Source organism: Mesorhizobium hunchu (assembly GCF_040081975.1).
GTDB classification, from domain to species: domain Bacteria; phylum Pseudomonadota; class Alphaproteobacteria; order Rhizobiales; family Rhizobiaceae; genus Mesorhizobium; species Mesorhizobium hunchu.
Window position 1 is genome coordinate 617371 of sequence record NZ_JBEBMG010000001.1, and the last position, 112555, is coordinate 729925.

At 65.5% G+C, this 112555-nt stretch carries 107 protein-coding genes, 1 other RNA gene and 1 riboswitch (1 of these 109 cut by a window edge); of the genes, 53 read left to right on the forward strand and 55 right to left on the reverse strand.

The annotated features are described in order from the left end of the window. Positions 1-49: 49 nt before the first annotated feature. A complete protein-coding gene (locus ABMA46_RS03025) occupies positions 50-766 on the reverse strand; it encodes an FCD domain-containing protein (RefSeq protein ID WP_348997791.1) in 717 nt (238 codons plus the stop codon). 82 nt (positions 767-848) lie between these two features. Here ABMA46_RS03025 and ABMA46_RS03030 point away from each other — a divergent pair, with 82 nt between their 5' ends. The 9 genes from ABMA46_RS03030 to ABMA46_RS03070 all read left to right on the forward strand — a co-directional run bounded on the left by ABMA46_RS03030 (position 849) and on the right by ABMA46_RS03070 (position 10994). Continuing rightward, complete coding sequence (locus tag ABMA46_RS03030) at positions 849-1544, forward strand: chromate transporter (RefSeq protein ID WP_348997792.1); 696 nt, start codon at positions 849-851, stop codon at positions 1542-1544. Beyond that, complete coding sequence (locus tag ABMA46_RS03035) at positions 1541-2080, forward strand: chromate transporter (RefSeq protein ID WP_348997793.1); 540 nt, start codon at positions 1541-1543, stop codon at positions 2078-2080. Before ABMA46_RS03030 ends, ABMA46_RS03035 begins: the two co-directional genes overlap by 4 nt. Before the next feature lie 152 nt (positions 2081-2232). Beyond that, positions 2233-3300 carry an ABC transporter ATP-binding protein gene (locus tag ABMA46_RS03040; protein ID WP_348997794.1) on the forward strand — a complete coding sequence of 356 codons (1068 nt, stop codon included), beginning with the start codon at positions 2233-2235 and terminating at the stop codon, positions 3298-3300. A 13-nt stretch (positions 3301-3313) separates the two neighbouring features. Further along, positions 3314-4360 carry an ABC transporter substrate-binding protein gene (locus ABMA46_RS03045; RefSeq protein WP_348997795.1) on the forward strand — a complete coding sequence of 349 codons (1047 nt, stop codon included), beginning with the start codon at positions 3314-3316 and terminating at the stop codon, positions 4358-4360. 165 nt (positions 4361-4525) lie between these two features. After that, positions 4526-6253: an ABC transporter permease gene (locus ABMA46_RS03050; protein ID WP_348997796.1), complete on the forward strand. Its 1728-nt coding sequence runs from the start codon at positions 4526-4528 to the stop codon at positions 6251-6253. Positions 6254-6425: 172 nt separating this feature from the next. Next, positions 6426-7154, forward strand: coding sequence for an FCD domain-containing protein (locus ABMA46_RS03055; RefSeq protein WP_348997797.1), 729 nt, complete (start codon positions 6426-6428; stop codon positions 7152-7154). A gap of 240 nt (positions 7155-7394) precedes the next feature. Beyond that, positions 7395-8807, forward strand: a complete 1413-nt coding sequence (locus ABMA46_RS03060) for an MmgE/PrpD family protein (protein WP_348997798.1) — start codon at positions 7395-7397, stop codon at positions 8805-8807. A gap of 32 nt (positions 8808-8839) precedes the next feature. After that, the gene (locus ABMA46_RS03065; RefSeq protein WP_348997799.1) at positions 8840-9931 is read left to right on the forward strand and encodes an isocitrate/isopropylmalate dehydrogenase family protein; all 1092 of its coding nucleotides are present in this window, start codon (positions 8840-8842) and stop codon (positions 9929-9931) included. Then, complete coding sequence (locus ABMA46_RS03070) at positions 9918-10994, forward strand: tartrate dehydrogenase (protein WP_348997800.1); 1077 nt, start codon at positions 9918-9920, stop codon at positions 10992-10994. Before ABMA46_RS03065 ends, ABMA46_RS03070 begins: the two co-directional genes overlap by 14 nt. A gap of 45 nt (positions 10995-11039) precedes the next feature. Here the strand turns inward: ABMA46_RS03070 and ABMA46_RS03075 are convergent, their stop codons facing one another. Then, on the reverse strand, positions 11040-12011 hold the full coding sequence (locus tag ABMA46_RS03075) for a ketopantoate reductase family protein (RefSeq protein ID WP_348997801.1): 972 nt from the start codon (positions 12009-12011) through the stop codon (positions 11040-11042). Positions 12012-12109: 98 nt separating this feature from the next. Then, on the reverse strand, positions 12110-15643 hold the full coding sequence (gene dnaE / locus ABMA46_RS03080; protein ID WP_348997802.1) for a DNA polymerase III subunit alpha: 3534 nt from the start codon (positions 15641-15643) through the stop codon (positions 12110-12112). A gap of 198 nt (positions 15644-15841) precedes the next feature. On the opposite strand from dnaE, the gene panB reads away from it, so the two are divergent. Further along, a complete protein-coding gene (panB, locus tag ABMA46_RS03085; protein ID WP_348997803.1) occupies positions 15842-16684 on the forward strand; it encodes a 3-methyl-2-oxobutanoate hydroxymethyltransferase in 843 nt (280 codons plus the stop codon). Then, complete coding sequence (gene panC / locus ABMA46_RS03090; protein WP_348997804.1) at positions 16684-17577, forward strand: pantoate--beta-alanine ligase; 894 nt, start codon at positions 16684-16686, stop codon at positions 17575-17577. The genes panB and panC overlap by 1 nt, the downstream gene beginning before the upstream one ends. A 21-nt stretch (positions 17578-17598) precedes the next feature. Here panC and ABMA46_RS03095 read toward each other — a convergent pair whose 3' ends face one another. Next, a complete protein-coding gene (locus ABMA46_RS03095; RefSeq protein ID WP_348997805.1) occupies positions 17599-19611 on the reverse strand; it encodes an acetyl-CoA carboxylase biotin carboxylase subunit in 2013 nt (670 codons plus the stop codon). A gap of 162 nt (positions 19612-19773) precedes the next feature. Here ABMA46_RS03095 and ABMA46_RS03100 point away from each other — a divergent pair, with 162 nt between their 5' ends. The 10 genes from ABMA46_RS03100 to gcvP all read left to right on the forward strand — a co-directional run bounded on the left by ABMA46_RS03100 (position 19774) and on the right by gcvP (position 29656). Further along, positions 19774-20898, forward strand: coding sequence for an S-(hydroxymethyl)glutathione dehydrogenase/class III alcohol dehydrogenase (locus ABMA46_RS03100; protein WP_348997806.1), 1125 nt, complete (start codon positions 19774-19776; stop codon positions 20896-20898). Between the two features lie 79 nt (positions 20899-20977). Continuing rightward, the gene (gene gfa / locus ABMA46_RS03105) at positions 20978-21547 is read left to right on the forward strand and encodes an S-(hydroxymethyl)glutathione synthase (RefSeq protein ID WP_348997807.1); all 570 of its coding nucleotides are present in this window, start codon (positions 20978-20980) and stop codon (positions 21545-21547) included. After that, positions 21544-22011 carry a YaiI/YqxD family protein gene (locus tag ABMA46_RS03110; protein ID WP_348997808.1) on the forward strand — a complete coding sequence of 156 codons (468 nt, stop codon included), beginning with the start codon at positions 21544-21546 and terminating at the stop codon, positions 22009-22011. The genes gfa and ABMA46_RS03110 overlap by 4 nt, the downstream gene beginning before the upstream one ends. 15 nt (positions 22012-22026) lie before the next feature. After that, positions 22027-22701 (forward strand): DUF1345 domain-containing protein, encoded by a 675-nt coding sequence (locus ABMA46_RS03115; protein WP_348997809.1) that lies wholly within the window; start codon positions 22027-22029, stop codon positions 22699-22701. Between the two features lie 142 nt (positions 22702-22843). Next, the gene (locus ABMA46_RS03120; RefSeq protein WP_348997931.1) at positions 22844-23674 is read left to right on the forward strand and encodes a cytochrome b/b6 domain-containing protein; all 831 of its coding nucleotides are present in this window, start codon (positions 22844-22846) and stop codon (positions 23672-23674) included. A 1-nt stretch (position 23675) separates the two neighbouring features. Next, positions 23676-24467 carry a molybdopterin-binding protein gene (locus ABMA46_RS03125; protein ID WP_348997810.1) on the forward strand — a complete coding sequence of 264 codons (792 nt, stop codon included), beginning with the start codon at positions 23676-23678 and terminating at the stop codon, positions 24465-24467. Positions 24468-24628: 161 nt separating this feature from the next. Beyond that, a complete protein-coding gene (locus ABMA46_RS03130) occupies positions 24629-25018 on the forward strand; it encodes a helix-turn-helix domain-containing protein (protein WP_348997811.1) in 390 nt (129 codons plus the stop codon). A gap of 99 nt (positions 25019-25117) precedes the next feature. After that, positions 25118-25204: riboswitch (glycine riboswitch) on the forward strand. 150 nt (positions 25205-25354) lie between these two features. Next, positions 25355-26458 (forward strand): glycine cleavage system aminomethyltransferase GcvT, encoded by a 1104-nt coding sequence (gene gcvT, locus ABMA46_RS03135; protein ID WP_348997812.1) that lies wholly within the window; start codon positions 25355-25357, stop codon positions 26456-26458. A 5-nt stretch (positions 26459-26463) separates the two neighbouring features. After that, a complete protein-coding gene (gene gcvH / locus ABMA46_RS03140; RefSeq protein WP_348997813.1) occupies positions 26464-26832 on the forward strand; it encodes a glycine cleavage system protein GcvH in 369 nt (122 codons plus the stop codon). Positions 26833-26845: 13 nt separating this feature from the next. Further along, on the forward strand, positions 26846-29656 hold the full coding sequence (gcvP, locus tag ABMA46_RS03145) for an aminomethyl-transferring glycine dehydrogenase (protein ID WP_348997932.1): 2811 nt from the start codon (positions 26846-26848) through the stop codon (positions 29654-29656). Positions 29657-29690: 34 nt separating this feature from the next. Here the strand turns inward: gcvP and ABMA46_RS03150 are convergent, their stop codons facing one another. After that, positions 29691-30860: a GGDEF domain-containing protein gene (locus ABMA46_RS03150; RefSeq protein ID WP_348997814.1), complete on the reverse strand. Its 1170-nt coding sequence runs from the start codon at positions 30858-30860 to the stop codon at positions 29691-29693. 201 nt (positions 30861-31061) lie between these two features. Between ABMA46_RS03150 and parE the strand changes: the two genes are divergently transcribed. After that, positions 31062-33125 carry a DNA topoisomerase IV subunit B gene (gene parE / locus ABMA46_RS03155; protein ID WP_348997933.1) on the forward strand — a complete coding sequence of 688 codons (2064 nt, stop codon included), beginning with the start codon at positions 31062-31064 and terminating at the stop codon, positions 33123-33125. Positions 33126-33172: 47 nt separating this feature from the next. Next, positions 33173-35215, forward strand: coding sequence for an FUSC family protein (locus tag ABMA46_RS03160; RefSeq protein WP_348997815.1), 2043 nt, complete (start codon positions 33173-33175; stop codon positions 35213-35215). Positions 35216-35224: 9 nt separating this feature from the next. On the opposite strand, the gene ABMA46_RS03165 is transcribed toward ABMA46_RS03160, so the two are convergent. From ABMA46_RS03165 to ABMA46_RS03175, 3 genes are all read right to left on the reverse strand, one after another. After that, complete coding sequence (locus ABMA46_RS03165; protein ID WP_348997816.1) at positions 35225-36346, reverse strand: DUF2336 domain-containing protein; 1122 nt, start codon at positions 36344-36346, stop codon at positions 35225-35227. A gap of 117 nt (positions 36347-36463) precedes the next feature. Then, entirely contained in the window at positions 36464-36691 is a 228-nt protein-coding gene (locus tag ABMA46_RS03170) for a SpoIIAA family protein (RefSeq protein ID WP_348997817.1), read from the reverse strand. Between the two features lie 2 nt (positions 36692-36693). Continuing rightward, the gene (locus ABMA46_RS03175; RefSeq protein ID WP_348997818.1) at positions 36694-36819 is read right to left on the reverse strand and encodes a hypothetical protein; all 126 of its coding nucleotides are present in this window, start codon (positions 36817-36819) and stop codon (positions 36694-36696) included. Between the two features lie 255 nt (positions 36820-37074). Here ABMA46_RS03175 and ABMA46_RS03180 point away from each other — a divergent pair, with 255 nt between their 5' ends. Together ABMA46_RS03180 and ABMA46_RS03185 are read left to right on the forward strand one after the other, a co-directional pair. Beyond that, complete coding sequence (locus ABMA46_RS03180) at positions 37075-37530, forward strand: MaoC family dehydratase (RefSeq protein ID WP_348997819.1); 456 nt, start codon at positions 37075-37077, stop codon at positions 37528-37530. Then, positions 37530-38411: an HpcH/HpaI aldolase/citrate lyase family protein gene (locus ABMA46_RS03185; protein WP_348997934.1), complete on the forward strand. Its 882-nt coding sequence runs from the start codon at positions 37530-37532 to the stop codon at positions 38409-38411. Before ABMA46_RS03180 ends, ABMA46_RS03185 begins: the two co-directional genes overlap by 1 nt. Positions 38412-38554: 143 nt before the next feature. Here ABMA46_RS03185 and ABMA46_RS03190 read toward each other — a convergent pair whose 3' ends face one another. Beyond that, the gene (locus ABMA46_RS03190) at positions 38555-39136 is read right to left on the reverse strand and encodes a nitroreductase family protein (protein ID WP_348997820.1); all 582 of its coding nucleotides are present in this window, start codon (positions 39134-39136) and stop codon (positions 38555-38557) included. A gap of 126 nt (positions 39137-39262) precedes the next feature. Between ABMA46_RS03190 and ABMA46_RS03195 the strand changes: the two genes are divergently transcribed. Beyond that, the gene (locus ABMA46_RS03195) at positions 39263-40228 is read left to right on the forward strand and encodes a hypothetical protein (RefSeq protein WP_348997821.1); all 966 of its coding nucleotides are present in this window, start codon (positions 39263-39265) and stop codon (positions 40226-40228) included. A 144-nt stretch (positions 40229-40372) separates the two neighbouring features. On the opposite strand, the gene thrS is transcribed toward ABMA46_RS03195, so the two are convergent. After that, positions 40373-42358: a threonine--tRNA ligase gene (gene thrS, locus ABMA46_RS03200; RefSeq protein WP_348997822.1), complete on the reverse strand. Its 1986-nt coding sequence runs from the start codon at positions 42356-42358 to the stop codon at positions 40373-40375. A 386-nt stretch (positions 42359-42744) separates the two neighbouring features. On the opposite strand from thrS, the gene ABMA46_RS03205 reads away from it, so the two are divergent. After that, positions 42745-43125, forward strand: a complete 381-nt coding sequence (locus ABMA46_RS03205; RefSeq protein WP_348997823.1) for a hypothetical protein — start codon at positions 42745-42747, stop codon at positions 43123-43125. 9 nt (positions 43126-43134) lie between these two features. Here the strand turns inward: ABMA46_RS03205 and yidD are convergent, their stop codons facing one another. Further along, positions 43135-43488, reverse strand: coding sequence for a membrane protein insertion efficiency factor YidD (yidD, locus tag ABMA46_RS03210; RefSeq protein ID WP_348997824.1), 354 nt, complete (start codon positions 43486-43488; stop codon positions 43135-43137). 213 nt (positions 43489-43701) lie between these two features. On the opposite strand from yidD, the gene ABMA46_RS03215 reads away from it, so the two are divergent. Further along, complete coding sequence (locus ABMA46_RS03215) at positions 43702-44751, forward strand: LLM class flavin-dependent oxidoreductase (RefSeq protein ID WP_348997825.1); 1050 nt, start codon at positions 43702-43704, stop codon at positions 44749-44751. Here the strand turns inward: ABMA46_RS03215 and ABMA46_RS03220 are convergent. Genes ABMA46_RS03220 through ABMA46_RS03230 form a run of 3 tightly spaced genes read right to left on the reverse strand, consistent with a single transcriptional unit; the run spans position 44748 to position 45837 of the window. Beyond that, positions 44748-45107, reverse strand: a complete 360-nt coding sequence (locus tag ABMA46_RS03220) for a HepT-like ribonuclease domain-containing protein (RefSeq protein ID WP_348997826.1) — start codon at positions 45105-45107, stop codon at positions 44748-44750. The genes ABMA46_RS03215 and ABMA46_RS03220 overlap by 4 nt on opposite strands. Further along, positions 45104-45388, reverse strand: coding sequence for a nucleotidyltransferase family protein (locus tag ABMA46_RS03225; RefSeq protein ID WP_348997827.1), 285 nt, complete (start codon positions 45386-45388; stop codon positions 45104-45106). Before ABMA46_RS03225 ends, ABMA46_RS03220 begins: the two co-directional genes overlap by 4 nt. 2 nt (positions 45389-45390) lie before the next feature. Further along, on the reverse strand, positions 45391-45837 hold the full coding sequence (locus tag ABMA46_RS03230; RefSeq protein WP_348997828.1) for an iron-sulfur cluster assembly scaffold protein: 447 nt from the start codon (positions 45835-45837) through the stop codon (positions 45391-45393). A gap of 222 nt (positions 45838-46059) precedes the next feature. Here ABMA46_RS03230 and folE point away from each other — a divergent pair, with 222 nt between their 5' ends. From folE to ABMA46_RS03245, 3 genes are all read left to right on the forward strand, one after another. Then, a complete protein-coding gene (gene folE, locus ABMA46_RS03235; protein ID WP_348997829.1) occupies positions 46060-46689 on the forward strand; it encodes a GTP cyclohydrolase I FolE in 630 nt (209 codons plus the stop codon). Positions 46690-46724: 35 nt separating this feature from the next. Next, positions 46725-47183: a phosphoribosyl-AMP cyclohydrolase gene (hisI, locus tag ABMA46_RS03240; RefSeq protein ID WP_348997830.1), complete on the forward strand. Its 459-nt coding sequence runs from the start codon at positions 46725-46727 to the stop codon at positions 47181-47183. Between the two features lie 84 nt (positions 47184-47267). Next, positions 47268-48239 (forward strand): patatin family protein, encoded by a 972-nt coding sequence (locus ABMA46_RS03245; RefSeq protein WP_348997831.1) that lies wholly within the window; start codon positions 47268-47270, stop codon positions 48237-48239. A gap of 7 nt (positions 48240-48246) precedes the next feature. On the opposite strand, the gene ABMA46_RS03250 is transcribed toward ABMA46_RS03245, so the two are convergent. Further along, positions 48247-48930, reverse strand: a complete 684-nt coding sequence (locus ABMA46_RS03250) for a response regulator (protein ID WP_348997832.1) — start codon at positions 48928-48930, stop codon at positions 48247-48249. Positions 48931-49159: 229 nt separating this feature from the next. Between ABMA46_RS03250 and ABMA46_RS03255 the strand changes: the two genes are divergently transcribed. Next, the gene (locus ABMA46_RS03255; protein ID WP_348997833.1) at positions 49160-49855 is read left to right on the forward strand and encodes a fumarylacetoacetate hydrolase family protein; all 696 of its coding nucleotides are present in this window, start codon (positions 49160-49162) and stop codon (positions 49853-49855) included. Positions 49856-49880: 25 nt separating this feature from the next. Here ABMA46_RS03255 and ABMA46_RS03260 read toward each other — a convergent pair whose 3' ends face one another. Both ABMA46_RS03260 and ABMA46_RS03265 read right to left on the reverse strand, forming a co-directional pair. Next, complete coding sequence (locus ABMA46_RS03260; protein ID WP_348997834.1) at positions 49881-50309, reverse strand: DUF1810 domain-containing protein; 429 nt, start codon at positions 50307-50309, stop codon at positions 49881-49883. A gap of 8 nt (positions 50310-50317) precedes the next feature. Further along, a complete protein-coding gene (locus tag ABMA46_RS03265; protein ID WP_348997835.1) occupies positions 50318-51058 on the reverse strand; it encodes a dienelactone hydrolase family protein in 741 nt (246 codons plus the stop codon). 175 nt (positions 51059-51233) lie between these two features. Between ABMA46_RS03265 and ABMA46_RS03270 the strand changes: the two genes are divergently transcribed. Then, positions 51234-51626: a hypothetical protein gene (locus ABMA46_RS03270; RefSeq protein ID WP_348997836.1), complete on the forward strand. Its 393-nt coding sequence runs from the start codon at positions 51234-51236 to the stop codon at positions 51624-51626. Between the two features lie 6 nt (positions 51627-51632). On the opposite strand, the gene ABMA46_RS03275 is transcribed toward ABMA46_RS03270, so the two are convergent. Together ABMA46_RS03275 and ABMA46_RS03280 are read right to left on the reverse strand one after the other, a co-directional pair. Beyond that, positions 51633-52307 carry a hypothetical protein gene (locus ABMA46_RS03275; protein WP_348997837.1) on the reverse strand — a complete coding sequence of 225 codons (675 nt, stop codon included), beginning with the start codon at positions 52305-52307 and terminating at the stop codon, positions 51633-51635. A 21-nt stretch (positions 52308-52328) separates the two neighbouring features. After that, positions 52329-53207 carry an oxidoreductase gene (locus ABMA46_RS03280; protein WP_348997838.1) on the reverse strand — a complete coding sequence of 293 codons (879 nt, stop codon included), beginning with the start codon at positions 53205-53207 and terminating at the stop codon, positions 52329-52331. 99 nt (positions 53208-53306) lie between these two features. On the opposite strand from ABMA46_RS03280, the gene ABMA46_RS03285 reads away from it, so the two are divergent. Next, positions 53307-54212 (forward strand): LysR family transcriptional regulator, encoded by a 906-nt coding sequence (locus ABMA46_RS03285; protein WP_348997839.1) that lies wholly within the window; start codon positions 53307-53309, stop codon positions 54210-54212. 97 nt (positions 54213-54309) lie between these two features. Here the strand turns inward: ABMA46_RS03285 and ABMA46_RS03290 are convergent, their stop codons facing one another. After that, a complete protein-coding gene (locus ABMA46_RS03290) occupies positions 54310-55884 on the reverse strand; it encodes a trimethylamine methyltransferase family protein (protein ID WP_348997840.1) in 1575 nt (524 codons plus the stop codon). A 249-nt stretch (positions 55885-56133) separates the two neighbouring features. Between ABMA46_RS03290 and ABMA46_RS03295 the strand changes: the two genes are divergently transcribed. Further along, positions 56134-56832, forward strand: a complete 699-nt coding sequence (locus ABMA46_RS03295) for a corrinoid protein (protein ID WP_348997841.1) — start codon at positions 56134-56136, stop codon at positions 56830-56832. Between the two features lie 53 nt (positions 56833-56885). Here the strand turns inward: ABMA46_RS03295 and ABMA46_RS03300 are convergent, their stop codons facing one another. Next, positions 56886-57023: an EncA/B family entericidin gene (locus ABMA46_RS03300; protein ID WP_348997842.1), complete on the reverse strand. Its 138-nt coding sequence runs from the start codon at positions 57021-57023 to the stop codon at positions 56886-56888. Between the two features lie 65 nt (positions 57024-57088). Here ABMA46_RS03300 and ABMA46_RS03305 point away from each other — a divergent pair, with 65 nt between their 5' ends. Together ABMA46_RS03305 and ABMA46_RS03310 are read left to right on the forward strand one after the other, a co-directional pair. Continuing rightward, entirely contained in the window at positions 57089-57721 is a 633-nt protein-coding gene (locus ABMA46_RS03305; RefSeq protein WP_348997843.1) for a DUF1638 domain-containing protein, read from the forward strand. A gap of 94 nt (positions 57722-57815) precedes the next feature. Continuing rightward, the gene (locus tag ABMA46_RS03310; RefSeq protein ID WP_348997844.1) at positions 57816-58856 is read left to right on the forward strand and encodes a zinc-dependent alcohol dehydrogenase family protein; all 1041 of its coding nucleotides are present in this window, start codon (positions 57816-57818) and stop codon (positions 58854-58856) included. A 47-nt stretch (positions 58857-58903) separates the two neighbouring features. On the opposite strand, the gene ABMA46_RS03315 is transcribed toward ABMA46_RS03310, so the two are convergent. Continuing rightward, positions 58904-60076: an OpgC family protein gene (locus tag ABMA46_RS03315; protein ID WP_348997845.1), complete on the reverse strand. Its 1173-nt coding sequence runs from the start codon at positions 60074-60076 to the stop codon at positions 58904-58906. A gap of 297 nt (positions 60077-60373) precedes the next feature. Here ABMA46_RS03315 and ABMA46_RS03320 point away from each other — a divergent pair, with 297 nt between their 5' ends. From ABMA46_RS03320 to ABMA46_RS03335, 4 genes are all read left to right on the forward strand, one after another. Further along, positions 60374-60940, forward strand: a complete 567-nt coding sequence (locus tag ABMA46_RS03320) for an alpha/beta hydrolase (protein WP_348997846.1) — start codon at positions 60374-60376, stop codon at positions 60938-60940. A 221-nt stretch (positions 60941-61161) separates the two neighbouring features. Continuing rightward, positions 61162-61632, forward strand: a complete 471-nt coding sequence (locus tag ABMA46_RS03325; protein ID WP_348997847.1) for an RDD family protein — start codon at positions 61162-61164, stop codon at positions 61630-61632. 120 nt (positions 61633-61752) lie between these two features. Next, the gene (locus ABMA46_RS03330) at positions 61753-62502 is read left to right on the forward strand and encodes an arginyltransferase (RefSeq protein WP_348997848.1); all 750 of its coding nucleotides are present in this window, start codon (positions 61753-61755) and stop codon (positions 62500-62502) included. A 128-nt stretch (positions 62503-62630) separates the two neighbouring features. After that, positions 62631-63530: a DMT family transporter gene (locus ABMA46_RS03335; RefSeq protein ID WP_348997849.1), complete on the forward strand. Its 900-nt coding sequence runs from the start codon at positions 62631-62633 to the stop codon at positions 63528-63530. Here ABMA46_RS03335 and ABMA46_RS03340 read toward each other — a convergent pair. The 20 genes from ABMA46_RS03340 to mraZ all read right to left on the reverse strand — a co-directional run bounded on the left by ABMA46_RS03340 (position 63518) and on the right by mraZ (position 87727). Then, the gene (locus ABMA46_RS03340; protein WP_348997850.1) at positions 63518-64723 is read right to left on the reverse strand and encodes an AI-2E family transporter; all 1206 of its coding nucleotides are present in this window, start codon (positions 64721-64723) and stop codon (positions 63518-63520) included. The two genes, ABMA46_RS03335 and ABMA46_RS03340, sit on opposite strands and share 13 nt — an antisense overlap. 85 nt (positions 64724-64808) lie before the next feature. Beyond that, positions 64809-66482 carry a DNA repair protein RecN gene (gene recN / locus ABMA46_RS03345; protein ID WP_348997851.1) on the reverse strand — a complete coding sequence of 558 codons (1674 nt, stop codon included), beginning with the start codon at positions 66480-66482 and terminating at the stop codon, positions 64809-64811. A 45-nt stretch (positions 66483-66527) separates the two neighbouring features. After that, positions 66528-67394 (reverse strand): outer membrane protein assembly factor BamD, encoded by an 867-nt coding sequence (locus tag ABMA46_RS03350; protein ID WP_348997852.1) that lies wholly within the window; start codon positions 67392-67394, stop codon positions 66528-66530. A gap of 204 nt (positions 67395-67598) precedes the next feature. Next, on the reverse strand, positions 67599-68552 hold the full coding sequence (gene lpxC, locus ABMA46_RS03355; protein WP_348997853.1) for a UDP-3-O-acyl-N-acetylglucosamine deacetylase: 954 nt from the start codon (positions 68550-68552) through the stop codon (positions 67599-67601). 268 nt (positions 68553-68820) lie between these two features. Further along, positions 68821-70482 (reverse strand): cell division protein FtsZ, encoded by a 1662-nt coding sequence (ftsZ, locus tag ABMA46_RS03360; RefSeq protein WP_348997854.1) that lies wholly within the window; start codon positions 70480-70482, stop codon positions 68821-68823. Positions 70483-70550: 68 nt separating this feature from the next. Further along, the gene (gene ftsA, locus ABMA46_RS03365; RefSeq protein WP_348997855.1) at positions 70551-71855 is read right to left on the reverse strand and encodes a cell division protein FtsA; all 1305 of its coding nucleotides are present in this window, start codon (positions 71853-71855) and stop codon (positions 70551-70553) included. Further along, entirely contained in the window at positions 71852-72787 is a 936-nt protein-coding gene (locus tag ABMA46_RS03370) for a cell division protein FtsQ/DivIB (protein ID WP_348997856.1), read from the reverse strand. Before ABMA46_RS03370 ends, ftsA begins: the two co-directional genes overlap by 4 nt. Next, positions 72775-73698 carry a D-alanine--D-alanine ligase gene (locus tag ABMA46_RS03375; protein WP_348997857.1) on the reverse strand — a complete coding sequence of 308 codons (924 nt, stop codon included), beginning with the start codon at positions 73696-73698 and terminating at the stop codon, positions 72775-72777. The genes ABMA46_RS03370 and ABMA46_RS03375 overlap by 13 nt, the downstream gene beginning before the upstream one ends. Positions 73699-73922: 224 nt before the next feature. Continuing rightward, positions 73923-74891, reverse strand: coding sequence for a UDP-N-acetylmuramate dehydrogenase (gene murB, locus ABMA46_RS03380; RefSeq protein ID WP_348997858.1), 969 nt, complete (start codon positions 74889-74891; stop codon positions 73923-73925). A 133-nt stretch (positions 74892-75024) separates the two neighbouring features. Next, entirely contained in the window at positions 75025-76437 is a 1413-nt protein-coding gene (murC, locus tag ABMA46_RS03385) for a UDP-N-acetylmuramate--L-alanine ligase (protein WP_348997859.1), read from the reverse strand. Further along, on the reverse strand, positions 76434-77558 hold the full coding sequence (gene murG / locus ABMA46_RS03390) for an undecaprenyldiphospho-muramoylpentapeptide beta-N-acetylglucosaminyltransferase (protein WP_348997860.1): 1125 nt from the start codon (positions 77556-77558) through the stop codon (positions 76434-76436). The genes murC and murG overlap by 4 nt, the downstream gene beginning before the upstream one ends. Further along, positions 77559-78716, reverse strand: coding sequence for a putative lipid II flippase FtsW (gene ftsW, locus ABMA46_RS03395; RefSeq protein ID WP_348997861.1), 1158 nt, complete (start codon positions 78714-78716; stop codon positions 77559-77561). After that, positions 78716-80116, reverse strand: coding sequence for a UDP-N-acetylmuramoyl-L-alanine--D-glutamate ligase (gene murD, locus ABMA46_RS03400; RefSeq protein WP_348997862.1), 1401 nt, complete (start codon positions 80114-80116; stop codon positions 78716-78718). The genes ftsW and murD overlap by 1 nt, the downstream gene beginning before the upstream one ends. Positions 80117-80118: 2 nt before the next feature. Next, a complete protein-coding gene (gene mraY, locus ABMA46_RS03405) occupies positions 80119-81201 on the reverse strand; it encodes a phospho-N-acetylmuramoyl-pentapeptide-transferase (RefSeq protein ID WP_348997863.1) in 1083 nt (360 codons plus the stop codon). Next, the gene (locus tag ABMA46_RS03410) at positions 81201-82649 is read right to left on the reverse strand and encodes a UDP-N-acetylmuramoylalanyl-D-glutamyl-2,6-diaminopimelate--D-alanyl-D-alanine ligase (RefSeq protein WP_348997864.1); all 1449 of its coding nucleotides are present in this window, start codon (positions 82647-82649) and stop codon (positions 81201-81203) included. Before ABMA46_RS03410 ends, mraY begins: the two co-directional genes overlap by 1 nt. After that, the gene (locus tag ABMA46_RS03415) at positions 82646-84094 is read right to left on the reverse strand and encodes a UDP-N-acetylmuramoyl-L-alanyl-D-glutamate--2,6-diaminopimelate ligase (protein WP_348997865.1); all 1449 of its coding nucleotides are present in this window, start codon (positions 84092-84094) and stop codon (positions 82646-82648) included. The genes ABMA46_RS03410 and ABMA46_RS03415 overlap by 4 nt, the downstream gene beginning before the upstream one ends. 60 nt (positions 84095-84154) lie before the next feature. Beyond that, positions 84155-85885, reverse strand: a complete 1731-nt coding sequence (locus ABMA46_RS03420) for a peptidoglycan D,D-transpeptidase FtsI family protein (RefSeq protein ID WP_348997866.1) — start codon at positions 85883-85885, stop codon at positions 84155-84157. Then, positions 85882-86250 carry a cell division protein FtsL gene (ftsL, locus tag ABMA46_RS03425; protein ID WP_348997867.1) on the reverse strand — a complete coding sequence of 123 codons (369 nt, stop codon included), beginning with the start codon at positions 86248-86250 and terminating at the stop codon, positions 85882-85884. The genes ABMA46_RS03420 and ftsL overlap by 4 nt, the downstream gene beginning before the upstream one ends. 5 nt (positions 86251-86255) lie before the next feature. Next, on the reverse strand, positions 86256-87272 hold the full coding sequence (rsmH, locus tag ABMA46_RS03430; RefSeq protein ID WP_348997868.1) for a 16S rRNA (cytosine(1402)-N(4))-methyltransferase RsmH: 1017 nt from the start codon (positions 87270-87272) through the stop codon (positions 86256-86258). Further along, positions 87269-87727, reverse strand: coding sequence for a division/cell wall cluster transcriptional repressor MraZ (mraZ, locus tag ABMA46_RS03435; protein WP_348997869.1), 459 nt, complete (start codon positions 87725-87727; stop codon positions 87269-87271). The genes rsmH and mraZ overlap by 4 nt, the downstream gene beginning before the upstream one ends. A 381-nt stretch (positions 87728-88108) precedes the next feature. Here mraZ and ABMA46_RS03440 point away from each other — a divergent pair, with 381 nt between their 5' ends. After that, the gene (locus ABMA46_RS03440) at positions 88109-89212 is read left to right on the forward strand and encodes a cystathionine gamma-lyase (RefSeq protein WP_348997870.1); all 1104 of its coding nucleotides are present in this window, start codon (positions 88109-88111) and stop codon (positions 89210-89212) included. 70 nt (positions 89213-89282) lie between these two features. Here the strand turns inward: ABMA46_RS03440 and rnpB are convergent. From rnpB to ABMA46_RS03465, 5 genes are all read right to left on the reverse strand, one after another. After that, positions 89283-89692, reverse strand: an RNA gene (gene rnpB, locus ABMA46_RS03445) — RNase P RNA component class A. Positions 89693-89759: 67 nt separating this feature from the next. Beyond that, on the reverse strand, positions 89760-90506 hold the full coding sequence (locus ABMA46_RS03450) for a lytic transglycosylase domain-containing protein (RefSeq protein WP_348997871.1): 747 nt from the start codon (positions 90504-90506) through the stop codon (positions 89760-89762). 188 nt (positions 90507-90694) lie between these two features. Then, positions 90695-91459 (reverse strand): N-acetylmuramoyl-L-alanine amidase, encoded by a 765-nt coding sequence (locus ABMA46_RS03455; protein ID WP_348997872.1) that lies wholly within the window; start codon positions 91457-91459, stop codon positions 90695-90697. After that, a complete protein-coding gene (locus ABMA46_RS03460) occupies positions 91456-92175 on the reverse strand; it encodes a TerB family tellurite resistance protein (protein WP_348997873.1) in 720 nt (239 codons plus the stop codon). The genes ABMA46_RS03455 and ABMA46_RS03460 overlap by 4 nt, the downstream gene beginning before the upstream one ends. Positions 92176-92318: 143 nt before the next feature. Further along, positions 92319-92531: a hypothetical protein gene (locus tag ABMA46_RS03465; protein ID WP_348997874.1), complete on the reverse strand. Its 213-nt coding sequence runs from the start codon at positions 92529-92531 to the stop codon at positions 92319-92321. Positions 92532-92668: 137 nt separating this feature from the next. On the opposite strand from ABMA46_RS03465, the gene ABMA46_RS03470 reads away from it, so the two are divergent. Further along, positions 92669-96514 carry a hydantoinase B/oxoprolinase family protein gene (locus ABMA46_RS03470; RefSeq protein ID WP_348997875.1) on the forward strand — a complete coding sequence of 1282 codons (3846 nt, stop codon included), beginning with the start codon at positions 92669-92671 and terminating at the stop codon, positions 96512-96514. 5 nt (positions 96515-96519) lie between these two features. On the opposite strand, the gene ABMA46_RS03475 is transcribed toward ABMA46_RS03470, so the two are convergent. Together ABMA46_RS03475 and ABMA46_RS03480 are read right to left on the reverse strand one after the other, a co-directional pair. Next, positions 96520-96909, reverse strand: a complete 390-nt coding sequence (locus ABMA46_RS03475; RefSeq protein ID WP_348997876.1) for a cupin domain-containing protein — start codon at positions 96907-96909, stop codon at positions 96520-96522. Between the two features lie 166 nt (positions 96910-97075). After that, entirely contained in the window at positions 97076-98452 is a 1377-nt protein-coding gene (locus tag ABMA46_RS03480) for a serine hydrolase domain-containing protein (RefSeq protein WP_348997877.1), read from the reverse strand. Positions 98453-98697: 245 nt separating this feature from the next. Here ABMA46_RS03480 and ABMA46_RS03485 point away from each other — a divergent pair, with 245 nt between their 5' ends. The 4 genes from ABMA46_RS03485 (at position 98698) to ABMA46_RS03500 (ending at position 101476) form a co-directional block, all read left to right on the forward strand. Beyond that, a complete protein-coding gene (locus ABMA46_RS03485) occupies positions 98698-99498 on the forward strand; it encodes a glycoside hydrolase family 25 protein (RefSeq protein ID WP_348997878.1) in 801 nt (266 codons plus the stop codon). Between the two features lie 196 nt (positions 99499-99694). Then, positions 99695-100867, forward strand: a complete 1173-nt coding sequence (locus tag ABMA46_RS03490) for a lytic murein transglycosylase (protein WP_425475683.1) — start codon at positions 99695-99697, stop codon at positions 100865-100867. A 67-nt stretch (positions 100868-100934) separates the two neighbouring features. Continuing rightward, positions 100935-101156, forward strand: coding sequence for an antitoxin MazE family protein (locus ABMA46_RS03495; RefSeq protein WP_348997880.1), 222 nt, complete (start codon positions 100935-100937; stop codon positions 101154-101156). After that, positions 101153-101476: a type II toxin-antitoxin system PemK/MazF family toxin gene (locus ABMA46_RS03500; RefSeq protein ID WP_348997881.1), complete on the forward strand. Its 324-nt coding sequence runs from the start codon at positions 101153-101155 to the stop codon at positions 101474-101476. The genes ABMA46_RS03495 and ABMA46_RS03500 overlap by 4 nt, the downstream gene beginning before the upstream one ends. 14 nt (positions 101477-101490) lie before the next feature. Here the strand turns inward: ABMA46_RS03500 and ABMA46_RS03505 are convergent, their stop codons facing one another. After that, positions 101491-102711 carry an alanine racemase gene (locus ABMA46_RS03505; protein ID WP_348997882.1) on the reverse strand — a complete coding sequence of 407 codons (1221 nt, stop codon included), beginning with the start codon at positions 102709-102711 and terminating at the stop codon, positions 101491-101493. A gap of 167 nt (positions 102712-102878) precedes the next feature. Between ABMA46_RS03505 and ABMA46_RS03510 the strand changes: the two genes are divergently transcribed. Then, positions 102879-103946, forward strand: a complete 1068-nt coding sequence (locus ABMA46_RS03510; protein WP_348997883.1) for a YeiH family protein — start codon at positions 102879-102881, stop codon at positions 103944-103946. Between the two features lie 22 nt (positions 103947-103968). Further along, positions 103969-104847 (forward strand): LysR substrate-binding domain-containing protein, encoded by an 879-nt coding sequence (locus tag ABMA46_RS03515; protein ID WP_348997884.1) that lies wholly within the window; start codon positions 103969-103971, stop codon positions 104845-104847. Positions 104848-105237: 390 nt separating this feature from the next. Here ABMA46_RS03515 and metF read toward each other — a convergent pair whose 3' ends face one another. Together metF and ABMA46_RS03525 are read right to left on the reverse strand one after the other, a co-directional pair. After that, complete coding sequence (gene metF / locus ABMA46_RS03520; protein WP_348997885.1) at positions 105238-106158, reverse strand: methylenetetrahydrofolate reductase [NAD(P)H]; 921 nt, start codon at positions 106156-106158, stop codon at positions 105238-105240. Then, on the reverse strand, positions 106158-107168 hold the full coding sequence (locus ABMA46_RS03525) for an ArsR/SmtB family transcription factor (protein ID WP_348997886.1): 1011 nt from the start codon (positions 107166-107168) through the stop codon (positions 106158-106160). The genes metF and ABMA46_RS03525 overlap by 1 nt, the downstream gene beginning before the upstream one ends. Before the next feature lie 135 nt (positions 107169-107303). Between ABMA46_RS03525 and tsaA the strand changes: the two genes are divergently transcribed. The 3 genes from tsaA to ABMA46_RS03540 all read left to right on the forward strand — a co-directional run bounded on the left by tsaA (position 107304) and on the right by ABMA46_RS03540 (position 109179). Beyond that, the gene (gene tsaA, locus ABMA46_RS03530; protein ID WP_348997887.1) at positions 107304-107825 is read left to right on the forward strand and encodes a tRNA (N6-threonylcarbamoyladenosine(37)-N6)-methyltransferase TrmO; all 522 of its coding nucleotides are present in this window, start codon (positions 107304-107306) and stop codon (positions 107823-107825) included. Beyond that, positions 107822-108136: a DUF2293 domain-containing protein gene (locus tag ABMA46_RS03535; RefSeq protein WP_348997888.1), complete on the forward strand. Its 315-nt coding sequence runs from the start codon at positions 107822-107824 to the stop codon at positions 108134-108136. Before tsaA ends, ABMA46_RS03535 begins: the two co-directional genes overlap by 4 nt. An 86-nt stretch (positions 108137-108222) precedes the next feature. Further along, complete coding sequence (locus ABMA46_RS03540) at positions 108223-109179, forward strand: aminotransferase class IV (RefSeq protein ID WP_348997889.1); 957 nt, start codon at positions 108223-108225, stop codon at positions 109177-109179. A 47-nt stretch (positions 109180-109226) separates the two neighbouring features. Here the strand turns inward: ABMA46_RS03540 and ABMA46_RS03545 are convergent, their stop codons facing one another. Beyond that, positions 109227-109850, reverse strand: a complete 624-nt coding sequence (locus tag ABMA46_RS03545; protein ID WP_348997890.1) for an MOSC domain-containing protein — start codon at positions 109848-109850, stop codon at positions 109227-109229. A 172-nt stretch (positions 109851-110022) separates the two neighbouring features. Between ABMA46_RS03545 and ABMA46_RS03550 the strand changes: the two genes are divergently transcribed. Beyond that, positions 110023-110598 (forward strand): methyltransferase family protein, encoded by a 576-nt coding sequence (locus ABMA46_RS03550; RefSeq protein ID WP_348997891.1) that lies wholly within the window; start codon positions 110023-110025, stop codon positions 110596-110598. Between the two features lie 3 nt (positions 110599-110601). Here ABMA46_RS03550 and ABMA46_RS03555 read toward each other — a convergent pair whose 3' ends face one another. Both ABMA46_RS03555 and tam read right to left on the reverse strand, forming a co-directional pair. Further along, entirely contained in the window at positions 110602-111723 is a 1122-nt protein-coding gene (locus ABMA46_RS03555; RefSeq protein ID WP_348997892.1) for a beta-ketoacyl-ACP synthase III, read from the reverse strand. A gap of 202 nt (positions 111724-111925) precedes the next feature. Further along, positions 111926-112555, reverse strand: partial view of a trans-aconitate 2-methyltransferase gene (tam, locus tag ABMA46_RS03560; protein WP_348997893.1) — the 3' portion only. It continues 138 nt past the right edge of the window; only the last 630 of its 768 coding nucleotides appear in the window; its start codon lies beyond the right edge, outside the window — the gene reads right to left on this strand; the stop codon is at positions 111926-111928.

Genomic DNA, 112555 nt, shown 5'->3' on the forward strand with positions numbered 1-112555 from the left:
ACCGGCGAAGACGCCGATCTTGACGGAAGGGAGCAGCCGGTCCCGCTCATCATGGCTCTTTGACGGGTGCGGTTCTGCTTTCCGCGCCACCGTCGCCTTGCGCAGGCTTGTCGTGATGCAGCACCATGCGGCTCTTGCCGCTCTGCACGTGAGCGAAGGCCATTTCCATGGCTCGCGGCGCGTCGCCCGCCTTCAGTGCCGCCACGATGCCGCGATGCTCGGAGTTCGACACCGTGAGTCCGCCACCCTGCACAAGCGCGCGCTCCCTGAACATATGAAGTTCCTTGATCAGTTCCGCATAGGCCCTGTGCAGCCGGTCGTTGCCGGCGAACCGAAGGATGCAGTCGTGGAACTCGAGGTTCAGCGGATAATAGTCGTCCAGCGACCGCTGCGTGAGCGCCGCCTCCATTCCCTCCAGAAGGTCTTCCAGATAGGCGAGTTCCTGTGCGGTCACCCTCGCCGCCAGCAACCGGGCCGCGGTCGCGAACAGGCCGGCGCGGACGTCGTAGAGCTCAGCGGCCTGGGCCTCGTCGATGCGCCGCATGAAGACGCCGCGATTGGGAATGAGTTCCAGCAGTCCCTTTTCGGCAAGCGCCCGGCAAACCTCCCGCACCGGCCCACGGCTGACCGAAAAACGCACGGCCAGCGCGTTCTCGTTCAGTCGTTCGCCCGGTGCGAACTCACCCGACAGGATGAGCGCCTCCAGCTCCTGCTGCAGCACGCTCGTCAGCGAATGTTTTTGAAGGAATTCGAGTTCGGATCGCATAGAAGTCTGATCCACTATTTACTGAAAACTGTCAACAGAATACAGTAGGCAAAAAAGCGTTCCACGCTGTTCCAGGCAGACGATGCCGGCGCCCCTGGCATTGCCTGCCGAACCGATCACACTGTTTGAGCCCGACAGGATCGCCTTGACCGACCAAAAAGAAAACAGCGACGTTTTTGACGACGATCGCCGTGCCGAACGGCACGTGGCGGCCGCCCGTCCAGAACCGCAGCCCGTCTCGACGCCGCCTGCTCTGGTCGAACTCTTCCTGGTCTTCACCAAGCTCGGGATCACCAGCATCGGCGGCGGCGTCAATGGCATGATGCACCGCGAGTTCGTCACCCACCGCCGCTGGTTCACCGACGAGGATTTCCTGTCCGGGCTGGCGCTCAGCCAGTCCCTGCCGGGCGTCAACGTGGCCAATCTGGCGCTCTGGCTGGGCTATCGTTGCCGGGGCATTTCCGGCGCGTTGGCGGCACTGTCAGCGGTTCTCCTGCCGCCGGCAATCGTCATCATCCTGATCGGCGACGTGATCCTGCGGTGGAGCGGCAACCCGGTTGTCGGCGCCCTGCTGGCCGGCCTGGCTGTCGCGGCAACCGGGATGAACCTGTGGGTCGGCTATCTTGCCACGCGTTACGCCTGCACCGACATCGCCGCGATCGTCCTGACCGTTGCGGCCTTCACCGGCTGCACAGTCTTCCACCTGTCGACCCTGGTGGTCGTCGCCGTGCTTGCCCCGATCGGCATCGGCATCGGTTTTCTGAAGGCACGCCGATGAAGCACGACAATCTGCTTTTAAGCATGCTCTTCGTCTTCACGCCGCTGTCCCTGATGGCGATCGGCGGAGGCTCTTCCGTCCTGGGCGCATTGCAGCATGCCGTCGTCGACGACCAACAGTGGCTGACCACTCAGGGTTTTTTCGACATGTTCGCCATATCGCGGGTCGCACCCGGCCCGGGAACGCTGATCGTGACTTTGATCGGCTGGCATCTGGCGGGCCTGGCAGGCGCCATCGTTTCGACCATCGCGATCTTCACCCCTTCGTCGGTTCTGGTCGTCGCGGTCGCCTATCTTTGGAACCGCTATCCCGATGCCGCGTGGCAGAAGGCGCTCAAATACGGATTGGCCCCGCTCGCCGCCGGACTGGTGCTTTCCAGCGTGTTCGCCTTGCTGGAAAACGCCAGGGGTGGCTGGATCGCCTGGGTCGTGGCCGCCCTTGTGGCGCTGGCGGCGCAAAAGGTGCGCCTTGGCCCCGTCACGCTCATGGCCATCGGCGCCCTCGTCTTTTGCGGCCTGTTCCGGGCTTTCGGCTAAGGCGCGGACACGTGGATTTGATCGGCGGCTGCCGGATATGCGTCAGCCTGAAAAGATAGTCGTCAGTTAATTGTTGACAATTGACAAAATTCCGCCAAGCTTCCTCAAGGAGACGCAGGCGCAGGACTGCACAGCAATTGCCGGGAGGAAGCATGGCCTTTGTAGAACTCGACGGCCTGACGAAGCGTTACGGCACTCTGACGGTCGTCAATAAGGTCGACCTGGCGATCGAGAAAGGCACGCTGGTGTGCCTGCTCGGCCCGTCCGGCTGCGGCAAGACCACCACCCTGCGCCTTGTCGCCGGCTTCGTCCAGCCGTCGGACGGCCGGATCCGCGTCGGCGGCCGGGTGGTTTCTTCGCCTTCCGGCAGCGAGCCGCCCGAGGCGCGCAACATGTCCATGATCTTCCAGAGCTATGCGCTCTGGCCCCATATGACGGTGTTCGAAAACGTCGCCTATGGCCTTCGGCTGCGCCGCATGGCCAAGAGCGATATCGAGACCAAGACCAGGCGCATCCTCCAGGCCACCAAGCTCGACCACCTGGCCGAACGCTATCCCGCGGAACTGTCGGGCGGGCAGCAGCAGCGGGTCTCGCTGGCCCGCGCGCTGGTGATCGAACCGGAGACGCTTCTTCTCGACGAGCCGCTGTCCAATCTGGACGCCAACCTCCGCGAGGAGATGCGCTTCGAGATCCGCCGGCTGCACGACGAGTTCCGTTACACCACCATCTACGTGACGCATGACCAGACGGAGGCCATGACAGCGGCCGACACCATCGTCGTCATGAATCAGGGCAACGTCGAACAGGCGGGCTCGCCCGAGGACATCTACGAGCGGCCGCGCTCCGAATTCGTCGCGCAGTTCATCGGTGGCACCAACATCTTCAAGGGCAAGCGCGTTGGCGACAATGCGGTGGACTGCGGCAACGGCCTGATACTGAAATGCGGCAGCGGCGATTTCCCCGCCAGCGGCCAGACGGCGGTATCAGTCCGCCATCACGACCTGCATCTCGTAAGCGAAAAGCCGAATGGCGACCTGAGCAACTGGGCGACCGGAAAGGTCCTGCGCCAGGTCTATCTCGGCTCTCACCGCGACTATCTCGTCAGTCTATCAGGTGGCGAAACCGTGCGGGCGATCGCGTCCGTCGACGTTGCGATCCCGGAAAACCAGCAAGTTTGGCTTCATTGCCCACCTGATCGCTGCCGGGCACTCGCACATTAAGGGAGAGAGAAAAATGTCGAATATGAAAGTCGCAGCAGGCGCGCTCTTCGCCGCAATGGCGTGGAGCCAGGTGACATGGGCGGCGCCACCGGAACCTTACATGGTAACTGACGATCTGGTTGCCGCGGCAACCAAGGAGGGCGCCGTCACCTACTATACGTCCACCGACGTGCAGGTCGCCGAAAAGATGGCGTCGGCCTTCGAGAAGCACTATCCGGGCATCAAGGTCCAGGTCGAGCGCTCCGGTTCGGAGCGCGTCTTCCAGCGCATCGGCCAGGAATATTCGAGCGGCATCCACAACGCCGACGTGATCGAGACCTCCGACGCCTCGCACTTCCTGACGTTCAAGGACCAGAACTGGCTCACCCCGGCCGTGCCTGAGGACGTCGCCAAGCTGTGGCCTGAATCCGACCGCGATCCTGACGGCATGTATGCGGCCTTCCGCGCCACGCTCACGGTGATGGCCTATCGGTCGGACAAGGTGAAGGCGGAAGACGCGCCCAAGACCTGGAAAGACCTGCTTGATCCCAAATACAAGGACAAGCTGGTCAAGTCCCATCCCGGCTACAGCGGCAACGTCATGACCGCGACCTACGCTCTGAGCCAGCTTCTCGGATGGGATTTCTTCAAGCAGCTCGGCCAGCAGGGCGTGATGCAGGTGCAGTCGTCGACCGAGCCGCCGAAGGTCCTGTCGCAGGGCGAGCGGCTGATCCAGGCCGACGGCAACGAGTACAACGTGTTCATGCTGCAGGACAAGGGCGTGGCGATCACCCCCATCTATCCTGCCGAAGGCACGTCGATCGCCTACGGCAACGCGGCGATCCTGGCCTATGCGCCGCACCCGAACGCGGCCAAGCTGTTTTATTCCTTCATGTTCTCGCAGGAAGCGCAGCAGTTGAACGATGATTTCGGCGGCCTGCGTTCGGTACGCCCGGACGTCAAGGAAAAGTCGGGCCGCACGCCACTATCGCAGATCAAGCTTCTCGAATCCGATCCCGCCGCGGTTCGCGATTCGATGGAGGAGATCAAGCAGAAGTACGAGGAATATTTCGGCACCTGATGCCCTTTGGAGCCGGCGCATGGCGGGAGGCGGCAATCGCGCCGTGCCTGCTACGCGCCGGCACCGGACGACGTCGAGAATTTCGATAGCCGTGAACCGGCTCATGACCGGACCGCTGGTGGCTCAGCCTCCAGTTCCGGTCATTTCAGATCAAAGGTGAGGAAGGTGACCACAGCCATCGTGTCCGATACCGCAGTCAGCCGGCGCCGCGCGCGGTTCGACCTGTCCACGCCCCTGTTCGCGGCGCTCGCCGTGCTGCTGTGCGTGCTCGTCCTGCTGCCGATGTTCTGGCTCGGCTATTATGCGCTGACGACCAAGGCCGGCTCTCCGACATTGGCCAATCTGGCACGTCTGTTCACCGATGCGACGATCCGCCGGGCTTTCTTCATTTCCTGTGCCATGGCAGCGTGCGTCGGCTTCTTCTCCTGCGTCGTGGCGACGCCGCTTGCCTGGCTGGTCGCGCGTACCGACATGCCGGGCCAGCGCTTCATCCGCAGCCTGGTCACCGCCTCCTTCGTGACGCCGCCGTTCCTGGGGGCCATCGCCTGGGTGATGCTGGCCGCCCCCAACAGCGGCATCCTCAACAACATCTACCGCTGGGTGTTCGGCCTCGACCAGTCCGAGGCGCTGTTCAACATCTACACCTTCAGCGGGCTGGTCTTCACCATGACCTGCTATTCCTTCCCGTTCGTGTTCACCCTGGTCGCCAACGCCTTCGACAAGGTGCCTTCCGACATCGAGGAAGCCTCGGCGATCCTCGGCGGCAAGCCCGGCACGACGCTGTGGCGCGTGACCTTGCCGATGGTGCTTCCGGCGATGCTGGCCGGGTCGCTGGTGGCGATCGTGCAGGCCTTCACCATGTTCGGCTCGCCGGCGATCCTGGCGCTGCCTGCCGGCTTCCATGTGCTGACGACCAAGATCTGGAGCTACTTCCAGTTCCCACCCCGTCTCGACCTTGCCGCGGCCAGCGCCGTGCCGCTGCTTGCGGTCACCATGCTGCTGCTCTGGGGGCAGAAATGGCTGCTCGGCCGCCGCGGCTACACCGTGCTCGGCGGCAAGAGCGGCTCGCCGCGGCGTGCGAAGCTCGGCCGGTGGAAGTGGCTCGCCGGCGCCTATGTGCTGTTCATCCTGTGCGTGACGATCCTGTTCCCCTATCTCGCCTTGCTCAAGGTGGCGCTGACGCACAATATCTCCGAGCCCTTGAGCTGGAAGTCGCTGACGCTCCACAACTTCCACTTCGTGCTCTTCGAATTCTCAAGCACCCGGCTCGCCATCTGGAACACCTTGATCCTCGGTCTGTCCACGGCGACCATCGTCACCATCATCGCCCTCGTCGTGTCCTACCTGGTGCAGCGTCGTGCGGTTCGCGGCGCGTCCTTCCTCGGCATGCTGGCGACGGCGCCGATCGCCATTCCAGGCGTCGTGCTCGGCGTCGGGCTCTTCCTCGCCTATGCCAATCCGACATTCGGGCTTTACGGAACCTTGTGGATCCTGCTGATCGCCTTCATGACGATCGAGCTTCCGGCCGGCTACCAGCAATTGTCGTCGGCCTTTCTCGGCGTGCACCCCGAACTGGAGGAAGCCAGCCGCATCCTCGGCGCCACCCGTCTCAAGACCTTGTGGCGGATCACCGCGCCGCTCCTGCGCACCAGCCTGGTCGCGGCATGGTGCTTTGTCTTTATCGGCACGATCCGCGAACTGTCGGCAACGGTGCTGCTGACGACCGCGCCGACCAAGCTGGTCTCGGTCATCATCTACGACCTCAACGAAAGCGGAGATTACGGAGCCATCGCGGTGCTGGGCATCCTGCTGCTGATCGCATCGTTCACCGTGGTCTTCATCGCCTCCAGGGTCTCGACTTTGGGAAGCGTCGGCCAGCGCAGCACGGGGTGAGCGGCAATTCCACAGCAATTGTCGCCACAGCGCTTGACAACAGGCCGTCTCCTCCCGGTCATGAACGGAAGGTTGCAGCCGGCAAGGCCGCTTTGGGACAAGGAGGCGGAAGTGATCGATATCCTCCACGGGAATTGTTCGGGGACCGGCGAACGCGCCGGGTCGGGTTACGTTGACCGCGTCCGGTTGTGCGCACATGGCTAACGAGAACGAAAACGTCTCGGGCGTCTCGCCCATCGATTTCCTGCGCACCCGCTCGCTGGCCAATGTGGTGCAGCACGAGATCGAGCGGATGATCGTGGAAAGGGAATTCACGCCGAACGAACGCATCAACGAGAACGCCCTCGCACAGAAGCTCGGCGTCAGCCGCGGTCCGATCAGGGAAGCCTGCAGCGCCCTGGCCGCCCTGGGACTGATCCAGGTGATTCCCAATCGCGGCTTCTTCGTGCGCGAGCTCAGTGAAGAGGAAGCGCGCGACGTCACCGAGGCGCGCGCTTACGTTTTCGCCTGCATGATGATGGGCGTCGCCGAACACGCGACCGACAAGGACGTCGCCAGGCTGCGTGCCCTGGTGGACCGGATGGACAAGCTGGCCGAGGCCGGCGAGGTCAGCGCGTATTATCCGGTCAACCTGGAATTTCACGCCGAGCTGGCAAGGATGTGCGGCAATACCCGCCTCGGCCAGATTTATCTGGGCCTCGCCCGCGAGCTTCACATACAGCGCTATCGCGCGCTGGCGAGCGGCGATGTCCTCGACGTCTCGAACCGCGAGCATCGCGCCATCCTTGAGGCGGTGGCGGCCCATGACCAGCAGAAGGCTTTCGCCGCCGGCCGCGCGCACATCGTGAACGGCGCGATGCGTACGCAACGGGCGATGGCGATTCTCCGCCAGGGGACGTGACAGGCAACCCGAGGGTTCCCTGACAGTTTTTCCCCACCGCCAGCGAACGGACATTGAGGCTCCCGACGAATGGACATTCGTGATGCCCGGAAAGGGGCTCATGGGCACAATTTGTCGACAAAAAATTGTTGACAGTTTACCAGAATTGCCGTTCTAGTCCTCCCACATCGCCGATCCTTCCAGCGGACGCTGCAACCTGTCCGTGTCGGAATGCGGCTTTTGAGATGGAGAGGAACGACGATGCACGACGTCGCCAAAACGACCGGCCTGACCAACTATGTGGCGGATTTCGTCGTCACCACCACCGTAAAGGATTTGCCCGACGACGTCGTTGCGCTCGGCAAGAAGTCCATCCTCGACGGCATCGGGCTGGCGCTGTCCGGCGCGGTCGCGCAAAGCGGTGCGCTGGTCCGCCGACATCTCGACGAGCTTGGTCTGGCGACGGGCGCGGCGACCGTCATCGGTGCCGGCCGCAAGGTGGCCCCGCGCTTCGCGGCCTTCGCCAACGGCGTCGGCATCCACGCCGACGACTATGACGACACGCAGCTCGCCGTGGCCACGGATCGCGTTTACGGCCTGCTCACCCATCCGACCGCCCCTGCCCTGCCCGCTGCGCTCGCCATGGGCGAAGCGCTCGGTGCCTCCGGCGCCGACGTGATGCTGGCCTATCACCTCGGCGTCGAGGTCGAGTGCAAGATCGCCGAAGCCATCGCCCCGCGCCACTACCAGACCGGCTTCCACGCCACGGCGACATGCGGGACCTTCGCCGCCGCCTCGGCCGCCTCCTCCCTGCTCGGCTTCGACGTCGAGACCACCGCGCGCGCGCTTTCCATCGCCGGCAGCCAGTCGGCAGGCCTGCGCGAGAATTTCGGCACAATGACCAAGCCGTTCCACGCGGGCCGGGCTTCGGAAAGCGGCGTCGCGGCGGCGCAGTTCGCCGGCATGGGCTGGACCGCGACCGACAAGATACTGGAAGCGCCGCGCGGCTTCTTCAGCGCCGCCGGCGGCGGCTACGACGCCGGCGCCATCATGGACAGGCTGGGATCGCCCTGGACCTTCGCCGATCCCGGCGTCTCCATCAAGCCGCACCCGTCGGGATCGCTTACGCATCCCGGCATGACCGAGATGATGCGCTTGATCCGCGAGAACGACATCAAGGCCGCCGACGTCAAGCATGTGCGGATCGGCACCAATTCCAACATGCCCAACGCGCTCATCCATCATCGCCCGCAGGACGAACTGCAGGCCAAGTTCTCGATGGAATTCTGCATGGCGATCCTGTTGCTCGATCGCAAGGCAGGCCTGGGCGAATTCACCGACGAGACGACGCAGCGCGAGGACGTCAAGGCGATGATCGACAGGATCGACTTCGTCGTCGACGAAAAGGCCGAAAAGGCCGGCTACCACAAGATGACCACCATCATCGACGTCACGCTCAATGACGGCCGCGTCATCCACGGAGAGGCCGATTTCGGCAAGGGCAGCCCGGCCAATCCGATGACCTACGAGGAGGTCGCGGAAAAATTCCGGGAGAACGCGGACCACGGCCGCCTGCCCCGCGCGGCCGCCGACGAGGTCGTCGCTCTGGTGCGCGATCTCGAAAAGCAGCCATCCATCGAGCGTCTGATGGCGCTGGTCGCCCGCGCCGGCTGAGACGCATCCTCCAGACCAGCAGGAACAAAGCAATGGCTCAACTGACGATCGGCATCCTCGATGGCGACGACATCGGTCCCGAGATCGTTCCGGCGTCGGTACGCGTCGCCAAGGCGGCGGCCGCCCGCACCGGCCTCGAGATCGACTGGCGCCCCATGCCGATCGGTCGTTCCGCGCTGGACAGCCACGGCACCACCATGCCGGAGGGCACGCTCGAGCAACTGACGACAATGGACGGCTTCATTCTTGGGCCTATCGGCCATCGCGCCTATCCCAAGGTGAACGGCGCCATCAACCCGCACCCGATCCTGCGCAAGCATTTCGGGCTCTTCGCCAATATCAGGCCGACACGTTCGTTCCCCGGGCTCGGCGCCCTGTTCGACGATGTCGATCTGGTGATCGTGCGCGAAAACAACGAAGGCTTCCAGCCGGATCGCAACGTGGTCGCGGGCTCCGGCGAGTTCCGTCCGACCGAGGACACCACCATCTCGGTGCGCGTCATCACGCGCCCCGGCAGCTATCGCGTCGCCAGGGCGGCGCTCGAACTGGCCCGCACCCGGCGCAGGAAGCTCACCCTCGTTCACAAGAACACCGTGTTCAAGCTCGGCTGCGGCATGTTCGTCGAGGAATGTTATCGCGCCGCCGAAGAGTTTCCCGACGTCGTCGTCGACGAGGTCATCGTCGACACTTTCGCCATGCGCCTGCTGCGCGACCCGCAGACGTTCGACGTGGTCGTCACCACCAACATGTTCGGCGACATCCTGAGCGACGAAGCGGCGGGACTCGTCGGCGGGCTGGGCATGGCGCCCGGCCTGTGCATCGGCGAAGGCAATATCGCGATGGCGCAGGCCGCGCACGGCTCGGCCCCCGACATTGCCGGCAAGGGCATCGTCAACCCCTACGCCATGATCGAATCGACGCGTATGATGCTGGAATGGCTCGGCCACAACCGCGGCATCGACAAGGCCGTGGCGGCGGCGCGCCTGATGCAGGCGGCCACGGTCTCGGCGCTGGCGCAACCGGAGACACGCACCGGCGACATTCGCGGCACCGCCGACACCGAGGGGATGACCCGCGCTATCCTGGCCGCGATCGAAAAGAAAGACAGTCATGTCCAAGCATAACATCGCAGTCATCGGCGGCGACGGTATCGGCACCGAGGTGGTCGAAGCCGGGGTGAAGGTGCTGGAGGCACTGACGTCGACGCAACCCGATCTCGATTTCGCCTTCCAGCGCTTCGACTGGGGGTCCGACTATTACCGCCGCACCGGCCGCATGATGGCCGAGGACGGGCTGGACCAGATCAAGGACTTCGACGCCATCTATTTCGGCTCTGTCGGCGATCCCGATCTGCCCGACGACATCACGCTGTGGGGCCTGCGCCTGGCCATCTGCCAAGGGTTCGACCAGTTCGCCAATGTCCGCCCGACCAAGCTTCTGCCGGGGCTGACGGGTCCTCTGCGCCCCGAACTGGGCAGGCAGATCGACTGGGTGATCGTGCGTGAGAACAGCGAGGGCGAATATGCCGGCGTCGGCGGACGTGCCCATCGCGGCCTGCCCATCGAGGTCGGCATGGATGTCGCCGTCTTCACCCGCGCCGGCATCGAGCGCATCGCCCGCTTCGCCTGCGACCTGGCCGCGTCGCGCCCGCGCAAGCTGCTCACCGTCGTCACCAAGTCGAACGCCCAGCGCCACGGCATGGTGCTGTGGGACGAAGTCGTGCGGTCGGTTATCCGCGATTATCCTAGCCTCACCGTCGACTGGATGCTGGTAGACGCCATGACCCAGCGCATGGTCAACAAGCCCGGCAGCATCGACACGGTGCTCGCCACCAACCTCCACGCCGACATCCTGTCGGATCTGGCGGCCGCGCTCGGCGGATCGCTCGGGATCGGCTCGACCGCCAATATCGACCCGACCCGCAACCGCCCGTCGATGTTCGAGCCTATCCACGGTTCGGCTTTCGACATCATGGGCAAGGGCATAGCCAATCCGCTCGGCTGCTTCTGGACGGCCTGCCTCATGCTCGACCATCTCGGTGAGGCGGCGGCTTCGGCCCGGCTGATGAACGCCATCGAGGTCGTCACCAGCCGCGGAGAGCATCTGAGCCCGGATCTCGGCGGCCAGGCCAATACAGACGAAGTCACGCAGGCGGTGATAGCGGCGCTGCGCGGCGATAACGCCTGACCAGGTGGCCGCCTAGACAGTCATGTTCCGCACGGGACACGCCGTTCAGGGCGCCCGCTCCTGCGCAAGCAGGCGATGGATCGTGTCGTCGCCGGCCGATCGCGGCTTCCTGCGGCCGCTTGCCAGTTCGGTGGACAGCCGGCAGAACGCCGAGTTGACGGGCGTGGCGATGCCGTGCAGGCGCCCGAGCAGGACGATCTCGCCGTTCAGGTAGTCGGTCTCGACCGACCCCGTTCCGCGCGCCACGCTCTGGAACGTGGACGAGCCCGACGATTTGCGCCCCTCGATGTCGGTGACCTTGAGGATATCGCGTGCGGCCGAGTCCGTCTGGTCCCAGGCGATGCCGACGGCCCTCAATACGCCCTCGGCCTCGATCCGCGCCCGCTTCGACCATTCGTCCCGGACCGTCTCGTCGCCGATTGCGGCCTCCACGATATTGCGCAGGTTCATCAATAGTTTGCGATACTTGCTTGCCATCACGTCTTCGCGAAGCGTCACGATGAATCCGGCCGTCTCGAGAGCGTGCCCGACGTCCCTCGCCATACCGTCTATCCCCGACGGAAAGCGCCCGATGTCGAAGCCGCCCGGCTTCGGGCTGAAATAGGCGGAGATTTCGCCCGGCGCGTTCATCTCCGCCGGCAGCATCACCGTGGCGCCGTAGACGTCAGCGAAGAAGCGGAGCGCCAGGGGTTCGTTCGCGACGCCGTTCTGGAAGCAGAACACCGGCAGGCCCGACGCGCCCGCTGATTTCAACTGCATCAGCGCATCGGGCGTGTCCTGCCCCTTCATGGTCAGGAAGACGACGTCGCCGGACCGGAAACCAATCTCCGCCGGATGCTCGTGGACGGGAAACCGCGCGCTCCGCGATCCTTGCGGCGTATGGAGCGTGAGTCCGCCTTGCCGGACGGCTTCGAGCTGGCGTCCGCGCGCTATGCCGAGAACCTCATATCCCGCCGAACTCAACTGGACGGCGATGGTGCCGCCGACCGCGCCGACGCCGTAGATGATGATTCGCATGGGAACCTTTCACGTCTTTGGAATGGGAACGAAAGGATTGTGCGCAAGCCCCTGCCCTGCCACGCCCAGCCGCGAGACGTGGACGCGATGCGCCGGTTTCAGACCAGTTCCACCTCGATGACCCCCGGCACGGCGTTGATCGCGGAAGCGATGCGCGGGTCGATCCGGTAGCGATGCGGCAGGGCCACCTCCACCTCGCCCTGCCCGGCTTCCTTGATGACGACGATGCTGACCTCGCCCTCGCCCTTCTGGCCGAGGCGGGCGGAGACCGACTCGATCGGACCGGTGTCGCGCACGAAGATGCGCAGCGATTTCTGGATGCGGCTCGCCTCATCTTCCAGCGACTGCACGCCTTCGATGCGCAGGTTGACGCCTTCCGGCCGATCCTCCGCCTTCACGATGATGACCACGGATTTGCCGGCCTCCAGCATGTCGCGGTACTGCGCCAGCGTCTCCGAGAACATCACCGCCTCATACTGGCCGGTGGTGTCGGAGAAATTGACCACGCCCATCTTGTTGCCGGTGCGCGTCTTGCGCTCCTGCTTGGAGGTGACGGTGCCGGCCAGCCGGCCTGCGGTGGCGCCGCGCTTGACAGCGGCGGAGAACTCGGCCCAGGTCTGCACCCGTAGCTTCTCCAGCGCCGCGCGGTACTCGTCGAGCGGATGCGCCGACAGATAGAAGCCGACGACCTGGAACTCCCTGTGCAGCCGGTCGGCGGGCAGCCAGGGCTCGGCCGCCGGAAGGTTGAGCGCCTCGCTCTGGCTGCCGAGCGATGCGCCGAAGATGTCGTGCTGGCCCGACACCGCGTTCTGCTGGGCAAGCGCGGCAAGGCCCATCATGCGCTCCACGCCAGCCATCATCGCCGCGCGGTCGTGTCCGAAACAGTCCAGCGCGCCCGCCATGATCAGGCTTTCGAAAACGCGCTTTCCCACGATCTTCGGGTCGACGCGCTCGCAGAAATCGGCGAGGCTCTTGAACGGGCCGTCCTTGCGCTTTTCCACGATATGCTCGACGGCGGCATCGCCGACGCCCTTCAGCGCCGCCAGCGAATAGAAGATCTTGTTCTCGCCCACCTCGAACGGCCTGAACGAGCTTTGCACCGACGGCGCGACCACTTCTATACCGAGCCGCAGCGCATCCTGTCGGAAGTCCGACAGTTTTTCGGTGTTGGCCATGTCCAGCGTCATCGACGCGGCCAGGAACTCAACCGGATAATGCGCCTTCAGATACGCCGTCTGGTAGGACACGACCGCATAGGCCGCGGCGTGCGACTTGTTGAAGCCATAGTCGGCGAACTTGGCCAGAAGGTCGAAGATGAAGTCGGACTGCTGCTTCGACACGCCGCGCTCGACCGCGCCGGTGACGAAGCGCTCGCGCTGTTTGTCCATCTCGGCGCGGATCTTCTTGCCCATGGCGCGGCGCAGCAGGTCGGCTTCGCCGAGCGAATAGCCGGCCAGTTCCTGCGCGATCTGCATCACCTGTTCCTGGTAGACGATGACGCCTTGCGTCTCCTTCACCAGATGGTCGATCTTGGGATGGATGGAGGCCGTCTCCTCCTCGCCGTGCTTGCGGGCGTTGTAGGTCGGGATGTTCTCCATCGGGCCGGGCCGGTAGAGCGCCACCAGCGCGATGATGTCCTCGATGCGGTCCGGCTTCATGCCGATCAGCGCCTTGCGCATACCGGCCGATTCCACCTGGAACACGCCGACCACTTCCCCGCGCGACAGCATCTGGTAGGTCTTTTCGTCGTCCAGCGGGATCGTCGCCAGATCGATGTCGACGCCGCGGCGGCGGATCAGCTTCACCGCCGTTTCCAGCACGGTCAGCGTCTTCAGGCCGAGGAAGTCGAACTTCACCAGTCCGGCCTGCTCGACATATTTCATGTTGAACTGGGTGACCGGCATGTCCGAGCGCGGATCGCGGTACATCGGCACCAGTTCCGACAGCGGCCGGTCGCCTATGACGATGCCGGCGGCGTGGGTGGAAGCGTGCCGATAGAGCCCTTCCAGCTTCTGCGCCATGTCGAGCAGGGTCTGGACGATCGGCTCCTTCTCCGCCTCCTCGGCGAAACGCGGCTCGTTGGCGATCGCGTCGGCGAGCTTGACCGGATTGGCCGGGTTCTGCGGCACCATCTTGGTCAGCCGGTCGACCTGGCCATAAGGCATCTGCAGCACGCGGCCGACGTCGCGCAGCACGGCGCGGGCCTGCAAGGTTCCGAAGGTGATGATCTGGCCGACCTGGTCGCGGCCGTACTTGCCCTGCACGTAGCGGATCACCTCCTCGCGCCGGTCCTGGCAGAAATCGATGTCGAAGTCCGGCATCGACACGCGGTCGGGATTGAGGAAGCGCTCGAACAGCAGCGAGAAGCGCAGCGGATCGATGTCGGTGATGGTCAGCGCATAGGCGACGAGGCTGCCCGCGCCCGAGCCGCGCCCCGGCCCGACCGGTATGTCGTGCGCCTTCGCCCATTTGATGAAGTCCGACACGATCAGGAAGTAGCCGGGAAACTTCATCTTCTCGATGACGCCGAGTTCGTATTCCAGGCGCTTCTCGTAGTCCTCGACGGTCTGGCCCGCGACCGGGCCGTGCGCGGCCAGCCGCGCATGCAGGCCCTCTTGCGCCTGGCGGCGCAATTCGTCGGCCTCGGCCCGCTCCGCCGCCTCGGCATCGTCCGTGGCGCCGGTGAAGCGCGGCAGGATCGGCTTGCGGTTCTTCGGGTAATAGGAGCAGCGCCGCGCGATCTCGACGGTATTGTCCAGCGCTTCCGGCAGATCCTCGAACAGCGCCGCCATCTCGGCCTGGCTCTTGAGATAGTTGTCCGGCGAAAGACGGCGGCGGTTGTCGACGGCGATGACCGACCCTTCGGCAATCGCGATCAGCGCGTCATGCGCCTCGTAGTCCTCGCGCACCTGGAAGAAAGCCTCGTTGGTGGCGACGAGCGGCAGTTCATGGCGATAGGCGAGATCGATCGTGCTCTTCTCGACGCCGCGGTCGTAACCCGCAATGCGCTCCAGCTCGACATAGAGCCGGTTGCCGAACAATTGCTTCAGCGTCGAAAGCCGCGACTCGGCGAGGTCGGCATGTCCTTCCTTCAACGCACTTCCGATCGGACCGCGCGGACCGCCGGTCAGGCAGATCAGCCCGTTCGCACGGCCTTCGATCATCCCGCTCGTCAAATGAACCGGCTCGCCGGGCGGCGTATCGAGATAGACGCTGCTGACCAGCCGCACCAGATTGGCGTACCCCTCCTCCGTCGCCGCGATCAGCACGACCGGCTTCAGTTCGGGACCCTGGCGGCGGCGGTCGCGCTGCCCGTCTGACGGCTCCCCCGAAAACGCCAGATCGAGCTGGCAGCCCAGGATCGGCTGAACGCCCTCCTTCGACGCCTTCTGGGCGAATTCGAGCGCGCCGAACAGATTGTTGGTGTCGGTGACCGCGATGGCCGGCGCCTCGTCCTTCAGCGCATGGCCGACGATCTTGCCGAGTTGCAGGGCGCCCTCCAGCAGCGAATAGGCCGAATGCACCCGCAGATGGATGAACGCGCGGTTTTGCGCTTCACCTGCCCCGCTCGGAGTTCGCGCGGCTGCCGCGCTTCGCAGGATCGGGTCTCTGGAGGTTCGCTCGCGGGTCATGGAAATCGCATCTGGAGAGTCGGTACGCACATTGTCGGGGAAGCCGGCAACCGGGTCCAGTCCAAACAAGTGGCTATCACCACAACGAACGTCAACGCCGTCGCGAACGCATGCGCCGCGCTCTTCGCACATGCACAAAATCCTTTCGCATGTGCATAAAAATATGCCAGGTTCCGGTGTTGACGCAGGGGAAGAGACATGAGTGCAACAGGGCGCAGCACGGCGATGACGCCGCCACGGGTGACGGCGGCCAAGGGTCGGACGCCGCTGGTCTGCCTGACAGCCTACACGACGCCGATGGCGAGGCTGGCCGATGCGCATTGCGACGTCGTTCTGGTCGGCGACAGCGTCGGCATGGTGCTGCATGGGCTCCCCTCCACGCTCGGCGTGACACTGGACATGATGGTCATGCACGGCAAGGCGGTGCGGCGCGGCCTGCAATTTGCGCTCATGGTCGTCGACATGCCTTTCGGTTCCTATGAGGAAAGCCCGGCACAGGCGTACCGCAGCGCCGCCCGGCTGATGGCGGAGACCGGGTGCGGCGCGGTCAAGCTCGAGGGCGGGGAGATCATGGCCGAGACCATCGCCTTCCTCACGCGACGCGGCATTCCGGTGATGGCCCATGTCGGCCTGACGCCGCAGGCGGTCAATGCCTTCGGCGGTTACGCCCTGCAGGGAAGCGGCAACGACGGCGAGCGCATCCGGCGCGACGCCGCCGCCGTCTCGGAAGCCGGCGCATTCGCCGTCGTTCTGGAGAAGATACCGGAACCGCTGGCGCGCCGCATCACGCAGGAGATCGCGGTTCCGACCATCGGCATCGGCGCCTCGCCCGCCTGCGACGGGCAAATTCTCGTCACCGAGGACCTGCTCGGCCTGTTCGGCGATTTCCGCCCGAAATTCGTGAAGCGCTACGCCGAGCTTGGCGGGCAGGCCGAGCAGGCGATCGCCGCCTATGCACAGGAAGTCCGCGCAAGGCACTTTCCGGCGCCGGACCATGTTTTCGGTGACGCGCCGGCGACCGGTGTTGCGGATAACGCCTGATGAGTGGACAAATTCCGATCGTGCGCACCCTGGCCGGACTGCGCGACATCACCGCCGGATGGCGCCGAGAGGGCGCGCGGATCGCCGTGGTGCCCACCATGGGCGCGCTGCATGAAGGCCACCTCAGCCTCGTGCGCGCGGCGCTCGCCGAGGCCGACAGGGTGATCGTCACGCTGTTCGTCAATCCCCGGCAGTTCAACAGCCCGGCCGACCTCGCCGCCTACCCGCGCACCGAGGAGTCGGACGCGGCCAGGCTCGCCCCGCTCGGGACCGACCTGCTCTACGCGCCCGACGCCGATCAGGTCTATCCCGAGGGTTTCGCCACGACGGTTTCGGTAGCGGGCGTCAGCGAAGGCCTGTGCGGCGCGTTCCGGCCCGGGCATTTCGACGGCGTGGCGACGGTCGTGGCGAAACTGTTCCTGCAAACGGGAGCGGACTGCGCTTTCTTCGGCGAGAAGGATTTCCAGCAACTTCATGTCGTGCGGCGCATGGCCCGCGACCTCGACATACCGATCGAGGTCATTGCCTGCCCCACCGTGCGCGAGCCGGACGGGCTGGCTCTGTCGTCGCGCAATGCACGCCTGTCCCCGGCGGAGCGCGCCATCGCGCCGAAGCTTGCGCAAATCCTCATTTCGACAGCCAATCGTCTCGACGCCGGCGCATCGGCCGCCTTGACGTTGGAGAGGGCCAGGGAAGCCATCCTCACTGCTGGCTTCCGCGACGTGGAATATCTGGAGATGCGCGCGGAGGCCGATCTTTCGCCGCTTGATGTCTTCGATCGCCCTGCCCGCCTGCTGGTCGCGGCGTGGCTCGGCGATACGCGCCTCATCGACAATGTCGAAGTGCCGCCCGCAGTCAGGCCGGGCAAACCCTCGGTCACCCCGCGCGATTGAGACCGTGCCGGTATCTTCCGTTCACGCAAACTCCATGATGACGGCGTCGACCGCCAGGCTGTCGCCCGCCTTGGCGTTGAGCTTCGCCACGGTGAGATCGCGCTCGGCGCGCAGCACGTTTTCCATCTTCATGGCCTCGACCACCGCAAGCGTCTCGCCGGCCTTGACCTCCTGCCCCTCATTGACCGCGATGGAGACGACGAGGCCCGGCATCGGGCACAACAGCAGCTTCGAAGTGTCCGGCGGCACCTTCACCGGCATCAGCTTCTCCAGTTCCGCCGTGCGCGGCAGCATGGCCTTTGCCGTCACCGACAAACCGTTCCAGGCCAGCCTGTTGCCGTTCTGGAGCGGCCGCACCTGGATCGACACCGGCCTGCCGCCGACGACGCCGACCCAGACCGGATCGCCCGGCCGCCAGTCGGAGACGACGGTGACGGGCTTCGCGCCGTCGATGGCGAAATCCGCCTCGAAAGGCGTGCCGGGCATTCCCTCGGTCATTTTCACGTCGACATAGCTGTCGTCGATCTTCACCACCCAATCGGCCTTCGCCTCGCCCGAATGCGGCGCGAGGCGGCCACTCAACCGGTCGAGGCGGTCGCGGCGCAGCATTTCGATCGCCGTGGCCGCCGCCGCCAGAACCGTCATCTCCGCCCTGTCGGGCTGGCGCGGATGGAAACCGTCGGGGAACTCTTCGGCAATAAAACCGGTGGAGAGCCGCCCCTCGCGCCAGCGCGGATGCTGCATCAGGGCTGAAAGGAACGGGATATTGTGCTCGATGCCGTCCACCACGAATTCATCGAGCGCCGTCGCCATGGCGTCGATCGCCTCGACGCGGCTCGGCGCCCATGTGCAGAGCTTGGCGACCATCGGATCGTAGAACATCGAGATTTCCGACCCTTCGGTGACGCCGGTGTCGTTGCGCACGACCACATCGCCGAAGCGGCCTTCGCTTGGCGGACGATAGCGCGTCAGCCGGCCGATGGACGGAAGGAAATTGCGATAAGGGTCTTCCGCATAGAGCCGGCTCTCGACCGCCCAGCCCGTCAGCGTCACATCCTCCTGCCGAATGGAAAGCTTTTCACCGAAGGCGATGCGGATCATCTGCTCGACCAGGTCGACGCCGGTGACGAGTTCCGTCACCGGATGCTCGACCTGCAGCCGCGTGTTCATCTCAAGGAAGTAGAAATTCCTGTCCTTGTCGACGATGAACTCGACCGTGCCGGCGCTCTGGTAGTCGACGGCTTTTGCCAGCGCCACGGCCTGCTCGCCCATCGCCTTGCGGGTCTTCTCGTCCAGGAACGGCGACGGGGCCTCCTCCACCACTTTCTGGTTGCGGCGCTGGATCGAGCATTCGCGCTCGCCCAGATAGATGGCGTTGCCCTGGCTGTCCGCCAGCACCTGTATCTCGATATGGCGCGGATCGACCACGAATTTCTCGATGAAGACGCGGTCGTCGCCGAAGGAGCTTTTGGCCTCCGAACGGGCGCGGTCGAAGCCGTCGCGCACTTCGTCCTTCGACCAGGCGATGCGCATGCCCTTGCCGCCGCCGCCGGCGGACGCCTTGATCATCACCGGATAGCCGATCTCGCCGGCAATCCTTTCCGCTTGGTCAGCATCCTCGATGACGCCGAGAAAGCCCGGCACGGTCGAGACCTTCGCGGCGTTGGCGAACTTCTTGGATTCGATCTTGTCGCCCATCGCCTCGATGGCTTTCACCTTCGGCCCGATGAAGACGATCCCTTCTTTCTCAAGCGCCGCGCAGAAGGACGCGCGCTCGGACAGGAAGCCGTAGCCGGGGTGTACGGCTTCGGCGCCGGTATCCTTGCAGGCCTGGATGATCTTTTCCGCCACCAGGTAGCTCTCGGCCGCCGGCGCCGGGCCGATATGCACCGCCTCGTCCGCCATCTCCACATGCACCGCGTCCCGGTCGGCGTCGGAGTAGACGGCCACGGTGGCGATGCCCATCTTCTTCGCCGTCTTGATGACGCGGCAGGCGATCTCGCCGCGATTGGCGATCAGGATCTTCTTGAACATCGGGGCTTGGTCCTCCGGCTGGAATTTCCTTTTAGGAATTTCCCCGATGGCGCTCAAGCCGACCAAGGGATGACGCGGCAGGCGAAATTTATGTCGCTCTCGTCTTTGCTGGGAGCCGGGCGGCTGATAGCCTCGAGCGAAAGAGCCTTCAGGGAGAAACGAATGAAAACCCGTGCCGCCGTCGCCGTTGCCGCCGGAAAGCCGCTGGAGATCATGGAGGTCGACCTGGAAGGGCCGCGCGAGGGCGAGGTGCTGGTCGAGATCAAGGCGACCGGCATCTGCCATACCGACGAGTTCACGCTCTCGGGCGCCGATCCGGAAGGCATCTTCCCGGCCATCCTCGGCCATGAGGGCGCCGGCGTGGTGGTCGACGTCGGCAAGGGCGTGACTTCCGTGAAGAAGGGCGACCACGTCATCCCGCTCTACACGCCCGAATGCCGCCAGTGCCCGTCCTGCCTGTCGCGCAAGACCAACCTGTGCACCGCCATCCGCGCCACCCAGGGTCAGGGCCTGATGCCGGACGGCACGTCGCGCTTTTCCATCGGCAAGGACAAGATCTTCCACTACATGGGCTGCTCGACCTTTTCCAACTTCACCGTTCTGCCGGAGATCGCGGTGGCCAAGGTCGACCCGGCCGCGCCCTTCGACAAGATCTGCTACATCGGCTGCGGCGTCACCACCGGCGTCGGTGCCGTGCTCAACACGGCCAAGGTGGAACAGGGCGCGACCGCCGCCGTGTTCGGCCTCGGCGGCATCGGCCTCAACGTCATCCAGGGCCTCAAGCTCGCCGGCGCCGACATGATCATCGGCGTCGACCTGAACGACGACAAGAAGGAATGGGGCGAACGCTTTGGAATGACTCACTTCGTCAATCCGAAGAAGGTCGACAATGTCGTCACCGAGATCGTCGACATGACCAAGCGCGGCGCCGACCAGATCGGCGGCGCCGACTACACCTTCGACTGCACCGGCAACGTCACCGTCATGCGCCAGGCGCTGGAATGCTCGCATCGCGGCTGGGGGCAGTCGATCGTCATCGGCGTCGCCGGCGCCGGCCAGGAGATTTCGACGCGCCCCTTCCAGCTCGTCACCGGCCGCAGTTGGAGAGGCACCGCCTTCGGCGGCGCGCGCGGCCGCACCGACGTGCCGAAGATCGTCGACTGGTATATGAACGGCAAGATCGAGATCGACCCGATGATCACCCATACGCTGAGGCTGGAGGACATCAATAAGGGCTTCGACCTGATGCACGAGGGCAAGTCGATCCGCAGCGTTGTGATCTACTAAGTGAGGAGCAAAGCCGCCGACCCGCGGGCATCAGGCCCAGGCCGACGACTTCCGTTGAAACGTCAACAGGGAGGACAGAATGGCTGAGAAACTGCATCCGAGCATCGACAAGGGCCTGCCGAAGAAAAGCGCCCGCTTCAAGGGCGGCACGCTTGTGTGCGCCTGCATCACCAATCCGGTGGAAGTCGAGATCACCGGCCAGGTCGCGCACAACCACGCCTGTGGCTGCACGAAATGCTGGAAACCGGAAGGCGCGCTGTTTTCGGTCGTCGCCGTGGTGCCGAGCGACAACGTCAAGGTGACCGCCAACAAGTCCAAGCTCAAGGTGGTGGACAAGAAGGCGCTGATCCAGCGTCACGCCTGCCGCGCCTGCGGCGTCCATATGTACGGCCCGGTCGAGCGGGAGCATCCGTTCCAGGGCCTGAGCTTCATCCATCCCGAACGCTTCCAGGAAAGCGGCTGGGCGCCGCCCGGCTTCGCCGCCTTCGTCTCCTCGATCATCGAGGCCGGCGTCCAACCGGCGAAGATGAAGGGCATCCGCAACAGGCTGAAAAAGACCGGGCTCGAGCCTTATGACTGCCTCTCGCCGGGCCTGATGGACTACATCGCCGAATGGACGGCGAAGAAGTCGGGCGCGCTGCCGGCTTGAGCGCAGGACCGCAGATCCTGGTCGACGCCGACGCCTGTCCCGTCAAGCAGGAGGTACTGGATGTCGCCGAGCGTCACGGCATTCCCGTCATCATGGTGTCGAACGGCGGCCTGAGGCCGTCGCGCGACCCGATGGTGCGCATGGTCGTCGTGGCCAAGGAAAAGGCCGACGCGGCCGATGACTGGATCGTCGAGAATGCCAGGACCGGCGACGTCGTGGTGACCGCCGACATTCCGCTTGCCGCCCGCACGGTGGCGCTCGGGTGCCATGTTCTGGGGCCAACCGGGCGTCCTTTCACCGCCGAGACCATCGGCATGGCGGTCGCCATGCGAGACTTGAAGCAGCACCTGCGCGAGACCGGCGAGAGCAAAGGCTACAATGCCTCCTTCTCGCGCGAGGATCGGTCCCGCTTCCTCGGCGAACTCGACCGCATCCTGCGGCGCGCGACGAAGGCGGCGAGCTAGGGCACGACTGATCCCATGCCGCTTTCAGAAAACATTTTCCTGTCGCGTCATCTGCAATTCGTCCTGGCGGCGGGGTGCGGCATCATCGCCGCTGTCGTCGCCGGCCTGTTCGGCGCGCGGCTTGCCCTGCCGGTCGGTTCCGATGTCGCTTTCGCGGTCTACATCGGCCTTGTGCTCAGGGAAATGCCGAGACTGACGGCCGACTATCTGAGCAGACGGGCGCGCGCCGCCGACCTGCCGGTGCTGCTCATTTTCCTCATCACCGCCGCTGCCGTCGCCGCCGCACTTGTGTCGCTGTTCATGCTCATCAACAGCAAGGGCAGCCCGCGTCCCGTCGAACTCGCCTTCGGTCTGCTGTCGATACCGCTCGGCTGGTTCACCATCCACGCCATGACGGCGCTGCACTACGCCCATGTGTTCTGGATGGACGACGAGGAAACCGACTCCGGCAGCAACTCGAAGGACCGGGTACCGATCGGCGGACTTGTCTTCGCCGGCAAGAAACGGCCGGAAGGCTGGGACTTCCTCTATTTTTCCACCACCGTCGGGATGACGTCGCAGACCTCCGACACCGAGGTCTCGACCACGCAGATGCGCCGCATCGTGCTGATGCATTCCGTCGTTTCCTTCTTCTTCAACACGGTGATCGTCGCGGCGGCGGTCAATCTCGCGGTCAGTCTGGGAAGCTGACGAACACATAGTCGTGATCAGGCCGAAACACCGCGTCCTTCACAACCGTACTAGGCTGTGAACCCGGAATACGGATCGAGCCCGAGAGCGGACAATGGATACCACGGCAAGTCGCGAGACCGAACTGGAACGGTCCGTGCAGATGCGGCAAGGCCCGCTCGTCTATCGACAGTCGCGCTGGACGCGACTGACCCATTGGACCTGGGCGGTTGCGCTGTTCTTCCTGCTTCTGTCGGGCCTGCAGATCTTCAACGCGCGGCCGCAACTCTATATCGGCCAGGAGTCCGGCTTCGGCTACGACAACACGATCCTGCAGATCGGCGCCGAGAACACCGACAGGGGACCGCGCGGCTTTACGAAAATCTTCGGCCACAAGTTCGACACCACCGGCGTGCTCGGCTGGTCGGGGCCGCCCGGACGCGAGCGCGCCCGCGCCTTCCCGTCCTGGGCCACCATCCCCTCCTATTACGATCTCGGCACCGCCCGCGTCGTCCACTTCTTTTTCGCCTGGGTGCTCGGCGCCACCCTTCTCGTGTGGCTGGTCGCGAGTCTCGTGAACGGGCACATAAGGCGCGATCTCGTGCCGCGCGCGGCCGATATCCGCAGCCTGCCGCGCGACGTGATCGACCATGTGAAGCTGAAATTCCATCATGTGCGCGAATACAACACGCTGCAGAAGCTCGCCTATGGCGGCGTACTGTTCATCCTGCTGCCGCTGATGATCCTCACCGGCTTCGCCATGTCGCCCTCGATGGATTCCGTGCTGCCCTTCCTCAACGAAGTCTTCGGCGGACGCCAGACGGCGCGCACTATCCATTTCACGGTCATGACGCTGCTGGTCCTCTTCTTCATCGTGCACATGCTGATGATCCTCGCCGCCGGACCGCTCAACGAACTGCGCTCGATCGTCACCGGCTGGTATCGCACCGACCCGCCCGAACGGGACGACGCCAACGACAAGCGAGGCGCCTGACATGGCGAAGTTCCAGATCAACCGCCGCAAGTTCCTGACTGCCGCCGGCGTCGGCACATCCGGCCTGCTGCTTGGCGGCTGCGACGCCTTCGACGGGCATCTCGGCATGGGCGACGGGCTGCGCTCTTTCCTCGAAGGCGCCAACGACCTGACCTGGCGGGCGCAGCGCCTGCTGGCCGGAAACCGGCTGGCGACGGAATACACCGAGGCCGACATCCGCCAGCCCATGCGGCCGAACGGCGTGACCTCGCCGGACGACGATGCCTACAAGAGCCTTCTCGCCAACAACTTCGCTGACTGGCGGCTGGACGTCGTCGGGCTCGTGGAGAAGCCGCTGTCCCTGTCGCTCGACCAGCTCCGCACCATGCCCTCGCGCACCCAGATCACCCGTCACGACTGCGTCGAGGGCTGGAGTTGTATTGCCAAATGGACCGGCACGCCGCTCTCGCTCGTTCTCGACCAGGCCGTCGTCAAGCCCGAGGCTCGCTATGTGATGTTCCATTGCATGGACACCATCGACCGCGATCTGTCCGGCAACAGCATCAAATATTACGGCACGATCGACCTGGTCGATGCCCGCCATCTGCAGACGATCCTCGCCTACGGCTGCAACGGCAAGGCGCTGCCGGTCGAAAACGGCGCGCCTCTGCGCGTGCGCGTCGAGCGGCAATTGGGTTACAAGCAGCCCAAATACGTCCGCAGGATCGAACTGGTTTCCTCCTTCGCTGCCGTGGGCGGCGGTCGCGGTGGCTATTGGGAGGACAATGGCTACGACTGGTACGGTGGCATCTGACGGCCGGCATCCAACAGGCAATTAATTCCTTTCGATTACAGCAGCTTGCGCAGAAAATCGGTTTCAAGCCTTGCGATCGGCGGCGGGGGTGGCCATGCTTTAGCGGCCGGTCGCGGCGACCGGCGCCATTCCCTTCAACCGATCAAAAGGAGGTGCTTCGGGTGTCCGACACCACGAATATCTTTGAACAGGAACAGGATCTGGATACGTTCGGCGGCAGGCTCTCGCGTGCCCGCGAGGCGAGCGGCCTGACCACCAAGGAACTCGCATGGCGGCTGGGGGTCAGCGCCCCCACGGTCAGGGCATGGGAGTGCGATCGCTCGCAACCCAGCGCGCAGCGCATGAACCGGCTGGCGGGGCTGGTGAATGTGAGCCTTTCCTGGCTGCTGCACGGCCTGGGAACCGCCCCCGCCGACCCGGAAGACCCATCGTCGGCAAAACTGGTCGGCGAGCAATTGGCGAAGCTCAAGCTGTTGCATGCCGAAACGGGACAGCTAATCCATCATATCGAGAACCGGCTCGACAAGCTGACGCAACCCTCAGCGGATTGACCGGCCTCCAGGGCAAGACGATCTTCTTGCGTCGCTGGCAGGTGACAATGCGTCGCGGGCAGGCTATGGATGAGTCGTCAGGGGCTTTTCGCGAAGCCTCAGCCGTTTGCGGGAGAGAGCAGCGCTTGCTGCCGCCGAAGGGGAAATCGCCCGAAATCTCTCAGGCAAAAGAACCGTAAGCGGTAACGACACTCTGGAAAGTCGGGGCATGTGCCTCGCGCCGAAGGTGTAAGGCTTCCCGACAGAGTTCCGGGGTGCCGAGTCTCTCAGGCTTCAGACAGAGGGGCACGGACTGGCCGCATGGGGTGGCCGGAAGCGTGCTGTTCTGGAGAAGTCATGGCGGGCGACGATACCCTGAAAGCTCTACCCCTCGAAGATCTGCACAAGGCGGCAGGCGCGAAATTCGGCGCCTTCGCCGGTTGGTCCATGCCGCTGACCTACCCGGCCGGCGTCATGAAGGAGCACCTTCACACCCGCGAGCATGTCGGCCTGTTCGACATCTCGCACATGAAGCTCTTCCTCGTGACGGGATCGGGTGCGGCGGCGCTGCTCGGCCGCGCTTGCCCCATCGATGCAGGCGTGCTGGAGCCGTCGCAGTCCAAGCTCACCTTCTTCCTCGATGAGAAAGCCGGCATCCTCGACGACCTCATCGTCACGCGGCTCGGCGATACCCGCTTCATGGTCGTCGCCAATGCCGGCAACGCCGTCGCCGACGAAGCCCATCTGAAGACGCTTGCGAAGGACTTCGACGCCAGGGTCGAACCGCTCGACCGTGTCTTCCTGGCGATCCAGGGGCCGGAAGCCGAGGCCGCGCTCAACGCCGCCGGCATCGAGACGGGCGCGCTCACCTTCATGCACGGCGTCGAGCCGCGCGAAGACTGGTTCATGAGCCGCTCCGGCTACACCGGCGAGGACGGCTTCGAGATCGGCTTGCCGGAAGGCGACGCGCGCGAACTGGCGGGAAAGCTGCTGAGCGACGACCGCGTGCAATGGATCGGCCTCGCCGCCCGCGACAGCCTGCGGCTGGAGGCCGGGCTCTGCCTTCACGGCCAGGACCTTTCGCCCGAAACCGACCCGGCGAGCGCGGCACTCATGTGGGCGATCCCGAAGGAGCTTCGCGCCTCCGGGATGTTCATCGGCGCCGACGCCCTGCGCGCCATCCTCGAAAAAGGCCCTGCGCAAAAGCGCGTCGGCCTGAAACCCGAAGGTCGCCAGCCGGTGCGCGCCGGGGCGCCGCTGGCCGATGCCGACGGCAATCCCGTTGGCCACGTCACCTCCGGCGGGTTCGGCCCTTCGGCTGGCCATCCCGTCGCCATGGGGTATGTCGCGACGACGCTCGCCAAACCCGGAACACAACTCTTCGCCGACGTGCGCGGGACGAAAATCCCCGTCGACGTCGCCGCCCTTCCCTTCACGCAGCATCGCTACCGCAAAGGATGATCTCGATGGCAAAGACCTACTTCACCACCGACCATGAATGGCTGCGCGTCGAAGACGGCGTCGCCACCGTCGGCATCACCGACTACGCGCAGGAACAGCTCGGCGACCTCGTCTTCGTGGAACTGCCAGAAGTGGGCAAAACGCTTTCCAAGGGCGACACGGCCGTGGTCGTGGAATCCGTCAAGGCGGCCTCGGACGTCTATGCGCCCGTGGACGGCGAGATCACCGCAGCCAACGAGGCCTTGTCCTCCGACCCGGCGCTGGTCAATTCCGCCGCCACCGGCGACGGCTGGCTGTGGAAGATGAAGCTCGCCGACGAGAGCCAGCTTTCGGGCCTGCTCGACGAGGCCGGCTACAAAGCCCATATCGGCTGAACGGGAACCTGACATCATGACGTCCGCAGCCTTCTCCACCCGTCACATCGGCCCCGGCGTCGCCGACCAGCGCGCCATGCTGGCCGCGCTCGGCGTGCCGTCCATCGAAACGCTGATTTCGCAGACCGTGCCGAAATCGATCCGGCTCGACCGTCCGCTCGACCTGCCTGCACCCGCGAGCGAAGCCGAGGCGCTGGCCGAACTGGCCGGGAAGATGGCCGCGAACGTCGTGCTGAAGAGCTTCGTCGGGCTCGGCTATCACGGCACGCATGTGCCGCCGGTGATCCTGCGCAACCTGTTCGAGAACCCGGCCTGGTACACCGCCTACACGCCCTACCAAGCCGAGATCAGCCAGGGCCGGCTGGAGATGCTGTTCAATTTCCAGACGCTGGTGACCGAACTCACCGGCCTGCCGGTGGCGTCGGCGTCGCTTCTGGATGAAGCGACGGCGCTGGCGGAGGCGGTCGGCATCGCCGTCCGCCATCACAAGGACAAGCGCAGCAAGATCGCCTTCGCCGGAGAGCCGCACCCGCAGACCCGCGACGTGGTCGCCACCCGCGCCGAACCGCTCGGCCTCGAACTCGACGGCGACACCATCGACGAGAATACCGCGGCGCTTGTCGTCGCCTGGCCCGACACCTACGGCATCTATGGCGATCACGGAAAGAAGATCGAGGAGGCGAAAGCTGCCGGCGCCGTCGTCATCTTCGTCGCCGACCCGCTGGCGCTGACGATTTCCGACACGCCGGCCAGCCTTGGCGCCGACATCGCCGTCGGTTCCATGCAGCGCTTCGGCGTGCCGATCGGCTTCGGCGGCCCGCATGCCGCCTATTGCGCCGTCTCCGACAAGCTCACCCGGCTGATGCCCGGCCGCCTGGTCGGGCAGTCCGTTGATGCCCACGGCCGCCCCGGCTACCGCCTCGCGCTGCAGACGCGCGAGCAGCACATCCGCCGCGACAAGGCGACCTCCAACATCTGCACCGCGCAGGCGCTGCTCGCCAACATGGCCGCCGCCTACGCGATCTGGCACGGGCCGGAGGGCTTGCAGGCGATCGCCGGCCACGTCCACGGCCTCGCCGCGCGGCTGGCGGCCAGCCTCAAGGCAGCCGGCCTCACCGTGCTCGGCGACAAGCGTTTCGACACCGTCACCGTCGAGGTGAAAGGCAATGCCAAGGAATTGGCCCAGTCGGCGCAAAAGGACGGACGCCTGCTGCGCATGGTCGATGCCGATCATGTCGGCGTCAGCTTCGACGAAACGTCCACCGAGGAAGACCTCGCCGCAATCGCCGCGCTGTTCGGCGCGACGGTTTCGGCCAGGGGCGACCGTAGCCTGCCCGGCAAGGCGCGCGACGCAAAACATTTCCTCACCCAGCCGGTCTTCCACGAAAACCGCTCCGAGACCGAGATGATGCGCTTCCTGCGCAAGCTGGCCGACAAGGACCTTGCCCTCGACCGCACCATGATCCCGCTCGGCTCCTGCACCATGAAGCTCAACGCCGCCGCCGAGATGCTCCCCGTCTCGTGGCCCGGCGTCGCCAACCTGCACCCCTTCGCGCCCAAGGCGCATTCGCAGGGTTACAAGGCGATGACCGACGACCTGGAGAAATGGCTGGCCGAGATCACCGGCTTCGACGCCGTCTCGCTGCAGCCGAATGCCGGCAGCCAGGGCGAATATGCCGGCCTGATGGCGATCCGCCACTACCATGCCGCGCGCGGCGAGCCGCAGCGCACCATCTGCCTGATCCCCTCTTCCGCCCACGGCACCAATCCGGCGAGCGCGGCGATGGCCGGCATGCAGGTGGTGGTGGTGAAATGCACCGAAGCCGGCGACATAGACGTGGGAGACCTCAAGGCGAAGGCGGCCGAGCACGCGGCGAACCTCGCTGCCGTGATGATCACCTACCCGTCGACGCACGGCGTCTTCGAGGAAAGCATCAGGGAACTGTGCCAGGCCGTCCATGACCACGGCGGGCAGGTCTATCTCGACGGCGCCAACCTGAATGCGCTGGTCGGCCTGGCGCGGCTCGGCGACATCGGCGGCGACGTCTGCCACATGAACCTGCACAAGACCTTCTGCATTCCGCACGGCGGCGGCGGCCCCGGCGTCGGCCCGATCGGCGTCAAGAAGCATCTGGCGCCCTTCCTGCCCGGCCATATCGACCACGGCACGAAGCATCCGGTGTCGGCGGCGCCCTACGGCAGCGCCTCGATCCTGCCGATCACCTGGATGTATATCCGCATGATGGGCGCCGCAGGCCTGAAGCAGGCGACCGAAAACGCCATCCTGTCGGCCAATTATATCGCCGCCCGACTGGAGCAGCACTTTCCCGTCCTTTACAAGGGCCGCAACGAGCGCGTCGCGCATGAGTGCATCCTCGACACGCGGGTCCTGAAGGACAGCGCCGGCATTTCCGTCGAAGACGTCGCCAAGCGCCTGATCGACTACGGCTTCCATGCGCCGACCATGTCCTGGCCGGTTGCCGGCACGCTGATGGTCGAGCCGACCGAGTCGGAGCCCAAGCGCGAGCTCGACCGCTTCTGCGAGGCGATGATCGCCATCGCGGAAGAGGCCGGCAAGATGGCGAAGGGCGAATGGCCGAAGGAGGACAATCCGCTGGTCAACGCTCCGCACACGGCTGCGGAAGTGCTGGCGGGCGACTGGAGCCATCCCTATTCGCGCCTGGAAGCCGCCCATCCGGCCGGCGATGCGGAACTGGCCTCGAAATACTGGCCGCCCGTCTCGCGCATCGACAACGTCGCCGGCGACCGCAACCTCGTCTGCTCCTGCCCGCCGCTGAGCGAATACACGGACGCGGCCGAGTAGCGTAGCAGAAGGAGAGGGCTACCGTCTCGGCGGATCAGCCGACCAGCCGCCACTTCTTGAACTCGATGCGGTTGCGGCCGCCGCGCTTGGCTGCATAGAGCGCGGCGTCGGCTCTGTGCAGGACCTCTTCTAGCTTCGCCCCTTCGGCCCGGCCGAAGCCTATTCCCGCACTGACCGTGCACGATAGCGTGCCGGTCTCCGTGGCAAACGAACTCGCCGCGAACTCGCCGCAGATCAGACGGGCCAGCCCCTGCGCGTCCTCTTCCGTGACGCGCGGCATGAGCAATGCGAACTCCTCGCCGCCAAGCCTGACCAGATCGTCAGAGGATCTAAGATGGCGTCTCGCGACCTCGGCGAAGCGGCGCAACACCTCATCGCCCAGCGCATGGCCATAGGTATCGTTTATGCCCTTGAAATGGTCGAGGTCGAACATGACGATCGCCATGAAGGCGCCGAAGGGTCGATCGCCGTAGCGGTCGAACAGCGCCCGTCGGTTCATGGCCCCCGTCAGCGGGTCGATCAGCGACGCGACGCGATGGCGCGCCGCGTTGCGTGCCTGGTTGAGTCCGAGCGACAGCGCGCCGATGCCTGTCATGCTCGCGACGGCGACCATGATGCTCAGGTCCTCCGCCCAGTTCTTCGGCGCGTGGCCGATCACCCATTCGCGACCGACCACCAGCATCATTCCGCACAGGCCGAAGGACACGCCGCAGGCTGCATACATCAGAGCCAGCGCGACCATCGGGATCGGTGCATCGCGCCGGTGCCGGAAATAGATCGACGCCGTCAGGCCGAGCACGACGAGCGCACCGGCGTTCTCCACCACCATGGCCGCGCCGTCGTAACCGGCAAGAAGCAGAGTAGCTTCGAGGAGGATGACCGGGATTGCGGCAAGCAGCGACGGTCCAAGCGGCGATCGCCTCGCGCAGAATTGGTGAGCGGCGCCGTAAAGCATGGCAAGTCCGACGGCAAGAAGCCAAAGGACGACGGACAGCAAGGAAATCGACGGCGACTGCACATAGGTCCAGTAGGCCAGCACATGGCCGACAAGGAGCATGACGCCGCTCGCCCAGGTCAGCAGAAAGCTGTCTCGTCGCGCCGACGTCCACACGCCGAGCAGGGTCGCGCTCAGGCAAACGCCCGAGAAGCCGACCGCCAGCAGCAGAGACGTGAAATCAAGCAGGTTCGATCCCCCAGCGCGCAACCGGAAGCGACCCTATGCGAGAATGCTTTTCAGAGGATTACCCGGATTGCCGCAATTTGCATTTCCTGTCCGGATATTGCACGTCCATGCCTTCGATCCGCTCTTTCCCGGCAAGCATGAACGGAATAAGAACCCCTGTGCCACGACACTCCGGGCATGGCATTATCATTGGTGATTCGCGACATCGAGACCTCGACGCGCATGGATGACATGAACGACCTTTTCGGCAGTCCTGACAAGCAGCAGGCCGCGCCCGTAACCTCCAGCCGTCCGGCCGACCCGCTGGTGCGGGCGGCCGCCGCTGCGAAAAAGCCTGCCCCGCGCGACGCCAGCGATGCGTATGACGCCAGTGCGATCGAAGTGCTAGAGGGGCTGGAACCGGTGCGCCGGCGGCCCGGCATGTATATCGGCGGCACCGACGACAAGGCGCTGCATCATCTCTTCGCGGAAGTAATCGACAATTCGATGGACGAGGCGGTGGCCGGCCACGCCACCTTCATCGAGGTCGAGCTTTCGGCCGACGGCTTCCTCACCGTCACCGACAACGGCCGCGGCATCCCTGTCGATCCGCATCCGAAATTCAAGGATAAGTCGGCGCTCGAAGTCATCATGACCACGCTGCATGCCGGCGGTAAATTCGACTCGAAGGTCTACGAGACCTCCGGCGGCCTGCACGGCGTCGGCGTCTCGGTGGTCAACGCGCTGTCCGATGTCTGCGAGGTGGAAGTCGCGCGCGGCCGCCAACTCTACCGCCAGCGCTTCTCGCGCGGCATCCCGCAGGGACCGCTGGAAAACCTCGGCGACGTGCACAACCGCCGCGGCACGCGCACCCGCTTCCACCCCGATCCGGAGATCTTCGGCAAGAACGCCGCCTTCGAGCCGGCCCGGCTCTACCGCATGGCGCGCTCCAAGGCTTATCTGTTCGGCGGCGTCAACATCCGCTGGTCGTGTGACCCGTCGATGCTCAAGGAAAAGGACGACACGCCGCCCAAGGCCGAGTTCCATTTCCCCGGCGGCCTGCAGGATTATCTGAAAAGCACGCTCGGCGACGATTTCCAGGTCACGCGCGACGTCTTTTCGGGAAAAAGCGAGAAGCAGGGCGGCCACGGCTCGCTCGAATGGGCCGTCACCTGGTATGGCGGCGACGGCTTCCTCCATTCCTACTGCAACACCATCCCCACCCATGAGGGAGGCACGCACGAGGCCGGTTTGCGCAACGTGCTGACGCGCGGCCTCAAGGCCTATGGTGAGTTGATCGGCAACAAGCGCGCTTCCGTCGTCACCTCCGAGGACGTGATGATCTCGGCAGCCGGCATGCTCTCGGTGTTCATCCGCGAGCCGGAATTCGTCGGCCAGACCAAGGACCGGCTGGCGACGATCGAGGCGATCCGCATCGTCGAGAACGCGATGCGAGACCCGTTCGACCACTGGCTGGCGGCCAACCCGCAGGAAGCCTCCAAGCTGCTCGACTGGGTGATCGCGCGCGCCGACGAGCGTGTGCGGCGCAGGCAGGAAAAGGAAGTGTCGCGCAAGAGCGCGGTGCGCAAGCTGCGCCTACCCGGCAAGCTGGCCGATTGCACGCAGAACGCCGCCGCCGGCGCGGAAATCTTCATCGTCGAAGGCGACTCGGCCGGCGGCTCGGCCAAACAGGCGCGCGACCGCGCCATGCAGGCGGTGTTGCCGTTGCGCGGCAAGATTCTCAACGTCGCCTCGGCAGGCAACGACAAGCTCAACGCCAACCAGCAGATATCGGATCTCGTCCAGGCGCTGGGCTGCGGGACGCGCTCGAAATACCGCGACGAGGATTTGCGCTACGACCGGGTCATCATCATGACCGACGCCGACGTGGACGGCGCCCACATCGCCTCGCTGCTCATCACCTTCTTCTACCAGGAGATGCCGAACCTCATCCGGGGCGGTCACCTCTATATGGCCGTGCCACCGCTCTACTCGATCCGCCAGGGCGGCAAGGTCGCCTATGCGCGTGATGACGCGCACAAGGACGAATTGCTGAAAACCGAGTTCACCGGACGCGGCAAGGTCGAGATTGGCCGGTTCAAGGGCCTGGGCGAGATGATGGCGCACCAGCTCAAGGAAACCACCATGGACCCCAGGAAGCGCACGCTGCTTCGTGTCGATGTGCTGGACGAGGAGACCGCCACGAAGAGTGCCGTCGATGCGCTGATGGGCACGAAGCCGGAGGCCCGTTTCCGCTTCATCCAGGAACGCGCCGAATTCGCCGAAGCGGACGAACTGGACATCTGAGTCGGCAGACGATTGACCGCCCGCCGGCCTTCGGGTGACGTAGGCGCATGAAGCGGTTGCGGAACAGTCTCGGAAAATGGCTCGCCAGCCTGGCCAGCCCGACCCGATCGGACTGGATTTTCGCGCTTCGCACCGTCTCTGCGGGTCTCATCGCACTGCTTACCGCCTACTGGCTCGGCCTGGAGCATCCGCAATGGGCGATGATGACGGTATTCATCGTCGCACAACCGGTTGCCGGCATGGTGCTCGCCAAGGGCTTCTACCGGATGCTTGGAACGATCGTCGGCGCGGGCGCCGCCCTCGCCATTGCGAAGGCTTGCGGCGGCAACGCCTGGCTGCTGGTCGCGGCGCTGTCGCTGTGGATCGGCCTCAGCACCTATGTCTCGTCCCTTCTGCGCAACCCGGAAGCCTACGGCGCCGCCCTGGCCGGCTACACAGCAATGATCATCGGCCTGCCGGCCTTCGGCCAGCCGCATCTTCTTGCCGAACTCGCCGCTGCGCGCTGTGCGGAAATCGTTCTGGGCATCGTTTGTGCGGGCGTCACCAGCCGGCTCATCCTGCCGCAACTGGCGAGCGACGCGATGCGGGCGCGCCTGCGCCGCTCCATCCTCGACCTCGCCGACTACACCAAAAGCTCCTTCGCCGGCGACGATCCCGCCCGACTCGAGACGCTCTACCGCAAGCTGATCGCGGAAGCGCAGACGCTGGGCGAGATGCGCGCCTATGCACGGCTGGAAGCCCCTAGTCAGGCGACGCGCGCCTATCCGGTGCGCCGGACCATCGGCCATCTGCTGTCCTGTCTGTCGGCAGCGCACATGCTGCATGACCACCCGCGCCCCGCGGATGCGCCACGCCTTGCCGTGCGCGGCGAACTGCGCGCGCTGCTGGAGGAGCTGGCGCGGACGCCGGGCGCGCTCGACGATACAGCGCCGTGGATCGAGCGTCTGGCGGACATCGAAGCCAGGGCGCGCCGCCTGTCCGCCGCCAGGAACGATCCTGACCCAATGGGCGCGGTGACCCGGCTCGTGGTCGCAGCCGACTTCGCCAATGCGCTGAAGGAGATCCTGCGCGGCCTCGACGCCCTGGGAGCGCCGCCGTCGGGCCGCAAGCGCGACCGCCGCCAGCCGGCACTTGTGATCCATCGCGATTATCGGGCCGCCACCCGCAACGCCGTCCGCGCCATGATCGCGACGACGCTGGTCGCCGCCTTCTGGCTCGCCACGCGTTCGGCCGAGCTGACCGGCGTTGTCATCATCGTCGCGGTCGTCGCCAGCCTTTTCGCGCCACGTCCCGACCCCGTTCAGGTCGCCTGGGGGTTCTTCAAGGGAACGCTCATCGCCTTGCCGGTGGCTTTCGTCGTCGGCCAGTATGCCCTGCCAACATTCCCCGGCTTCGGCTGGTTCATGGTGTTCATTGTGCCGGTGATGGTGCCGGCGGCCCTGGCGATGGCCAGTCCGCGCCTTGTCGGCGTGGCGACTGCCTTTGCCATAAACTTCCTCGCCTTCCTCAGTCCCCATCAGGTCATGACATACGATCCCGCGCCCTTCCTGGCCGGCTCGCTCGCGATCCTCGTCGGCGAATTGATCGCCATCGGCGTCTATCTGACGGTCCTGCCAGCAAATCCGTGGGCGATGGTCGACAACATCACCAGGTCGATGCGCGAGGATCTCGTGCGGCTGTGCCTGCACGAAAGGATGCCGCGGCGTGCCGCATTCGAAAGCCTCGCCTATGACCGCGTCAGCCAGCTTATGCCGTTCGCGCAGCGCATAGGCCGGAAGGCGGACAAGGTCTTCGGCGGAAGCATCGTTTCCGTTGCCGTCGGACTGGAGACATTGCGTCTGCGCAAGGTGCTGGCCGCGGGCGGCCTGCCGCCGGAAGCCGCGCAGACGGTGGCCGGCTTCCTGAAGCTTCTGGCGCGCGAGATGATCGTCCGTGCACCCGGCGATCTCGCCCATACGGTCGCCGCCATCAGGAGCCAGGCCGCCGCGATCGCCATTGTCGAGACGGAGGACAGCCTGCAGGCAGCAGCCTCATTCCGCATCATCGCGGCCGCTCTGGAAGACTACCCGGAATTCTTTCGAAGGGCGTGAGACCGCGCTTCAGGCCGCCGCGATGGCAAGCGCATGGCCGCGCGCATTCTCGCGCAGGGCGTCGAGATGGATCGCCTTCACCAGCGACGCCAGTTCGCCCTGGGCGGCCTGCCCGCCGAGTTCTTTCAGCATCAGCCAGCTCACTTCCTGGACGCCGGCGACGCGCTTGCCGTTGGCGACCTCGCGCCACACTTTCAGGGCGCGGATCAGGATGGCGTGGGTGGAAAGGGAAAGTCCTGCCTTGGCGAACAGCGCCTGCAGCGCCGTGTCGTGGCCGCCCGCAAGAAGCGCCCTCACCCGCTGCTCCGCCTGCCCGGTCAAAGCCACCAGAACCGAGCCGAAGAAGTCGACCTTGCCGTGCGCCAGCGTGCGCACGATGAAGCTCGCCGTCAGGTCACCACGCAGACGCAGATGCTCCGCCAGCGCAGCATGTTCCTGCGGCTGCGTGCCGTCGATCAGGGTGACGGAGGCCTTGATGCAGGCGTCGCGCATCAACCGGTCCGCCCTCGCCTGCCCCATCAGCGCCAGAACGAGCGGCGATCCCTTGAGCGCCTCGCCGATCCTGACCAGAAGCATGTGGCGGCAATCGGCCGGCAGCCTGGAATCGGCGATCAGCGCCTCGCGCACGGCCGCCACATGGCCGTGCCGCTCCGCCATGCGGCGGAAGCTGAGCGAGGCGATATCGGCGCCGTTGTTGGCCAGAAGCACGACGCAGGGCTCCGCGTCGCCGATCTCGGCGATGGCGGCCGAAAGCTGCATGGAGACGACCGGCCGGTCGGCGATCAGCGCCTGCGTGGCACTGCTGCCGCCGGCGACACGGTCGATCAGGTCGGCGTCGGACAGCAGCGGCGAGCGCGCCAGCACGACGCCGGCCACTTCCGGCTGGTCCGCCGCCAGCGCCGTGACGACATGGAGCGGCGCGTGCCGGCTCATGGACAGGGCCTCGGCCATTGCCTGACGCACCTTGGAAGAGGCGTCGTCGAGAAGGAACGTCAGCGCCGCCTCGGCCGCGCAGCGATCCTCGAAAGGCAGGTCGGCATTCACATAGGCACGGGCCAGCGCCGCGGCCGCCGCCGCGCGCTCGGCGACCTTCGCCGTGTATATCCATTTCAGGAAACGCGAAACAACCATCCCAGCCCGCTCGCCTCCCGGCCGAAGCCGTGTGCCCATCAACGGACCCTAGGCATAAATGGTTTACGAACGGTTCACCATGTTCGTTGAGAGGTTGGAAACCATGCCGCGGCCGCCTCAGGCCGCTTCCAGCCAGGCGCGAGCCTCGGCAAGCTGGTCGGGTTCATAGGTTCGCGTCTCGGCCGACATGAACGCGCTGGCCAGTCCGGTCAGCGCTGCGATCCATTTGCGGTCGGTCACGATCGCGATGTGGCCGACACGGTCGGCCATCGGCAGGCCGACGCGCAGATTTTCCCACATCGCGTCGAAATCCATCCCCTCGAAATCCCGTATCACCTCCAGCACCTTCACCTTGCCGCCGGCAGCATGTCCGCCTTCATGCGCGCCCAGACCGCATCGATCTCTTCCTTGGTGAGCCTGCCCGTGACGGAAATCTCCAGAATCCCGCCTTCGTTCTTCCGATAGTCGATCATCGTCGTCTCCTGTTTCCAAAGCCAACGAAGGCATGGGGCCAATGTTCCACGCTTTGGTTCGCGCAGGGCAACCGCATATGAAATTTTTGACGGCCGCGCACCCCCACCCCTGTCCTTGCCGGGGCGAGCCACGCGTCTCGCCCCGGCAAGGACAGGGGTGGGGGTATCGCCGTATGCGATTGCCCTGTTGGTTCGCGCCCGACGACTTGCCGCCGCATCCGGCAATGACTATCACCACTCCAGGAGGAAAGGATCATGCCCGGTCTCTATCTCGAGGAATTCACGGCCGGTCACGTCTTCCGCCATTCGCTGCGCAAGACCGTGACCGAAAGCGACAACATGCTGTTCTCGGTCATGACGCTCAACCCGCAGCCGCTGCATATCGATTTCGACTTCGCCTCGAAGACCGAATGGGGCCGGCCGCTGGTCAATTCGCTGTTCACGCTCGGCCTGATGATCGGCATTTCCGTGAACGACATCACCGTCGGCACCACGGTCGCCAATCTCGGCATGACGGAGACCGTGTTTCCCCATCCGGTCTTTCACGGCGACACGATCCGCGTCGAGACCACGGTGGTTTCGGTGCGGGAGTCGAAATCGAAGCCGGACCGCGGCATCGTCGAGTTCGAGCACCGCGCCTACAACCAGCAGGACGTGCTGGTGGCGAAATGCCTGCGCCAGGCGATGATGCTGAAGAAGCCGGCCGCCTGATGCGCTCGCTGCTCTTCGTCCCCGGCGATTCCGAAAGGAAGCTGGAAAAGGCTCTCGGCTGCGGCGCGGACGTGCTGATCGTCGATCTGGAGGATTCCGTCGCGCCGGCGAACAAGCAGGCCGCCCGCCGCATCGCTGCCGATTTCATCGCCGCGCGAGCTCACGAAGCGCACGCCGCCCTCTATGTGCGCGTCAACGATCTCGCCACCGGCCTGACCGACGACGACCTTGCCGCACTCGTTCCAGCACGGCCCAACGGGGTGATGCTGCCGAAATCGACCGGCGGGCAGGACGTGCAGCTCCTGTCCGCCAAGCTGCGCGTCCACGAGGCCGAAGCCGGCCTTGCGGACGGCGCGATACGCATTCTGCCGATCATCACCGAAACCGCCGCCGCCGTTTTCGCTCCTTCGACTTATGCCGGAGCAAGCGGGCGGCTAGCGGGATTGACGTGGGGCGCGGAAGACCTGTCTGCCGCGATCGGCGCACGGACGGCGCGCGACGACGCCGGTCGCTACACCGACGTGTTCCGCCTTGCCCGCGCGCTCACGCTGCTCGCGGCGGCCGCCGCCGACGTGCCGGCGGTCGACACCGTGTTCCCGGATTTCCGCGACATGGCGGGATTCGAGGCCGAATGCGCGGCGGCGGAGCGCGACGGCTTCACCGCCAAGATGGCCATCCATCCCGACCAGGTGCCGGTCATCAACGCCGCCTTTACACCGTCGCGCGAAGCGATCGAGCGCTCGACCGCCATCGTTTCCGCCTTCCAGGCCGCCGAGCATCCCGGCGTGGTCGCCATCGAGGGGAAGATGGTCGACCGGCCGCATCTCAGGCTGGCCGAGCGCCTGCTGGCAAGGGCGAAGGCTGCAGGGGTGACGGAGTAGAGCCACACACGGAACCTGTCATCCCGGCCGCGTCCGAAGGGCGCGAGGCGAGAGCCGGGATCCATTCCGGAACGTCGAAGGCCGCGGAATGTATCTCGGATATTGTCTTCTCGCTTTGCCCGAAGCCAATTCCGGGATGACGCCTATGCCCACGGCCCGCTGTAATCGGCATACAGTTTCGAAACGTCAGGCCGTGGCCGCTCGCTCGCCGTACCGGAAAAGGTGCCGATATGGACGAAGCCGATCACGCGCTCCTGCGGCGCAAGCCCGAGGATCGCCCGCCCCTCCGGCAGGTCGGAATACCAGTTGGTGATCATGTTGGTGCCATAGCCGAGCGCGTTCGCGGCGGTCATCAGGTTCATCGCCGCCATGCCGCCGGACAGGAACATCTCCCATTGCGGAATCTTCGGATGCTCCTTCGGCACGGAGACGATGCCGATCACCAGCGGCGCGCGCGAGAACCGCGTCAGTTCCTGGTTCCTGCGCCCTTCCGGCAGCGGTCCTTCGCGCTGCTCTGCCAGCGCAGCGAGCTTCCTGCCGATCTCGACGCGGGCATCGCCGCGATAGAGGATGAAGCGCCACGGCTCCAGCCTGCCATGATCGGGAACGCGCGAGGCGGCGGTGAGGATGGTCGCGATCTCGGCGTCGCTCGGCGCGGGACCGTGCAGTTCCTGGATCGGCGGAGAATTGCGGGTGAGCAGAAAATCGATGATGGGCGACGCCATGACGCTGGTCTCCGTGACGCTGATTTGGCTGAAGCGCGCCCACGGGACCGCGGCGGCTCGGGCTCGACGCGGATTGCGCCGGACAGGGCCTTGAAATTGCCACCGGCTTGGGCTTCAACGCAAGACATGTCGTCGAGGGTTTTTCGCCTTTTGCCCGTCGCCCTGGTTGCGATCCTGTGTGTCGCCCTCGCGCGGCAGGCGGGCGCGCAGGACAATGACGGTCTCGGCAACCTGAACCTGCCCGACCTGTCGAAATACGCGCCGTCCCACGGCGACGCTCCGCTGGCCACGTCCGCGGCCGGCGACATCACGCTGAGCGCGCAATTGACCGACAAGGGCGCCGACATCACCCGCGGTCTCGTCTGGCGCGTCTTCAAGCCCGAACCGGGAGCGGACGGAAAACTGCCGCTGGTGGCTTCCGCGCATGGCGGCACGGCCTCCTTCCAGCTCGAGCCCGGCAGCTATCTGGTCCACGCCTCCTACGGCCGTGCCGGCGCCACCAAGCGCATTACCATCGGCAAGGACCCCAGGCGCGAGGCCATCGTGCTGGACGCCGGCGGGCTGAAACTCGACGCCATCCTGTCCGGCGGACAGCACATCCCCGCCAGCAAGCTGCGATTCTCGATCTACGAAGGGCAAGCCCAGCCGAACGGCGACCGCGCCCTGATCGTCCCCGACGTGAAGCCGAACACGGTGGTGCGGCTCAATGCCGGGGTCTATCATGTGGTTTCGACCTACGGCGCCACCAATGCGGTGATCCGCTCCGACATCCGCGTCGAGGCCGGCAAGCTGACCCAGGCCACCGTCGAGCATCACGCCGCCGAAGTGACCATGAAGCTGGTGCGCGAGGACGGCGGAGAGGCGATCGCCGATACGTCGTGGTCGGTGCTCAACGAATCCGGCGACCCCATCAAGGAGGCCGTCGGCGCCTATGCGCCGATGATTCTCGCCGAAGGCGACTACACCGTCATCGCCAAGAACCGCGACCGCATCTACCAGAAGGACTTCAAGGTCGAGGCCGGCAAGAATGAGGAGGTCGAGGTCATCGCCTCAGAAGCGACCGCGATGGACCCCGAGGAAGGCGCCGACTGAGGGTCGGCAGCGCATCGGTCCCGCAGCAAACCTGCGCGACGGTCGCCGATGCCGCAGCAGCCAGCGACCGCCTTGTTCGCACAGTGATCGGCACCTGAAATGGCGGCAGGCCGACCCACCGCCATCCGATGTGAAAAGACGGGATCAGCCCGCGCGGCTGCGCCGCACGTCCGGCGGCAGGGCCTCGTCGACCAGCATGGCCACCGCTTCGTCCAGCGCGAACGACTGCTGGTCGCGCGAGCCGAGCCGGCGCAGATTGACCGTCCCCTCTTCCGCCTCGCGCCGCCCGCACACCAGGATGACCGGCACCTTGGCGAGGCTGTGCTCGCGCACCTTGTAGTTGATCTTCTCGTTGCGCAGGTCCGTCTCGGCGGTCAGCCCGGCCGCCTTGAGGCGCGCCACCACCTGCCTGGCATAGTCGTCGGCGTCGGAGGTAATCGTCGCGACCGCCACCTGCAGCGGCGCCAGCCACAGCGGGAAATGGCCGGAATAGTTCTCGATCAGGATGCCGAGGAACCGCTCCAGCGACCCGGCGATGGCGCGGTGCACCATGACGGGCTGCTTCTTCTCCGAATCCGAGCCGATATAGAAAGCGCCGAACCGTTCCGGCAGGTTGAAGTCGACCTGGGTCGTCCCGCACTGCCACTCGCGGCCGATGGCGTCCTTCAGCGTATATTCGAATTTCGGGCCGTAGAACGTACCCTCGCCCTCGTTGATGCCGGTCTTGATGCGGTTGTCCTCGCGCGCCATCTTCGCCAGCGCGCGGCGCAGGATATCCTCGGCATGATCCCACGCGGAATCCGTGCCGACCCGCTTCTCCGGACGGGTAGCGAGCTTGACCTCGACGGACTCGAAGCCGAAATCTTCGTAGACCGACATCATGAGGTCGTTGATCTTGAGGATTTCCTCCTCGAGCTGGTCTTCCGTGCAGAAGATATGCGCATCGTCCTGCGTGAAGCCGCGCACGCGCATCAGCCCGTGCAGCGCGCCGGAAGCCTCGTAGCGATGCACGTTACCGAATTCCGCAAGGCGGATCGGCAGATCGCGGTAAGACTTCAACCCGTGCTTGAAGATCTGCACGTGACCGGGACAGTTCATCGGCTTCAGCGCGAAAACGCGCTGGTCGGCGTCGGGGTCGTCGGGATGGGTGAAGGCATGCGCGGACTTCACCGCGAACATGTTCTCCTGATACCAGCCCCAGTGCCCGGACGTTTCCCACAGCGACTTGTCCAGCACCTGCGGCGCGTTGACTTCCTGGTACTCGTTGTCGATGCGGCGGCGCATGTAGGCGATGAGGTTCTGGAACAGCTTCCAGCCCTTGGCGTGCCAGAACACGACGCCCGGCCCCTCCTCCTGGAAATGGAACAGGTCCATCTCGCGGCCGAGACGGCGATGGTCGCGCTTCTCCGCCTCCTCCAGCATATGGAGATAGTCGGCAAGTTCGGCCTGGTCGGCCCAGGCGGTGCCGTAGATGCGCGTCAGCATCGGGTTGTTGGCATCGCCGCGCCAATGGGCGCCGGCCACCTTCATCAGCTTGAAGGCCGAACCGATCTGGCCGGTCGAGGCCATATGCGGACCACGGCACAGGTCGAACCAGTCGCCCTGATAATATATCTTGAGGTCCTGGTCTTCCGGAATGGCGTCGATCAGCTCTACCTTGTAGTTTTCGCCCTTGTCGCGGAACACCTGCCTCGCCTTGTCGCGCGGCCAGACCTCCTTGGTGAACGGCTTGTTGCGCGTGATGATCTCGCGCATCTTCTTCTCGATGACCGGGAAATCCTCGGGCGTGAACGGCTCGTTGCGCGCGAAGTCGTAATAGAAGCCGTTCTCGATCACCGGGCCGATGGTCACCTGCGTTCCCGGCCACAGTTCCTGCACGGCCTCGGCCAACACATGGGCCGCGTCGTGGCGGATCAGTTCCAGCGCGCGCGGATCCTCGCGCGTGACGATCTCGACCTCTCCGGACCGTCCGACAGGGTCGGACAGGTCGTGCAAGGTGCCGTCCAGCGTATAGGCGACGGCCTTCTTGGCCAGTGACTTGGAGATGGACTCCGCCAATACGGCGCCGGTCGTCGCAGCCTCGTAGCTGCGTACCGAACCATCGGGAAATGTAAGGGAAATCTGGGACATCGGTCGCTCCTATCCAGTCCCGCATACCAACGCGGGTGGGTTGATGCGGGCGGCATAGGTCAAAACCGGCTGAAAGTGAAGCCGGTCTTTGATTTCTCGCTTCAGGTCAAAATTTCGTCCAGGAGCGCACTCCCAAGGAAAGCTGCCATGCGTTTGCGACGTCGCCGGTTGTTGCGCGCATGCACATAAGCGGTTCCCGCAAATCGGAGCCGGTCCGAAAAACCATACCGCTTGAAAGCAGGACATTCCAATTCTAAAGTCGCCACGACAAATATGAGCCGAGCCTCACTTTATTGTGATTTGCGGATGCGCCCGGCTTTCGCGAGGCAAGGATATTTGACGACAGCACACAGGCGGTTCTGTCCGATTTTGGAAGCATTCGAGCCGTGAAAGCCTATTTTATTCGCAAGGCGACCAGCCGGGAAACCGTCGGCCTTTTCGTCGCTCCTTCGCTTGTCGCTCTTGCCGGCGTTGTCGACGAGTGTTGCGACCCCACGCTTTGCGAGTATGCGCCGGCCCAGACCGGCGGCTTGATGGCCGCAGACGTCACGGCGTCGACATGGCCCCGTCCGGCCGGGGAGGCCGCGACGGGTCTTGAAGACGCGGTCTTGAGCCAGCAATGGGAAGACGATCTCAGCGCCATCGACAGCACCCTGCAATGGAAGCCGCTTGCGCCGGCAGCCTGGCGCCTGCTGAAGACATTGACGCCGGCGGTGGAAGGAACACAGCCGTCAGAACTGACGGATGCCGAGAATTCGCCCAAGTAAACCCGCTGATCAGTCGCGAGGGCGTCCGACGCGCCAATAGCGCCACGGCGCCCACCAGACGAGATCGTCCGACAAATCCCGAGGCACATTGTCGATGCCGTGCGTGCCGCCCGGTCCGCAGCGCATCACGCGAAACAGGCCCAACCATCCGCCTGTCCAAAGTCCGTGCCGCGCGATCGCTTCGTAGGCGTATTCGGAGCAGGTCGGCATGTGCCGGCAGCTATTGCCGACGAAGCCCGAAAGCGTGAGCTGATAGAGCCTCACCAGACCGGTTCCCGCAAGCCGTCCCGGCGTGCGTCGCCAGGGACCTCTCCAGTTGCGGGAGCGGCCTGGCGCACTGTGCGGATGGTCATGGCTCGGCATCGTCATTCACATAGGCGGCCCAACGGCGTTGTACGAGGTCATTCCACCAACGATGTCGCCCGGTCGTCAAGTATTCCTGAACAGTGCGTGTTGTTCGTTCAGTTTGAACACAAGAAGCGACCATCCTATGTCTTCCGCGACAAACATGCCGCCATTTTTGGCGACCCTCGCGACCGGCCCCGACCGGATCACCCGCGGACCAGAGAACTGACAATGACTAAGACTGTCGAATTCGGCCTCGATACGTTCGGCGACGTCACTGCCGACGCCGACGGCAAGCTCCTGCCGCACGCCCAGGTCATTCGCAACCTGCTCGACGAGGCGATCCTCGCCGATCAGACCGGCGTGGATTTCATCGGCGTCGGCGAGCACCATCGTTCCGATTTCGCCACTTCCGCCCCGGAAGTGATGCTGGCGGGCATCGCCACGCGCACGAACCGGATCAAACTGGGATCAGCCGTCACGGTGCTGTCGTCGGACGACCCGATCCGGGTGTTCGAGCGCTTTTCCACTGTGAACGCCCTGTCGAACGGCCGCGCCGAGGTGATCCTCGGCCGCGGCTCCTTCACGGAGTCCTTTCCGCTGTTCGGCTACCGGCTGAACGACTACGAGATGCTGTTCAACGAGAAGCTCGACCTGTTCGCCGAGCTTCTGAAGAACGGCCCGGTGAACTGGGAAGGCCAGCTTCGCCCGCCGCTGAAGGACGTTACGGTCTATCCCGAGATCGAAACCGGCAGGCTGGGCGCCTGGATCGGCGTCGGCGGTTCGCCCGAATCCGTCATCCGCTCGGTCCGCTACCAGATCCCCATGACGCTCGCCATCATCGGCGGCGACCCGCGCCGCTTCCTGCCCTTCGTCGATCTCTACCAGCGGGCGCAGGAGCAGGCCGCCACAGGCTTCATGCCGCTCGGCGTCCATTCGCCCGGCTACGTGGCCGAAACCGACGAGCAGGCGCGTGAGGAGCTGTGGCCTGGCTACAAGGCCATGCACGACCGCATCGGCGCCGAGCGCGGCTGGCCGCCCACCACCAAGGACAGCTTCATCCGCGAGATCGAGAGCGGGTCCACCTATGCCGGTTCGCCCGAAACCGTGGCGAAGAAGATCGCCGCAACAGTGACGGCGCTCGGCGTGGATCGCTTCGACCTGAAATACTCCGCCGGCACGACCGGCCACGGGAAGATGATGAAGAGCATCGAACTCTACGGGACGAAGGTCATCCCGATGGTGAAGGACATGCTGGCCGACAAGGAGGCGGCGGCTTAGGCCGCCTCCAGGCATTTGTGAGCAGCCTTCACAAGAGCGGGAATTGAAACCGTCGCAGCCGTCCAGACGATGCGATGGTCCACATCGAAGTATCCGTGGATGATGCGGTTGCGCATCGCGCTCGAATGGGCCAGTTCCAGGTCCGGATTGAGAGCCGCAAAATCAGGCCAGTTCCGCCTGACCCTGGCGGCGGCTTCACCAATACAGGAAATACAAAAGCAAACGGCATCCACGAGTGTGCCGTCAGCCAGGAACCGCTCTTCCGTGATCGACGACAAATGCGTTCCGATACGCTCACCCCAGAACACGATATCCGACAAGGCGGAACTCAAACCCTCGTCGAGCGTGGCTTTCATAGTGGACGAAGGTCGCGACTTGCCGCCTCTGCTGCTTGCCGCTTGAGCTTCGTGCCTATTTCGACGGGGCATTCGAGGACTGACATCAATTCTTCCTCCAGCCTGAAAATGTCGAAATAACTCATCGGACCGGTTCGCTCGATCAGTATATCGATGTCGCTGCCCGCGACATCCTCGCCGCGCGCCACCGAGCCGAAGACCCGAGGATTGGCGACCGGATACTTGGCGATGATCTCCAGCACCTTGTCGCGGTTCTTCTCCAACGCTTCGGAGGGGCGCATGGTCAGGCCGCCTCTTCCGCCGCCTTGGCCTCGATCTGGCCGATCGCGTCGACCACGGCGTCGAAGGTCAGCATGGTCGAGGCATGGCGGGCCTTGTAGTCGCGTACCGGCTCCAGATATTTCAGCTCCTCGAAACGGCCTTCCGGCGGAGGGCCGTTTTCCTTCAGCATCCGAAGCATCGTCTCGCGCACGGCCCGCAACTCGTCGGCGCTGGCGCCGACGACATGGCGCGCCATGATCGAGGACGATGCCTGGCCGAGCGCGCACGCCTTCACCTCATGGGCGAAGTCCGTGACCACGCCGTCCTGCATCTTCAGGTCGACGAGCACGGTCGAGCCGCACAGCTTGGAATGCGCCTTGGCGGTGGCGTCGGGATTCTCCAGCCGGCCCGTACGGGCGATGTTGCCGGCAAAACCGAGAATTTTCGCGTTGTAGACGTCGTCTATCATGATTTTCCGGTCCGTCGCCGTTTGGTGAACACGCTTTGCCGTGCGCAGCCTTTCATTCGCTCACCATGACCATATATAATGCTCATGCTCCGGGCGCGGCAAGGTCGGCACGACCGAGGCGCATTCCGGACCCAGTCACGCCGCTTTCGGGCAGACGTCCCGTAAAAGGCTGTGGTCCGTTCAACTCGTCCCGTCCCGAACGGGACTACGGGAGACGCCTTTATGGACGCCGTCATCAAGCAAGCCGCCGTGCCGTCATCACAGTCCGGCAAGACCGTCGAGCGCCCCAGCCAGGCGGAGGTCGAGGCGGCGGTGCGGACGCTGATCCGCTGGACCGGCGACGATCCCGACCGCGAGGGCCTGCTCGATACGCCCAAGCGCGTGGCCAAGGCGTATCGCGAGATGTTCGGCGGCTACGACCGGTCGCCTGCCGAGGAACTGGGCCGCACCTTCGAGGAGGTTGCGGGCTATGACGACCTGGTGCTGGTCAAGGACATCAGCTTCCATTCCCATTGCGAGCATCACATGGTGCCGATCATCGGCAAGGCCCATGTCGGCTACCTGCCGGACGGCAAGGTCGTGGGCCTGTCCAAGATCGCCCGCGTCGTCGACATTTTCGCCCAGCGCCTGCAGACGCAGGAGGCCATGACCGCGCAGATCGCCGGCGCGATCCAGGAGACGCTCAATCCGCGCGGCGTCGCCGTCATGATCGAGGCCGAGCATATGTGCATCGCCATGCGCGGTATCCGCAAGCAGGGCTCCACCACGCTGACCTCCACCTTCACCGGCGCCTTCCGCGACAATCCGGAGGAGCAGGTGCGCTTCATTTCCATGGTGCGCGGCGCCGCCTGACCGGCCGCCGGCATCGCACAGGCAGGAACTTCACAATGCCGGCGCTCGCATTCGATCCCGCCCCAGGCGACAAGAAAGCGCTCGAGGAAGGCTCGGCCTTCACGCCGCGCTTCGACGCCAACGGTCTCGTCACCGCCGTGGTGACCGATGCCGGCGACGGCAAGCTCCTCATGGTGGCGCATATGAACGCCGAGGCGCTGGCGCTCACGCTGGAAAGCGGCGTGGCGCATTACTGGTCGCGCTCGCGCAACGCGCTCTGGAAGAAGGGGGAGACCTCCGGCAATCTTCAGGAGGTCGTCGAGATGCTCACCGATTGTGACCAGGACGCCGTCTGGCTGCGCGTGAAAGTGATGGGCCACGATGCAACCTGCCACACCGGCCGGCGTTCCTGCTTCTACCGGACGGTGGGGCTGGTCGACGGCAGGGCGACGCTTGCCGGTGACGGCAGCGAGCCGCTGTTCGATGCCGACAAAACCTATCGAAACCCTTCGTGAACGCCCTGCCCTGTTGCCACCACACGGATTCACGATTTCGATACATCGGCGGCGTAGGCTGACGATGGGACAAGGAGACCCTTGATGCTCGAATGGGCGTCACTGCGAAACAGACCGAACGTTCAGGAAGCCAACGGCCTGTCGTCGGCCGGCGGCGTTCTCGAAGCCAAGGCCGCGAAGAAGACCAGCATCGCGCTTGCGCTCGGCGGCGGCTGCGCCCGCGGTTGGGCGCATATCGGGGTGTTGCGCGCGCTGGATGAGGCCGGAATCGAAATCTCCATGATCGCCGGCACCTCGATCGGCGCCCTGGTCGGCGGCTGCTACCTTGCCGGCAAGCTGGACGAGCTGGAAGAGTTCGCTCGCGGCCTGACCCGCCGGCGCATGTTCGGCCTGCTCGATTTCCACTTCGGCGGAAGCGGCCTGCTCGGCGGCATGAAGCTCGACGCGCGCTTGCGCCAGCACCTCGAAGGCGTTCGTTTCGAAGATCTTCCCAGGCCGTTCGTGGCCGTGGCTTCGGAAATCCGGACGGGTCATGAGATCTGGCTTTCCAGCGGCTCGCTGATTACCGCCATGCGCGCCTCCTATGCGCTTCCGGGCGTGTTCGAGCCGGTGGACTGCAACGGACGCCTGCTGGTGGACGGCGCACTGGTGAACCCGGTGCCGGTTTCGGTCTGCCGCGCCTACGAACAGCCGCTCGTGGTCGCGGTCAACCTCAACTACGACAGCTTCGGCAGGGCCGCCGTCATCAGGCACAATGCCGGCGAACTGGTGGTCGAGAAGGATTCCCCGCCAGCCGGGCGTGGCGATTCCGAACAGCAGGCCCGCGATACGCGGCTCGGCATCACCGGCGTCATGGTCGAGGCCTTCACCATCATCCAGGACCGCATTTCCCGTGCACGGCTGGCCGGCGACCCGCCGGACCTGTCATTGCAGCCCAAGCTCGGCCATATCGGCATGACCGAATTCCACCGGGCCGACGAGACCATCCGGATGGGCTACGAGGTGACGATCGCCCATTTGAACGAACTCAAGCGGCTGCAGGCCGTCCTCGTCTGAGCGATCCCTACAGGCCCGGCTGTTCCCGGAACAGGTCGGCGCTGTCCAGCTTCGACACCTCGATGACGGCCTGGGTACGGCTGTAGACGTTGAGCTTGCGCAATATCTCCGAGACATGCGCCTTCACCGTCGTCTCGCCGACCTGCAACTCGTAGGCGATCTGCTTGTTGAGCAGGCCCTGGCGCAGCATCTGCAACACCCGCAATTGCTGCGGCGTGAGGGTGGATAGCCTCTGCACCATGTCGGCACGGCCCGCGCTGCCGTCGTCCGGCTGCGTCGGCTCGTAATTTTCCGGCACGTAGATCGCGCCGTCCATGACGGAGCGGATGGCGGCCGCAAGATCGGCCTTGCGGGCCGATTTCGGAATGAAACCAGCCGCGCCGTAGGAGAGCGCCTCGGCGATCACACGCGGCTCCTCATGGCCCGAAACGACCACCACGGGAAGCCGCGGATGCCGGGTTCTTAGTTGCAGCAGTCCGTCGAAGCCGTGCACGTCCGGCATCGACAGGTCGAGAAGCGCCAGGTCGAACGGCGGATGACCGCCGAGCAGATCCATCGCCTCGCCGATCGACCGCGCTTCCACCGTATCGACATCGGGATAAGCCATCTGCACGGCGCTGTGCAGCGCCTCGCGAAACAGCGGATGATCGTCGATGATGAGAAACCGCACGGCTTCACTGACGGCAGTCATGACACCGATCAACCTCTGTCAGGGCACCCTCGAACCATAGCGCGGCAGCGCGCGAGCGTTATTAGCAAATAGTACAGCGGTGCGGTTCGTTTCCAATCCTTGCATCCGTTATCGCCCTGGAAAATTGGCCACGACCGGCAGACGCAGCTTGCCGAACCGGCCAAATCGGCCGAATGTGCGCGCGCAATCCCCAGCCCCATGTAACCCTCTGCCCATAGTGTAAGCGAGCATGTCAGAATTCATCTTTTCCCCGCCGGCCCCACCCTCCGTCGCCGTCAAGGGGTCCGACAAGCGATTCCCCGTGCGGCGCATCTTCTGCGTCGGCCGCAACTATGCGGCGCACGCCCGCGAACTGGGCAATGACGAGCGCGATCCGCCCTTCTTCTTCACGAAGCCCGCAGATGCGGTCGTCGACAGCGGCTCGACGATCCCCTTTCCCGCGCTGACCGCCAACCTTCATCACGAAGTCGAACTGGTAGCCGCGATCGGCAAGGACGGCTTCCGCATCCCGCGCGAATCGGCGCTCGGCCATGTCTGGGGCTACGGCGTCGGCGTCGACCTGACGCGACGCGACCTTCAGGACGTCGCCAAAAAGGCGGCGCGGCCGTGGGACTGGGCGAAAGCCTTCGACCGCTCGGCACCATGCGGGCCGCTGTCGCCCGCCGATGTCACCGGGCATCCGCAAAAAGGGCGCATCTGGCTCTCCGTCAACGGCGAGGTGAAACAGGACGGCGATCTCGCCGAGCTGATCTGGCCGCTCGCCGACATCGTGGCGATCTGCTCGGAAGCGGTGGAACTCAAGGCCGGGGACCTGATCTTCACCGGCACGCCGGCAGGTGTCGGCCCGCTCCTGGCCGGGAACAGGGTCAGCGCCGGCGTGGACGGCGTCGGCACGCTGGACTTCATGGTCGGCCCGTCGGCCTGAAGGCAAGTAGCATCGCGCCATCCTGTCAGAGACGCTGCAGCGTCGCCTGATCCGGCCTACCCGCGAAATAGCGCTCGAGTGCTTTCCTGAACAGGGATTCGTCGGGCGCCGCCTGCGCGAACAGCGTCAGCGACGAATGCAGCTTCATATCGTCGGGGCTGCCGAATATTGCATGGGCCGAAAGCCCGTCGAGATCGAGCAGGATGCCGACGCATTCGCGCAGCCTCGGCCCGAGGACCGGGTGCGCCAGATAGGCCCGCGCCTCCTCCAGCGAAGCGATGGCGTAGCGCCGGGACACGGCACTGGAGCCGAGGCCGGCGATCTGCGGAAAGACGAACCACATCCAGTGCGTCGCCTTGCGACCCTGCCGGAGCTCCTCCAGGACGTGTTGGAACACGGAAGCCTGAGCGCCGGCGAAGCGCTCCAGATCGTGAGGATCGTGGCGTCCGGCCACCCCGTTCCTCAAGCCTCCAGCGTCTCGGCGAAGAATTCCGTCAGCCGCTTCCAGTGCCGCTCGGCGCCCTTCTCGTCGAAGACCGAATGGTCCGGCACGCACCAGCCATGCTGCATGCCGACATAATTTTCGATGATGTGATCGACTTCGGCCGCCCGCAGCGCCTCGGCCAGTCGCGCCGACTGTTCCGGCGGAAAGCTCTTGTCCACGCCGGAGCAACCGACATAGACGCGCGCCTTGATCTCTGCCGCGCGGCGATGCGGGCTGTCGGGCACGTCGCTGGCCAGATTGCCGCCGTGGAAGCTCGCCGCCGCCTTGATACGCTCAGGATAGGCCGCAGCGCCATTCAGCGCCCTCGCCCCGCCCATGCAGTAGCCGACGGCTCCGACAGGCCCGGTCGCGCCGTGTCCGCGCAGCGCCTCGATGAAGGCGCCGCTGTCGCGCATCGTCATCGCCTGGGTGGTCCCGCTGATCATGCCGCGGATTTTCGCGGCGCTTTCCTCGGTGGCGAAGCCGGTCCTGGCGTCGAGAAGACCGTAGTCGCCGAAGCGGTAGAAAAGATCCGGCACCAGTACGCAATAGCCCTCGCCCGCGAGCCGTTCGGCCATCCCGAAGAGCGACGGCCGGGGGCCAAAGGCATCCATATAAAGGATGACGCCGGCCTTGCCGGCACCTCCGCCAGGCGGCTCGAAAAGGCCCGCTTTCGCCGTGCCGTCCTGCGTCTGGATTTCAATGTCCCGCTTCTTCACCGGCCTGCTCCGCTTCTGGTCGATGCCCGGACAGATACGCTTCTGCTCCGCCCGGACAAGGACGCATGTTGAGCGTCCATTCAATATTTCGTGCGGGGAAGATTCGCGCGAAGCGACGTTCGCGCTTGCATCACGCAGGGCAGTCTGAAAAATCGCCGGGCAACGCGAGACCGGTATGAAATATCTTCCCCTTCTTATCCTTGCGGCGCTGGCGGGCTGCACGTCTTCCGATCAGGGCGCCATCAACCCTGCCGCGCCCGTTTCGGAGGGGTTTGCCCCGTCTTCCACCACGGTGGCGGGCGAGAACCTCACGCCGGCGCCCCTTGGCGCTTCGCCGGTCTCGCTCGACAAGGATATCGCCGACCAGCCCTCCATCGGGACGACGGTTGCACCCTCGCCCGAGGCGACCCGCACGGCCGGCTTTCCGCCGCCGCCGGCCTGCGGCGATGGTTCGACCGAGCCCGAATGCCCGGCAGCGCGCGTCGAAAAATGCCGCACGATCGGCTCGGTCACCACCTGCGACGTACCGCCGAATCCGGCGGCCGACAGCACGCACTATACCAACTGACGAACCCTACAGCCGCGCAAAGGCGGCCATGTGGAAGGCCTGGACCTCGGCCGGATAACGGTAATCCGTTCCATACGGGCAGGCGTTGCGATCGAGACAGCCGCCGTCACGGCACGCACCGCCACTTTCGCCGCGCACATGCGCCAGGCAGTCCTGATATGCGAACCCCGCTCCGGAATACGCGTCCACCGGACAGCTTTTCAGGCAGGGTTTACCGGCACATGCGTCACAAAGGTGAATCTGTTCTTGAACGTCTTGCAAGGGCGGCGGCTCGTCGAACAGCAGCGCGCCGCGGTAGGCATGCCAGAGACCGTAGTCGGGGTGCATGAGGACGCCTAGCGGCGACGGGCGCAGACCTTCGGCGCGCATCGCCCATTGCTGGAACGGCAGATAGGGCCTGTCGGATGGCGACACCGCCCGCGCGCCGACTTCTGCGGCGATCGCTCCGATCACCTCCCGGCACCATGTATCGAGCGGATTTGCGAGGCCGGCGGGCTGCGCCCGACGCCAGCGCTGGAAATGCGGCCAATATGACGCGCCGGCGTTTCCGATCAGCATCACCGCCTTGGCCGACCGACCGGAAAGCGCCGAAGGCGCGGCCTCGCCTTCCTGAAAGACGAACCCGCCCCGCACGGCAAGGCCGTGGCGGGCAGCGGCGTCGACCAAACCGTCGCCCGTCATCGGCCGGATATCCTTTTCCCGTTATGCAGCGTCCGCTCCACCGATCCGGATCATGCTGGCGTCCTCGAAGGCGGTAGCCTCGCCGCGCGCGCGCCATTCGTCAAATTCCTTGTGGCGCGCCGCGATCAGCCGGTCATACAGGTCGAAAGCATCCTTGCCCATCATCAGGCGCGCCGGTGGGTTGGTGCTGTCCACCGCTTCGATCATCAGGGCGGCGGCCTTGTCGGGATCGCCGGCCTGCGTTCCCGCCTGCCCATAGAGGAAATCCTCGATCGGCGCGATCGACGGCCGGTAGGCGTCGAGAGTTTGCTCAGGCCGCATGTTCACGTCGCCGGCGAACTCGGTGCGAAAATTGCCGGGCTCCACGATCGTCACCCGGATGCCGAACGGCGCGACCTCGTCGCGAAGCGCGTCGCTCCACCCCTCAAGCGCGAACTTGCCGGCACAATAAGCGCCGAAACCGCCGAGCGAAACCACGCCGCCCACGCTCGTCAGGTTCAGGACATGGCCGCTGCCCTGCTCGCGCATCTGCGGCAAGACCAGCCGCGTCAGTTCCGCCGCGGCGAAGAAATTCAGCTCGAGTTGCGCACGCAATTGCTCCGGTGCGAACTCTTCCACGGCGCCGACCGAACCGCGGCCTGCGATATTCGCCAGTACGTCGATACGGCCGAAATGCCGGATCGCCGTCGCGACGGCGCGGCTGCGCTGGTCAGCGTCGGTCACGTCGAGCGCGATCGCAAGTGCCCTGTCACCGTGTTGTCGGGCGAGGTCCTCCAGGCGGTCGATACGCCGCGCCGTCAGCACGGCGCGTTCGCCCCGCGCCAACACCGCCTCGGCCAGCGATTTGCCGAAACCCGAAGAGGCACCGGTGATGAACCAGACACGATCCTTGATAGCCATTCTCGTCTCTCCTTTGGATTGGATGGACGAAAGGTGGCTCATCGATACTCATGAAACAATCTGGGCATAATTGAATGAACCATGCTATTTGATTCATTAATGGATCGCCTTTTGCTTGCTCAGCTTCCCGCCATCCTGGCCGTAGCCCGGACCAGGAACTTCGCCCGGGCAGCCGCCGAGCTCGGCGTCGGCCCCTCTGCGGTCAGCCATGCCGTCCGCACCGCCGAGGTCCAGCTCGGCACACCGTTGTTTTCGCGCACGACGCGGAGCGTCTCGCTTACCGAGGCCGGCGATATCCTCGTTTCGGCGGCAGCCCGGGCCTTCGGGGAAATCGACGCCGCGGCCGAGCGGATCCGTACGGCGCAAGGCGACGTTTCCGGTCTGCTGCGCATCAATGCGCCGCGCATCGCGCTCCAGTTGGGCATGACCCCGATCCTTGCCGAGATGGCGCGGCGTCATCCCGGCCTGACCGTCGAGGTCATCGCCGACGACAAGCTGACGGACGTCGTGGCAGAAGGTTTCGATGCCGGCGTCCGGCTGGGCGAAATGATCGCGCAGGACATGGTCGCCGTGCGCATGACCCCGCCATGCCGGGCGATCATGGTGGCCTCGCCGCGCTATCTCGCAGAAAACGGCACGCCGCGGACGATCGCGGCCCTCGCCGGCCACAATTGCATCGGCTACCGCCTGCTCGGTTCCGGCGCCGTCTATGACTGGGATTTGAAGGACGGGGATCGCGAGGTCCAGGCGCCGGTGCGGGGCACGGCGAGGGTGTCGGATTCCGACTATGCACGGACCCTGGCGCTTGCCGGCGTCGGCATCGCCTACATCTTCGACATGCAGGTCAGGGAGGACCTGGCGAACGGCAGCCTCGTCGAAATCCTCCCGCAGGCCTCGATCACGGAACCCGGCCTGTTCCTGTATTTTCCGCGGCGTGCCGCCGAGGCGAGCAAGCTGCGCGCCCTTCTCGACGTCGTCCGCGCCAACCTGGCAAAAGCCGGCTGACGCGTCACCCTCCTCTGTCCGGCTCGCGAAAGGCGCTGCGCCAGACTTCCTTGTGGATGATGTCGGCCACTTTAGCCCGGCCTGTATCGGGCTCCCTTCAAGTGAAGGCGTCGGGCATCGACTCCTTCTTCTGCGCGATGAAGTCCTTCAGCCCGTCGTCGATGCCCGGATCGATGAACGGTGCCTCGTAGCTCTCCAGCCAGCGCCGCGCCAGTTCGTTGGCGCGCTGCGGCGCGGTCTTCTCGCCTTCCGCCAGCCACTGTTCGTAGGAATTGTTGTCGGCGATGCTCGACCGGTAGAAGGCGGTCTGGAAGTTGGCCTGCGTATGGCTGCAGCCGAGATAGTGGCTGCCTGGCCCGACCTCGCGGATGGCATCCATCGCCTGCCCGTTCTCGGAGAGATCGACGCCCTCGCAGAACTTCTGCTGCATCCCGAGTTGGTCGATATCCATCATGAACTTCTCGTAGCAGGAGGCGAGACCGCCCTCCAGCCAGCCGGCCGAATGCAGCACGAAGTTGGTGCCGGCGAGGATGGTTGAGTTGAGGGTATTGGCGCTCTCATAGGCCGCCTGCGCATCCGGGATCTTGGAGGCGCACAGCGACCCGCCGGTGCGGAACGGCAGGCCGAGCCGGCGCGCCAGTTGCGCCGCGCCATAGGACACCAGCGACGGCTCCGGCGTGCCGAAGGTCGGCGCTCCCGACTGCATCGAGATCGACGAGGCGAAGGTGCCGAACAGCACCGGGGCGCCAGGGCGGATCAACTGGGTGAAGGACGCGCCGGCCAGCACTTCCGCCAGCACCTGCGTCAGCGTTCCGGCCACCGTCACCGGGCTCATGGCACCGGCGAGGATGAAGGGCGTGACGATGCAGGCCTGGTTGTGGCGCGAATAGACCTTCAGCGCGCCCAGCATCGTCTCGTCGAACACCATCGGCGAGTTGGCGTTGATCAGCGAGGTCAGCACCGTGTTGTTCTCGACGAAGTCGTCGCCGAACACGATCTTGGCCATGTCGACCGTGTCCTGCGCCCGCTCCGGCGCCGTCACCGAGCCCATGAACGGTTTGTCGGAATAGCGGATATGGGCATAGATCATGTCGAGGTGGCGCTTGTTCACCGGCACGTCGACCGGCTCGCAGACCGTGCCGCCCGAATGGTGGATCGACGGCGCCAGATAGGCGAGCTTCACGAAGTTCTGGAAATCCTCGATCGTCGCGTAGCGGCGGTTGCCGTCGAGGTCGCGCACGAAGGGCGGGCCGTAGACGGGCGCGAACACGGTGGCGTCGCCGCCGATCTGCACCGAGCGCTCGCCGTTGCGGGCGTGCTGGATATACTGGCTCGGCGCGGTCTTGAGCAGCGACCGGCAGAGCCCCTTCGGGAAATGCACGCGTTCGCCCTTGACGTCGGCGCCCGCCTCTTTCCAGAGCTTCAGCGCTTCCTCGTCATCGCGAAAAATGATGCCGGTTTCCTCAAGCACCGTGTCCGCGTTCTTCTCGATCAGCGCCAGGCCTTCCTCGTCCAGCACCTCGTAGACCTTGATCTTGCGCCTGATGTAGGTGAGCTGCGTGCCCGGCCCGCCGCCCGAGCGCGCCGCGCGCCGCGCCGCAGCGCCGCCGCGATCTCCCCGGCCTCGCCTGCCGCCCGCATGATCATGCTCGACCGCCGCTGTCTCGCTCATCGTGTCATTCCCTGGAAATCCGTTGCGCCGCGCAGTCTGGCGGCTCCTCGCCGGATCGTAGTCATGCACCCTACCGGAAACGGCCCGCCAGCGCCAAGCTCTGTCGCAAAATCGACAAGAAAACCAATAGATTTCCAGTCGCTTTCCTTTTGCACGAGGTCGCAAATCGGCTATGGAGGGCCTATGCGCACGCGATAGATATTGCCGTGAGCATCAGAACCGCCGCGGCGGGTACCGGGAGATGGATATATGTCCGACGACGAGATCATCCTGTCCGAGCTTTCCGACGACGAACTCGTCCAGCAGATGCACGACGACCTTTACGACGGTCTCAAGGAAGAGATCGAGGAAGGCACCAACATCCTGCTCGGACGCGGCTGGCAGCCCTATACGGTGCTGACGGAAGCGCTGGTCGAGGGCATGCGCATCGTCGGCGAGGATTTCCGCGACGGCATCCTGTTCGTGCCGGAAGTGCTCTTGTCGGCCAACGCGATGAAGGCCGGCATGGCGATCCTGCGCCCGTTGCTGGCGGCCACCGGCGCGCCCAAGCAGGGCAAGCTGGTGATCGGCACCGTCAAGGGCGATATCCACGACATCGGCAAGAACCTGGTCGGCATGATGATGGAGGGCGCCGGCTTCGACGTCATCGACCTCGGCATCAACAACGCCGTCGAAAAATACCTGGCGGCGATCGAGGAGCACCAGCCCGACATCATCGGCATGTCGGCGCTGCTGACCACCACCATGCCCTACATGAAGGTGGTCATCGACACGTTGAAGGAAAAGGGCATCCGCGACGACTATGTCGTGCTGGTCGGCGGCGCGCCGCTCAACGAGGAATTCGGCAAGGCAGTCGGCGCCGACGCCTATTGCCGCGACGCGGCCGTTGCGGTCGAGACCGCCAAGGATTTCATGAAGCGCAAGCACAACGTTCGCGCTTCGGCCTGATCGCGGAAAGCCGCGCCTTGCGGCGCGGCTCGACCGCTATCATATGACGGCCGTCAGTTGTTGACGCTATCTTCCACCGCGTTGGCGGTGCTCTTCACGTCACGGCCGACGCCACGCACCGTGTTGGCGCATGCCGCGAGCGCCAGGGCACAAGCCAGGACGGCGATCGGCGCGATGCGGAACAGTTTCATGGACGGTGTCTCCCTCTCCGAATAGACGCTGGTCCCTAGCAACGAAGACCGATACGGCTGGTTCCATGGACACGGCACGAAAAACCGGACCATCTCAAGACGACAAACTGCTGGTCATCGCCTGTGGGATGATTGCCCGTGAGGTTCTGGCCGTCAAGCAGCAGCTTGGCCTCGACCACATCGAGCTGACCTGCCTGCCGGCGGAGTTCCATTTCTACCCGGATCGCATCGCACCGGCGATGGAGAAGGCCATCGCCGAGGCCAGGGCCGAAGGATACAGCCACATTTTCGTCGGCTACGGCGATTGCGGCACCGGCGGCCAGTTGGACAAGGTGATCGAAAAGCACGGCGTGGAACGCATGGACGGCCCGCACTGCTTCGCCTTCTACCAGGGTCAGGAGGCATACCGGAAAGTCGCGGACGACGACATGATGTCGTTCTACATGACCGACTTCCTGTGCCGGCAGTTCGACGCCTTCTTCATGAAGCCGCTCGGCCTCGACAGGCATCCCGAGTTGATCCCGGACTACTTCGGCAACTACGAGAAGCTCATCTACCTCGCCCAGACCGACGATCCCGCCCTGGACAGGGTGGCCGAGGATGCCGCCAGGCTGTTGGGACTGACCTATGAGCGCCGCGCGACGGGCTACGGCGACCTCACCGCCGGTCTCGCCAGGGCCGCGGCCGACCTTGGTTGAACGCCGCCCCGCTTTTGCGACCGGCTTCACGCCTGTAAGCTATCCATATTGAGAGTGCCGGAAACTCCAATCCGGCCGCCTGCGGGAGCATGTCATGAGAGCAGTCGTCTTCGAGGAATTCGGCAAGGCGCCGACCGTCCAGACGGTGCCGGACCCCAATCCCTCGCCGGACGGCGTGGTCGTGAAGGTCGAAGCGACCGGGCTGTGCCGCAGCGACTGGCACGGCTGGATGGGGCATGACCCTGATATCCGCCTGCCCCATGTGCCGGGACACGAACTCGCCGGCGTCGTGGTCGCCGCCGGCAGGCAGGTCGGAAGATGGAAGACCGGCCAGCGCGTCACCGTGCCGTTCGTCGCCGCCTGCGGCCGCTGCGCCGAATGCGCGTCAGGCAATCATCAGGTCTGCGAGCACCAGTTCCAGCCGGGTTTCACCGCGTGGGGTTCCTACGCCGAATACGTCGCCATCGACCATGCCGACACCAATCTCGTCGCGTTGCCGGAGGCCATGGACTTCGCCACGGCGGCGAGCCTCGGTTGCCGTTTCGTGACCTCGTTCCGCGCCGTGGTCGACCAGGGCCGCGTCAGGCCCGGCGAATGGGTGGCGGTGCATGGCTGCGGCGGCGTCGGCCTGTCCGCCGTCATGATCGCCAGCGCGATGGGCGCCAACGTCATCGCGGTCGACCTGACCGAGGAGAAGCTGGAGCTTGCCCGCAGGCTCGGCGCGGTGGCGACGGTCAACGCGACGGAAACGCCGAAAGTGGCGAAGGCGATCAAGCAGATCACCGACGGCGGCGCGCACATGTCGATGGACGCGCTCGGCCACCCTGCCACCTGCTCCAACTCGATCAACTGCCTGCGCCGGCGCGGACGCCATGTGCAGGTCGGCCTGATGCTGGGCGATCACGTGAACACGCCGGTGCCGATGGCCAAGGTGATCGCCTATGAGTTGGAGATCTACGGCAGCCACGGCATGCAGGCTTGGCGCTACCCGGCGATGATGGAGATGATCCGCACCGGCAAGCTCAGGCCCGAACTGCTGGTCGGGCGCACCTATTCCCTCGACGAGGCGCCCGAGGCGCTGATGGCGATGGGCAATTTCGAGGGAACCGGCATCGGCGTGGTGACGCGCTTCTGACCTGCAAGGCGATCGGATTCCGCCGATCCTGACGCCCCGCCTCCCGGCTACCGGACGCCCATGGGCGCGGCGGCAACCGGCAGCGCTGCCTTCTCAGCCCTTACCGGCGCCGGCAGAGGCTTCGCCCGCTCTCCCTGGCGCGTCCTGTGCAGCCACTCGAGATAATAGGCGAGCGCGAACTGCGCCACGATCCCCGTGGTCAGAAGCAGCGTGTCGTCGATGAAACCGCCGGGATTGAGCAGCTTCATCACCTGCGCCACCATGGCGAGCAGCGTTCCGGCGATGAAGACGGGCAGCGATCGCTTGCCGAAGATCGCCAGCGGATTATCCTCGCCGCGCCGTAGGGCGCGGGACACGGCGGGGATCGCGACGACCAGATAGGCGACGGCGAGAATATGCGCCAGCCGGAAAAGCGAGAGATAGGTCTTGTCGAAGCCGCCGATGACGACCGGCAGGTTGAACCAGGTCACCTGCCCCCAGAGCGGACTGCGCACCCATGCCATCGCGCCCACCACATAGACCAGCGCGCTGCCGACCAGCCAGGCGTTGACAGGCAGCACGCCGCCACGGCGCACATGCAGCACCGAGACCATGCCAATGGTGAACAGGAACTGCCAGGACAGCGGATTGAGGAACCAGACGCCCGGCTCCGGATAGTTGGGAGGGGCAATCTGGTAGAGGCCGGCGAACAGCCAGACCGCGCCGGAGACCACGACCGCGGCCCATAGCCGAAAGCGGGCGAGCAGGAACGTCAGCGGCGCGAACAGAAGCAGCGCGGCATAGAGGGGCAGGATGTTGTTGTAGCCGATCTGATGCCCGAGCGTGGCAATCCCGATCAATGCCTCGGCCGGGCGCTCCATCAGCGGCTTGATGTTGTTCTGGGCGAGGATCTCGGGATGCCGGGCAAACACCGCTGCCGCGCAGAAGATGGCGATGGTCACCATCGTGGCGACGACATGGGAGCAGTAGAGCACGCCGGCGCGTCGCCACATTTTCACTGTAGCCATCAGCCGTCCGCCCGCCTCGAACTTGCGTCCATAGGCCAGTGCCACGGCCATGCCCGAAATCAGCACGAACGCCTCCGCGGCGTCCGAAAACCCGAAATTCTTGTAGGTCAGATGCTCGAATACCGTTCCCGGCACATGGTCGATGAAGATGGTCAGCAGCGCCAGCGCGCGCACGACGTCGATCCTGGTATCACGGCCCGAGGGTGTGGTCATATGTCAAAAATCTCTCATGAAACGCGTCGACGATGCGCCGGATCATTCTTGCCGGCTGCCGGCAACGCGCTGTTCAACGCAAGCCATACCAACAATGTTGCGCGTGAAAATGGCGTCGAACGATCAATTTTCGACGGCTTCCGAAATACTCGGTTGTCCCATTCGCGATGATGACAGAATGATTACAGAATCAAGACAGGAAAGCGGCAAGCGATGATCGGCGAAAACAACGAATTACACGAAAAATCCGGTTTTTCCTACCGCATGGCCAGCCCATCCGCTGCATCGGAGGAGGTCGTGATCTTGCTGCACGGCTCGGGCGTGGACGAGACGACCATGCTGCCGCTCGGCCGTTCGATCGCCCCGCAGGCGACGTTGCTGGCGGTGCGCGGGCGCATTCGGCAGGAGGACGGCTGGCGCTGGTTCGAGCGCATCACGCCCACCAGCTTTGGTCAGGAAAGCATCCGGGCCGAAACGGCGGCGTTCGCCTCGTTCATGGAAAAACTGTCGAAGGCCGAAGGGATCGATACGACGCGAGCGCTCTATGTCGGTTATTCCAACGGCGCGAACCTGCTCTCCAGCCTGATGCTCCTGCATCCCGGCCTTGCCGAACGGGCGGCGCTGCTGCGGGCAATGCCCGTGCTCGACGAGGTTCCCGACACCGATCTTGCCGGCGCGCGCGTGCTGGTCCTGGCCGGCGAGACCGACGTCACCTACGGCCCCTATGCGCCGGCGCTGACTCGACTGCTGAAAGCGCACGGCGCGGCCGTCGAATCGCACGTCGTTCCCCGCGGGCACGATTTCGGCGAGGAGGATATCGCGCTGATCCGCCACTGGCGTGGAGCGGACGTCCCGATCGCGTGAGCAGGTTTCGCGTCGATCGTTGACGAAGAAATCCGCCGCGCCTCCGGAATCGATCAAGGATAGGGGCGATTGAACCACTTGAAACGCGGCTGGGTCGCACTTTGTCCGCTCCACTTGAAGCGGCGCACAGAGACACCATTTGTGGCATTGGCGGCGTCGCGTTAAGGCGGCACCCCGAAAACAGGCTTTGCAGCAGGCCAGACGACAGGCAAGGACAGGACATGACCACCCGCACGCTCGACGGCGAGATCATTTCTTCGAGGCTGGACGACGCCCGTATCTATGACGGCGTGCGCACGCGGCGCATCCTGGCCTGCGTGGTCGACTACCTGATCGTCGGCCTGCTGACGATCCCTTTCGCCATTCTCGTCCTCGTCCTCGGCCTGCTGACGCTCGGCCTCGGCTGGATGCTGTTTTCCGTTCTCGTGCCGGCCGTCGCAGCGCTCTACATCTGGAACACGCTGGGCGGACCGAACCAGGCGACAGTCGGCATGAAGATGATGGGCATCCGGCTCGACCGGCTCGACGGCGGCCGCATCGACGGGCTGACGGCGGTGGCGCACACCGTCCTTTTCTGGGCGGGCAACGTCATCCTGACGCCGCTCGTGCTTCTGGTGACACTGTTTGCCGACCGCAAGCGCACCCTGCACGATCTGCTGCTCGGCACGGTGGTGACGCGCAGCGACCGCTGATCCGGCCGGACGGCTGACGCTTCGTCAGCGCCGGGCAAGCATGGCCCTGCACAATCCTGTTGAATTTTTTCGCGCCCGGTCCAAAGGTAGGGCGATTCGAAAGGGCTTCCTGACGGCTCGATGACCCACCACACGACCCAGTCGCCGCAATTCTTCCTGACCGCGCCGTCGCCCTGCCCCTATCTCGACGGCCAGTTCGAGCGCAAGGTCTTCACCCATCTCGTCGGAACCAAGGCGCCGGAGATGAACGACCTGCTGACGCAGGGCGGGTTCCGGCGGTCGCAGAACATCGCCTACCGCCCCGCCTGCGAGACCTGCCGTGCCTGCGTTTCGGTCCGCATCCTGGCGCAGGAGTTCAAGCCCAGCCGCAACATGAAGCGCGTCCTCCAGCACAACGCCGACCTGATCGGCGCCATGCACGACGCCGAGCCGTCCACCGAACAATATTCGCTGTTCCGCACCTATCTCGACGCGCGCCACCGCAAGGGCGGCATGTCCGACATGACGGTTCTCGACTACGCGATGATGGTCGAGGACACCCATGTCGACACCAGGATCATCGAATACCGCAAGCGCGGCCCCGACTCCTTCATCACCGGCAAGGGCCAGGGCGAATTGATCGCCGTGGCGCTAACCGACCGGATGGGCGACGGCCTGTCGATGGTCTATTCCTACTTCAATCCGGATATGGAGGACCGCTCGCTCGGCACCTTCATGATCCTCGACCACATCGCCCGCGCCAGGGCGATGGGCCTGCCGCATGTCTATCTCGGCTACTGGGTGAACGGCTCGCCCAAGATGAACTACAAGATGCGCTTCCTGCCGCAGGAGCATCTCGGGCCGAAGGGCTGGGATCGCTTCGAAGGCTGACGCAGGCATGGCCCGCCGCGCCTTCGCAAGCGCGCGCTGGCTGACACAGTTTCAAGGCCTGGCCACTTTGTTTTCGCGAATGCTGCTGTAGAAGGCGGCAAACCTTCAGGCAAATCGCGGCATTCTCCTTGACCACGCATTCAGACAAGCACGCCACGGGCCTGCTCATTGCCGCCGCCGGCGGTATGACGCTGACCGTCGACATTCCGCTGATCCGCCTGGCGAACGGCGAGCCATGGTCCATCCTGCTGACGCGGACCGGCACCACCTTCCTGGCCGCGCTGGTCATCTGGTCGATCTGGCGGCTGGCGAGCCCGAGGGCCCCGCAGCTCGTTCCTGGCCGCGCCGGACTGGCGGTGGCGGCGCTCTACGGTCTGGGGTCGATCACCTTCGTCAGCGCGGTTTTCAATACCTCGACCGCGAACCTGGTCTTCATCCTGGCCTTCAATCCGGTCTTTTCCGCTCTGCTGTCCTGGCTGTTCCTGGGGGAACGGCCACGCCCCGCCACCTTCATCTGCATGGGCGCCATGATCGTCGGCGTCGGCATCATCGTCAGCGATTCCATGGGCGCCGGGCACCTCTTCGGCGATCTGCTGGCCATGAGTTCCGCCCTGTCGATCGCCGCCGCCATCACCATTTCGCGCTCCAGCGGCAAGGACATGGGCTTCACCTCGCTGATCGGCGTCCTCCTGCCGTGTCTGGTCGCGCTCTTCATGGTCTCGAAGACGGGCTACCAGGTCGCCGAACCGTGGTGGATCATCTTCAACGGCGCGGTTGTCATGCCGATCTCCTTCTTCTGCCTGGCGGCGGCCCCGCGCTATATATCGGGGCCGGAAGTCTCGATGTTCTATCTCCTCGAGACGGTGCTGGCGCCGGTATGGGTGTGGATGGTCTTCGACGAGGTTCCCTCCGGCAGGAGCCTGACCGGCGGCGCTATCCTGATCGTCGCGCTGGTGGCGCATTCGCTCTGGCAGCTGCACGAGGGGCGCAGGCGCAGGGCAGCGCTCGCCCCCCGTCACCCGGCCTGAGACTGGCGCCCGCCGCGTTCCGGCAGGACCTCGATGTCGGCGGACGGAGCCTTTGCGGTCGCGGACGCCTCGTCGGCGATCTCGGCCTCGCGCACCCATTCGCGCCAGATCGCGACCAGCAGCGCCATCAGCACCGGCCCGATGAACAGCCCCAGGAAGCCCATCGTCTTGACGCCGCCGATGAGGCCGAAGAACGTGGGAAGGAAGGGTAGCTTGATCGGGCCGCCCACCAGCTTCGGCCGGATCGTCTTGTCGACGATGAAGAGCTCGATCGTCCCCCAGGCGAACAGGCCGATGCCGGCGACCACAGAGCCGCTTGCGGCGAGATAGATCGAGACCAGCGTGAAGGAGAGCGGCGCGCCGCCGGGGATCAGCGCCATCAGGCCCGTCAACGCCCCCAGCGTGACCGGCGACGGCACGCCGGCGAGCCAGTAGGCGGTGCCGAGCACCACGCCTTCCCCTATGGCGATGATGGTCATGCCCGTGACCGTGGACGAGATCGTCGCCGGCACGATGCGCGAGATCCGCTCCCATCGCATCGGCAGGATCCGCTCGCCCAGCCGATCGACCTGTCCGGCGAAATTCTCGCCGTCGCGGTAGGCGAAGAACAGGGCGATCAGCATGAACAGGATAGTCAAGAGCAGCGAGAACGCGCTGCCGCCGGCCACGAGCGCGGTCTGGTAGATCGAGCGAATATTGGCGCCGCTGATAAGTTGCACCAGTTCGCCGATACCGCCGGGATGCCCGAGCTGTTCGGTCCATTGCTCGTTCAGCCACTCCCCCACCACGGGCAGGCTGGAAATCCAGTGCGGTGTGGACGCGCCGTGCCGGTTGGTCTCCACGACCCAGCTTACCCATTCGCGCACCTCGCCGATCGCGTACTTTCCCGCGAAGGTGATCGGCACCACCAGGAACGTCAGGATGAGCAGGATGGCGATGGTCGCCGCGATCGTCCGGTTGCCGCCGACCCCGGCCAGCAGGCGGCGATAAAGCGGCCAGCTTGCGAAGGCGATCACCAGCGCGGCAAGGACCGGAAACAGGAAGCCGTGGAAGAAATAGACGCCGGCGGCGAGGACGAGCAGAAGCAGCCAGCGGGCGGCCGACAGAGGCGCGATGACCGCCGCCCGTTGCGGCGCCGCCACGCCGAACAGGCGCGGCTCCCGCGGCGTCTTGGAGATGTTCAGCTGCTTCAAAAAGCCTCCCCGGTCTGCTGCCTTTGTTCCATGCCCGCATGATTGCCACAAGATAGTGCAGCAAACGTGACTATGCCGGAAAACCTTACGGGGCCGAAGCCGTTTCGCTGAGCAGGCGCAAGGCCGCCGCCCTCGCCTCTTCGGTGATGGTCGCCCCGGCCAGCATCCTGGCGATCTCCTCCCGGCGCGCGGCGCTGTCCATCTCGGCCACGCCCGTCGCGACGCGATCGGCCCCGCCCGATTTCGAAATGAGGAAATGCGTCGCCGCGCGCGCCGCGACTTGCGGCGCATGAGTGACCGAAAGCACCTGCACGCGCCCGGCAAGCCGCGACAGGCGCTGGCCGATGGCGTCCGCCACCGCGCCGCCGACGCCGGTGTCGATCTCGTCGAAAACGAGCGTCGGCGCCGAGCCGCGATCGGCGAGCGCCACCTTGAGCGCCAGCAGGAACCGCGACAGCTCGCCACCGGAGGCCACCTTCATCATCGGCCCGGCGCGCGTTCCCGGATTGGTGCGCACCCAGAATTCTACCTGGTCGATGCCGTCTTCCATGCGGCTCTCGGTCTCGCTCGACAGTTCGACGATGAATTCCGCCCGTTCGAGCTTGAGCGCCGGCAGCTCGGCCATCACCGTTTTGGTGAGTCCTGCCGCAGCGGCATGGCGCAGCGCCGACAGTTGCGCCGCCGACACGTCGTAGGCTTCGCGCGCGGCAACGGCCTGCCGCTCCAGCCCGGCGAGCCTCTCCTCGCCGGCGTCGAGATCAGCCAGGTCGGCGGCCATCGTGTCGCGAAGCTGCGCCAGATCGTCCACCGCCACATTGTGCTTGCGGGCGGCGGCGCGCAGGGCGAACAGCCGTTCCTCCGCCTTCTCCAGCCGCTGCGGGTCGTACTCGGTCGCCCGAAGCGCGGCCTCGACGCCCGATTGCGCCGCGTCGAGCGAGATCAGCGCCTCGTCCAGCGACTTCACCACCTCGTCCAGCAGGCCCGGCACCTCGCCGGCCTTGCGCTGCAGGCGCCGCAGCAGGCTCGCCAGCTGCGGCAGCGGCGAATTCTGCCCGGAAAGGACGTCCTGTGCGTCCTGGACCTCGCCCGCGATCTTTTCCGCACGCATCATCGTCGCGCGCAGTTCCGCCAGTTCGGTCTCCTCGCCCGGCTGCGGATCGAGGGCGGACAGTTCCGCCACCGCGGCGCGCAGATAGTCCGCCTCGCGGGCCGCCGCCTCGACCTTGGCGCGATGGCGTGCAAGATCCTGCTCGGCCGAGCGCCACAGCCGCCATGCCTCGCCCGTCGAGCGCACGGCGCCCAGATGGCCGCCGAAGGCGTCCAGCAATTCGCGATGCGCGGCCGGGTCGACCAGCGCTCGCTCGTCGTGCTGGCCGTGGATTTCCACCAGCGCATGGCCGATCGAGCGCATCAGCCCGACGCTCGCCGGCTGGTCGTTGACGAAGACGCGGGTACGCCCGTCCGCGGTCTGCACACGTCGCAGGATGATGTCGCCGTCGTCGTCGATGGCATTGTCGGCAAGCAGGGTCCGCGCCGGATGGTTGCGCGGCACGTCGAAGACGGCCGTCACCTGCCCCTGCGCCGCGCCGTGGCGCACCAGCGAGGCGTCGCCGCGCGCGCCGAGCGCCAGCGACAGCGCGTCGAGCAGGATGGACTTGCCCGCGCCGGTCTCACCGGTCAGCACCGAAAGGCCCGGAGCAAAATCAATGTCCAGGCGCTCGATGAGGACGATGTCTCGAATCGACAATCTCGAAAGCATCGGCAAGCTATAGCATGGCGCCGCGAGCAGGCTCCATGCGCCGCATCAGGCTCCGGTGATGAGCTTGCCGGCCTTGGATATCCACGAGCCGGCGTTTTCGCGCGGTTCGAGCCCGTTGCTCTGCAGGAGCTTGTAGGAATCCTTGTACCAGGGGCTGTCGGGATAGTTGTGGCCGAGCACCGCCGCTGCGGTCTGCGCTTCGTCCGTCAGGCCCATGGCGTAATAGGCCTCGGTCAGGCGCGCCAGCGCCTCCTCGACCTGTCTTGTATCGGAATAGTTCTCGACCACGGTGCGGAAGCGCTTGATGGCAGCGAGATATTCGCGCCGCTCGAGATAATAGCGGCCGACCTGCATCTCCTTGCCGGCAAGCTGGTCCTTGGCAAAACGGATCTTCGCCTTGGCGTCCTCGACATATTCGGAATCGGGCCAGCGATTGACCAGATCCTGCATCGTCTGCATGGTCTGGCGCGCCAGGGTCTGGTCCTGCGTCACGTCCTTGATCTGGCGATAGTAACTGAGGCCGATGATGTACTGGGCATAGGGGGCGTCCTCGCTGGACGAATAAAGCGTCAGATAGCGCTTCGCCATGCCGATCGCGTCGTCGTAATTGCCCAGGCGATAGTTGGTGAACGCGCCCATGACGATCGCCTTGCGGGCGTATTCGGAATAGGGATGCTGCCGGTCGACGGCGGCGAATTTCTTGGCCGCCTCGTCCAGGCGCCCGGCGTTCAGGTTCGCAAGCCCCTGATTGTAGATCACATCAGGCGGATCGGTCTGCTCGACGTAGGTTGAGAGATCGACGTCCTTCTCCGACATGCAGCCGGCAAGCAGCATCGGCGCGGCGATCAGCACAAACGCGAGAACAGCGATCCTCGCAGGCGCCTTCGGTTGATCGGCCCGGTTTACAAGCATGTCGGAACTCGCCCCTTCGGCGCTTCTTTCATCGGCGGCGAGCAGCCATAGACCACATTCACCATGCGCGGCAACGCTATCGTGTAGCATTCGCGCAATTTTGTGGCGCGATGACGCCCTGCCCCGGCATTTTGGATTTCATCTACTGATGATGCAGGCGCGCAACAGTCGGTGCAGCGCGCAGCGAAACCTTCTCGCCGGGCGTCAGAGCACCCAGGGCGCGTGGACGGGCGCGCTGACGGCGCTCATCTCCGCGGTGCGGCCGCGCCCCTGCTGCGTCGTCTCGACGATCTCGAATGCCGTCCGGTCGGACAGCAGACGCCGCACGGCCGCCGAATTCAGCCGGTGCCCGCCGCGATAGGAACGGAAGCAGCCGATGAAGCGCGCGCCGGCGAGCGCCAGGTCGCCCATGGCATCCAGCGTCTTATGGCGGGCAAACTCGTTCGAATAGCGTAATCCGCCCATGTTGATGACCTTGTGATCGTCGCCGATGACCAGCGAATTCTCCAGCGACGATCCCAGCGCGTAACCCGCGGCCCAAAGCCTCTCGACATCCTTCATGAAGCCGAAGGTGCGCGCGCGGCCGATATCGCGGCGAAAGATGTCCGGATTGATATCCGACGCGAACTGCTGGCGCCCGATCGCCGGGCTTTCGAAATCGATCTCGACCTCGAAGCGCGTGCCGGCATAAGGCTTGAATTCAGCCCAGGAGGCACCGCTTTCGATGCGCACGGGCTTGACGACGCGAATATAGCGCCGCTTCACGGCGAGCGCCTCGATGCCTGCCTGTTCGAACGCGTCGACGAAAGGCGCCGCGCTTCCGTCGAGAATGGGGACCTCGTTGCCGTCCACCTCGATGATCAGATTGTCGATCCCCAGCCCGAACACGGTCGCCATCAGGTGTTCGACGGTCGCGACATAGACGCCTGCCGGATCGCCCAGCAGGGTGCACAGGTCGGTGGCGCCGATCTCGGAGACGAGCGCGCGAACCTCGCGCGTCTCGCCGCCCTGGCCCGAAAGATGAAAGACGATGCCCGTATCCGCATCGGCCGGCAGAAAATGCGCCGTGACGGGCGCGCCGCTGTGAACGCCGATACCGCTCCGCGAGACGCGCGATCTCAGGCTTGTCTGATAATCGTCCTGCAAAACAATCCCCAAGAATGCCCGTGCTGTGTTGCGTGCGCAGATGATTTCCGCGACGCGACTGACTACGGTCGAAGGCCCACACCCCAAGAAAACCATACGACCGACTGCGGCGTGAAGATAGTAATCCGCCCTGTCCAGTCCAAATCACGGTTTCTTACTTCGTGTAACCGGCATCGCTCGGGTTGAACGCGGAAAATATCATATATTTAACAATAGATTAAAAAGAAACGAGCAGGCGATCGCTCGCCTGCCCGTCAACAGGTGCAACAGGATCGAACGGTCAGTTCGCCTGCCGGCGCAGGAAGGCCGGGATTTCGAGCTGGTCGTCCTCGTGATTCGCGCGCGGCTGCGCGGTCACGCGGCCATGATCGTCGAGCTGGCCGCGGCGCGGCGCGTAGAGTGACGGATCCTGCGGCGCGAGGCGGCGCACTTCGGGCGTCGCCTGGCGAAGCTTGGGCTCGCGCGGCTGCGCGGGCTGGAGCCGGGCCGGTTCGTCCTCGCGGCGTGTCAGGCCGTTGGTCAGGCGCTTCAGCAGGCCCATCGGCCCACGGTCGTCATGATCCTCCGGATGATGTGCCTTGGCAGCAACCTCGGCCTGCACGACAGGCGGGAAATCCTCGACCCGCGGCATGCGCTGCGGGGCGGCAGCGATCGGCTGGGGCTCGCTGCGCATGGCCTGCTGCGGCGCCGGCTGGGCAGCCATCGGCTGCGGCTGGGCCGGTGGCGCCTGGAACAGCCGGCTCTGCGGGCGGAAATCTTCCGCCTGGCCCTGCGCGGGATGAGCCTGCGCCATCATAGCCGCATTCGTTTCCGCCTGCTGGATCGCTTCCGCGATCGGATCGGCGGCGCGGGTCTCGGCGGCGGGCTGCTGCGCGGCAGGACGCGCATCAGCCGCCGGCGCGATGGCGGGACGCGGCGCGGCGGCTTTCGGCTGAGCCGGGCGGATCGCGATCGGCGCCGCGGCGATCTCGGCGGCCGTCTTGTCGATGCCGGTGGCGACGACCGACACGCGGATGACGCCTTCCAGTTCCTCGTCGAAGGTGGCGCCCAGGATGATGTTGGCGTCCTGGTCGACCTCCTCGCGGATGCGGGTCGCCGCCTCGTCCACCTCGAACAGGGTGAGATCGCGGCCGCCGGTGATCGAGATCAGCAGGCCCTTGGCGCCCTTCATCGAGGTCTCGTCGAGCAGCGGGTTGGCGATCGCGGCCTCGGCAGCGGCCATCGCGCGACCCTCGCCGCTGGCCTCGCCGGTGCCCATCATGGCCTTGCCCATCTCGCGCATCACCGAACGCACGTCGGCGAAGTCGAGATTGATGAGGCCTTCCTTGACCATCAGGTCGGTGATGCAGGCGACGCCCGAATAGAGCACCTGGTCAGCCATGGCGAAGGCGTCGGCGAAGGTGGTCTTGTCGTTGGCGAGCCGGAACAGGTTCTGGTTGGGGATGACGATCAGCGTATCGACGCATTTCTGCAGTTCCTCGATGCCCATGTCGGCCGTCTTCATGCGGCGCTGGCCCTCGAAGTGGAACGGCTTGGTGACGACGCCGACCGTGAGGATGCCCTTTTCGCGCGCCGCGCGGGCAACCACCGGCGCGGCGCCCGTGCCGGTGCCGCCGCCCATGCCGGCGGTGACGAAGCACATGTGGGTGTTCGACAGGTGATCGATGATCTCGTCGATGCACTCCTCGGCGGCGGCGCGACCGACCTCGGGCTGCGAGCCGGCGCCCAGGCCCTCGGTGACATGCGCGCCGAGTTGGATCAGCCGTTCGGCCTTCGACATGGTCAATGCCTGGGCATCGGTGTTCGCCACCACGAAATCGACGCCGCGCAACCCGGCGGTGATCATGTTGTTGACCGCGTTGCCGCCGCCGCCGCCGACACCGAACACGGTGATGCGGGGCTTCAGCTCGGTGATGTCCGGCTTTTGCAGATTGATGGTCATTGTCCTCGTCCTTTGTCTTTCCCGCCGCTGCGCCGCTGCGGCCGCCTGTGGGGTGTCCCCGTCAAACTCTAGAAACTGTCTCTCAACCACTGACTCATACGATGCAGTTTCCCGCCCGTTCCCGTCATTTTCAGACGGGAAATTCCTCTTGCAGGATGGCTCTCGAACATCGCCACCTGCGGATAGATCAGAAGGCCAACCGTGGCCGAGAAGGCCGGCCCCTTGGCCGCTTCCGGAAGCCCGGCGACGCCGAGCGGGCGGCCCACGCGCACATTGCGCCCCAGCAGCCGCCGCGCCGCCTCCGGCAGGCCGGCAAGCTGCGACGCCCCGCCGGTCAGCACCACGCGCTTGCCGACGGCCGCGCCGTGACCGGATTTGGCGATACGGTCGCGCAGAAGCTCAAGCGTCTCGTCGATGCGCGCGCGGATGATGCGCGTCATCACCGAGCGCGGCACCTGCTGCGCCACATCCATGTCCTCGCCGATCGGCTGGATGGAAACCAGGTCGCGGTCGTCCGCGCTGCCGGGCAGCGCCGAGCCGTGCATGACCTTCAGCCGCTCGGCCGCCTCGATCGACGTAGACAGCCCCTTGGCAAGGTCGAGCGTGACGTGATTGCCGCCGACGGGAATGGACGCGCCATAGACGAACCGCCCTTCCGAAAAAATGGAGATGGTCGTGGTGCCGCCGCCCATGTCGATGCAGGCCGCACCCATTTCCATCTCGTCGTCGACCAGCGCGGCCAGCCCGCTGGCATAAGGCGTGGCCACCATGCGCTCGACCGACAGATGCGAGCGGTTGATCGACAGTTCGAGATTGCGGGCGGGCGCGGAATCGGCCGTCAGCACATGCATGTCGACGCCGAGCGTGTCGCCCACCATGCCGCGCGGATCGCGCATGCCGCGCTCCGAATCCAGCGAGAACCCGATCGGCAGCGAATGGACGACCTCACGCTCGCTGCGCAGCGCCTGCTTCGCGCCGGCCGCCAGCACCCGCTTGATGTCGGCCTCGTCCGTCTCGTGGCCGCCGAGATTGATGGTGGCCGAGAACGCCTCGCTCTTCAGCCTGCCCGCGGTCATGTTCACGATCAGCGAATCGACGGTCAGGCCGGCCATGCGCTCGGCGGCGTCCACCGCCAGCCGGATCGCGTGTTCCGCGCGATCCAGATCGATTACCAGACCCGACTTCACGCCCTGCGACTTCTGGTGACCGATGCCGATCACCTGCGCGCGATGCGACCGGCCGCGCAGCAGCTTGCCGTCTTCGCACGGCTTCAGCTTCGCCACCATGCAGCAGACCTTGCTCGACCCGACGTCGAGGACCGTCAGCACGCCGGAGCGGCGCCCGGAATCGCCATGACCGCCAAGCAGGTTCATGTGTTCGCTCCCGAGCGGCGCTTGAAGGGCTTCTGCTTCAGCATGGCCTGCCTTGCCTTGTCGGCGTCAGGCGAAAGCTGGATGGCGATCCTGTCGCCGATGCGCATGTCGACGGCGAGGATGTCGCGCGTCAGCAGGCCGTCGTCACTGTCCATGCGCGCAAGGTCGGCGATCGCCTGGTCTTCGCCTTCTTCCGGGAGCTTCACGGTGATTCCGTTCTCGAACCTGAGATCCCAGCGCCGGTCACCGACGCGGATATAACCCTTCACCTTCGCCGTAAGCTCGGGATATTGCCCCAGCCTTGCCAGCAGGCCCGGCGCCGTCTGCGGCGCCCCATCTCCGATGATGAGCGGAAGCTGTGCTTCCCTGCCGCCGGCATAGGGAGCGATGACGCGGCCGGATTTCTCGATCACCGAGAGCGTGCTGCCCTGCTGCAGGATGGCGAACGGCTTGCGCTCGTCGATCTGCACCTGAAGCTCGTGCGGATAGACCTTGCGCACCGCCGCAGCCTCGACCCAGGGAAGCGTCTCGATGCGCTTGCGCGCCGCATCGGCGTCGAAGCCGATCAACGACGTCCAGCCGTCGAGTTCGAGCTTGTCGAGGACGTCGATCTCGGACGTCTCGCGATTGCCCGCCACCTTGATCTGATCGACGGCGAAACCGGTGCGGGCGGTGACGCCCTGAACGAAGGCATCGAGATGCCCGCCGAGATAGCCGCCATAAAGAAGACTGGAGCCGATCAGCACGGCCGACAGGATGGAAGCACTGTAGGGCGGCGCGACGAGATCCCCTTCGCCGAGACGGCCGATGACGCGCACCGGCCGGCGCAGCCAGCGCGGCAGCACGAAATGCCCGAACGAAAACGACCGGCCCCGCAATCCCGGCAAAGCCGCGCCGGTCCCGTTGCCCTGTCGCAATCTCAACGCAGACACGAAGCGTCCTCCACCATCCAACTCAGCAAATCGCCGAACGAGTGACCCGCTTGCGCGGCGATTTCAGGCACCAGCGACGTCGGCGTCATCCCCGGTTGGGTATTGATCTCCAGCCACACGACCTCGCCGTTCTCGGAATGGCGGTCGTCGTAGCGGAAGTCGGACCGGGAGACGCCCCGACAGCCGATCGCTTGGTGAGCCTTAAGCGACAGTGTCTGTATTTTTTGGTAAATATTTAATGAAATTTTAGCCGGCACCTCGTGTTTTGATCCGCCCGGCACGTATTTCGAGTCGTAATCGTAGAAGGCGTGGCCCGTCGGAATGATCTCGCACACGCCCAGCGCTACGTCGCCCATGACGGTGCAGGTCAGTTCGCGGCCATGCACATAGCGCTCGACCATGACGGTCTCGCCATAATTCCACTCGGTGGACGAGATCACCTGCGGCGGATGCGATTGCCCTTCCTTGACGATGACGACGCCGAAGCTCGACCCCTCGTTGACCGGCTTGACCACATAGGGCGGCTTCATCGGGTGCTCGCTCACCACCGTGAAGCGATTGACGATCCTGGATTCCGCCACCGGTATGCCGACCGCCTTCGCGATCCGCTTCGCCTGTTCCTTGTTCATGGCCAGCGCCGAGGCCAGCACCCCGGAATGCGTATAGGGAATGCCGATATATTCGAGGATGCCCTGGATCGTGCCGTCCTCGCCGAAGGGACCATGCAGCGCGTTGAAGACGACATCCGGCTTGAGATCGACGAGGACGGACGCCACGTCCCGGCCGACATCGACGCGCGTGACCCTGTAACCCTCGGCCTCGAGCGCATCGGCGCACGCCTTGCCGGACGACAGGGAGACAGGCCTTTCGGATGAAAAGCCACCCAGAAGGACGGCCACATGCTTCTTCATTCGCCGGTGATCCCCTCTCTCGGCGCGCACCCTGCAACCTGAATTGAGTCCGAGCGCGACCGCGGACAAAGCCCGCGGACCAATGCGCCCCACACGCTCGGCGACTCAAATCAGGAAACGCTTCACAGCCAAAGAATCAGAGAGTGGATTCGCTGGCAAGTGCCTATGATTCCGAGGGATTCACTTTTTAAGAAAAAGTCGGAAAAAATCCCGGAAGAGAGTCCTCAGAGCAACTGTCCGAGAAACTCCTGCACCTCGCGTCCCGGCCGGAAGCTGCCGATGCGCTTGATTTCCCAGTGCAGCTTGATGCCGGAATTTTCCAGCACGCGCGCCCGCACGGTCTCGCCGAGATATTCGAGATCGTATCCTGTGGCCGAGCCGGTGTTGATCATGAAGTTGCAGTGCATGGGCGACATCTGCGCGCCGCCGACCATCAGTCCGCGGCATCCGGCCTTGTCGATTTCCTTCCAGGCGGACGTTCCCTCGGGATTCTTGAAGGTCGAGCCGCCGGTCTTTTCGCGGATCGGTTGAACCGTCTCGCGATGATGCTGCACGGCGTCCATCGCCGCCTTGATCGCTGCCTTGTCTTCCGGGTAGCCCTCGAACACGGCGGAGGTGAAGATGAGATCGGCCGGCGCCGAGGAATGGCGATAGGCGTAGCCCATGTCGGCGTTGGCGAGCACATGGAGGTTGCCCTGCCGGTCGAACGCGCGCACCTCGACGACCCGCTCGCGCGTCTCCACGCCGTTGGCGCCGGCGTTCATCCTCAGCGCGCCGCCGATCGCGCCCGGAATGCCGTGATAGAAATGGAAGCCGCCGATGCCGGCCTCCAGCGCGACCGCCGCCACCCGCTTGTCCGGCGTCGCCGCCCCCGCCCGGATGCGCGTCGGCGAGACCTGCTCGGCGGTGCCGAACCCCTTCGCGGAGAGACGCACGACGAAGCCGGCAATGCCGCCGTCGCGCACCAGAAGGTTCGAGCCGATGCCGACGATGGTTAGCGGCACGTCCTCCGGCACCGCCTTGAGGAAAGCGGCAAGATCGTCCTCGTCCGCCGGTTGGAACAAGGCATCCGCCAGCCCGCCGACGCGGAACCAGGTAATCTTGTCCATCTCAGCGTTCGGCGTAATCCTGCCGCGCAGGCCAGCAAGCCGGTCGCCGAGAGAGGCCAGGAGCCTTTCGCCGCGAGTCGTCATGACGTCACGCGAGGATAGGCACCCCCACCCCTAACCCCTCCCCGCAAGGGAGAGGGGAAGCTGCCGCGCCCGAGTCCCCCTCCCCCTTGCGGGGAGGGGTTAGGGGTGGGGGTATCGACAGGCCGAGCGCCACTCAAGACGACACTCCTTGCTCCGCCAACTCCTTCGGCAGCGCGTAGGCCCATTGCGTGATGTTGCCGGCGCCGAGGAAGACGACGAAGTCGCCGGCCTTGGCGATGCTGCGGATCAGCGGCGCGATCTCGGCCGGGCCGGCGATCGAGCGGGCGTCTCGATGCCCCCCGGCGCGGATGCGCTGCACCAGCGCTTCCGAATTCACGCCCTCGATCGGATCCTCGCCGGCCGCATAGACTGGCGCGATCACCACCGTGTCGGCGTCGTTGAAACAGGCCGAAAAATCGCCGAACAGGTCGTGCAGGCGCGTGTAGCGGTGCGGCTGCGCGATGGCGATCACCCTGCCCCCGGTGGCGTCGCGGGCCGCGCCCAGCACGGCCTTGATCTCCACCGGATGGTGGCCGTAATCGTCGAATATCTCGACGCCGTTCCACGAGCCGGTATGGGTGAAGCGGCGCTTGACGCCGCCGAAGGCCGAAAGGCCCTTGCGGATCGCATCCGCGGCTATGCCGAGTTCGTGGGCCACGGCGATGGCGGCCGTGGCGTTGGAGACATTGTGCAGGCCCGGCATCGGCAGGCGTAGGCCCTCTATCGTCTCGTCCCGCCCGGTCTTGCGGTTGCGGATGATCACGTCGAAATGCGACGCCGCCCCCTCCATCCGGTGGTTGGCGAAGCGCACGTCGGCCTGCGCGTTGCGGCCGTAGGTGATGACCCGGCGGTCCTCGATGCGCGAGACCAGCGCCTGCACCTCCGGATGGTCGGTGCACATGACGCCGAAGCCGTAGAACGGCACGTTCTCGACGAACTGGCGGAAGGCCTCGCGCACGGCGTCGAACGAGCCGTAATGATCGAGGTGCTCGGGATCGATGTTGGTGACCACCGCCACGTCGGCTGGCAGCTTCAGGAACGTGCCGTCGCTCTCGTCCGCCTCGACCACCATCCATTCGCCATCGCCCATACGGGCGTTGGTGCCGTAGGCGTTGATGATGCCGCCGTTGATGACCGTGGGATCGAGCCCGCCCGCCTCAAGCAGCGTCGCCACCATCGAGGTTGTGGTCGTCTTGCCATGCGTGCCGCCGATGGCGACCGCATTGCGGAAGCGCATCAATTCGGCCAGCATCTCGGCGCGCCGCACGATTGGCAGCAGTTTCTCGCGCGCCGCAGCCAGTTCGGGATTGGACTTCTTGATCGCGGTCGAGACGACGACCACCTCGGCCGCGCCCAGATTCTCGGCCTTGTGGCCGACGAAGCAAGCGATGCCCTTTTCGCGCAGGCGCTGGACGTTGGCGCTGTCGGCCTGGTCGGAGCCCTGCACCTTATAGCCGAGATTGTGCAGCACCTCGGCGATGCCGCTCATGCCGATGCCGCCGATGCCGATGAAGTGCACGAGGCCGATGGTCTGCGGCATCTTCATGCGCGCGCTTCCTTCCTGAACGAGTCGATGGATTGCCGCGCCGCAATAGCCTCTGCGAGATCGGCAAGCAACCGCGCCGCGTCGCGCCGGCCGATGCCGCGGGCGGCCGCCGCCATCGCGCTCAACCGCTCGCCGTCGGAAAGCAGGCTCTCCAGTTCGCTCGCCAGCGCTGCGGCATTGAGGCCCGGCTGGCGGCGCATCACGGCAGCACCCGCATCGACGAGGAGTTGCGCATTGTGGCCCTGGTCGTCGTCGAGCGCGTGCGGCAGCGGAACGAGGATGGACGGGCGGCCGATCACCGACAACTCCAGCACCGTGGACGCGCCCGAGCGGGCAACGACCAGATGTGCCGCCGCCATGCGCGCCGGCAAATCCGAAAAGAACGGGGCGACGTCGGCCTCGACGCCAAGCTCGGCATAACGCGCCCTCACCCTCGCCTCGTCTTCGGCGCGGGCCTGCTGCACGACATGCAGCCGGGCGCGCAATGCCTCGGGCAATTTAGCGACGGCTTCGGGAACCGTATCGGAAAAATAGCGCGCGCCCTGGCTGCCGCCGAAGACCAGCAGTCGCAGCGGACCGCCGGCTTGCGGCGCGACATAGGGGGTGTCGGCCACGTCCAGCACCGCCTGGCGGACGGGGTTGCCGGTCTCGACGATCTTGCCCGCGTAAGGTCCAGCCGCCTTGAGGAAGCCGCCGGCGATCGCGGTCACGCGGGGCGCCAGCGCCTTGTTGGCGCGCCCCATCACCGCGTTCTGCTCGTGCACCATCGTCGGCACGCCGCGTCTTGTCGCGGCAAAGAGCGGGGGCAGCGTCGGATAGCCGCCGAAGCCCACCACCGCCTGCGGTTTCAGCCTGGCGATCAGCGCCGACGACTGCCTGAAGCCCCGCCAGAGCGTCCAGAAGGTTTTTGCAACCGTCAGCGGATTCTTCGAGCCCAGCGTCGCCGAAGCGATCGGGTGCACGCCCTTGCCGGGAAACCTGTCAGCATAGCGCGCGGCGCGATCGTCCGTGGCCAGGTGGACGCTCCAGCCGCGGCCGCCGAGTTCCTGTGCCAGCGCCTCGGCCGGGAACAGATGCCCGCCGGTGCCACCCGCCGCCAGAAGGATGACGCCCTTCTCCATCTATTCCGCCGGCAGCGCGCTGGCGAAATCGACCATGCCGACCGGCTTGCGCTTCTCCGGCTTGCGGCGCGTCAGGGCCAGCACCATGCCCATCGAGATGGCAATGGCGATCTGCGAGGAGCCGCCATAGGAGATGAAGGGCAGCGTCATGCCCTTGGCCGGCATGAGTTGCAGGTTGACGCACATATTGATGACCGACTGCAAGCCGAACACCGTGACCAGCCCGCCGACCGCATAGCGCGTGAAGTCGTCATGCTCCTTCAGCGCCTTGTTGAGGCCGCGCAGCACGATGAAGGCGAAGATCGTCATGATGAAGAAACACATGATGAGCCCGTACTCCTCGCCGGCGACCGAGAACACGAAGTCGGCGTGGCTGTCGGGGATGACGCGCTTGATCGTTCCTTCGCCCGGCCCGAGCCCCAACCAGCCGCCGTTGATGAGCGCCTCGCGGCCCATATCCACCTGGAAGGTGTCGCCCTCGCCGGTCAGGAACTTGTCGATGCGCGCCGCCACGTGCGGAAACACCGAATAGGCCGCGAAGATGCCGCCGACACCTATGCCGCCCAGCGCCACGATCCAGATCCACGACAGCCCGGCCATGAAGAACATCACCCCCCATGTTCCCGAAACCAGCATGGTCTGGCCGAGGTCGGGCTGGGCGACCAGCAGCGACAGCACGAGCCCGAGCAGGATCATGGCGAACAGGTTGCCCGGAATGTCGGGCTGGCGCCTGTGTTCGGCGAACAGCCACGCGCATACGATCACGAAGGCGGGCTTGAGGAATTCCGACGGCTGGATGGACAGGCCCACTATGGACACCCAGCGCCGCGCGCCCTTCACCTCAACGCCTATGTAGAGAACCGCGACCATCAGCACCAGCATCACCACCAGCATGATGATGGCCATGCGCCTGATCTGGCGGGCGTCGAGGAACGATACGGCCAGCATGGCGCCGAGCGCCAGTACCGTGAACACGATCTGACGGGTGGCGAAGTGGAACGGGTCGAGCCCGATGCGCTGTGCCACGGCCGGGCTGGCGGCGAAGGACAGGATGATGCCCAGTCCCATCAGCGACAGGAACGCCGCGAGGAACCAGCGGTCGATGGTCCACCACCACATGGCGACCGGACTCCGGTCGAGACGACTTGCCTGTGCCATTAGACATCACCTCCGATAGGTTCCACCCCATCAATAGACTGCGCAGCTTGCCTGAAGGCTTCGCCACGCCTTTCGAAATTCTTGAACTGGTCGAAGCTGGCGCAGGCCGGCGACAAAAGCACCACCGCCTCGCTGCCTGCATCCTTTGCCGCATCGGCCGCGGCATGTTCCACCGCCGCCGCCAGCGTTCCGGCGATCTCGTAAGGCACCGCCTCGCCCAGCGTCGCCGCGAAGGCGGGCGCCGCCTCACCGATCAGGTAGGCCTTGGCGACGTGGGGGAAGAAAGCCCGCAGCGGCTCGATCCCGCCCTCCTTGGGCAGGCCGCCGGCAATCCAGTAGATGCGCGGGAAGGACGACAGCGCCGGCGCGGCCGCATCGGCGTTCGTCGCCTTGGAATCGTTGACGAAGAGAACATGCCCCTTGCGGCCGACCTGCTCCATGCGGTGGGCAAGACCCGGAAAGCTTCCCAGGCCGGACTGGATTTCGCCGGGCTCCAGCCCGGCATCGAGACAGGCGGCCAGCGCCGCCAGCGCGTTCTGGGCGTTGTGCTGCCCGCGCAGCGAACCGATACCGTCGAGGGAAGCGACACGTTCATGGCGGCCGTTCGCTGCCCTCATCAGGCTGGTCCCGTCGGCGAAAAAGCCGTCGGCCAGCGGCAGACGCTTGGAAATGCGCACGACCCGTTTGCCCGCCCGCTCCAGCCGATCAGCGATCCGGGCACAGAAACTGTCGTCGACGCCGACGATGGCCGTCTCGCTGCCGGCCACCAGGCGCTCCTTGATCGAAGCGTAATGCTGCATGGTGCCGTGGCGGTCGAGATGGTCCGGCGTCAGGTTGAGCAGCACCCCTGCGCTCGGATTGATCGAGGGCGCGAGGTCGATCTGGTAGGAGGAGCATTCGATGACGTAGTGGCGCGCGGGCGCGGGCGGATCGAGCGTCATCACCGCCTGGCCGATATTGCCGCCCATCTGCGCATCGCGGCCGGCGGCCTTGAGGATATGCGCCGTCAGCGCCGTCGTGGTCGACTTGCCGTTGGTGCCGGTGATGGCGATGAAGGGCGACGCCGGCGCCTTCAGGATGCGCTCGCGCACGAACAGTTCGACGTCGCCGATGATCTCGACGCCGGCCGCGCGCGCCAAATCTACAGACCAGTGCGGCTTTGGATGGGTCAGCGGCACGCCGGGCGACAGGATGAAGGAGGCAAAGCCCGCCCAGTCGGCCCCGCGCAGGTCGGCGGTGGCGATGCCCTGTCCCTCGGCCTTGGCGGCACTGTCGGGATTGTCGTCCCACGCCAGCACCTCGGCCCCGCCCTCGATCAGCGCGCGCGCGGTCGCGATACCGGATCCGCCCAGTCCGAACAGGGCAACCTTCCTGCCTGAAAAGGACGTGGCCGGAATCATCTCTATCTCAGCTTCAGCGTCGAAAGGCCGATAAGCGCCAGCATCACGGCGACGATCCAGAAACGGATCACCACCTGGCTTTCGGTCCAGCCGAGCTTCTCGAAATGATGGTGGATCGGCGCCATCAGGAACACGCGCCTGCCGGTCGCCTTGAAATAGCCGACCTGGATGATGACCGACAGGATTTCGACCACGAACAGGCCGCCGACGATGGCGAGCACGATCTCGTGCTTGGTCGAGACCGCGACGGCGCCGATCATGCCACCCAGCGCCAGCGATCCGGTGTCGCCCATGAAGATGGCGGCCGGCGGCGCGTTGAACCACAGGAAGCCGAGGCCCGCGCCGATCACCGAACCCAGGATGACCGCCAGTTCGCCGGTGCCCGGCACGAAATGGATCTGCAGGTACTCCGCGAACACCGCGTTGCCGGAGAGATAGGCGATGACGCCGAAGGAGGCCGAGGCGATCATGATCGGCACGATCGCCAGCCCGTCCAGCCCGTCCGTCAGGTTGACGGCATTGCCCGCACCCACCATGACGAAGGCGCCGAAGGGAATGAAGAACCAGCCGAGATTGAGCAGGAACTCCTTGGCGAACGGAAAGGCCAGCGAGGACGAGAACGGCTCCTGCCCCGCCCGCATGATCCACCACGCCGCGATGCCGGCGATGACGAACTCGATCGCCAGCCGCGCCTTGCCCGAAAAGCCCAGATGCGACTGCTTGGTGACCTTCAGGTAGTCGTCGTAGAAGCCGATGCCGCCGAAGCCCAGCATCACCAGCAGCACCACCCAGACATAGACGCTGGACAGGTTCGCCCACAAAAGCGAGGACCCGATGATGCCGGTGAGGATCATCAGCCCGCCCATCGTCGGCGTCCCCGCTTTCTTGAAATGGGTCTGCGGTCCGTCGGCACGGATCGGCTGGCCCTTGCCCTGCCGCAGGCGCAGCGAGTTGATGATGCCCGGCCCGAAGATGAAGACGATGAGCGCCGACGTGATCAGCGCCCCGCCGGTGCGGAACGTGATGTAGCGGAAGACGTTGAAGGCCGTGAAACGGTCCGCGAAATCGACGAGCAGCGTGAGCATCAGTCCCCCGAACCGGCTTGGGTCTCGATAGCCCCGGCGACGGCCGGGTATTTCTGCAGCATGGCCGCGACGAGTTTCGCGAGGCCGATCCCCTTCGAGGACTTCACCATCACCACGTCGCCGGCTTTCAACCCGCCGAGCAGGACCGGCTTGAGCGCGTCCGCGGTCGGTTCGAGCATCGTTGCAACATCGGCGGGCAAGGCCTTGGCAAGACTCTGCATATGCGGCCCGGCGAGCAGGACGAGATCGGCCCCGGCCTCGACCAGCGGCTCGGCCAGCGCCGCATGCAGCTTCTCCGACTGCGCGCCCAGTTCCAGCATGTCGCCCAGCACCGCCACGCGCCGGCCGCCCTCGCCCGGTTGCGTCGCCTTGAGCAGCGCGAAGGCGGCGCGCATCGACGCCGGATTGGCATTGTAGCTTTCGTCGATGAGCGTGACCGTGCCCCTGCCGACGCGCAGCGCATGACGCTTGCCGCGGCCGGCTTCGGCCGAAAGGTCGCCGAGCGCCAGCGCGGCGCGCGACACGTCGGCGCCCATCAGATGCGCGGCGCCCAGCACCGCCAGCACGTTCTGGACGATATGGCGTCCGGGCGCGCCGACGCGCGCGACGATCTCCTGCCCGCCGATCTTGGCGGTGATGGTGGAATGATCGGCGTAGAGGACGCATTTGACCAGCCGGAAGGTCGAGCGCGCGGTCTGGCCGAAACCGTAGATATGCTCCACGCCAGCCGCTCGTGCCAGCTTTTCGAGCAGCTTGCTGCGTGGGTCGTCGCGGTTGAGCAGCGCCGCCCCGCCCGGCTCCAGCCCCTCGAATATCTCGGCCTTGGCGTGGGCGATCTCGTCGAGGTTGCGGAAGAAGCCGAGATGCGCCGCCGCGATGGCGGTGACGATCGCCACATGTGGCCGCACCATCTTGACCAGCGGCCTGATCTCGTCCGGATGGTTCATGCCGATCTCGAAGACGGCGAAGTCGCAGTCTTCCGGCATGCGCGCCAGCGTCAGCGGCACGCCCCAGTGGTTGTTGAAGGACGCGGCCGAGGCATGCACCCTACCAACGGACGACAGCACATGCCGCAGCGCTTCCTTGGTCGTGGTCTTGCCGACGGAGCCGGTCACCGCCACGACCTTCGCGGCCGAGCGGGCGCGCGCCGCGACACCCAGCTTCTCGAGTGCCGCAAGCACGTCGGGTACGACGATCATCGGCGCGGTCAGCCGGCCGAGGGCCGGCAGCTTCGATTCTGCGACGACCAGCACTCCGGCGCCGGCCTTGATGGCGGCGGTCGCGAAATCATGGCCGTCCATCGCCTCGCCCTTGATGGCGAAGAAGGCTTCGCCCGGCTTCAGCGTGCGGCTGTCGATTGAAATTCCGGTGATGCCAGACGGCATGGCGCCGATCGGCCTGCCGCCCGTTGCCGTCACCAATGCGTCGGCGCTCCACAGCCAGTTCATGCCGCACGCTCCCTGAGCGCCGCCCGCACCTCTTCGTGATCCGAGAACGGCAGGGTTTCGCTGCCGACCGTCTGTCCCTCCTCATGCCCCTTGCCCGCCACGATCAGCGTGTCTCCGGCATGCAGCATCGAGACTGCCTCGTGGATCGCCTTGCGGCGATCACCGATCTCGATGGCGCCGGGCGCGGCGGCCATGATGGCAGCACGAATCTCGGCAGGCTTTTCGGAGCGCGGATTGTCGTCGGTGACGATCGTCACATCGGCCAGACGCGTCGCGATCTCGCCCATGATGGGGCGCTTGCCGCGATCGCGGTCGCCGCCGCAGCCGAACACCACGACGACGCGGCCGGTGGTGAAGGGGCGGACGGAAGTCAGGACATTTTCCAGCGCGTCCGGCTTGTGCGCGTAATCGACATAGACCGGCGCGCCCTCGGAGGTCGTACCGACGAGATCGAGCCGTCCAGGCGCGCCCTTCAGTTTTTCCAGTGCGGCGAGCGCCGTTGCCGCCGGCGTGCCGGTGGCGATCGCCAGGCCGGCGGCCACCAGTGCGTTGGAAATCTGGAAGTCGCCGGCCAGCGGCAGGTCGATCTCGGTCAGCACGCCCTCGTGCACGATCTCGGCACGCTGGCGATGCCGCTCGTGCTCGACCCGTTTGAGATTGAGGAAATCGCCATGCCGCCCGACCGTCAGGACCGAAAGCCCGGCGGCCTTCGCGGCGGCGATGGTCGGCTCTGACCACAGATCGTCCGCGAAGACCACGGCCGGCGCGCCTTTCGGCAGCAGCGTGTCGAGCAGTCTCATCTTGGCGCGATGATAGTCCTCGACGGTCGGATGATAATCCATGTGGTCGCGGCCGAGATTGGTGAAGCCGCCGGCCTCGAGCCTCACCCCGTCCAGGCGTCGCTGGTCGAGACCGTGGCTCGACGCCTCCATCGCGGCATGGGTGACGCCGGCCTTGGCCAGTTCGGCGAGCAGCCGGTGCAGCGCGACCGGATCAGGCGTGGTGAGCGAGCCGTAGTCGTTGCGGCCCGGCGCGACGACGCCCGTCGTCCCGATCGATGCCGCCGCAAGTCCCGCCTGCTCCCAGATCTGGCGCGTGAACGCGGCGACCGAGGTCTTGCCGCTGGTGCCGGTGACGGCCACCATCGTCTCGGGCTGGCCACCGAAGAAGCGCGCGGCGCACAGCGCCAGTGCCAGGCGCGGGTCTTTCACCTGGAGGCCCGGAACTGACAGGCCGGACAAGGCGCCTGCTTCGCCGGCGATCACCGCGATCGCTCCCCTTCGCACGGCATCGGCGGCGAAGGCCGAGCCATCGGCCCGGCTTCCATGCAGCGCGAAGAAAAGGTTCCCCGGCTCGACCTGCCGGGAGTCGGAGGCGATGCCGGAGACCGCGATGTCGGGAATGCCCTCAACGGGCAGAATACCGGCGAAATCGCTAAGCTTCATGGAAATCCAGCCAAAACAACGAATGGGCGCGCGGATGTCCCCGTCCGCGCTCGAAAAGAATCACTGATAGGAGACCAGCGTTGGCTCATTTTCATGGCTGAAATCTGGCTGGACGCCAAGCATGGCGGCCGAACGGCGGATGATGTTGCCGGCCATGATGCCGGCGTTGGAGGCCGCCGTCGCGCCCATGCCGGGCTTCTCCGGCTTCGGATCGTCGGCGATGGTCAGCACGATGTATTGCGGATCGTCCATCGGGAAGGCGGCGACGAACGCGTTGAAATTGTGCCCTTTCGAATAGCGGCCGTTGATGACCTTCTCGGCGGTGCCGGTCTTGCCGCCGACCCGGTAGCCGGGAACGCGTGCGTTCCTGCCGGATCCCTTCTCGGCGTTGAGCGCGTAGAGGTAGCGCAAGGCCGCCACGGTCTTTTCGGAGACGACCTTCTTTGCGCCTTCCATCGCCTGCTTGACCGTGCGCGGCAGGAAGGTCGGCTCGATGAGGAAGCCGCCGTTCATCAGTGCGGCGCAGCCGACCGCCGTCTGCAGCGGCGTCGTGGAGACGCCGTGGCCGAACGCGATGGTCAGCGAATTGACCTGCTTCCAGACCTTCGGCTCCGTCGGCGTCGCGACCTCTGGCAGCTCCGTCTGCATCCGCTCCAGGACGCCCATGCGGTGCAGGAACTCGCGGTGCCCTTCGATGCCGACGGCCATGGCTTCGCGCGCCGAGCCGATGTTGGAGGAATGGATGAACACGTCCGTCACCGAAAGCGCCCGTCCCATATTGTGGAAATCGTGGATCGTCTGGCGGCCGACGCGAAGCGGATGCGAGGCGTCGAACATCGAATTCATGCCGACCTTGCCCGAATCCAGCGCCATCGCCGTGGTGAAGCTCTTGAAGGTCGAGCCCATCTCGTAGAGGCCGGCCGACATGCGGTTGAGCCGGTCCTTGTCGTTGGCGTTATAGGGGTTGTTGGGATCGAAATCCGGCACCGAGGCCATCGCCATGACCTCGCCCGTCTTGACGTTGAGCACCACCGCGCCGGCGGCGATCGCATGGAAACGCTCCATGCCCGAGACGATCTCGTCATGCACGACATGCTGAACCCTGAGATCTATGGAGAGCTTGACCGGCGACATATCCTTGACCAGGCCCATCTGCTGCAGGTCGGTGAGGCCCTGATCGTCGAGGTATTTCTCCATGCCGGAGATACCCTTGTTGTCGATATTGGTGAGGCCGACGACATAGGCGGCAGTACTGCCGGCCGGATAGAAGCGCCGCTTCTCGGTACGGAAGCCCAGTCCCGGTATGCCGAGCTGGAAGATTTCCGCCTGCTGCTTGGGTGTCAATTGCCGCTGCAGCCAAACGAACCCCGCGCCGCTCTTGAGCTTGTGGTAGGTCTGCTCGTAGTCGAGATCGGGCAGCACCGTCGAAAGCTTGTCAATCGCCTCGTCCGCGTCCACGATATGGCGCGGCTCGGCGTAGAGCGACGCCGTCTTGATGTCGGTTGCCAGGATTTCGCCGTTGCGATCGGTGATGTCGGGTCGGCTCGCCGTGACCCGGCTCGGCGGCGGGCCGGATGCGTCGGGATCCTGGAAGCCGAGCCAAACCAGCCGTCCGGCAATGGTCGAATAGATGGCGAGGAACACCGCCATCGTCATCACCACGCGGTTCCGCGTCCTGCCGCCGCTGGCCTTGCGCGCGCTGTCGACGACGATGGAGCTGTCCTGCGCTGACGGCGACGCGCGCTTGAACAAGGCGGCAGGTTTCACGAAGCGGGCGAATGCGGACATCATTGCACGGCTCCGGTGACGATCCTGTCCTGCCCGCTGTCGGCCATATCGCCGCCCTGCTTCGTCAGGTCCTCGATGGTCAGGGGCTTGGCGGGCAGGTCGCCGAGCTTGACGAACTGATGCGCGTCGACCGGTTGCAGGTCGAGTTGCGCGCTGTAGACATCCGTCAGCTTTTCCAGACGCGCCGGCTGGGTGAGCAGGCTCCAGTCCGCCCGCAACAGATCGATCGTGTCGTTCTCGGTGCGGATCTGCGCCTGCAGGCGATAAACCGCCGTCTGCTGCTCCTCGGCGTCGCGCTTGATCTTGTAGGTCATGGCGGTAGCCGAGACCATGAGGGCGATGAGGATGATGTCACTCGTACGGAACACGGATGCTACCTCTCACCCGGGCGGGAAAGGCCCGGAAGCTTGGGAAGGCCGAAGATGGCGAAATCGGAGCCGCGCGCGGGCGCTTCGGTCCGCACGGCAGCGCGCAGCCTCGCCGAGCGCGCGCGCGGATTGGCGTCAAGCTCGGCATCGCCGGGCGTGACGCCGCCGCCACGCCTGGCGAAGGTCGGCGCGGGTGCCTCGGCCTGCGGCATGTGGCGCGAGCCGGCGGGCGTTTCGCTGCGGTCGGCGATGAAGCGCTTGACGATGCGGTCCTCCAGCGAGTGGAAGGTCACCACCGCCAGCCTGCCGCCCGGCTTCAGCACGCGCTCGGCACCGACCAGTGCTTTCGCCAGCTCTCCGAGTTCGTCGTTCACATAGATGCGCAAGGCCTGGAACACGCGCGTCGCAGGATGGATGCGGTCTCCCGGCTTACGGCCCACGAAGGTCTCGACGGCGTCGGCGAGATCGAGCGTGCGCTCGAAAGGCCGTTTCTCGCGGCGCTGCTCGATCATGCGGGCGATGCGCCCGGCATGACGCTCCTCGCCGAGAAAGCCGAAGATGCGGGCGAGATCACCTGCCTTGAAGGTGTTCACCACATCGGCGGCGCTCACGCCCGCCTGCGCCATGCGCATGTCGAGCGGCCCGTCCGCGCGGAACGAAAAGCCGCGTTCCGCCTCGTCGAGCTGCATGGAGGACACGCCGATGTCCAGCACCACGCCGTCGACCGCATCGGCCTGTTCGGCCAGCGACGAGAACGGCGCCTGGACGAGCTGCAGCCTGCCGACGAATTCGGATTCAAGTGCCCTGCCCGCGGCAATGGCATCGGGATCGCGGTCGATCGCGATGACGGCCGCGCCCGCCTGCAGGATCGCGCGCGTATAGCCGCCGGCGCCGAACGTGCCGTCGATGATCGTCTCGCCCGGCCCCGGCGCCAGAGCTTCGAGAACTTCGGCGAGAAGGACCGGAATGTGGCGGGCCGGTCCGCCAACGGCGTGAAGGTCATCGCCGTGGCCCGTCATCACTCCGGTCGCTCCCCAGGCTTCGTCCCCTGCCGAAGCTGCAAAAGCCTCGCCCGCACCGCCGCGCCATGAGCGGCCAGCCGCGAAGGCTCCCAGATCTGGAAGAACTGCCCGCGCCCTACGAATGCCACCTCCGACGTGATTCCCGTGTGCTCGCGGATGAAATCGGAAACCGTGATGCGTCCGTCCTGATCCAGCTTCAGGAAGGCGCCGTCCCCATGAATGAAGAACGACATGTCGTCCGCCGTCTGCAGGAACGGGTCCTCCTGCGCGATACGCTCCTCGTAGCGGTCGAGCAGGTCGAGCCCGCCGACATCCATCGCAGGCACATCCAGGCAGCGCAGGGCGTAGAGTTCCGAATAGCCGCGCTTCTGCACCACGGAACGAAAATGCGCCGGCACGGAGACACGGCCCTTGGAGTCGATCCTGTTCGTCGCGCTTGAAAGAAACCGATCCATCGAACGACGCAGCCGCACCCCTCTCCATGCTCTCGTCCGCGCCGTCGGAGCGCGGTCCCTTCCCGGTTTTTTCCTCGCCCGGACGGCAGAAGGACGGCAAGCGGGCGTCGGAAGCGGCTGCCCGTCTGGCGTACGCTTCACCCTGACCCGGAACGAAAGCTTGATTGCCTAGATGGGATAACATGGGGCACTATGGGCGTCAACGGGAAGCAACAACACAACGAAGCCTTCGGCCATCCGCAAAAGCCGGATTCGGGCCTTCTCGCCTTTATCCTCCATTAAGCCTAACGAAGCGTTTAGAAATGCTTTCGGCCACTCATGCTCTTGCCAGTCACCGCAGCGAGGCATAGCGGTCAAAGTCGATCCAGGAGGGCAAGGGCAATGACCACGTCGAACTCCCGCGCAGCGGGCTTGCTTCACTTGCGTGACCGCGCCCTGAAGCGGGGCGACCCCGTTCCCCTGCCCCTGACGATGGCGTCGATCTATCTGTCGCCCGGCGATTCCAGCGACACCATCGAATACGGACGTTTCGGCAATCCGACATGGCACGCTGTCGAAGACATGCTGGGCCATCTCGAGGGCGCGCCCTGCATAGCCTTTCCCTCCGGCATGGCGGCGATAGCGGCGACCTTCTTCGCGCTGCTGAAGGCGGGAGAGCGGATGCTCCTGCCGGCCGACGGCTACCACACGACCCGCGCCGTCGCCGAACGGCTGAAGGCGTTCGGAGTGGATTTCGATACCCGCCCGACCGCCGGTTTCCTCGACGGTGGCTTTGCCGGCTATCGTCTCGTCTTCGTCGAGACGCCGGCCAATCCGGGGCTCGACATCTGCGACATCACGGCCGCGGCCGACGCCATCCATGCCGCCGGCGGGCTCTTCATCGTCGACAACACCACGATGACCCCGCTCGGCCAGCGGCCGCTGGACCTTGGCGCCGACATCGTCGTCGCTGCCGACACCAAGGCGCCGAACGGCCATTCGGACGCGCTTTTCGGCCATGTCGCCAGCCGTGATCCGGAAATCATCGAAGCCGTGCGCAAGTGGCGCGTGACGGCCGGTTCGATTCCCAGCCCCTTCGACGCATGGCTGGTGCATCGCGGCCTCGAGACGCTCGACATGCGCTTCGAGCGCATGTGCAACACGGCTGAACTGATCGCCCCGCGCCTCAAGGCGCATCGGGCGGTGCGGTCGTTACGCTATCCGGGCCTGCCGGAAGACCCCTCGCACAATCTCGCCCGCGTCCAGATGGAGCGCTTCGGCTTCCTGATCAGCTTCGTCCTGGACTCGGAAGAGAAGGCCGAGCGGTTCATCGACGGCTGCGCGCTGATGCACTCGGCCACCTCGTTCGGCGGCGTCCACACCACGGCGGAACGGCGCGACAAACGCGGCGACGCCGTTCCGGGTGGTTTCGTCAGGCTCGCGGTGGGCTGCGAACCGGCCGAGGAACTGTGGAAAGCGATCGAGGAGTCGCTCGACCGGCTCTGATTTGTCCGATTTTCCGACCACCGGCGGCACCGTGTTTCAAAAACGGACGGACGCCCGGGAGAGCCAAAGAAGCGCCAGCCGGCCTGTAAGCCGGGTTCTGTATGGCCCCCGCCCTTGCGGACGGGAACGTGGCGGCCATTCATCTTGGACGCGCATTGCTGCGCGCCTCACGCAACCTACCCGGGCGGCCGGGCCGGAAACAGCCCTGAGGGTTCCCCCTCGCGCCACCCCTATTCGGTTTTGCTCCCGGTGGGGTTTGCCATGCCGCTTCCGTTGCCGGTCGCGCGGTGGGCTCTTACCCCACCCTTTCACCCTTGCCGCGCACCGGCCCGAAGGCCAGGCGAGGCGGTTTGCTTTCTGTGGCACTTTCCCTGGGGTCGCCCCCGCCGGCCGTTAGCCGGCACCGTGTCTCCATGGAGCCCGGACTTTCCTCACGCGCAGCCTTTCGGCATTCGCGCGTGCGGCCGCCCGGCCGGCTGGCGGGGTGTATAAAGGGGTTTGCGAGACAAAACGCAAACGAAAAAGCCGACGCGCGCCGGCTCGTCCGTCAGGCGGGATCGCCGGCCGAGGCCATCTGCACCTTCACCTTGCGGCAATAGGCGGACGAAACCGGGTTCATGCGCCGCGCGGCATGGCCGGCATTGTATTTCAGGATCGTGCCGCAGGTCGTGCCGCCGCCGAGGTCCTGCGCCATCGCAAGATACTTCATGCCGTATTTGATATTCGTCTCGGGATCGTACAGCCCCTTGACCGATCCCGTATAGCCGAGCATGCGCGCCGTCGCCGGCTTGATCTGCATCAGCCCGACCTCGCCCGCGCTGCCGGTCATGTTGGGACGATAGTTGCTTTCGATGCGCACCACCGCGCGCGCCAGCGAGGCGCTGACGCCATATTGCGAGGCATACCGCGAGATGATGGCGCCGTAGCGGGCCGATCCGCCGGGACCGGCCACCGCGATCGAGGCGGTGGTGGTCTTGTCGATGCCGGGCGCCTTCCGGCGTGCCTTGGCCTTGCGCCGGGAGACCGCTTTCGTCGCGTGGTGCTTGTGGCTCTTGCTGGCCTTCGCAGCGGCCTTGTCCGCAGGCTTTGCCTTCTCGGAACAGCCGAACAGATAGGGACAGTCGATCGATTGCTTCTCAGCCTTGGCCTTTCGGACCTTTGCCGCCTTGGCCGTCACCACCTTGGCTGCTGGCACGGAACTGCGGTCCAGATTGCCGGCCATGCCGGGGTTCGTTGCGGCAAAATTTATCGCCGCGGCGGCAAGAGCCACCGCTATCACGGTCGGGATTTTCATGAATACCTGTTCTGGTTGCCGCGTCTGGGGCGACAGTTTCGATTGGATGCCCCCAAGGAGGATCGGTGGGGAGGATTGGTGCGGGCATCGGCGGGTGGCCCGCATGTGCAAGGGGAATGAGCGTCAAAAATGACTGCTCAAGTCACTTTCCATGACATTATGTAACCTGAAGCTAAAACAGCACCTGCTTACCCTGCGTCAGAACCAAGGGCTCCAAGCAGGCTGTCGAGCGTCTTGACGGTAGATCGGTCCGCGATCCCGTCGACCCGGCGCGGCCTGAAATGACGCTGGAAGGCCGCCGTCACGATTTGCGTCCGTTCGTCGAAAACGCCGCTCGCCTCAATGCCGTAGCCAAAGCGCGAAAGCCGCGCCTGAAACCGCGCGACGTCTTCCCCGGAGTTTCCGATGCCCAGCCCCTGGCCGGCCGAAATCCGCGCTGGCCGCACATAAAGACCGACGCCGGCCTCGGCCAGCGCCTTCCACGGGAATTTTTCGCCGGGATCGACCTTGCGCCCCGGCGCCACGTCGGAATGGCCGAGCACGCATTCGGGACGGATGCCATGACGGCCGACGATACCTCGGCAAAGCGCGATGACGGCGCCGATCTGCCGCTTCGGAAAATTCCTGTAGCCGAACGCATGGCCGGGATTGACGATCTCGATGCCGACCGAACGGGAATTGATGTCGGTCACGCCATGCCAGGAACTCTTGCCGGCATGCCAGGCGCGATCGGCCTCGCGCACCATCTGCACGATCCGCCCGTCCTCATGGATGAGATAGTGCGACGAGACCTCGCTGGCAGGATCGCAAAGCCACGCCTCGGCGGCCTCGCCACTTTCCATACCCGTATAGTGAAGAAGGATCATGTCCGGCGCGGCGCAATCGCGCCGGACGCCGCAGTTCGGCGACGCCCTCACCTCGACGCCGGGTTGGTCAGGCCGAAACCCGCTCATGCGGGCGCGAGATCGCGTTCGATGGTCTCGTAGGCGGCGTTGATCGCGGCCAGCCGGGTAGTCGCGATCTTGACGAACTCTGCCGGCAGGCCGCGCCCGATCAGCCGGTCGGGATGGTTGTCGGCCACCAGTTGCCGGTATCTCTTCTTGACCTCTGGGAACGGCCGGCCGCGATCGATGCCGAGAACGGCATAGGGATCGGATTTCCCCAGATGCACGTGGCGCGCCATGATCGTCTGGTAATGGCTTTCCTCTACGTCGAAGATTTCGGCGACCCGATGCAGGAATTGCCCCTCGCGCTCATGCAGCACTCCGTCGGCCGCAGCGATGAAGAACAGTCCGTCGAGTATGTCCTCCAGCATCATGCAGTTGCGGTGGCCCGACCCGCACAGCCGCGCCATCTGCTCGGCATAGGCCTCGAACCCAGCAACGTCGCGCTTGGCGAGGTCGTAGACGCGCGCGACGTTGCGGACCTGGTCGCGCGGAACTTCGAAGATCTGCTGGAAGGCGCGCACCTCGTCCTGCGTCACCACGCCGTCCGCCTTGGCCATTTTTGCCGAAAGCGCGATCATCGCCACCGAGAAGGCGACGCGGCGGCGCAATTCGGGGTCGCCTCCGAACACATGACGCAACGCTTCGACCATCTCGGCGATGCCGGATGTCGCGGAGGCGGATATGCGCGCGACGAAGTCGCCTATGCGTTCCCAGACAGACATGATCGTTTTTTAAAGCGAACCGGTGACCCGCATCAAGCAGGACGATTCCGCATACCGGTATGGGCCATCACGATGACGTGCATTTCTGCCCATGAAAAAAGGCCGGCGCAAAGGCCGGCCTTTTCGTACGAACCCGATCGGACTTACTGAGCCGGAGCGTTCGTATCCGGAGCAGGAGCCGGCTGCATCGTGTTGTCGGCCGGCGGGTTGGCGTCCGGAGTGGCCGGCTGCATCGGCTGCTCGGTGGCCGGCGGGTTGGTGCTCTGGGTCGTGGTGCTGTCGGTGCCGCTGTCGCTGCACGCGGCGACGCCAAGCAGAGCCAAAGCCGAAACGGAAGCAAGAATGAGTTTCTTCATAACATCTCTCCTTCGCAAAACGCCCCTCAACCGGGAGCGGTCGCCGGGAAAATGCGCGGAGTGATGTTCGGTTTCGTAACGTTGCGTTTCGCCCTGTAACAGCCTTCACGGTTTCGTGAGCCGTTGAGGTCGGCTGCATGGCGTCCTACAAGCCGGGCAATGAGCCGCGGAGCTACGCCATGCAGGACGGGAAATGGGACTTCTGGATCGACCGCGGCGGCACCTTCACCGATGTCGTCGGGCGCGCGCCCGACGGTAGCCTCCACCCGCTGAAGCTGCTTTCGGAGAATCCGGAAGCCTATGCCGATGCCGCCGTCCACGGAATCCGCACGCTGCTCGGCCTTGGCGCCGGCATGTCGATCCCTTCCAGGCGCCTCGGCCAGGTTCGGATGGGCACCACCGTGGCGACCAATGCGCTGCTGGAACGCAAGGGCGACCGCGTGCTGCTGCTCGTCACCAGGGGCTTCCGCGACGCGCTGCGCATCGCCTATCAGGCCCGTCCCGATATCTTCGCCAAGAAGATCGTGCTGCCGGAACAGCTCTATGAGCGCGTCGTCGAGGTGGACGAGCGCATCCGCGCCGACGGCTGCGTGGAAAGGCTGCTCGATCTCGGTACGGTCAAGCCGGCGCTCGAACAGGCGCGCGCCGACGGCATCGACGCGGTCGCCGTGGTGCTGATGCACGCCTGGAAGAACCCCGAGCACGAGCAGGCGCTGGCGAAGATGTGCCGCGCGCTCGGCTTCTCCCAGGTTTCGGCAAGCCATGAAGTGTCGCCGCTGATCAAGCTCGTCGGCCGCGGCGACACCGCCGTGGTCGACGCCTATCTCTCGCCGATCCTGTCGCGTTACGTGCAGCGCGTGGCGGGTGAATTGGGGATCAGCGCCCCGATCTCCCCCCTTGTGGGGGAGATGTCGCCGAAGGCGACAGAGGGGGGCGCTGTCCCGCCAGCCTCTCAATCCGATTCCTCGGAGGAAGGGCGCTCCACGTTGCCCCCCTCTGCCCTGCCGGGCATCTCCCCCACACGGGGGGAGATCAACCACAACCAACCCGTCCGCCTCATGTTCATGATGTCGTCAGGCGGCCTCACCGCCGCCGACCGTTTCCAGGGCAAGGACGCGCTGCTGTCCGGCCCGGCCGGCGGCGTCGTCGGCATGGTCGAGACCGCGAAGCTCGCCGGCTTCGGCAAGGTGATCGGCTTCGACATGGGCGGCACCTCCACCGACGTCGCCCATTACGACGGCGACTACGAGCGCGCCTTCGACACGGAAGTGGCCGGTGTGCGGGTACGGGCGCCGATGATGCGCATCCACACCGTCGCCGCCGGCGGCGGCTCGATCCTGCATTTCGAGGCCGGGCGGTTTCGCGTCGGCCCGGACTCGGCCGGCGCCAATCCCGGTCCCGCCTGCTACCGGCGCGGCGGGCCGCTCGCCGTCACCGACGCCAACGTGATGCTCGGCAAGCTCCGGCCCGAATTCTTCCCGGCGATCTTCGGTCCGAATCAGGACCAGCCGCTCGATACCGATGCCGTGCGCGAGAAATTCGCCGCGCTCGCCGCCGAAATCGGCGACGGCCGGACGCCGGAGGCGGTGGCCGAGGGTTTCGTCACCATCGCGGTGGAAAACATGGCCAACGCCATCAAGAAGATATCGGTGCAGCGCGGCTACGACGTGACCGAATACCTGCTCAACTGCTTCGGCGGCGCCGGCGGCCAGCACGCCTGCCTCGTTGCCGACGCGCTCGGCATGGAGGCGGTGCTGATCCATCCGCTCTCCGGCCTGCTCTCCGCCTACGGCATCGGGCTGGCATCGATCTTCGCCGCGCGCCAGCAGGCGCTGCTGGAGCCGCTTGCCGAAAGCGCGCTCCCCCGGATAACGGCCGCGCTGGAGGCTTTGCGCGGCGCGGTCGCGGCGGAACTGGCGGAACAAGGCGTCGCGGCCGACGCCGTCGAGACCCGCCCTCTCCTGCACATCCGCTACGACGGCACCGACACGACGCTACCGGTTGCCTTCGCGCATGGTTCCCTCGAACAGGCCAAAACCGGCTTCGAGACCGCGCACAGGGCGCAGTTCGGCTTCATCTACGACGACAAGCCGCTGATCGTGGAGACATTGGAGGTCGAGGCATCGGACACCTCGGGCACGCAGACAGCCGAAGCTGTCTCAGGATTGCAGGTTGCGGACGTAACCGCCTCGCAGACCGCGCAAATCTTCTGCGACGGAAAGTGGCGCGACGGCGGCGTCTTCATGCGTGAAACGCTGAAGCCTGGCAGCCGCCTGACAGGCCCTGCCCTCGTCATCGAGCCCAACCAGACCATCGTCGTCGAGCCGGGCTGGCGGGCCGAGATCACCGCGAAGAACCATGTCCTGCTGCGCCGGACTGAAAGGAAGGCGCGCACCGCCGCGCTCGGCACCGGCCATTCCGGCAAGGCGGGGGCGGATCCGGTCATGCTGGAGGTGTTCAACAACCTGTTCATGTCGATCGCCGAGCAGATGGGCGTGACCCTTCAGAACACCGCCTATTCGGTCAACATCAAGGAACGGCTGGATTTCTCCTGCGCCGTCTTCGACCGCGAAGGCGCACTGGTGGCGAACGCGCCGCACATGCCCGTCCACCTCGGCTCGATGGACCGCTCCGTCGAGACCGTCATCCGGCTGAATTCCGGCGACATCCATCCCGGCGACGTCTTCGCTCTCAACGCGCCCTACAACGGCGGCACCCACCTGCCCGACATCACGGTGGTGACGCCGGTATTCGACACCGAAAAGGAAAAAATCCTCTTCTGGGTGGCGGCGCGCGGCCATCACGCCGATGTCGGCGGCACCGCGCCGGGATCGATGACCCCGCTTGCCACCACGGTGGACGAGGAAGGCGTGCTGTTCGACAATTTCCGCATCGTCGACCGTGGCCGGTTCCGCGAGGCGGAACTGCGCACGCTGCTCACCGACCACCCCTACCCCGCGCGCAACCCAGACCAGAACGTCGCCGACCTGAAGGCGCAGATCGCCGCCAACGAGAAGGGCGTGGCGGAACTGAGGAAGATGGTCGCCCATTTCGGGCTGGACGTCGTCGACGCCTATATGGGCCACGTGCAAGACAACGCGGCCGAGAGCGTGCGCCGCGTGCTGGAGCGCCTGCCCGACAGGTCCGAATACGAATACCCGACCGACACCGGACAGGTCATCCGGGTGAAGATCGCCGTGGATCGCGACAAGCGCGAAGCGACGGTCGATTTCACCGGCACCTCGACGGTCGAGAAGAACAATTTCAACGCGCCGGAACCCGTCACCCGCGCCGCCGTGCTCTATGCCTTCCGCGTCATGGTCGAGGACAACATCCCCATGAACGCCGGCTGCCTGAGGCCCGTCAACATCGTCATTCCAGATGGTTCGATGCTGAAGCCCGCCTATCCGGCCGCCGTCGTCGCCGGCAATGTCGAGACCTCGCAGCACGTCACCAACGCCCTGTTCGGCGCGATGGGCGCGCTGGCGAACGCGCAGGGCACCATGAACAACCTGACCTTCGGCAACGAGCGCTACCAGTATTACGAGACGATCTGCTCGGGCTCGCCCGCGGGGCGCATGAACGACGGAGCCGGCTTTGCCGGGACCTCCGCCGTTCACACCCACATGACCAATTCACGCCTTACCGATCCCGAAATCCTCGAACTGCGCTTTCCCGTCCTGCTGGAGGATTTCCATATCCGAGAAGGGTCCGGCGGCAAGGGCGAGTGGAACGCCGGCGACGGCACAAGGCGCACCATCCGCTTCCTGGAGACGATGCAGTGCGCCATCCTCGCCTCGCATCGAAACCGCCCGCCGAAGGGACTGGAAGGCGGCGGCGATGGCGAGCCCGGTTCGACCGAGGTGCGCCGCAAGGACGGCCGCGTCGAGACGCTCAAGGCTTGCGACCAGACGGTCCTGGAGGCCGGCGAGTCCGTCGTCGTCACCACGCCGACGGCAGGCGCTCTCGGACGGGCGAAATAAACGTCCTATTCCAGATCGGTCTGTATCCAGCGCGGCGACAGATGGATGTCGAAGGTCTGGAGCCGGCCGGGGCCGAGATTGACGAATTTGTGCGGCACGCCGGCGGGGCCGAGAACGGTTTCACCTGCCCCGGCCTCGATCACCCGATCGCCGACGAAGAAGCGCGCCCGCCCCTGCTGGACCACGAAGATCTCGTCATAAGGATGGACATGCAGCTTCGGCCCCTTGCCGGGCTCGTCATTGCCGTAGGCCAGGACGGTGACCTGGGTGCCCAGCGCCTCGCCGTTGACGGAACCGCGCCAAGGCCCCGCATGCGATCCGTCGAAGAGGCTCGCCTTGGCGGGCAGGCGTCCATCGGGCTTCACCGTGGAGGGGTCGAAGTCGTGTCGGGCCACAGCGCCATCCTCCTGCTTTGCCGCAACGATGGCCGACGACGCCGGATCGGGCAAGACCGATCGTTGCCGCGACCTGCAACGGACCGCCGCCACCCGCCATGAGTTTCCTGAATCGGTTCGGACGCCGCCAAGTGTAACCGACTGTTTTTCAACGACAACGTCAAGGCTATGGCAGCGCCTTGGCCAGCGCGGCCAGCAATCGTTGCGGCCGGTAATCCAACCACGCCGGCGTCAATCCCAGCCGCACCACGACGAGGTGCCTGGAGGGCACCACGCCGACCGTCTGGCCGTCATGGCCCTGCAGCCAGTACGTCCCCTCGGGCACGCCTCTCGCGGCGCCGTCGCCCTTGCGATCGCCTGGCCCCTCCAGCCACACCTCGCCCTTGCCGTAGACGCCGCCGGAAGCGGCGGACGGCGCGCGCATCATGGCGACGAAGCCTTCCGGCAGGATGCGGTTGCCGTTCCACACGCCGTCCTGCAGCAGGAACTGGCCGAACCGTGCCCAGTCATGCGCCGTCGCATAGAGATAGGACGCGCCGGCCAGGGTGCCGCTTTCGTCGGCCTCCATGACCGCGCTGCGCATCCCCAGCGGATCGAACAGCGCCTCGCGCGGATAGGCGAGCGAGGCGGCCTCATCGCCGATGGCGTTCTGCCATAGACGCGCCAGCATGATGCTGGTGCCGGTCGAGTAGGTGAACTTTTCGCCGATTTTCGCCACCAGCGGCTTCGACGCCGCGAATTTCGCCATATCCGGCTCCAGATAGAGCATGCGGGTGACGTCGGAGACGGTGCCGTAGTCCTCGTTGAAGGCCAGCCCGCTCTCCATCGCCATCAGGTCGGCGATCGTGATGTCTTTCCGCTCGTCGCCGCTCCAGTCCGGAAAAAGGCCCTTCCTGTCGAGCGACAGCTTGCCGGCGCCGACCACCGTGCCGAGGATGGCGACGTTGACCGTCTTGGTCATCGACCAGCCGAGCAGCGGCGTGGCGGCCGAAAAGCCGTCGCCGTAGCGCTCGGCCACGATGCGTCCGTCCTTCACCACGACCACCGCCCGCATGCCGGGGCCGGTGAGATCGGCATCGTCGAGCAACCCGGCGATCGCCGGGTCCTGCGACGGTTCCACACGCTCGCCGTCCGGCCAGAGCCCGTCGGACGGTGCCGGGCGCACCGCTTCTTCGGCCATGACCTTGTCCACCCTCGCGGCATCGCCGTCCGGCACCAAGGAGCAGCCGAGCCCCGGCCGCGCGATGGCCTCGTTGCCGGCGAAATACCTGAGGAAGGCGGCCTTCACGGTCCCGGCATTTTTGTCGACATCGATGTCGAAGAATTTGAGCAAAGGATTGCCCGGCGCCTGCACGTCCACCCTGAGCACCTCCTGCGGATCGCGGCCGGCGACGAACAGGTTGGAACAGACGATCTTTGCGGCGTAGCCGGCGCCGACGCGCAGCAGCGCGGGCGGGAACACCGCGAGCCAGACGACCAGCGCTGCGACCGCCACCACCACAAGGCCCAGCAGCCATTTGAGAAATTTCGCCATGATGCGCATCTCGTCCCCGGCCCTCGTCCTCGGCCCCTCGCCCAAATCCCGGCGCCCTGGATTGCATCGCCTTGGATTCGCCGCCATTGCTCGCCCAAATCGCCTTGCGTGTCGAGCGTCGTCAACCGAAAATCAACCATGATCGGCGATCACCTTGGCACGAAGGGCGCTCGTGTGGGGCAAGCGTCCAGCGGGGCACGATACCGATAGTACCGACCCACCAGCGACCGGCTGCCATCGGTCACGGAGTTGCGATGCGCCGTTTCGCGGCACTGATCTCACTGGCCGTTCTGGCCGCCTGCTCGACCGCGGGCGGTCTCAGCGACATCGCGCCGACTGCTTCCGAAGGGCCGCGCGTTGCCGTGCGCAAGCCGCGCTTCGAGGACGCCAAGCCGCACGAGTGGGAAAGCGGCGCGCCCTGGACCTATGCCGTGCATGGCACCGACGTGGCGAAATACCAGACCGACATCGACTGGGCGTCCGCCCGCGATTCAGGCATCTCCTTCGCCTTCATCAAGGCGACAGAGGGCGGCGACCGCTACGACGAGAACTTCGAGCGCCACTGGGCCGGCACGCGGGCGGCCGGCATTCCGCGCGGCGCCTATCATTTCTTCTATTTCTGCCGGCCGGCCAGCGAACAGGCGCAATGGTTCATCGACCATGTGCCGAAGGAGCGCGGTGCGCTGCCGCCGGTGCTCGACATGGAATGGAACCCCCATTCGCCCACCTGCAGGCTGCGCCCGCCCGCCGCAACCGTGCGCGCCGAGATGAAGACCTTCCTGACGATGGTCGAGCGTCACTTCGGCAAGAAGCCGATCATCTACACCTCGGTCGACTTCTTCGACGACAACGACCTTTCCACCTTCGGCGGCTATCCCTACTGGCTGCGCTCCGTCGCCGGCCACCCGAGCGAGAAATACGGCAGCCATCCCTTCACCTTCTGGCAATATACGGGAACCGGCCTCGTGCCGGGCATGCCGGGGCAATCGGACATCAACGTCTTCAACGGCTCCGAGGCGAGCTGGCGGCGCTGGCTGAAACAGAACACCCGTTGACAGCGGCCCTGCCGCCTGCTTTTCGAATGGCCCGGATCGCGGCCCTTTTCCCTTGAAATCGCGGCCCGCTTGCATATTTGGCGCCGTCACGCCTCACGGCTTCGGAAGGAAAGCGATGTCCCTGCCCCTCACGGCCCGGTCCGCCGGACCACTGTCTGCGCTTCTTCTGTCCGTCTGCCTGGCCGCGCCGCAGGCGATGGCGCAAGACACCGCGCCTGCGGCTCCCGCAACGTCAGCACCCGTCGCCGCTCCCGGCGCCCCCTGCGGCGGTGACTTCGAGGCCTGGAAGCAGGGCGTGGCGGCCGAGGCGAAGGCAGCCGGGGTAGGCCAGGCGGGGCTCGACGCGCTGGAAGCTGCGACCGTCGACGACAAGGTGCTTGCCCGCGACCGCGCTCAAGGCGTCTTCTCGCAGACCTTCATTCAGTTTTCCGGCCGCATGATCTCGGCCTACCGGCTGAAGCAGGGTAAGGCGCGGCTGGAGAAATATGCCGACATCTTCGCCCGCGCCGACCAGCAATACGGCGTCCCCGGCCCGATCGTAACCGCCTTCTGGGCGCTGGAGACCGATTTCGGCGCGGTGCAGGGCGATTTCCACACGCTGAACGCCTTGGTGACGCTGGCGCACGACTGCCGCCGCCCGCAGGTGTTCCGGCCCCAACTCGTGCCGCTGCTGACCCTGATCGACCGCGGCACCGTGCCAGCCGACGTGAAAGGCGCCTGGGCCGGCGAGATCGGCCAGACCCAGATGCTGCCGATCGACTATCTGGCCGACGGCGTGGACGGCGACGGCGACGGCAAGGTGGACCTGCGCAACGATGTCGCCGACGTCATCATGACGACCGCGAAAAAACTCGAGATGAAGGGCTGGAAGCGCGACCAGCCCTGGATCGAGGAAGTGCGCGTGCCCGAGGTGATGGACTGGAGCCAGACCGGCCGCACCACCAAGCTGCCGCTTTCGCAGTGGTCGCAGTGGGGCGTGACGCGCCCCGACGGCTCGCCGCTTCAGGACAACGGCCTCAAGGCCGGCATCGTGCTGCCGATGGGCTACAAGGGTCCGGCCTTCCTCGCCTACGACAATTTCGACGTCTATCTGGAGTGGAACCAGTCCTTCACCTACGCGCTGACCGCCGCCGTCCTCGCCTCCCGCTTCGCCGGCGCGCCGGCCTACGACCCCCGCAATCCCGATCCGGGCCTTAACCAGGACCAGATGAAGCAGCTCCAGACAAAGCTGGAGGCCCGCGGCTACGACGTCGGCACGGTGGACGGCATCCTCGGCACCAACACGCGCGAGGCCGTGCGCAAGGAACAGCAGCGCCTCGGCCTGCCCGTGGACGGCTGGCCGACGGCGGAACTGCTGGATCGCCTCTGACCGGCTTCGCTTTGTCTTGATGTTTCCCTTGCAAACGTTACATGTAACAAAGACAAGGGAGATCGATATGCCGGCTTCCATCAATGAGCGAGTTCGCAAGCGTCGGGACGCGTTGCGTGCGCAAGGTCTTCGGGCCGTACAGATTTGGGTGCCGGACATACGCCGGACCGACCTTGCGGAAGAATGTCATCGCCAGTCCGTCATAGTGGCGCAGGCCGATCGATCCGACAGCGATCTGCAACGCTTCCTGGACTCCGCTCTCGCGGACCTTGAAGAGGACAATGGATGAAGCGCGGCGATCTGGTCACGGTCGCTATATCCGGTGATTTCGGAAAACCCCGCCCTGCCCTGATCGTTCAATCGGATCGTTTCGATGCGACAGGCACGGTCACGGTACTGCTTCTGTCGAGCCTGCTTGTCGAAGCGCCGCTTCTGCGCGTCACCGTGCGACCGTCCGAAGGAAACCATCTCGAACGGTCGACACAGATCATGATCGACAAGATGATGTCCGTTCGGCGTGAAAAGATCGGCAGGGTTTTCGGCAGGCTGGAGGACACGACCATGATCGAGGTCAACCGCTTGCTCGCCCTTTTCCTGGGCTTCGCATAGGTCGCGGCAGTTCGTCAGTCCGCCATCGTCTCGAGGCTCGCAAAACCTTGCGGCGCGTCGCCCTCGTCGAAGGGCGTGGCGATTTCCACGAACGTGTCGGGATAGAAGCCGTTGAAGCGCGTCCTCAGCGACAGCGAATAGGCGCCGATATGGCCGATCTCGATCCAGTCGCCGGTATCGACCGTCTCCGGCAGCCAGAACGGCCGGGACAATATATCGACGCTGTCGCAGGTCGCGCCGCACACCTTGAAGGGAACGATGTTGTCTTCCCTGCCGTTGCGCGAACGGATTGCCGGATCGGGGATGAACCGTGCCGGCAGCGTGATCTTGCCCGTCCATGAATCGGACAGCGACGCCCAGATGCCGTCGTTGATGTAGAGCCGCCTGCCCTTGCGCAGCAGGACGCGCACGATCAGCGAGAAGCAGCGCGCCACGATGACGCGGCCCGGCTCCGCCACCAGCGGCATCTCGGAAAACCCGTATTCATCGAGATCGCCCGCCAACCGCGACATGATCTGGCCGAGCGAGGGCATCTCGACCTGCTTGCGGTTCGGGTCGTTCCCGTATTCGGCCGGAAAGCCGCCGCCGACATCCAGCCCGGCGAGGTCGAAGGAGAGCCGGTTGCGCACCCAGTCCGCCGAGGCCAGCGCGCGCTCATAAGTGTCGGGATCCTCGATCTGGCTGCCGACATGGAAGCACAGGCCCACCTTGTAGCCGGTGCGGGCGAGCCGTTCCGCCAGTTCCACCGCGTTGGCCGGCCCCGCGCCGAACTTCTTCGACAGTTCGTAAGCGGCGTGACCTTTGGTCTGGATGCGCACGAAGACCGTCATCGACCCCGGATCGATGTCGAGCGCGCGCACCACCCGCGTCAGTTTGGTGATCTCGTCCTCGTGGTCGACGGCGATCACCCGGATGCCGTAGGTCTCGAGCGCCAGCTTGATGTCCGACTGCGCCTTGACCGGGTGCATGTAGAGCATCTCGGCATCCGGCGCGACCGCCCGCACGGCGGCGAATTCGCCCGGCGACGCGACATCGAACGTACTCACGCCCGCCTCGACCAGCGTCTTCAGCACCATCGGCTCGCCGTTCGTCTTGACCGCATAGGCGGTCTTGCCGGGAAACATGCCCATAAACTGCAGCGCGTCGGCCTTCAGCACCTGCGGCCTGAAGCAATAAACCGGATCGTCGGGCCTGAGCGCCAGTGCCGCTTCGCGGGCATTCTCGAATCGCTGCATGCAATCTCCTCGCTGAAGGCGAGTCTAGGCCAATCTAGGGATCAGGAAAACCGCTCGCCACGCTTCCCAATCGTTCGTTTTTATCGAATGTTTTTGATGATATAATGAATTGGATCGAATTCTTGCATTGAGGCACAGCGTCATGGAAACAGGATGGATACTTTCCCATGGACGCGTCTTCAGGTTTTCCGATCGCATCGGAATTCGAAACGGCCGAGCCGGTCGCGGGCGCAACGCCGCGCCAGCCCGCCAGCAACCCGCTGCCCGGCCTGGCGCTGACGGCGGCGATCGCGCTCATCGCCTTCGCGCTGCGCTTCCTGCCCGGCATGTCCGCCCTGAGCCCGATGATCCTGGCCATCGTCATCGGCATCGCCTTTCACAACCTTGCCGGCACGCCGGCCCTGGCGAAGCCGGGCGTGCGCTTCGCCCTGCGGCCGGTGCTGCGATCGGCGATCATCATGCTGGGCCTCCAGCTCACCACGGCGCAGGTGGTCGCCGTCGGCGGCCGCGGCCTGGCCGTGATTGTGGCGACTCTCCTCGCCACCTTCGTGTTCATCGTCGGTCTTGGACGCCTGATGGGCGTCGATCGAAAGCTGGCGGAACTGATCGCGGCCGGAACCTCGATCTGCGGCGCCTCGGCGGTGATCGCCACGAACACGGTGACGGACGGAACGGACGAGGACGTCGCCTATGCCGTCGCCTGCGTCACCGTGTTCGGCTCCATTGCCATGTTCGTCTATCCGATTCTGCCGGCGGTGCTGGGTCTCGATCCGCATGCCTACGGCCTGTGGGCCGGCGCGTCGATCCACGAGATCGCGCAGGTCGTGGCGGCGGCCTTCCAGGACGGGCAGGCAGCGGGCGAATTCGCCACTGTCGCCAAGCTCAGCCGCGTCATGCTGCTGGCGCCCGTCGTCATCGGGCTCGGCTTCATGTCGATGCGCCGCGGACCGGGCGCGGCAGGCCGAGGAAGCGCCCCGGCGGCGCCGATCCCCTGGTTCGTGCTGGGCTTCATAGCCGTCGTCGCGCTCAACAGCGCCATATCCCTGCCCGCCCCGATCAGGAGCGGCGCCTCTCTTGTTACCACCTTCCTGCTCAGCATGGCGCTGGCGGCAATGGGATTGGAAACCGACATCCGCAAGCTCCGGCTCAAGGGCCTGCGCCCGCTCCTGCTCGGCCTGGCGGGGTTTCTGTTCATCTCCTGCTTCAGCCTCACGCTGATCATGCTCGGCCTCTGAATGGAGCAAACGGAGAAGCGCAATGACCCTGGAACAGTTGCGCATCTTCATAGCGGTGGCGGAACATCAACACCTGACACGGGCCGCCGCCGAACTGAACCTCACCCAGTCGGCGGTAAGCGCCGCCATCGCGGCGCTCGAGGCACGGCACGGAACCAGGCTGTTCGACCGCGTCGGCCGCCGTATCGAGCTCAACGAGACGGGCCGCCGCTTCCTTCCCGAGGCCCGCGCCATTCTTGCGCAGGTGGCGACCGCCGAGGCTGCCCTGGCCGACCTTGCCGGGCTGAAGACCGGGAGCCTGCACCTGATCGCCAGCCAGACCATAGCCAACTACTGGCTGCCCACGCATATGCACCGCTTTCAATCGCGGTTTCCCGGCATCGCGCTTCGGCTGACCATCGCCAACACCGAGCGCGCGGCGGCCAGCGTCCACGACGGCCTGGCCGACCTCGGCTTCGTCGAAGGCACGATCGACGATCCGGTTCTCTCGATTATGCCCGCCGCCGATGACGAACTGGCGCTCGTCGTGGGCAATACGCATGGCTGGGCCGGCCGCGAGAGCCTATCGGCGGATGAGCTTCTGGAAAGCCGCTGGGTGCTGCGCGAGCGCGGTTCCGGCACGCGAGCCGTTTTCGAGGAAGCCTTGCGCGGCCTCGGCAAGGATCCCGCAAAGCTCGACGTGGCTCTGGAACTGCCGTCCAACGAATCGGTCCGCACCGCGGTCATCGCCGGCGCCGGCGCCGCCGTGCTTTCCCGCTCCGTCACGGAACAGGCCACCGCCGCCGGCCGCCTCGTCCGCGTCCCGTTTCGCCTGCCGGACCGGCAGTTCCTCGCCATCCGTCACAGGCAAAGGCACGCGACGCGCGCCCAGGTCGAATTCCTTGCTCTCGTGCGGTCGTGACGAGGAAGGGTCGCTGCCGGTTCGCCACATTTTTTTCACAACCGGCGCGCGGACTCTTAGCTCAATTTTTTCAATGGCTAAGACCCATCGACAGGTCGGAAATTCCACAATCCTGTCGCAATGCAGCACATTTTGCCCTTGCTTGTCGCCGCCCCTCGCTTAGATTCCGGCCCATAGCTTTTCTGAGAGGAGGCTACGCATGGGACTGACAAGGCCACTGAACGCTTTGATGATCTGTGCCGCGTTTGCGTTCATCGCAGCCCTTATTATGGGTTTTCTTCCATAGGCCGCGAGCCGGAAGAAACGTGCAGCCAATAGTATAAATCATTGAAAAGGCCGGAGTTTTCTCCGGCCTTTTTGATTGAAGCATCGGACCGAAATCGCCAGGGATCAGGCTGCGGCCGAGCTTGGAGCTTGCGCCGCGTCATGGGCGCGGATGCCGATCATGTGACAGATGGCGAAGGCGAGATCGGCCCGGTTCATCGTGTAGAAGTGGAAGTCGCCGACGCCGCGCTCGACCAGATCGAGCACCTGCTCGGCGGCGACCGCGGAGGCGACCAGCGCATGGGTCTGCGGATCGTTTTCCAGCCCCTCGAACCGTTCCGCGAGCCAGGCCGGCACATGCGCGCCCGCCCGCGCCGAGAAATTGGCCACCTGGGCGATGTTGTGCACCGGCAGGATGCCGGGAACGATGGGAATATAGATGCCGGCGCGCCGCACCCGCTCGACGTAGCGTTCGTAGATGTCGTTGTCGAAGAAGAACTGGGTGATGGCGCGCGTCGCGCCATTGTCCACCTTGCGCTTGAGCATGTCGATATCGGTGGCGAAGTCCGGGCTTTCGGGATGCTTCTCCGGATAGGCGGAAACCGAGATGTCGAAATCCCCGTGCCGCTTGAGCGCCGCGACCATGTCGGCGCCGTTGGCATAGCCGCCCGGATGCGGTCGGTACTGCGTGCCGACGCCGGCCGAGGGGTCGCCGCGCAGGGCGACGAAGCGCGTGACGCCCAGGTCGACGAACTGCCGGATCACCTCGTCCACCGTCTCGCACGTGGCGTCGATGCAGGTAAGGTGCACGGCCGGCATCAGCGCCGTTTCCGACAGGATGCGGCCGACCGTGCGCGCCGTGCGCTCGCGCGTCGAGCCGCCGGCGCCATAGGTCACCGAGACGAATTTCGGCCGCAGCGGCTCGAGCCGCTTCACGGTCTGCCACAGCCTCGCCTCCATCTCGTCGTTCTTCGGCGGGAAGAATTCGAAGGAGACATGGATATTGTCGCCGATATCGGGTCGGCGGGAGAAACGGAACTGGTTCATCAGGCGACTTCCCTTGCCGTTTGCCGGCTGTCGTTGGTCGGGTCGGCGATGAGGAGACGACGGTCGCGGCCGAGCCACAGCTTGACGATGAGTTTCGCCTCGCCGCCGCTTTTCGGCTCGAAGTCCTGGCTCTCCTCCAGGTCGAGGCCGGCTTCCGCCAGCCATTCGCCGATCTGCTTGTCGGAAAAGCCGAGGCGCTGGTGGGCATGCGCCTCGCGCAGGAACTCCAGATTGTGCGATGCGAAATCGACGATGATCAGCCGCCCCGCCGGCCGCAGCAGCCGCGCCGCCTCGCGAATGGCTCGCGCCGGATCATCGAGATAGTGCAGGACCTGATGGATGGTGACGAGGTCGAAGCTGTCGCGCTCCACCGGCGGCGAAAAGATGTCGCCCTGCCTCACCTGCGCGTTGGAGACGCCGGCCTTGTCCAGATTGGCGCGCGCGACCGAGAGCATCTCGCGCGACATGTCGATGCCGATGCCGCGCCTGTAGAGCGGCGAGAATATCTCCAGCAGCCGGCCCGTGCCGGTGCCGAGGTCGAGCATGGACTGGAACGGCCGCTTGCCGACCAGCTTGAGCAGCGCGGCCTCCACCGCCTTGTCCGGTGCATGCAGGGCGCGCAGATGATCCCAGCTTGCGGCATTGCGCGAGAAATACTCGGCCGCCCGCGCCTGCCGCTTGCTCTTCACCGCATCGAGTCGCTCCAAGTCCCGCTCGGCCTGCCCGTCCGCCGGATCGATGCCCGCGACCAGTTCCATGACGAATTTGCGCGCCGCGTCCGCGTCGCAAAGCCGGAAGAACGCCCACGAGCCTTCCTGGTAGCGGTCGATCAGCCCGGCTTCCATGAGCAGCTTCAAGTGTCGCGAGACGCGCGGCTGCGACTGGCCGAGGATTTCGGTCAGGTCGGAAACCGTCAGATCGCCGCGTGAAAGCAATGCCAGAATACGCAGGCGGCTGGATTCGGCAGCCGCCTTCAATATATCTACCATCTTGTCGAGCGAGACCTGCATGACGGCGCCATCGTTGAAAACATATAAACATATCTTTATGTCGATTTTCGTTTTTCTGCAACCGAAAATGTCGCTGCCGGGTAAAAATATGGCGCAGGCGTTTCGAGTGTGCCTTCCGGCGAAGGCGGCTGGCCGATGACCGGGGACGTGCCGGAATTCGTCGTGCGCGAAGGCGAGGTCGCTCTGGAGATCGATCCCGCCGCCCTCCCCGGCGATGGTCACGTCGTGTTCATCGGCCATGTCGCCTCGCCGTGGTTGCGTCGGCAGGATTGCCCCAAAAACACGCGCGCCGCCCGCGAGACGGGGCGTCCGGCCACCGTCATCGTCGACGCGCCTTACAGGGCAGGCCTACGCGGCCTCGAAGGCGCCAGCCATGTGATCGTCCTGACCTGGCTCGACCGCTCGCCGCGGAATCTGATTGTCCAGAAACCGCGCCATGCGTCTGAGGCCAAAGGCGTTTTCGCCCTGCGCTCGCCGTTGCGCCCCAACCCGGTCGGGCTGCATGTCGTCAGGCTCGTCTCCCTGGACCCAGACGCCGGCGAACTGACGCTGGAAGCGATCGACGTGCTCGACGGCACGCCGGTGATCGACCTGAAACCCTATTTCGCGACGGTCGACTCGATCCCCGAAGCCACCGTGAGGCGGAGCGGCGAATGAGCGCCCCGACAGGACGGCGCAGGGCATTGGCGAAGGCGCTGACCGTTCTCCTTCCGATGGGACCATACGCGGACATGGAGCGTATCCGCGCGGATGCCGGCGCCGTCCACATGAAGACGCTGCCGCCTTCGGTCGCCGTCTGGCTTGCCGCCGTCGCCCATGTCAGGCATGCGCATACCGACTACGAGAAGCTGCTGGCGGAGGGCTACGATCGCGAATCCGCTCGCTTCTTCGTCATCGATCAGATCAACGCCGTCCTGACCCGCTGGCGCGCCACCCGGCTGCTCGATGCCAACGACGAGCTTGCCTGATCGGATTGGCTCATCGTTCCCGGGCCGATTGTGTCTTGCCGCGTATGCCTGACGGACCTTAGCTATGATCACGAGGAGGATAGTCTATGGATCAGGAACCGTCGGAACGGCCGCTTCCTGCGCTCTCGTTCCGTCATGTCGATCCCCACGCCTATCCGCAGGGCGTCGCGTTTCTCGACGGGCAGTTCGTGCCGATGTCCGAGGCCAAGCTGTCCGTCCTCGATTACGGCTTTCTCCATTCCGACGCCACCTACGATACCGTCCACGTGTGGGAGGGCCGCTTCTTCAGGCTGGACCTGCACCTGGAGCGTTTCTTCGGCGGGCTCGAGAAATTGCGCATGGCGATCCCGTTCGATCGTGACGGCGTGCGCCGGATCCTGCATGACTGCGTCGCGCTGTCGGGCCATCGCGCCGCTTACGTGGAGATGCTGTGCACACGCGGCGCCTCGCTCACCTTCAGCCGCGATCCGCGCGATGCGGTCAACCGTTTCATGGCCTTCTCGGTCCCGTTCGGCTCCGTTGCCGACGCAGAGCAGATGCGGCGCGGCCTGTGCGTCGTCATCAGCGACCGCGTGCGCATTCCGCCTGCGTCCGTCGATCCCGCCATCAAGAACTATCACTGGCTCGACCTCGTGCGCGGCCTTTATGACGCCTACGACAGGGGCGGCGAGACCGCGCTTCTGCTCGATTTCGACGGCAATGTCGCGGAAGGGCCGGGCTTCAACGTCTTCGCGGTGAAGGACGGCAGGCTGGCGACGCCGGCGGCCGGCGTTCTTGCAGGCATCACGCGGCGCACTGTTTTCGATCTCTGCCGCGAAACCGGCCTCTCCTGCGAAGCAAAAGCAGTAAGCCCTGCGGACCTGCGCCAAGCCGACGAGGTGTTCATTACATCGACGGCCGGCGGCATCATGCCGGTGACGACAATCGACGGCGCCCCTGTCGGCGACGGCACGGTCGGCCCGCTGACCACTCGGCTGAAGGACCTCTACTGGCAAAGGCACGGCGACCCGCTCTGGTCGACCCCGATCCACTATCCGCAGTAGCCATGTTGGCCGCGGTCGGACGAGAGCGGCACCACCGGAAAAACGCTCTAGCCGCGATAAATCCATTGCTCGGGCACGCGCACGGAAATCTCCTCGCCGGCGCTGATCGTGCCGGGCTTCTCCACCCAGGCGACAAGCCCGCGCAGGCGCTTCGCCGCCTTGACGAAGCCGAGCGCCACACCGTCCGGATCGTTCGTGGCCACATTGTCGGCGATGGAGCGGCCTGAGAAGCGGCACGGATGGTTCTGCCCATCGACCTTCAGCGTCACCCCGCCCTTGAAGAACAGCAGCGTCGCCGGCGGCAGCATGGAAAGGTTCGGCACGCCCTCGATGACCAGGTTGGCGCCGATCCATTCCGGCCGGATCTCGCTAAGCCCCATGCGCTCGGCCACCACCGCCATCTCGTCCGCAGCGACGATCGAAAGCTGCCGCTCGTTGCGCATCTCGGTGCCGCGCTGATACCACGGCTCGCGTCCGCCCGACCGCCGCGTCAACCCGCAATGGAAATCGTCCTCGATGCCGTCGAAACCGAGCACAAGGCGATCGACCGCCCGCGTCTGGAAATGCTCTGACGGCGCGCCATATACGCCCGCCGCGCGGGCGGCCAGCTTCCGGCCCGGAACGATCTCGGGCAACACCGGTGCCTGCGGCTGCAACTCAAGCTCAAACATGAAGAACCTCCGTCGCGCCGCACCCTGCCCCGGCTCCTTCGTCCGGTCCAGTCAAAAGCCGTGATGGACCCATCATCGACGCAGCCGCTTCACGACGTTCTTACCGCCGCAGCCGAACCTTGATTGTATCGGCGCTTGCATTGCATGCCGGAACGCCCGGATCATACATGCCATGACCATAAGTTCCGCCATCGCCGCTCTCTGGCTCGCCTGGATGATCACCTGGGCGCTCGCCGCCTTCTGGTCGGACCGTCCGGTCAGGCGCGCCGGCTTTCGCGAGGAAGCTTCCTCGCGCGCCATGCTTGCCGCGGGCGCCGCCCTGCTTTTCATTCCCGCCCATGGCTATTCGGGCAGGCTGCGCCTCTGGCTGCCGCCGCTGCCGCTTGCCTGGACCTGCGTCGTGCTGGTCGCGGCCGGCATCGCCATCGCCTGGTGGGCGCGCCTCTACCTCGGCCGGCTCTGGTCGGGCACGGTCACCGCGAAGGCGAACCACAGGGTCGTCGACACCGGCCCTTATGCTCTTGTGCGGCATCCGATCTATTCGGGCCTTCTTCTGTCGATTTACGCCACGATGATCGCCAAGGGGACGATCTGGGGCATTGCCGGAGCGGCGCTGCTCACCGTCGGCGTCGTCACCAAGGCGCGCCTGGAGGAGCGGTTCCTGCGCTCCGAACTCGGCGATGCCTACGACCGCTATGCCAGCCGCATTCCCATGCTTCTGCCCTTCGCGCCCGCGAGAGCAGGTTAAATCTCACATCATGCGCAGCACAGCCGCGCCGATCGAATAGCCGGCGCCGAAGGCGCACAGCAGCCCGTGGTCGCCGGGCTTGAGGTCGGCGTGGTTCTCCTTGAGCGCGATGACCGCGCCTGCGCCGGCCGTGTTGCCCAGCCGGTCCAGCACCAGCGGCGCCTTGTCCTGGTCGGCCTCGTAGCCGAGCACCAGCTTCATGATCATGGCGTTCATGCGGGCGTTGGCCTGATGCAGCCAGTAGCGCCGCACGTCCTCCGTCGTCAGCCCGTTGTCGCCGAGGAATTCGCTGATGAAGCGCGTCGCGGCCTGGATGACTTCCTTGAACACCTTGTTGCCGACCTGGGTGATCATGTTGCCCTCCATCCGGATGACCGAGGTGTCGTCCTGGCCGGCGCGCAGCAGGTAGCCGAAATTGGTGCGGATGTTGTTGGAGAACTGTGTCCAACTCCGCGTGTCCATCACCTCGAAGCGGCCGGGCCGCGCCGCGCCGTCCTCCAGGCGCTCCACCACCAGCGCCACCGAGGCGTCGCCGAAGATGAAATGCGTCTGCCGGTCGCGGAAATTGAGATGGCCGGTGATGAGTTCCGGCGTCACCACCAGCACCCGGCGCTGCGCGCCCGAACGCACCATGTTGAAGGCGACGTGCAGCGCCGCCGCGGCCGACGAGCAGCCGAGGTTCATGTCGAAGGCCGCGCCCTCGGCGCCGATCGCGTTCTGGATCTCGATCGCCACCGCCGGATAAGGCCGCTGGTGATGCGAGCACGACAGGATGACCATGTCGATGTCGGCGCCCGTCACCCCGGCATCCGCCAGCGCCCTTTGCGCCGCGGCGACGCCGAACTCAGCCATCACCGACAGCGCCTCGTCCGGGCGCGGCGCGATGCGCGGCGTCATGCGGGCGGGGTCGAGAATGCCGTCCAGCGTGTGGACGTGGCGGCGCCGGATCCCCGAGGCATGGACGATGAAATCGCTGGCCGACTTCGCCAGCGGCGGCTCGCCGCGCGCGGCGCGGCCGGGGTTCTCGGCATCCACCCAGGCATTGAAGCTCTCGACCAGTTCGTCGTTGCCGATCGAGGCCTCGGGGATTTCCACGCCCATGCCGCTGATGATGACTCGAACCATCGTCACCTTTTCCCGTGCGCGGCGAGAGCGCGCCGCGATGCGTCGCGTCCGTGCGGCGCAGCAAATGTGTCGCGCCAGCGCTTTACGTCAGTTTCCGCGGGCAGGCCAGTCCTTCCCCGCGCCCGGCCGAACAAACCTTCGTGCCGTCCGCCGGCGCGGATGCCCATCGCGGCAGGGCGGCCGGTGCCGAAAGGCGCCGCGCTCAGCGCACCGCCACCATGAACAGGCGCGGGAATTTCAGCAGCACCTTGCCGTCCGCCGCCGGCGGATAGGCCTCGGCGATCCTTGCCGTGTAGCGGGCGAGGAACAGCGCGCGTTCCGCCTCGTTGAGCGGATCAAGGAAAGGCCTGAGCCCGGTCGACTTGAGCCATTCGACGATCGCCGCCGCATCCGCGAGCGGATGATAGTAGTGCGTGTGCCACAGATCGACACGCGCCGAGAGCGGCGTGAGCAGATCGTAATAGGACGAGACCGGCGGCAGCGGCGCGCGCGCCGCATCCTTCAGCACGTCCGCGAAAGGCTCTTCCGCCGCGACCTCGCGCATGAGGCGGTGCGACGGCTCGGAAAGATTGTCCGGCATCTGCACCGCCAGCGCCCCGCCGGGCGACAGGAAGCCCATCAGCCGCCGAAACACCTCCTGATGATGCGGCAACCACTGGAACACCGCGTTGGCGAAGATGACGTCGACCGGCTCCGCCGGCGTCCAGCGCTCGGCGTCGGCCAGTTCGAAGGCAACGCCCGGCAGGCGCGTCCTCGCCTTCTCGATCATGTCGGGAGAGGTGTCGAAGCCGCTGACCTGCGCCTGCGGCCACCGCGCGACCAGCAATTCGGT

Excerpts from the sequence above, each read along its gene's own strand:
- ABMA46_RS03325 (WP_348997847.1), top strand. The coding sequence starts at position 61,162 with ATGACCACCCGCACGCTCGACGGCGAGATCATTTCTTCGAGGCTGGAC.
- yidD (WP_348997824.1), bottom strand. The coding sequence starts at position 43,488 with ATGCCGAGCCATGACCATCCGCACAGTGCGCCAGGCCGCTCCCGCAAC.
- ABMA46_RS03120 (WP_348997931.1), top strand. The coding sequence starts at position 22,844 with ATGCGGCAAGGCCCGCTCGTCTATCGACAGTCGCGCTGGACGCGACTG.
- murG (WP_348997860.1), bottom strand. The coding sequence starts at position 77,558 with ATGGAGAAGGGCGTCATCCTTCTGGCGGCGGGTGGCACCGGCGGGCAT.
- ABMA46_RS03125 (WP_348997810.1), top strand. The coding sequence starts at position 23,676 with ATGGCGAAGTTCCAGATCAACCGCCGCAAGTTCCTGACTGCCGCCGGC.
- ABMA46_RS03165 (WP_348997816.1), bottom strand. The coding sequence starts at position 36,346 with ATGGTTGTTTCGCGTTTCCTGAAATGGATATACACGGCGAAGGTCGCC.
- ABMA46_RS03455 (WP_348997872.1), bottom strand. The coding sequence starts at position 91,459 with ATGAGCGGGTTTCGGCCTGACCAACCCGGCGTCGAGGTGAGGGCGTCG.
- parE (WP_348997933.1), top strand. The coding sequence starts at position 31,062 with ATGGATGACATGAACGACCTTTTCGGCAGTCCTGACAAGCAGCAGGCC.
- ABMA46_RS03505 (WP_348997882.1), bottom strand. The coding sequence starts at position 102,711 with ATGCAGCGATTCGAGAATGCCCGCGAAGCGGCACTGGCGCTCAGGCCC.
- gfa (WP_348997807.1), top strand. The coding sequence starts at position 20,978 with ATGGCTGAGAAACTGCATCCGAGCATCGACAAGGGCCTGCCGAAGAAA.
- ABMA46_RS03450 (WP_348997871.1), bottom strand. The coding sequence starts at position 90,506 with ATGAAAATCCCGACCGTGATAGCGGTGGCTCTTGCCGCCGCGGCGATA.
- ABMA46_RS03060 (WP_348997798.1), top strand. The coding sequence starts at position 7,395 with ATGCACGACGTCGCCAAAACGACCGGCCTGACCAACTATGTGGCGGAT.
- dnaE (WP_348997802.1), bottom strand. The coding sequence starts at position 15,643 with ATGACCCGCGAGCGAACCTCCAGAGACCCGATCCTGCGAAGCGCGGCA.
- panB (WP_348997803.1), top strand. The coding sequence starts at position 15,842 with ATGAGTGCAACAGGGCGCAGCACGGCGATGACGCCGCCACGGGTGACG.
- ABMA46_RS03185 (WP_348997934.1), top strand. The coding sequence starts at position 37,530 with ATGCGCTCGCTGCTCTTCGTCCCCGGCGATTCCGAAAGGAAGCTGGAA.
- ABMA46_RS03315 (WP_348997845.1), bottom strand. The coding sequence starts at position 60,076 with ATGACCACACCCTCGGGCCGTGATACCAGGATCGACGTCGTGCGCGCG.
- ABMA46_RS03420 (WP_348997866.1), bottom strand. The coding sequence starts at position 85,885 with ATGATGTCCGCATTCGCCCGCTTCGTGAAACCTGCCGCCTTGTTCAAG.
- ABMA46_RS03410 (WP_348997864.1), bottom strand. The coding sequence starts at position 82,649 with ATGAACTGGCTGTGGAGCGCCGACGCATTGGTGACGGCAACGGGCGGC.
- ABMA46_RS03275 (WP_348997837.1), bottom strand. The coding sequence starts at position 52,307 with ATGACGGGCGACGGTTTGGTCGACGCCGCTGCCCGCCACGGCCTTGCC.
- ABMA46_RS03540 (WP_348997889.1), top strand. The coding sequence starts at position 108,223 with ATGGATCAGGAACCGTCGGAACGGCCGCTTCCTGCGCTCTCGTTCCGT.
- ABMA46_RS03310 (WP_348997844.1), top strand. The coding sequence starts at position 57,816 with ATGAGAGCAGTCGTCTTCGAGGAATTCGGCAAGGCGCCGACCGTCCAG.
- mraY (WP_348997863.1), bottom strand. The coding sequence starts at position 81,201 with ATGCTCACGCTGCTCGTCGATTTCGCGGACCGTTTCACGGCCTTCAAC.
- murB (WP_348997858.1), bottom strand. The coding sequence starts at position 74,891 with ATGACGACTCGCGGCGAAAGGCTCCTGGCCTCTCTCGGCGACCGGCTT.
- ABMA46_RS03290 (WP_348997840.1), bottom strand. The coding sequence starts at position 55,884 with ATGAGCGAGACAGCGGCGGTCGAGCATGATCATGCGGGCGGCAGGCGA.
- ABMA46_RS03330 (WP_348997848.1), top strand. The coding sequence starts at position 61,753 with ATGACCCACCACACGACCCAGTCGCCGCAATTCTTCCTGACCGCGCCG.
- hisI (WP_348997830.1), top strand. The coding sequence starts at position 46,725 with ATGCCGGCGCTCGCATTCGATCCCGCCCCAGGCGACAAGAAAGCGCTC.
- ABMA46_RS03465 (WP_348997874.1), bottom strand. The coding sequence starts at position 92,531 with ATGAAGAAACTCATTCTTGCTTCCGTTTCGGCTTTGGCTCTGCTTGGC.
- murD (WP_348997862.1), bottom strand. The coding sequence starts at position 80,116 with ATGATTCCGGCCACGTCCTTTTCAGGCAGGAAGGTTGCCCTGTTCGGA.
- ABMA46_RS03025 (WP_348997791.1), bottom strand. The coding sequence starts at position 766 with ATGCGATCCGAACTCGAATTCCTTCAAAAACATTCGCTGACGAGCGTG.
- ABMA46_RS03180 (WP_348997819.1), top strand. The coding sequence starts at position 37,075 with ATGCCCGGTCTCTATCTCGAGGAATTCACGGCCGGTCACGTCTTCCGC.
- thrS (WP_348997822.1), bottom strand. The coding sequence starts at position 42,358 with ATGTCCCAGATTTCCCTTACATTTCCCGATGGTTCGGTACGCAGCTAC.
- gcvH (WP_348997813.1), top strand. The coding sequence starts at position 26,464 with ATGGCAAAGACCTACTTCACCACCGACCATGAATGGCTGCGCGTCGAA.
- ABMA46_RS03220 (WP_348997826.1), bottom strand. The coding sequence starts at position 45,107 with ATGAAAGCCACGCTCGACGAGGGTTTGAGTTCCGCCTTGTCGGATATC.
- ABMA46_RS03555 (WP_348997892.1), bottom strand. The coding sequence starts at position 111,723 with ATGGTTCGAGTCATCATCAGCGGCATGGGCGTGGAAATCCCCGAGGCC.
- ABMA46_RS03480 (WP_348997877.1), bottom strand. The coding sequence starts at position 98,452 with ATGCGCATCATGGCGAAATTTCTCAAATGGCTGCTGGGCCTTGTGGTG.
- ABMA46_RS03515 (WP_348997884.1), top strand. The coding sequence starts at position 103,969 with ATGACCCTGGAACAGTTGCGCATCTTCATAGCGGTGGCGGAACATCAA.
- ABMA46_RS03095 (WP_348997805.1), bottom strand. The coding sequence starts at position 19,611 with ATGTTCAAGAAGATCCTGATCGCCAATCGCGGCGAGATCGCCTGCCGC.
- ABMA46_RS03550 (WP_348997891.1), top strand. The coding sequence starts at position 110,023 with ATGACCATAAGTTCCGCCATCGCCGCTCTCTGGCTCGCCTGGATGATC.
- ABMA46_RS03035 (WP_348997793.1), top strand. The coding sequence starts at position 1,541 with ATGAAGCACGACAATCTGCTTTTAAGCATGCTCTTCGTCTTCACGCCG.
- ABMA46_RS03270 (WP_348997836.1), top strand. The coding sequence starts at position 51,234 with ATGAAATATCTTCCCCTTCTTATCCTTGCGGCGCTGGCGGGCTGCACG.
- ABMA46_RS03045 (WP_348997795.1), top strand. The coding sequence starts at position 3,314 with ATGTCGAATATGAAAGTCGCAGCAGGCGCGCTCTTCGCCGCAATGGCG.
- gcvT (WP_348997812.1), top strand. The coding sequence starts at position 25,355 with ATGGCGGGCGACGATACCCTGAAAGCTCTACCCCTCGAAGATCTGCAC.
- ABMA46_RS03070 (WP_348997800.1), top strand. The coding sequence starts at position 9,918 with ATGTCCAAGCATAACATCGCAGTCATCGGCGGCGACGGTATCGGCACC.
- ABMA46_RS03495 (WP_348997880.1), top strand. The coding sequence starts at position 100,935 with ATGCCGGCTTCCATCAATGAGCGAGTTCGCAAGCGTCGGGACGCGTTG.
- ABMA46_RS03280 (WP_348997838.1), bottom strand. The coding sequence starts at position 53,207 with ATGGCTATCAAGGATCGTGTCTGGTTCATCACCGGTGCCTCTTCGGGT.
- ABMA46_RS03285 (WP_348997839.1), top strand. The coding sequence starts at position 53,307 with ATGGATCGCCTTTTGCTTGCTCAGCTTCCCGCCATCCTGGCCGTAGCC.
- ABMA46_RS03100 (WP_348997806.1), top strand. The coding sequence starts at position 19,774 with ATGAAAACCCGTGCCGCCGTCGCCGTTGCCGCCGGAAAGCCGCTGGAG.
- murC (WP_348997859.1), bottom strand. The coding sequence starts at position 76,437 with ATGAAGATGCCGCAGACCATCGGCCTCGTGCACTTCATCGGCATCGGC.
- panC (WP_348997804.1), top strand. The coding sequence starts at position 16,684 with ATGAGTGGACAAATTCCGATCGTGCGCACCCTGGCCGGACTGCGCGAC.
- ABMA46_RS03525 (WP_348997886.1), bottom strand. The coding sequence starts at position 107,168 with ATGCAGGTCTCGCTCGACAAGATGGTAGATATATTGAAGGCGGCTGCC.
- ABMA46_RS03040 (WP_348997794.1), top strand. The coding sequence starts at position 2,233 with ATGGCCTTTGTAGAACTCGACGGCCTGACGAAGCGTTACGGCACTCTG.
- tsaA (WP_348997887.1), top strand. The coding sequence starts at position 107,304 with ATGACCGGGGACGTGCCGGAATTCGTCGTGCGCGAAGGCGAGGTCGCT.
- ABMA46_RS03375 (WP_348997857.1), bottom strand. The coding sequence starts at position 73,698 with ATGAAGAAGCATGTGGCCGTCCTTCTGGGTGGCTTTTCATCCGAAAGG.
- ABMA46_RS03065 (WP_348997799.1), top strand. The coding sequence starts at position 8,840 with ATGGCTCAACTGACGATCGGCATCCTCGATGGCGACGACATCGGTCCC.
- recN (WP_348997851.1), bottom strand. The coding sequence starts at position 66,482 with ATGCTTTCGAGATTGTCGATTCGAGACATCGTCCTCATCGAGCGCCTG.
- ABMA46_RS03250 (WP_348997832.1), bottom strand. The coding sequence starts at position 48,930 with ATGACTGCCGTCAGTGAAGCCGTGCGGTTTCTCATCATCGACGATCAT.
- ABMA46_RS03350 (WP_348997852.1), bottom strand. The coding sequence starts at position 67,394 with ATGCTTGTAAACCGGGCCGATCAACCGAAGGCGCCTGCGAGGATCGCT.
- ABMA46_RS03030 (WP_348997792.1), top strand. The coding sequence starts at position 849 with ATGCCGGCGCCCCTGGCATTGCCTGCCGAACCGATCACACTGTTTGAG.
- ABMA46_RS03300 (WP_348997842.1), bottom strand. The coding sequence starts at position 57,023 with ATGAAACTGTTCCGCATCGCGCCGATCGCCGTCCTGGCTTGTGCCCTG.
- ABMA46_RS03470 (WP_348997875.1), top strand. The coding sequence starts at position 92,669 with ATGGCGTCCTACAAGCCGGGCAATGAGCCGCGGAGCTACGCCATGCAG.
- mraZ (WP_348997869.1), bottom strand. The coding sequence starts at position 87,727 with ATGGATCGGTTTCTTTCAAGCGCGACGAACAGGATCGACTCCAAGGGC.
- ftsZ (WP_348997854.1), bottom strand. The coding sequence starts at position 70,482 with ATGACCATCAATCTGCAAAAGCCGGACATCACCGAGCTGAAGCCCCGC.
- ABMA46_RS03215 (WP_348997825.1), top strand. The coding sequence starts at position 43,702 with ATGACTAAGACTGTCGAATTCGGCCTCGATACGTTCGGCGACGTCACT.
- ABMA46_RS03255 (WP_348997833.1), top strand. The coding sequence starts at position 49,160 with ATGTCAGAATTCATCTTTTCCCCGCCGGCCCCACCCTCCGTCGCCGTC.
- ABMA46_RS03535 (WP_348997888.1), top strand. The coding sequence starts at position 107,822 with ATGAGCGCCCCGACAGGACGGCGCAGGGCATTGGCGAAGGCGCTGACC.
- ABMA46_RS03500 (WP_348997881.1), top strand. The coding sequence starts at position 101,153 with ATGAAGCGCGGCGATCTGGTCACGGTCGCTATATCCGGTGATTTCGGA.
- ABMA46_RS03460 (WP_348997873.1), bottom strand. The coding sequence starts at position 92,175 with ATGTCTGTCTGGGAACGCATAGGCGACTTCGTCGCGCGCATATCCGCC.
- ABMA46_RS03190 (WP_348997820.1), bottom strand. The coding sequence starts at position 39,136 with ATGGCGTCGCCCATCATCGATTTTCTGCTCACCCGCAATTCTCCGCCG.
- ABMA46_RS03075 (WP_348997801.1), bottom strand. The coding sequence starts at position 12,011 with ATGCGAATCATCATCTACGGCGTCGGCGCGGTCGGCGGCACCATCGCC.
- ABMA46_RS03245 (WP_348997831.1), top strand. The coding sequence starts at position 47,268 with ATGCTCGAATGGGCGTCACTGCGAAACAGACCGAACGTTCAGGAAGCC.
- ABMA46_RS03440 (WP_348997870.1), top strand. The coding sequence starts at position 88,109 with ATGACCACGTCGAACTCCCGCGCAGCGGGCTTGCTTCACTTGCGTGAC.
- ABMA46_RS03225 (WP_348997827.1), bottom strand. The coding sequence starts at position 45,388 with ATGCGCCCCTCCGAAGCGTTGGAGAAGAACCGCGACAAGGTGCTGGAG.
- ABMA46_RS03175 (WP_348997818.1), bottom strand. The coding sequence starts at position 36,819 with ATGATCGACTATCGGAAGAACGAAGGCGGGATTCTGGAGATTTCCGTC.
- ABMA46_RS03160 (WP_348997815.1), top strand. The coding sequence starts at position 33,173 with ATGAAGCGGTTGCGGAACAGTCTCGGAAAATGGCTCGCCAGCCTGGCC.
- ABMA46_RS03305 (WP_348997843.1), top strand. The coding sequence starts at position 57,089 with ATGGACACGGCACGAAAAACCGGACCATCTCAAGACGACAAACTGCTG.
- ABMA46_RS03545 (WP_348997890.1), bottom strand. The coding sequence starts at position 109,850 with ATGTTTGAGCTTGAGTTGCAGCCGCAGGCACCGGTGTTGCCCGAGATC.
- metF (WP_348997885.1), bottom strand. The coding sequence starts at position 106,158 with ATGAACCAGTTCCGTTTCTCCCGCCGACCCGATATCGGCGACAATATC.
- ABMA46_RS03415 (WP_348997865.1), bottom strand. The coding sequence starts at position 84,094 with ATGAAGCTTAGCGATTTCGCCGGTATTCTGCCCGTTGAGGGCATTCCC.
- folE (WP_348997829.1), top strand. The coding sequence starts at position 46,060 with ATGGACGCCGTCATCAAGCAAGCCGCCGTGCCGTCATCACAGTCCGGC.
- ftsA (WP_348997855.1), bottom strand. The coding sequence starts at position 71,855 with ATGAACCTGCTTGGCGGTCATGGCGATTCCGGGCGCCGCTCCGGCGTG.
- ABMA46_RS03195 (WP_348997821.1), top strand. The coding sequence starts at position 39,263 with ATGTCGTCGAGGGTTTTTCGCCTTTTGCCCGTCGCCCTGGTTGCGATC.
- ABMA46_RS03485 (WP_348997878.1), top strand. The coding sequence starts at position 98,698 with ATGCGCCGTTTCGCGGCACTGATCTCACTGGCCGTTCTGGCCGCCTGC.
- ABMA46_RS03490 (WP_425475683.1), top strand. The coding sequence starts at position 99,695 with ATGGCGCAAGACACCGCGCCTGCGGCTCCCGCAACGTCAGCACCCGTC.
- ABMA46_RS03115 (WP_348997809.1), top strand. The coding sequence starts at position 22,027 with ATGCCGCTTTCAGAAAACATTTTCCTGTCGCGTCATCTGCAATTCGTC.
- ABMA46_RS03295 (WP_348997841.1), top strand. The coding sequence starts at position 56,134 with ATGTCCGACGACGAGATCATCCTGTCCGAGCTTTCCGACGACGAACTC.
- ABMA46_RS03510 (WP_348997883.1), top strand. The coding sequence starts at position 102,879 with ATGGACGCGTCTTCAGGTTTTCCGATCGCATCGGAATTCGAAACGGCC.
- ftsW (WP_348997861.1), bottom strand. The coding sequence starts at position 78,716 with ATGGCACAGGCAAGTCGTCTCGACCGGAGTCCGGTCGCCATGTGGTGG.
- ABMA46_RS03230 (WP_348997828.1), bottom strand. The coding sequence starts at position 45,837 with ATGATAGACGACGTCTACAACGCGAAAATTCTCGGTTTTGCCGGCAAC.